Genomic DNA, 115,343 nt, shown 5'->3' with positions numbered 1-115,343 from the left:
TAGTGCAGGGATCCCTGTTTTCCGATAAGATGAGGACCATATTCAGTTGATTGAATAATAATAGTCGGGAAGATTGTATTCCAGCCGCATATCCGCTTCGCGTTGTTCCAGGTCCAGTAGAAATTGCCTGATCCCCTTTTTACCCATTTCGGTGCGCAGGATGAAATCGGGAATACGTCTTCTCGGACAAATGCCGGCCGCCGCTGCCGCTTTAACCAACCCCAGATACCATGCCCTGCGTTGTGCATTGCCCTCATGAGCCAACAACAGGAATTGTTCGTGATCGAGCCCTGCCCCCACTTCTTCCCGGCTAAAGATATGGCCTGACTTGCGATACAGGCTGAGCTGCGTGTCCAGGTTTGCGCCATTCAGAATGATGAAGGCGCTATCCGTAAGTTGACCCGAATAATTAAGGCCTCTTATGTATTGATCCCGGAGCAGCAAATGCCACAATACCCTTGCGCTGCGTTTATCCTTTGGCCTGGCTATCTTTTCATAATGCCTGACCACCAGGGTTTCGACCATTTCCCAATGCCCTGGCAACGCCAGGTACGACCGGAGAGCAGTGTTAGCCCGTGTCGCCGTCATAAAGGAGCCCGGGCACATGGAGCAAAAGCTTGTATCGTTAAAATGCAATGCTTTCCTGAGCATCGAATCACACATCAACTTAAGCCCAAGGGCGTCGTAGCTGGCTACCAGGTAGCCATAGGCTTCATCCGCAAGGTTGCCCTCATTATGACACTCACAGTTGTCGATGACCAGCGCATATTGCCCTGCTGCAAATAAAGAGTCATTGAACCGGCTAAACGCTTTATGGTATTCTTCTTTATTTCTGGAATCGGCTTCGGCTTGCCGCATAGCGCTATCCATTGGCTTGAGACCTACACCATCGACCACAACCGTACTGATTACGGCCTGGGCGCCAGTATCGGCTATCCCTGTAAAAAGCAGCCACAGCAGGATCAGGATACGCATAGATCAATTAATTGTAGTGTAGCGCCTGTAAAAAAAGCTACAGGCGCTACTGAAAGGCTTAATACATATCGGGTGTGGTACCATCAAAAATGGTAAGGCTCATGCGGTTATAAGAAGAACCGTCCGAAAATTTCGTGTAGCAATCGTACCGGCCACCGCAGCAGGAATAGGAATAACTATCGGTCAGCTTTTTACCATCGACAAGATGTTCGCTGGTACCAGAAGCGCCGCCGGCCTTCACCATAACCATTATTTCGGGGCTCACGGTAGCTTTGGCGAATTTTTCAGAATGTAAGCTTTCTAAAGGTGCTTTTTTCATCTTTTATGCTTTTAGATTGAAGAGCCCTGTCTTGCCGCCCTGGGCTCTATATTCAGCGTACACCAGTATTTATACAGGTTTATAGGTGTCTTTCCTGGTACATAAGGCCTCATGTCGCCCAAAGATAAATGATAATTTATGTAAGTTAAATTTCCTTACATAAACTTTAACTTTTTGTTTAAACAATAGTTCAGAACGTGAAATCTGTTACGGGATAAATCGGGTTTTGAAAAGCGTATTATCTTTACCGCATGGAGTACCACTTTATCGCTATAGAAGGGAATATAGGCGTCGGAAAAACCACATTGGCTCACAAACTGGCAGAACATTATAATGCAAGACTTATCCTGGAACAGTTTGCCGACAATCCTTTTCTGCCCAAATTCTATGAGGATAGAGAACGTTACGCCTTTCCTGTGGAGCTGTCGTTCCTGGCCGAACGCTACAGCCAGCTTAAAGACACCCTGCTCAACCGGGAGCTGTTTCAGCAGATGATCGTAGCGGACTATACCATTATCAAAAGCCAGCTTTTTGCACGCAACAACTTAAGTCCTGACGAATATGAACTGTTTCAGCGCATGGCCGAGATCATACGTACCCAGCTGCCACGCCCCGACCTGCTGATCTATCTGCAAAGCCCCATTGCCAAGCTGCAGCAGCAGATACTCCGCAGGGGGCGACCATACGAAACACAAATCGCCGATGCCTACCTGGAAGAGATCCAGGACGCTTATCTCCGGTACCTTGGCCAGGAAGAATGTCCCATTTTGATGGTAGATACCGCACTGGCCGATTTTAATAAGCCGGAGCATTTTGCGCAGCTAACGCGCTTCCTGGAGTCGGGGGAAACCTTTCAGCGGCGGTCGTTGTTCATTAAATAGGTTTCGGCGTAAGCACAACGGCATTCCGGTCCTTGCGCTTTGTCGAAAGGACAAATGTTAGCTGCTTCGATGGGTTCAGCAGCCGCGTTGCTGCAGGTACGGCGACGGCATATTGGGGCAATAGCTTATCTTGCAATAAGCTTACGCGATGACGCAGTGCAGCAGCGGCAACAAAACCGGGGTGGTTTTGTATATTGATCTGCCGGAGGCATGCCTGCGGTATCCACAAACACTTGTCTTATGATCGTTATTGCATTATACAATCTGAAAGGTGGCGTAGGCAAAACGGCCTCCTGTGTTAACCTGGCGCATCTTTCGGCCAGCGATGGCTACTGCACCTTGCTGTGGGACCTCGATCCGCAGGGCGCTGCCGGCTATTATTACCAGACGCAGCCGCGGGCCAAGAGCGGCGTCCGTAAGCTGCTGGAGAAGGAAATGTCCCTGGACGAGTTGGTGCAACAGAGCCTTTATGACTATCTCGATGTGATACCGGCCGATAAGTCGGCCCGCAAACTGGATATTTTATTGGATGAGCAAAAGGGTTCCAAGAAGCAGATGCGTCAATTGCTGAAGCAGGCGGAACATAACTACGATTTTGTGTTCATCGACTGTCCTCCGGGCTTCTCGGTGCTGGCCGACAATATTTTTGAAGCGGCCGACATTGTATTGATGCCTGCCATTCCTACTACGCTCTCTGTACGTACTTACGATATCGTTAAAGAGTATTTCGAAGACAAACACCTGGCTCTCGAAAAGCTCATGTGCTTTTTTACGATGGTCGATGCCCGTAAAAGCCTGCATACAGAGGTGATGCATACCCTCAGCGCCGATCGCCGTTTCTTTGAGCATTATATCCCTTATCTCTCCGACGTAGAGAAAATGGGCGTACACCAGGCGCCCGTTACCGCTTTTGCACCCTCGGGCAGGGCGGCGGTAAGCTACCACGATCTTTGGACAGAAATTAAGGAAGGGATAGTATAGGTGGGATACAGGAAGATGCAGGAACCAGGATGAAGGAATCAGGAGCCAGGATACAAGAGCCGGGCTGCAAGAATGGAATGTAGGAATCGGGGGAGGAAGGATGGTAGGCTACAAGCATTGAGCATGCAAAAGCATTGCGGTTAATCCCGGTAATGGGTTGATACAAAAAAAGCGCGGCTGCATATACAGCCGCGCTTTTTGCTTGCGCTATTTTTCTGAAAACTATTGCTTGTTGATGAGTATGCGGGTAGGGATAGGGCCGGCTACGCCATTGGCATCAAAAGCCTTTTTCACCAGTTCCTGTACGCCAAAGTAAACATCCCAATAGTCGGCCTGTGTCGTATAAGGACGAATGGCCAGGGAAGTCATCCCGTCGCCCACCTTAAGCACGCTCACTTCGGGAGCAGGCGCCTTGAGCACCTTCGGGTGCTGAAGCATGGCTTCGCTGGCAATTCTGCGGGCTGTGTCGATATCGACATCCAATGCTACGGCCATCACCAGATCTACCCTCAGGTTGCCATGGGTAGTGTAATTGGTGATGACGCCGGTAGACAAGGCGCCATTAGGCAGGATCACGGTCTTATTCTCGGGCGAAAGGATGGTTGTATTGAAAATCCCGATCTCCTGCACAATACCGATAGAGCCCTGAGCCTCGATCATATCATGTACCTTGAAGGGTTTGAAGATCATCAGCATCACACCGCCTGCGAGGTTGCCCAGCGAGCCGTTGAGTGCCGCGCCGATCGCGATGCCGGCGCCCGCCAGTATAGCGGCGAAGCCGGTAATATCCACACCTACCATGCCGGCAATGGCCAGGAACAATAAAATGCTTAGTGTAACCTTAATGAGCGATAACAGGAACTTTTGCAGCGAGATGTCGAAATTACGTGTTGATAATACTTTGCGCGACAGGCGGCCGATGCGGCCGATGATCCATTGCCCGATGAGATACACCAGGACGGCGCCGATAAGCTTGGGTGCATAGTCGATCGCCATGGACTTGATCTTGATCAGCCATACCTGGCCCGAGTTCAGCGCATCCGCGCCGGCTTTAATCGTTTCGTCGATTTGCAGGAAAAGCATAGTAGTGTTTTTTTAAGTTAAAAGGGAGTTTTTGATGATATGAAAGATACTGTATTCTATCAAGGATAATGCCAAACTCTACCAGGCCCGGGACGAAAACAAAAATAATTATAATGGTACGCCGTTTCAAACATACCTTAAGCGTTTGCGCCGGCCTCCCTATCGCCACATAACATAACAGGAGCTGCCCGCTACGGCAGCTCCTGTTGGAAATAATCCTCGTGGAGGAATGGGATATGTATGGCGCCGGTAATTAACGGGCCATCTGCTCATCCGGCCTTCTGAAGCCGATCACCTTGGTTCGCGGTTCAGAAGCATGATGCTCCTGCGGGTGGGTGATCTCGGCAATGGTCATAGGGCTTTTGATGCAACGCACATGCCCTAGCTTATCGCTGAGCCGTTGGGGCTTGACTACGGAAAGCTTCCGGAATTCGTATTGTGCGATCAGTCTTCCCTTGCGCATCAGGGCGGGGTCGATCAGGGTCAGCGCACTGTTGAAAGTGCATATCAGCTGCACATTCAGAAAGTCGGACAGCAGGCCGTCGGAGATGTTCAGCAGGTTGGATACCGACGAGTTACTATTGCTGCGACGGTCCATGATGATATTCTCAGCGTCTTCGATCACGATCACCGAATCGGGGTTATTGATCAGCAGCTGGATAAAAGCCGGCTCCATCAGGCAGCCGGCGGTATCAGGCGACAGGAACAGCACCCGCTTTTTAATTTTCGCGATCAGGTAACGCAAATAGGTGGTCTTTCCTGTGCCCGGTACGCCATGAAGCAGGATGATGCCTTTGTCTTCTTTCCGGTTCAGCCGTTTGCGGATCAGCTCATCTACAGGTTTGAAGTCGTCTTCGTAGTAGAGATCCAGGTTTAGCCGTGTTCTTTTGATCTCCATCGATTTCAGCTCAAGACCATTATATCCTCTGATCACGAGGTTAACCTCCGCTTTGTAGTGGCGTACCCGCTCGCGACAATGCCTGGCCAGCTCAGTCAGCTCCCCGACGAAAGTCGCCTGGCTGCCGTCGTGAAAGATGTCGATAAATTCCTCGTCACATTCCAGTATCACCCGGTTGTTGAGAATGATAGCCGTACGGTCGAACGGGAATGTTTTCTTTTTCGCTTCGTAGATACGATAATGATGCGTGCTGAGGACCATGCTGCCAAATTGTGCGCAAATAAGCCCGTGCAGCTTTTCGCCGTTGATGTGCCCGATATAGTGAATATCCGGCAGCATCCCGAACAGGGAAAGGTAAAGGGATTTAACCTCTATATAATAATTGTCGAATAAAGTATGGTGATCGAATGATCTATCTTGAAAAAGTGTGTTCATAAAATGATTGGTATAGGAATTAAAAAGGGCTGCCGGGCATCTGTTGCAAAACATGCCGGTGCTGTAAACGGCAAGCGGCCCTGCATCATGCAGGGCCGCTTGCTACAAAGGAATATAATAGTTAATCCATAGCATGCGACAGCCTGCGAAAGGTACAGCCCTTGGAAGTGGCGCCGATCGGGGAGATATAGAGATGTATACTCAGCATCGCATGAGATTAAAGAAGATGAACAATGAGCCGCAAAACTATAAGCTTGTTCCGGAACGTCCAATTAATTTTTTCTATCCTTTGATAAGGGCTTTCACGATACCCGGTCTTCGCTGGCAGCCTGGGCAGCCCGGCCTTCGGGTGTGTCGTCGGTTTCTTCAGGGTTAACGACCAGGCGTGGTGCTTTGGCGGGCATTTTGTCGCCCAGCAATTTGCCCCATGGCTTCAACTCGTCGATACGATCGAAGATGATCTTGAGTACAGCCACAAAGGGAATAGACAGGAACATGCCGCTCACGCCCCAAAGCGTGCCGCCCAGTAGCACGACGATGATCGAGATCAGCGCATTGACCGATACCTTGGACGATACTACACGCGGCACAATCACATTGTTGTCGAGGAACTGGATTACGGAGTAAGCTGCTATAATAAGCACCGGCGTGGTGTAGCCTTCTTTGGTAATAATGGACATGAGCACGGGCAACAGTATCGCGATCACACCCCCAATGTAAGGGACCAGGTTCAATATCGCACCAATGACGCCCAGCAGGATCGCATACTTGACACCAAGTATCAGCAGCGCTACCGAGTTCAGCACGGCGATGATGGAAGTCTCGATCATAAGGCCCACGATGTAACTCTGTACGGCGCCTTTGGTCTCTTTCAATATCTCTGCTACCTGCTCTTCATTGTCTTCTTCAAATACTTCATAAATGAAATTAAGGATAAGCGGCTTGTAGAACAGGAGCAGGAAAACATACAGTGGGATCAGCACAAAAAAGCTGAGCATGCCAAATACGGTATTGAGCGTGCGGCCTACATAAGCCTTACTGTTGTTCATGGCCTCGTTCACCATATTCATCTGCTTTTCTGTAGAAATGCCAAAACGGTCGCTCAGCCATTGCTGCAGCTGATGAAGCAGCGACAGCGTCTTTTCCTTCAGCTGGGGAATCATATCGCCAAACTGAACGATCTGGGAGGAAAGGAAAAACATTATAGCAGCAAGTACCAGCACAGCCAGGAATATGGTCAGCAATATGGCGAGGATCTTGGGCACTTTCCATTTCTGCAGCCGGTTGTACACCGGGTTGAGCAAAATAGCGATCAGTCCCGAGAAGGCGAAAGGGACAATGATGTCCTGGAGCAGCGACAGGATGTAGAAAAAGAGATAGATGCCGATAATAACCATCGGCGCTTTAATGTAGAAAGGGAAGCTCTGGCGTGCATGAAGCACTTCCTGTTCGCCTGCATTGTCGCCTGGCTTGTTTTTTTTGCGATTAAAAAATAGTCCCATATTTATCGTGTTGTTCCTTCGTTTGGAAAATGTGAAAAAGCGAGCCATGCATTATATATGCCGGCCGCTCTCACTACAAATAAACAGAGAAATAGTTGAGCCTGTCAAGTAGCGTCAGCACAAAAATTTCTGCCTTGACGGGCTGCTGCGCCGTGTACTGGCGTAGGCTCCCGGTACCTTTGCTTTATCAAATAACGAAAACAGCTGTGTTCTGCAAGCCATTTTCCCAACACCAAAACCATCTGAATTATGGAAACGACAATCAATGCTGAAACCACCGGTGACCAGGCTGCGCTTATCGGCCGGTTGGGCTACCGGGAGCTGGAGCGGCCGCGTACCTATCATTGTGTGCGGAACGGGGAGCCCCTGATGCTTACCGTACACCTGTACGAAAACAGGAATGCCTGTAAAGTGCTGTACTATACCGAAGCGGTATACATCCCCGGCAATAAGCCGCGGCATACCACGCTCTTTCATTTCAATGCAGACAGCGATCATGAAGCATTGCATAAATACTGCCTGCATGCCCTTTTCTTTGATGAAAAGATAGGCGCGCATTTTGAGCAGGAGCATAACCATACCGCACCGGCACACCTGGATGCCGAAAAGGCCGAACAATTCCGGAACTGGGTAAGGCTTTTCTGGAACAGCAATTACTTCAAAGAGAAATATAAAGAGCTGGGTGGCCTGGAGCATGCTTCAGACCTTATCCGGAAGGGGGTCTTTTCGAAACCCTTTTAAAAGCCCCTGTATATACCCTGTCACCATAAAGCCGGTACCTGAGGAGGGGGTGCCGGCTTTTAAAATCTCACGGCGCCGGCCTTGCGTAATCCGGGTTGAATACATGTGCCACCGTTGTCCGCTCCGCTACAGATAAACTTTATATTTGCATACAAACACCCTCGCCATGTCGCTTTCAGATACTTACTTTCGCCACCAATGCATGATCCGGAGACTGTTGAAGGCGCCGGCCAGCCTGCAGGAGCTGAAAGATTATTACGAGCTGGAATGTGAAACCCACGACTATAATTTCATCTTTTCCCAGCGCACTTTCCTAAGGGATAAGGAGGAGATACTTTCCCTGCATAAGAAGGATATCCAGTACAATCCTTCCCTGCGTAAATATTATCTTGAAGAAGACCACATGCCCGATGACCTGGGCGAAAGGATAGCCGATGCCTACAATACCTACCAGGCGCTGAACCTGGCCGACGGCCTGTCCGATTTTGTATATCTGGAAAAGCGGCGGCCACAGGGTATGGAGCACTTTCATCCTTTGCTGCACGCCATACGCTCAAGGCTGGTGGTTACCTTCCAATATGAGAAATACCTGGATGAGAACATCAGCGAACGCCGTGTGGAACCGTTGGCGCTTAAGGAATTTCAAAGCCGCTGGTACCTGCTTGCAAAAGACCTGAAGGATCATTCTTTGAAGACCTTTGCGCTGGACCGGATGACCGCTCTGGAGACCAGCCGCCAGAAATATAAGGCAGATAAGGGCTTTAATGTAAATGATTATTTCCGGCATTGCTTTGGCATCATTCGCCCTTCGGCGCCGGAAAGCAAGCCGCAGGACATCGTGCTTCAGTTTGGACCCGGTAAAGGTAAATACATCAAAAGCCTTCCGCTGCACGAATCGCAGCGCGTGATCAAGGATGATGAAGAGGGCCTGCAGGTGGCGCTGGAGCTATATATAACACACGACCTTATCATGGAGCTGCTATCGCATGGCGCCGATGTAACCGTGCTGCAGCCGGCATCCCTGCGCAAAACGCTGAACGAGATCTATAACCGGGCGGAGAAAATATACCAACACTAGGCTTTCGGAAAATGCTAACTTTTCATTGTGGAAAAAAACTTACTTTTGCCCTTCAAATCTCCGAACGATGAAAATCTATGGGGCTATGATCCTCGTACGCTAACTACGGATCTGGCCAATACTCCCGAGCAGACAATACACGATTGATGGACGCCAGGCCATCAGGCTTGTCTATTTTTCATCTTTTTATAAATCCTTTTATGCCCTCTACAATAAATGGCGCCTCTAAGGCGGCCAACTACTTCTCTTTATTGAAGCAAGCCCTGCGTGGCGAAGAAATGGACTACACCCAAGGCAGTATCCGTAAGGCCGTGATCATGCTGGCCGTACCCATGATGCTGGAAATGGCTATGGAGTCGGTATTCGCCCTCGTAGACCTCTATTTTGTAGGTCACCTGGAAAACAGCCGCGAAGCCATACAGACCGTAGGGCTCACCGAATCGGTGCTGACCATTATGTATTCTATCGCCATAGGCATGAGCATGGCGGCCACTGCTGTGGTTGCCCGCCGTGTAGGTGAAAAGAATCCTGAAGAAGCCGGCCACAGCGGTGTTCAGGCTATCGTAGTTTCTTCCGCCGTTACCCTGCTCCTAAGTATTGCCGGTATGTATTTTGCGCCCGATATCCTGCGCCTGATGGGCGCTTCGGCCGAGACCACTGCTCAGGGCAGCACGTTTACCCGCATCATGATGGGTAGTAGCGTGGTGATCATGCTGCTCTTCCTCATCAACGGGATATTTCGCGGGGCCGGTAATGCGGCAATAGCGATGAAGAGCCTTTGGATCGCCAATATCTGCAACATTATTCTTTGTCCCATATTCATCAACGGCTTTGCCTTTGTGCCTGCATTCGGTCTTACCGGCGCGGCTATGGCCACGGCCACAGGCAGGAGCATCGGCGTGCTTTACCAGGTCTATCACCTGTTTAAAGGTAAGCATCAGCTGAAGATCAAGATAGGTCATTTCATCCCCGATTTCAAAGTGATCCGCGCATTGGTGGGCATTGCCACACCCGGCATTTTCCAGTTTGTGATCGCTTCCTGCAGCTGGATTTTCCTGGCCGAACTGGTAGCGACTACCGGTGGTGATGCGGGGTCGGCCGGCTATCAAACCGCATTGCGGCTTATGATGTTCTTTATGCTGCCGGCCTGGGGGCTCAGCAATGCTGCCGCTACCCTGGTGGGGCAGAACCTGGGCGCACAGAACGTTCAGCGTGCTGAACAATCGGTAATGAAGACGGTAAAATACAATGTGCTCTTCATGCTGGCGGTGAGCATTATCTTCTTCCTGCTGGGTGGCTGGCTGGTATCCTTTTTCTCCAACGACGAAAGCATCCGTTCGGTGGCCCGTACAGCGCTGATGATCATGAGCACCGGCTTTATCTTCTACGGTATCGGTATGGTGATGATCAACGCCTTCAATGGTTCGGGCGATACCTGGACGCCCACCTGGGTCAACCTCTTCGGCTTCTGGACCTTCCAGATCCCGCTGGCTTATCTATTGGCCAAATACCTGGAATGGGGACCTAAAGGTGTGTTTGTGTCGATCCCCGTTGCCGAGACGGCAATTACTATCGCTGCTTTCATCCTGTTTAAAAGAGGACGCTGGAAGAAAAAGAAAGTATAAATAGGCAAAGGGAAGTGTGCTAAAGCAATATTTCCTGAAATAGAAAATGGCTGTCTGGAAGGACAGCCATTTTTGTTATAGAAACCATTTAGTGCACGATCTTATTGGCGCAGCTGGTGCTGGCAAAGGCATGCGGCTTGGCCCTGAAGGCAAAGCCCATTCCTGTAATATAGCCCATGGCATCTTTAAGGGCCACATGGCTTTTGAAGCCGGGATCAGTATTGATATCGGCGTGCACTTCCATAGCGACATCAAATTCGTTGAACACTTCGCAGAGGCTATACGCTACTTCGACGCTTCGTGCAACTTCGTGCAGCATCCTTTCCCTGATGCTCATGGTCTGGCTCAGCACTTCCTTATGGATGTACATGAAGCCGCCCCGCCCTTCCCGCAGCAATACGATTACGGTAGCGCATTCGATACGCTTACCCTTCACCTGGCTATCGGTACCGATGCAGGCTTTGAGCCGGTACCCGCCGGCATGTTCCCGGACAATGGCCTGCTGTATCTCTTCTTCAATAGGCCGCCGGACCTGGTGGCCCGCAAGCTTTCTCCAATGTAATGTTTTTGTTTCCATGGCTGTTTTTTGTTTTTAGGTTTTCACTTACGATCATGTGGTATCCCACGGGCTCGAACCGCGTTTGCCGGAGCTTCAATCCGGTGCATAGACCATCTCTGCCAGAATACCTGTTATATACGCTGCGGTAGATATTGGATTCGAACCAATGCGGCTGTTACACCCTGGCCGCTTAGCGGGCGGCTCTCTTAGACCTCTTGAGTAATCTACCATTAAGGGTACTCCGCGGACTCGAACCGCGATACCGGCTACGCCGGCGCATGGGGGATGCTTCCTTGCCCAAGTACCGTTCCCGCCGAAGGGCGGGAGCAATCAGGTTGTCTCCGGGAATCGAACCCTGTTCTCCACAGTCACAATGTGGCGCTTTACCAGGTAAGCTAAAGACAACATACGCTATCGGAACAGGATTCGAACCTGTATCGCCGGTGCCAAAAACCGGAGTGCTACCCTTGCACCACCCGATAAACATTTATTTGAAGGAAGGAGCAGCGGCCGGCCATAAGACCGCTGTATGCTCCTCATTCCCCGTAATGCAACAGGAATTCATTGTTGATGGCCTTGAAGGAAACATGTTCCCCCGCCTGCTTCACCCTGATCACGATGCCTTCGGCCCGAGCGCCGGCCAATACCGAACGCCGCTGCGCCTTTTCCAGCAGGCTATCGATATCGGCCTCCAACAGGTAGGCGCTATCCAATACCGGAACCCTGGGTAAGGCTAGTTGTTCCGTCAGCGCTATCCATTCATCGAAGGAAGCATAGCGGGCCTCATCGATGAAGTAAATGCCGAAGCAGAACCATTGCTGCCCTTTCAGCTGCAGCTTGTTGCCCTGTATCCCTTCGCCAGTCAGCTCGCCTTGTAGCGCCAGGTTTTTACCAAGGCTTTTCAGCTTGCTTTCCAGGTCCAGCTGCCGGGCCATCTTCCAGAAGCCGTTGCCGGCATCTTCCACCAGCTCTAGGTTGCGACTGCATACACCAAACGCTTCGTCGCGCAGGTAGAAAGTAGCCGAGCTGCCGTCCAGCTTTTCGGTAATGTAACACTCCTGTCCTGCGTATTGCTGCAGCAGGTCGCCCAGTACCTGCACTCTGGTCTCATCGGTTTTGGGGATGAAACAGGGGAAGGATCCTTTGACGATCCCTGACAGGGAAAGTGGTATGGGTGGCTCATACTTTACGATGCCCAGCAAAGCCGTTACATCGGCGCCTTCTTCGATCGTGGTACCCTGTGGCAGAACGCTCAGCGGAAAGCAAATGCCTTGCGATACCTGACCCCGCAGCTTTACGGTGCGTATGCGGAAGCTGCGGCTGCGCAGGAATTCGAATGGCTCCCGTTCCGGCAACAGGCTGTCGATCTCGATATAGACGCACAGCTCATCTACCTGGAACTCGGCGCGCTTTACGACCAATTGCCAGCCCAGTACGGTTGCTTTTTCAATGGCATCCGCGCCGGGGATAGGCGCCAGGCTACGGATGCGTTGAATAGAAGCTAGTTTTCTCATGGTGATATTGTTTTTCAAAGGTCAGGGTATATAGGGGCCATAAAAAAGCCCCGCAGTACGGACTGCGGGGCTTTACACGTATGCAGGACTCAATCCTGCCAAACGACGCTCCTCAGTCGGGAATAATTGTTTTTGTTGCCGAACCGGCTATAGCTCATCGCAGAGCCATCACGATCTATATTCATCACTTGCAGCCATACCACCTCCGGTAGCACGGGGTTCGGCGTGCGTTCCTGCAATGTGATGATATGTTGTAATGACCGGTTCATGCCTGTATCTGTTTTTTGTTTTTTTAGCATTAAAAAAGCCCCGCTCTTCAGCGGGGCCTGTATGAATAGTGTCTTTCTGATCGTTCTAAGACAACTGTGCGTATGCCCCGCACGCATGGCTTTTCCACAAGGGACTGAAGCCTGCTTTATTGATGATGTGTACCGCGTAACGTTGCATCTCGTTGGTTGTTGTGATAATAATTTTTTCGCGTCGCAAAGATATGGGGCTCTTTTTTAAATTGCCAAATTTATTTTTAAAAACATCAGATCAGTAAATAATAATAAGCGGATGAAATGATCGTTGGTGGCGGTTTTGGTGAGATTTATATTTTTTTATTCCAGGCTTTTTCATTCTGCTTAAAGCCAGAAGAAAGGCAAGGAGCCACCTGTAGTGGCAACGGGGCGAAAAGATAACCTGGACAAAGGTTGGGGTATCATTTTGTCCTAACTTTGCTTGTTGAAAAGCGGCGATAGACCGCATGATTACGGATCCTGATAGTGTTAACGATGAATCTCTCCCAACTGTATGACCGTGCGCTGAACTTCGAGTTCCTGTCGGCGGAAGAAGGCGTCTTTCTGTTTGAGCATGCGCCGCTTACCGAGCTGGCGTATGTAGCCAACGAGCTCCGCAAGATACAAGTGCCTTACAACAAGGTGACCTGGATCATTGACCGGAACATGAATACGACGAATGTATGTACCGCCAACTGTAAGTTCTGTAATTTTTACCGTATCCCCGGACATGCCGAGGGGTATACAACGGATATCGAAACCTACAAGCGGAAGATTGAAGAGACCTTTCGCTATGGCGGTGAGCAACTGCTGCTGCAAGGCGGCCATCACCCTGAGCTGGGGCTGGACTACTATACCGGCCTGTTCCGCGAGCTGAAGCAGCTGTTCCCGCGATTGAAGCTTCACGCGTTGGGACCTCCCGAGGTGGCGCATATCTGCAAAGTAAGCGGTGTAAGCCATACGGAAGCTTTGCTGGCACTTAAAGAAGCCGGCATGGACAGCATGCCCGGACCCGGCGCCGAGATACTCGACGATCGCGTACGCCGCCTGATCTCCAAAGGCAAATGCGGGGCGCAGGAATGGCTTGAGATCATGGAAGCAGCACACCAGATAGGCCTCACCACCAGCGCCACGATGATGTTTGGCCACGTAGAGACCATACTGGAACGCTTCGAGCACCTGGTAAAGCTGCGCACGGTGCAGGCCAAAAAGCCGGAACAGGCTAAGGGTTTCGTCGCCTTTATCCCCTGGACCTTCCAGGATGTGGATACCTTGCTACGCCGCATCCGCAGGGCAAAGAACGATACCACACCAGAAGAGTACATACGCATGATCGCCATGAGCCGCATTATGCTGCCCAATGTGAAGAACATACAGGCCAGCTGGCTTACAGTAGGCAAGCAGACGGCGCAATTGTGCCTGCACGCGGGCGCCAACGATTTCGGGTCGATCATGATCGAAGAGAATGTGGTAAGCGCTGCCGGCGCGCCGCATCGCTTCACCGCCGCGGGCATACAGGAAGCCATACGGGAAGCGGGCTTCGAGCCACAGCTCCGCAACCAGCAGTATGAATTCAGGGAAATGCCGGTGCTTGAGCAGCAGGTAATCAATTATTAAACCTTGTAGAGGCGTTGCATGCCTTTATAGAGTAGAGACGTTGCATGCAACGTCTCTACAAGGCTAGTGCCATCTAATCGTTCGCTAATGACGCAGGCAAATCAGGCATGCACCCAGAAAGCATATTCGGCAAATTTATTGCTGTTGAGCCACCAGGCCGTTCCGTTACCCAGCTTGATATTGCTGGCGCCAGCCTGGCTTTGTACGGGTAAGGTTACGATACCGGAGACATCGCGTTTTGCCTTTACATCGGTTTCCGGTGCGATGATCACCACATGTCCCGGCCCCTTATCGGCGATGCGCCTGCCAATGATTAGCGCTACTGCGCCCAGGTTAGCCGCATGCTGCAGCTCATTGAGTGTGGCCGTACGTTGCCAGCCAAATCCGGGGCCAAAATCTTTCAGCCATACCAGCAGGGCGTTGGCCTGCATCTCCAATACGGTATCGCCATACACTGGTGTAGCCTGTCCGCCGGCGGACAGTCGCGCTACTGTGCCTGGTGTCCACCATACGCGTGGAAAGTAAACGCCCGCCAGGTAGCAGTAATCATGTGCATAGATATTGCAAAACGTTTTTCCATCTGCAGGTTGGTAGCGTTTATACTTCGGGTTGGTTACATCCAGCCAGTCGATGATCTGTAGTAAAGCAGCAGTCAGCTCCGATGGCGTTCCTTTCGCATTCCGTTGTGGCTGCCCAGTCTCGTTGAGTGAACGGGCATTGGCGGGATCGGTTCTCCTGGTGATGGTACCCGGCCGTACCGGCAGGTAAGCTGGGGGAAGGGCGGGCAAAGGACCACTAACCACCGGCTCGAGCACATCGGGCAGTGCTTCTTTTTCCGGTACCAGGTATTGGGCCGAGGCATAGCCTTTGAAATAAGCGCCGTTCATGGTGGTCTCTACCAGGTACCAACCATCAGTCTTTTTGCCTGACAGCCAATTGACCAGTTGTCCCTGGGGCAGACGGGTCAATACATTCGAGGGTTTGCCCTGGACCGGTATTGCCGGTTCACGACGAAGGTTAAGTGTGCCGTCGGTAAGCTGAACACGGTAAACACGGCTGCCGGCTGCTACCGGTTCGGGATAGGATAGCGGCGCGCCGGGGCTGTCCGCGCCTTTGAGCGAGCGGGCTAGCATCAGGTATTCAAAAATGTATTCGCCGTAGTATTTCTTGCTGTTCTTATCGTAATAACCTTGTTTGAATCCTTTTCGCAGATCGGCCTTGCCTTTATTATACGCTATTGCCACATATACCATTTCTTCATCGCTCAGTGTTGTTTTGCCGCGCCATCCCTGTCTTTGCTGTGCTGCCTCCAGCTCGCCCAGGCATTTGGACAGGCATAGGGCAAAGTTGGCCCAGTCCTGTTGCAGGAAATACTGCGGATCGGCTTTGAAGTGCTGCAAGTCGTACTGAAAAATGCCATAGCCGTGGCAGAATTTATTCTTATTGCTGAGATAAGGCTTGTATTCCGTGATGTAGGCCGCCATCTGCTCAAAGCACTGCCGGGCAATATCAAACATCTGCTGTCCATCGGCTATGCTCAGCAAGTCGGTTTTGTTCCTGGGAAAAGCAGAGCGGCCGGGTGCGTCGATAATGTCGCCTACGCAAAGCCGTACAATATCGGGCAGTGCCAGCTTGCCGATCATACGGCTCCAGATGTGACCGGTTTCCTGGTAGGCGATTGCACACAGCAGGTCGGTGGTATAGGGCGTGTGCTGTGCGGCTGCGTCGAGCTGCGCGCCGAATTGCTGCCTGAACCAGGTCAGCGCTGATTTAGTGTCCATGATAATTTGTTTTGGGTTTGGGTAAAATGGTCATTGGCATTCTATGTTCCTGGCGATGGATCGATAGCGCGGATCATCTGCCGGAAAAAGGATCACGAATGGTCATTTTTGCAAATATATCTATTTTTTGATTGCGCTTCAAAGGCCATGCTTGCCCTTGTCGAAATCATTTGCAGAAGTGGCAATTATCTCCTTACTTTGACATTATGGTACATTACGCATCGGATGTAGAAGCTGTAAAAGCTTTACAACAGAAATACGAAGAGCTACGCAAGGCCGTCGGGCAGGTGATCGTGGGACAAATGGATGTGGTGGAAAAGCTGGTGATCTCCATTTTATGTAATGGACACAGTCTGCTGGTGGGCGTACCGGGGCTGGCCAAAACCCTTCTGGTAAAGACCGTGGCAGACGCCCTGGACCTGTCCTTTAAGCGAATACAGTTTACGCCCGACCTGATGCCGGGCGATATCACCGGCGCAGAGATACTGGATGAGAACCGCAAGTTCAAATTCATGAAAGGCCCGGTATTTGCCAATATCGTGCTGGCCGATGAGATCAACCGTACGCCGCCCAAAACCCAGGCTGCCTTACTGGAGGCTATGCAGGAACGTAATGTTACAGCGGCCGGCGAAGAGTACAAGCTACCTGCCCCCTTCTTTGTGCTGGCGACGCAGAACCCCATAGAACAAGAAGGTACTTATCCTCTGCCGGAAGCGCAGCTAGACCGCTTTATGTTCCAGATCATCGTGAACTATCCTGCTTTTGCTGAAGAGGTACAGATCGTACGGCAGACTACCAGCCCGCAGAATACGGTGCTGCCCAAAGTACTGCATGCCGAGGAGATACTGTACTTCCAGCAACTGGTGCGCAAGGTGCCTGTGCCCGACAATGTGCTGGAATACGCCGTGCGACTGGTACAGCAAACACGTCCCGATAAGAAGAACAAGGATAGCCTGGCCACACAATACCTGGCCTGGGGCGCCGGTCCGCGCGCATCGCAGAACCTGATCCTGGCTGCGAAATGCTATGCGCTGCTGCATGGTAAATTCTCTCCTGATATCGAGGATGTAAAAGCTATGGCCCTTTCCGTGCTGCTGCATCGCGTAGTGGGTAGCTATAAGGCGGAAGCAGAGGGCATCGCCATCAGCGAAGTGATCGGGCGTATGCTGTAAGCTGTTATGGCGTACCTTTGCAGTGAGAGGGCTCGCTATTGATGCCCGTAGCTAAAGCTAGCATAATGGTAATGGAAGAAAAGAAATCGCTGTTCGAGCGTTGGATCATATTAGAAGCAGACCTGGTGGAGCGTTTTGGCAAAAAGCCGAATATGGAAGCGATCCTGTTCCTCATCGGTATGAACGAATACCGCGGACGGGTGCCCAAGATCAAATTCTCAAAAGAGCAGAAACAAGAGCTGATGCACGTAGCCGTATGTACGCTGCTATGCCGTGGCGGCTATTATATGCTGGAAGGTTACGATGATGAAGGCTGGCCGCATTTCAGGGAGCTGAAGAAAGTAGAGACGGACCAGAATACGCTGGCGGCGCAGGATATATTCCTCAAGGAATACATTCTGGATTATTTCGGGGTTGACTGATGCCCTCAAAAAAGGAAAACAGAATAGCCGGCGTCGTAAGCGCCGGCTATTCTGTTTTCATACAGCTCAGGAGGTAAATTCTTTATTGATACCCGGCTGTAATGCTCACCGGTACCATTTCCTTAGTAAATTACAGCCATGATCATTCCCAAATATCCCTCCACCGGTATTACTATATTCAGCATTATGAGCGCGCTGGCGCAGGAACACCAGGCGATCAACCTGTCGCAGGGTTTTCCCGATTTTCCCATAGATGAGACGCTAAGCGAGCTTGTGGCGGCAGCGATAAAGGAGGGCTATAACCAATATGCGCCTATGCCCGGCCTGCCGGCGCTGCGACAGGCTATCAGCCGTAAAGTAGCGCACTTCCAAGGTGTAGACATCGACCCCGATACAGAGATTACTATCACGCCCGGTGCTACTTATGCGATCTATACCGCTTTTGCGACGCTGCTGCAGCCCGGCGACGAAGTGATCGTGCTGGAACCGGCTTACGACAGCTATGTGCCGAATATCTATGCCAACAGCGGTATCCCGGTACGCGTGACCCTTAACGATCATGATTTCAGTGTTGATTGGGAAAGGGTTTTCGCGGCGGCATCAACGCGCACCAAGGCCATCATTATCAACAATCCTCATAATCCCTGCGGCAGTACCTGGACTGCTACAGATTTTCAGCAGCTGATACGGCTGGTGCAAACATACGGGCTATATGTGTTCGCCGATGAAGTGTACGAGCACCTGGTCTACGATGGTAAAGAACATCTTTCGGTATTACGCTTTCCCGAACTGCGGGAACGCAGCTTTGCGCTCTATTCCTTTGGAAAAGCCTTCCACTGTACCGGTTGGAAAATGGGTTACTGCATTGCGCCGCCGGCGCTCACTAAGGCATTCCGGGACCTGCACCAATACCTGGCTTTCAGCGTCAACACGCCAATGCAGCAAGCGCTGGCCATTTACCTGGAAGACCTGGAACGATTGAAAAGCACTACCAGGCTGCTTCAGGGTAAGCGCGATTTCTTTCTGGAGCAAATGAAGGATACCCGGTTCCGCTTCGACCGGCCTGCGCAGGGAAGCTATTTCCAGGTCATGAGTTACGAAGCCTTGTCTGACCTGCCCGACCAAGAATTTGCCCGCTGGCTGACGCAGACGCATGGCGTGGCTACAATACCGTTGAGCTCCTTCTATGGTCAGCCCGGAAATCAGCGCCTGGTACGGTTCTGCTTTGCTAAAAAGGAGAGCACACTGGAGGCCGCTGCGGCAAGATTAAGCGTTCTTTAGGATCTGCCGCCAATTTTGTCAGAAAATTTCTATAATGATTTCTTTTGAAGGCCTTTATTCTATACTTTAGTTATAGCAAAAAACGCTGTTATGACCATTAAGACCCTATTCACTGCTTGCCTGCTCAGTCCGCTATGGGCTGTGGCGCAAGACCAAACCGAAACCCTGCCCAAGGATAATGCGCCTAACCAGCCCAACCAATTCAGCATTGCCGTAAACGGTGGGCTTACCTTTCCTTTTACCGATGTAAAAAAGAAGTCGAAGCAGCCGGTATTCGGTATTGGCGCGCAGTACGCGGCCATGCCCTGGCTCGGCATTAACCTCGATGTCCAGATGGGCAAGCTGAAAGCCGGCGACCGCAACGATGCCAGCGTATACAATATGGAATTCAGCAATAGCTTTTTCTATGGCGCAGTGACCGCCCGTTTTTATCCTTTGCGCCTTGCGCTTACCGGTAAATCTGATGCCGATGTGCAAACCAATATCAAATATCTTGGCGGCCTGTATGCCGGAGTAGGCGCCGGGTTTATTGTCAATAAGGTAGAGGCACGTTCAACCTCCGATCCCAATGTCGGCCTGATACCAGATCCTGATGGCGCCGGTATTGTGGTGCCCGCCGAGGTAGGCTATTATTTACCTATAGCACATCTCAACAAAGCCTATACGGGAAAAGTGTACGGCCGGTCCCAGCTTTCGCTCAATATTAACTACCGGCACAATCTTTCCTTTTCCGAAAAGCTGGATGGCTACAATCCCACGGGCTATTCCAACAAAAGCAAGGATGCCTTCAGTACACTTACTGTTGGTTTGTCCTATAACCTTTGAGGCCGGTTTCCCGGACGAAGCGGCTGCCTGTTGACGGGCAGCCGCTCTTGTTTATGGAAGGAAGTAACTGGTTCCTTACCGGAGCAGCCTAAGGTGTCAGCGTCATGTATGCGTGCTGTTTTTAATGATTACTTTACTTGCATTTAATAATTAAGCAATATCTGTTTCTTCATTTTGCAGGAAGCGTGGGAAAAACACATTGAACCAATCATTATGTCGCTGCTATGGCAAAAAGAGAAATAGACCTGCTGGTACTTTCCGATATACACCTGGGCACTTATGGCTGTCATGCCAAAGAGCTGCTTCAGTACCTGAAAAGCATTAAACCCAAGGCGGTCATTCTTAACGGCGACATTATTGATGTATGGCAGTTCAGCAAGCGGTACTGGCCGCCAACCCATATGATGGTGATCAAGCACCTGATAGGTCTCATTACCAAGGGCGTGCCGCTGTATTATATTCCCGGTAACCACGATGAGATGCTGCGTAAGTTCAAAGGATTTCAGCTGGGTACGCTGAAGATCTGCAACAAGCTGTCCATCAAGCTGGGTGGGGAAAAGGTATGGATCTTCCATGGCGACGTGTTCGATGTGGTGATGCAGCATTCAAAATGGCTGGCCAAACTGGGCGCTATTGGCTACGATACCCTGATCCTCATCAACCGTTTCGTCAATTTTATCAGCGAGAAGATGGGCAGAGGCAAGATCTCCTTTTCCAAAAAGATCAAGAATGGCGTAAAAAGCGCTGTAGCCTTTATCAATAAGTTTGAATCTACTGTATGTGAGATCGCTGCCTCAAACGACTACAAATATGTGATCTGTGGTCATATCCATGAGCCGGCTATGAAGACTATGGTGACCGAAAAAGGCCCGATCCGCTATCTCAACTCCGGCGACTGGATCGAGAACCTTTCCTCGCTTGAATATACTGATGGAGAATGGAAACTTTACCGCTACACCGACGACCCGGTAGCGCAATCGGTAGTGCTTAAGAGCAGCCAGATCCGCAAGGAATCGACCAAGGAGCTGTTTGACAGCCTGCTCGCCGAAATGAAGCTGGTACAGAAATAGCGACCGCTTGTTTCCCCCTATTATTGACCATTCCACATCATACCCCTAAATGAAAATACTTTTCGCGGTACAAGGTACAGGCAACGGCCATCTGAGCCGGGCGAGAGATATATATCCCGAATTGATGAAATATGGAGAGGTCGATCTGTTGGTAAGCGGCTACCAGGCCGATCTCAGCTTGCCTTACCCGGTAAAGTACCGTTTGAAAGGGCTTAGTTTCATCTTTGGCAGGCATGGCGGCGTGTCGTTATGGCAAACCTTTCGCCGGCTCAGCCCCTGGCGGTTCTTCCGGGATATCTATCATTTGCCGGTGGAGGATTATGACCTCGTGGTCAACGATTTTGAGCCGGTATCGGCCTGGGCCTGCAAGCTGCGCAAGGTGCCTTGCATTGCGCTAAGCCATCAATCGGCAGTGGTGCAGGCCGCATCGCCCAAGCCGGAAGTAGCCGGTTGGTTCGGACGATTCATTCTGCGTTATTACGCACCTTTCTCTTCTTATTATGGCTTTCACTTTGAGCGGTACAACGACAAGATCTTTACCCCGGTTATCCGCAGGGAGGTCCAGGCCCTGACGCCTGTCAAGGGGAATCATTATACCGTTTACCTGCCTGCTTACGACGATGCTGCGCTCATCCGCTTTCTTCATCGTTTCAAAGGCGTAACCTGGGAGGTGTTTTCAAAGCATAACAAAGAAGCGTTTACTTTTGAGCAGATACAGATTCGTCCCATCGAGAACGAAGCCTTCCTGGAGAGCCTCGAGTCTTGTTCGGGAGCCTTGTTGGGCGCGGGATTTGAGGGGCCGGCAGAGGCGCTTTATCTCAACAAGAAACTATTGGTCGTTCCTATGAAACGACAGTACGAGCAACAATGCAATGCCGCCGCCATCCACCGCCTGGGTGTGCCGGTGATCGATTCGCTTTCAGCAAAATCATTCCGTACCGTGCACCAATGGTTGCTAAATGACGATAGGGTAGCTGTGAAATTTCCGCGGGAAACCGCTGCTATTGCGGTAAGCAAAATGATCGAAGATTTCATCCACGATACCGCAAATCATTTCAACAAGGCGCATGCCTGATAGAGTTCGTTCCAAGTTAAAGCCAGGCCGTTGCAGGCCTGGCTTTTTTTGATCCTTTACTTGATCTGTTTACGCTTCGGGGCAATCTTTGCTCTGGCAGCCCACATAAGCGGTGCATAGCACAATGCCGCATGAAGCCTGCGGATCGCAGCCGCATCCGGTGCCGGATACAGCACATCCTTTTCCGGTAGCACCGCCAAGAATCGCTTCCTGCAACTTGTCGTTCAGTCCGGTGATGGTTTCTTTGGTAAGGGTCAGCTTTCTGCCCAGGTCCACTTTCTTCTTTTTCATGTTTGGTCCATTTATCGGGGTGGTTCACTCCTGTCTTCTGGTAGTTGCACAGCGCCCTGGAGTGATTGTTCAGCGCAAAACGGGTTGATTTTTTATTTTACAATAATACAAATATAATCCATCAGATCATCAAAAGTGATATGTATCATCCGGTTTGGGCGTAAGGGAACGTTAAAAAAAACGGGGCTGTCCCTTTTTGGAACAGCCCCGTATACCTGATTCAAGAATGGTCTAGAAGCGATACATCACTGTAAGATTGGTATTAACACCGGTAATCGATTGCTTATAGTTGGTCAGCAATCTTCCCGCAGAATTGACACGGTTATCATTTTCGATCTTAAAGTTGGGCCGGGACCCGAAGAAATCGGCATTGACGCCAACGCCCAGGTGCCTGCCAATGTCATAGCGCAAACCCACGCCGGCCTGGTAGCCAAAGGTAGTGGCGGTGCTTTGTTTCTGGCTGAACTGGTTGCCTTCGCCATCTTCCAGGAATACTTCGTATCCGGCCAGCTTTGCGTTGACTACACCGGCCAATACCCTGAAATCAAGATGCCATTTATGGGCAAAAGGGAGAGCGTAATAAGGGCCGATCATGAAATTGAAAGTACTGTTGTTCCCTTTGCGGTATACCGTGGTGCTATCCAGGTCAAAAGCTTCTTTGAAGCCGTCGGCCAGGCTTTGCGACCCGTGAAAGCCAAAGCCCTGATAAGAGATCAACGCGGCTACACCGAAATTGTGCTTGATAAAATACACTCCGGTAATACCAATATTGGCGCCGGTGCTGGCATAGCCGGAAGCATCCGAAGTATAGTCGGATTTGGTATAATTTCCGAAAACGGGGGAAAGCCCGCCGGTAATGCCGATATAGCCCTTTGCGGTTGTTGATTGTTGTTCCTGCGCTGTGGCATTAAATGCCAGGCCCATAACCAGGGCTGCGATCAACATATATGTTCTTTTCATTTCGATTGTTCTTTTGCTGGTGATTATTGAATATTGATGTGGAAGTTAACATCAGCGTCGGTCGATCCGGGATCACAGCTGCCGTTCTTTACATTGGGCTGGTGGCGCAATTGGACATTCAGGTTGCCGGAACTTGCAGCGCCCGTAGTAAACTTATCCTGTAGGCCTATTTCCAGCGGCGGATTGTTGGTATCCTGGTCGGTACGCTGTACGGTAAGATTGAGGTTGCCATCCATATCGAAACAGATCAGGTGATAATTGGCGCGCTCTTGGATCTCTGGTGTAATCGCGGCAGAGGGTGTCTTGCTGTCGTCCCAGAATTGTACCTGCACATTGTAAACAGCGTTGGCGTGCAGGTTTAGCTTGGCCAGCGAAGTATCCGGCGGGGTAAGATCGTCGGGGTTAAGGTCTTTCCAGCTCGCCGTCTGTACATCAGACGGATCGTTGGCATTGGTAGCCACCAGCTTTACCGTAGTCAGGAATTCATTTCCCGGCTCCGGCGGCGCCACACTTTTTTCATCTTTCTTACAGGAGGTCCACAGTGTGGCCGTTGCAGCGAGGAGGGCAATACCCAGAATGACTTTTTTCATTTGCTTATTGAATGCGTTTTAATAATTAAAAGGAAAGTTTTGCCCGGAGGGTAAAATTGATACCCAGGTCGTCGGCATAATAGCGGAACAGGTTAAGGTAATCGCGGTAGGCAAGATTTGTAAGGTTATCTACCGAGAAATTCAGATCAAGCGTTTTTTTGCCCAGCGGCATAGCGCAACCCATGCGTGCATTCCAGATGGAATAGCCCGGTGGCGGCGGTATCGCGTCGGCGTCGGGATTGACATAGCGCTGCCCGAGCACGCTTATATTTTCGAGTGTCACATAAGCATTGTCCAGGCGCAATATTTGTGGCAAATGGTAGGTGATCCCGTTCAGGAACCGGGAAGGCGGCATATACACCAGGCCGTCGTGCTCACTCTTATTGGTCGCACGCAACAGCGATGTTTTAGAGAACAACGTCAGCTGCTTTATGGGGTCCCATTGCAGCGTGATGTCGGCACCCAGCAGACTGGCGTTGGTCTGTGTGTATTGATAGCCTGGATTGGCCCCCTTGCTGTTGACCACAACACCGATGTAACGGGCATAGATAAAATTGTTGATCTCGTTGTCGTACAGGTCTACCTGTGCTTTCAGCTTATCGGTATGGTAATTCAGAGAAAGCGTGGTATTGTACGAGCGTTCCGATTTCAGTAAAGAATCGCCTATTTCGAAGCGTGCTGCGCTCAGGTGAATTCCCTGGATATACATCTCATTGATGCTTGGCGGACGCCAGCCGGTGCCAAAATTCGCATTTAGGGACAAATGATCGTTGAAGTTATAGGTTACGCCTGCCGTGCCGGTAACAGAGTTGTAGTTATAGGTATTGTCGTACAGCTCCAGCGACGTTGGATTACGCTGGTATACCTGCAACCACCGGTAATCGTAGCGCAAGCCAGCTTCAAACATCCATTTGCCGGTTTCATAACGTTCTATAGCAAAAGCCCCCGCGCCATAATTCCTGAAGTTGGGGATCAGGTAACGCAGGCCTGAATAGACATTACCTTGGGTGCTGCCGCTGATGCCAAAAATACCCGAGAAGCCATTGACCGAGGGTTGCTTATAAGCAAGGTCAAGCGTATGCGTTACGATCTTGAATTGCACCTGCGGTTTGAACAGCAGCGATGAGTCGGAAGTATAAGGCAGGTCTATGTCGTATTCGCTGCGTACATCCTGTTGCCGGGCATAGCTGAGCGAGAGGCTGCCATGATTGGCGAATACATGCTCCGCTGCAGCCCGGAATACCTGGTGGCGGATCGATTGGTAACTCCGGTCGATCTTGTAGCTGAATTCATCCGGCGTAATCGGTTTGGCCCGGGCGAAAGCGGCAAGCAGATCCTCCTTGTTGCCCACGTCGGAACCTCTGAAAATACCGAGCTTGGCATTGTACTGGCTGTAAGAAGCGGAGAGATTAAGGAACTTCCATTTATAGCCCAGCTGTGCCGAGAAATCCTCTTCGGCCATGCCCGTGTTGAACAGGTAATAATTAGCAGTGCGGAAATTGCCCGAACGCTGTAATGTTCCCTGTACCCTCCAGGACAAGCCGCTTAGCTTTTTATCGAAGGCGCCCTGGAGCATGCCGGAGATAGTCCCCATTTGCCCATTGGAAGAGGCCACCGCGCTTATGCTGCCGCCGATCGTCTTTTGCTCCGGTAAGGGTGCAGGATCAAGCAGGATGACGCCCGCTATCGCATCGGCGCCATAGCGGATGCTGGCGGCGCCTTTCAGCACAGTGATCTTATCCGCCGTGAAAGGATCGATCTCCGGGGCGTGGTCATTACCCCATTGCTGTCCTTCCTGGCGTACGCCGTTGTTGACCAGCAATACCCTGTTGCCGCTGAGGCCATGGACAACAGGCTTGGACAAGGTTGGTCCGGACTGGATGGCGTTGACACCGGCCAGTTGCTTGATGGATTCGGCAAGGCTTTTGCCTCTTACTTCAAGCAGACTGTTGCCCGCCAGCTCTACATGCGCTATAGTGGCGATCTCCTGGCGTTTCTGCCCGGTAACCAACACTTCGCGCAGCTGCTCCGTTCCTTCAGCAAGGGTAATGTTTGCGATGCTGTCTGCACCAGGCAGGGACAACCGGCGTTGCACACCGGCATAGCCTACCTCGGACAAGAAGAGCGTATAGTTGCCGGGACAAAGGTCCCTGAAGCGGAAGATACCGTCGACATCACTTGTGGCAGAAAGGGTATCTTTAGCCGAGAGCATAACGCTCACGCCCGGGATAGCGGCCCCATCCTTATCGCGAATGATACCGCGGATCTGTTCTGTACATCCCTGTGCCTTTCCCGCCAAAGGGGATAAGACAGCCAGGAGCACTACCATGCAAACGAACACGAACGGCCCTTTTGCATACCTGGAATGTGTATTCATGGAAAACGTTGATCTGCGGGATATGAAACATATCCTTTACTAAGGCCATACCGGTACATGCCATGAGCAGCCATGCAGGGTAACATTGCCATTTGAAATGTGGTAAAAATCAGATCAACGCAGGCGGACCGCGCAGCGCTGTATGCCCGGCTTCGGGACTCAGGCCTTTCTGCGTTTGCAGCACAAAGAAATCGTTGTGCGCAAAAGGTGTATAGAAGGAAAAATGTAATGTGCTGGTAAGAAATACGGGCGTCTGGAGGTCGAGAAAATCGCAGTGATGGTGGACCTTCTCAAAGGAGGCATGCGCATCGCCGTCATGGTGTACGCAATCCACCGTATCCTCGTGGCCCGTAAAGCTATGCAGGAACTCGTGCGAAATGCCATTGAGCAACAGCAGCGCGGCTATCGCAACAGAAAGGCTTATATGCAAAACACGTTTCAACATAGACTTGTAACCGCAAAGGTAGGCTTTTTTTGTAAATGCAACTGAGTAGCAGGTAATTTAACGAGGGCAAAACATATGCCGCTGCATGCTTTTCGCTGTACTGATTATTAGTTACTTTTGTTACCTGAAAAATAAAAACCTATGCCGTTATTTAAGTTCCGGGTCTATTGGGAAGATGACGATAATATTTACCGCGATATCGTGTTGAAGACAGGCCAGACCTTTCACTCTTTTCACGAAGCCATATTAACTGCCTTTGAATTTGACCATAAGCATAAAGCCTCCTTTTTCGCGAGCAACGACAATTGGAACCGTGGCCGGGAAATCGCTTCCGATGTGCTGGTCAATAAAAAAGATGCACCAGCTTTATCCATGATCAAAACGCCGGTGTCGGCCCTGGTAGAAAAGCCGGATGAAAAGTTTGTCTATACTTACGATCCTGCAAAAAAATGGACTTTCCTGGTAGAGCTGATCGGTATCGACAAGGAAGAGGACAGCAAAAAGGAATATCCGCTGTGTGTTAAGAAAGAAGGTGTGGCCCCCGCGCAAACCGGTATTAAGGGCCTGGCCAACGAAAGGTTGATGGAGATCGAAGAGAAATACGATCTCAGCTCGGAAGATATGAGCGAAGGCTATGGCAAAGAAGGAGATGACGACGGCGGCTCTTCTTCGGAAGAGGAGAGCTATGGCAGCGAAGCGGAGAGCGAAGGGTCCGAAGATTTTTAAGAAATAATAGTACGAGATACGGACCTGGCAGCATCTTTACTGCCAGGTTTTTTTTGAAAAGGAAAAGCTATGGGGGAAAAGCAGCTGGTGGTTATCGCCGGGCCTACGGCCGTGGGGAAAACGGATGTCGCGATCCGGGTGGCGGAGCATTTCGGCACGGAGATCGTTTCGGCCGATTCTCGGCAGTGCTACAGGGAAATGAGTATCGGGACGGCGAAGCCTACGGCGCAAGAGCAAGCCAGGGTAAGACATTATTTTATCGATTCGCACAGTGTTACTGAAGAGCTGAATGCGGCCGGCTATGAGGCTTTGGCGCTGGATTACTGCGATGCCATTTTTCAAAACAACGAGGTGGCAGTAGTCTGTGGTGGTACGGGTTTATACATCAAAGCGCTGTGCGAGGGGATCGATGTGATGCCGGCAACAGACCGTGCCGTAGAGCAAGCCCTGCAGCAGGCGTACGATCAGCATGGGATAGGATGGCTACAACAGGTCGCTGCTGCAGAGGACCCGGAATTCTTCGCCATTGCCGAGCAACAGAATCCTGCCCGGCTCATTCGCGCACTGGCATTTAAGCGTACTACCGGCACTTCCATAGTACACTATCGCAGCGGGAAGGTGAAAAGCAGACCCTTCAATATACTGAAGATCGGTCTGGAGCTGCCGCGTGAAGCGCTGTATGAGCGCATTGACCGGAGGGTGGATCAAATGATGGCAGCCGGATTATGGGAAGAAGCATCGGCGCTTTACCCGCTGCGGCATTTGAAAAACCTGCAGACCGTGGGCTATAGCGAAATATTCGACTGCCTGGACGGGCGCATCAGCAGAGAGGAAAGCATTGCGCTGATCAAACAGCACAGCCGCAATTACGCCAAGCGTCAACTCACTTGGTTCCGTAAGGACAAGGAATATCATTGGTTCCGGCCCCAGGACGAAGAGACCATTCTGTCCTTTGTCAGCGGAGAGATCGGTAAGAAAAGTGTTTAGTACGTTTTTCCTTTATAAAATACCTTGAACATATTGGCCCCGAAGCGATATTGTACCACATCGTAATCAAGGCGCCAGTCGGCGATATCGGCATTGGTCACGTCGTAAATATCACCTTCGGTGAAGAGACGCAGCACTTTGGCGCGGTTAACGTAGGCTACAGAGTTATAAGCTACCTGGAAATTGTCGGGATAATAGCTTTCCAACGTATAGACCTGTCCCTTGTAAAATACTTTAAAATAGCCTGTTGCATCCTGGAAGGCCACGATATTGTCTTTCACCACAAAATCGGGCTGGAAGAAGCCAATGTTGTAAACAGAATCCTGGTAGTATACTTTGAAGTAGTTGTCGTAACCTACGAAGGCTACCAGGTTATCTCCCGCAGCATAGCTATAGGGTGGGAAATTGTCCAGTTGACGGGTTTCGCCATCGTGAAAGACCTTGAATTCCCGGTTGGCGTCTACGTAAGCGACATTATTGCGGCCCACATCAAAGCTGGTGACCAGGTAGTTTTCCTGTGCTATGATATTGCCACGGTAAAATATGTGGAACTGGTTGGCATAATTGACGTAGGCAGCTATATTATCAGACACCTTGACGCTGGGCAATGCGCCCGAAGCGATATCCATTTCGCTGGAAACACGGACAGCATTAGGATCGGTGTTGAACAGATTGGTTGTATTGGTTGCGGCCAGGAAGCCTTCGATCTGATGCACCTCGCCGTTATAATACGCCCGGAATTCCTTTTGCACGCCTTCGAAAAAGACGACCAGGCTATCGCCGGTATAGAATTGCTCGCAATATTTGGACAGGTTCGTAATCTTGCCCTGGTCCCATACATTCAGCGCCCGGGCATTCTGGTAGGTGATGAGGTTATCGGTTACCTGGAAGTTCTGGGTAAAGCCGTCATTGATCTTTGTTGCACCGCCATTACTGTATATCTTGAAGCTCCGGGAATTATCCAGGTAGGGAATAGCTATGCGTCCTATTTTAACCTGGAGGGGAACCAGGTATTCGATCTTGCGGATCATGCCATTGTCCCATACCATAAATTGATTCTGGAAACTGGTATAGGCTGAGAGTTGCGCCCGGCCGGGTGTAGCCACAACGAACAAAAGGAAAAAGAATAGTAAATGTTTACACTTCATAAGCATGCTTTTCCAGTGAATATTACCCAGGCGCAACTGTCGTCGGCATAAAGGTTGAAAATAGGTTCTAAAAATAAGCAATGCTTTTTAAAGCGAGGCAGGAATACGGCATAGTTGCAGCAACTTAACAAAAAGAAACGGCATAAAAAAAGGAAAGCCGGCCCAAGAATGAGCCAGCCCCTATAAACCCTATCACCATGAAAACAAAGTGTAAAATTACGGCAAAAAAATTATCCGCAAAAATATTTTTAATAAGTTAATGTTAAGGATAAATTGAATTCATCCCGGACACTTCTTATTTTTTCTTTTTAGGGGTAAACATCGCCAGCATACGGCGGCCTTCCATTTTAGGCATGGCCTCCAGCGTGCCCCACTCCGACAAGCGCTCTGCAAATTTCAGCAGCAGCAATTGTCCGCGATCCTGGAAGAGGATGGAACGTCCCTTGAATTGCACAAAGCATTTTACTTTGTTGCCTTCCTGGAGGAATTTTTCGGCATGTTTGGCTTTGAAGTCGAAATCGTGATCGTCGGTGTTGGGCGTAAAACGGATCTCTTTTACTTCCGTTTGCTTGGCCTTTGCCTTTTGCTCTTTATCCTTTTTCTTCTTCTCGTAAAGAAATTTATTGTAGTCAACCAGCCGGCAAACCGGCGGATCAGCATTGGGCGATATTTCTACAAGGTCTACTTCCAGGTCTGTAGCCATCTTACGGGCTTCCTCCAATGAATAGACACCGGGCTCAATATTCTCGCCAACCACACGTACCTGCTGCGCCTTGATAAATTGATTGATTCGGTGTTCCGGTTCCTTCTTAAGAGGTAATCTAGGTTTTACTCTTTTCTGCATTAAATCTTTTAGTGTTAGATAGTAAGCAAAGATAGGCTTTAAACTAAAATCAAAATATAAAAATTAGCTTTTTCTCTTAAATGAGTGGATAGCGTTGTGGCTGAACTCGCTCAATACCAGCTTGCCGCTGATGCCGGCGCGTTTGGTCAGCAGCTCATCCCAGTTCTCGGTGCCTTCCCAGAATATCTTCTTGAGCTGGGTCATGGCTTCGGGATTGGAATGCGCCAGCTTGTTGGCCAGGGCGCTTACCGCCTCGTCTACCGACGGAATATCGGCATACACTTCCGAATACAAACCATGCTTGCGTGCCCAGTCGGTGCTGCGCCACTCGGTAGCGTCGATCGCCAGGGCCGAGAAACCGGCTACGCCGATCTTCCGCTGTACTGCAGGGCCTACCACAAAGGGGCCGATGCCCACAGCCAGCTCGCTCAGCTTGATAGAGGCGGTCTCTACCGCGATCGCATAGTCGGCTGCCGAAATGATACCGACACCACCACCTACGGCCTTGCCCTGTACGCGGGCAATGATGAACTTATGACATTTACGCATAGCATTGATCACCAGCGCAAAGCCATTAAAGAAGGTTTTACCGTCCGTTTCATTGCTGATCGCCAGCAGCTCGTCGAAGGACGCGCCGGCACAAAAGGAACGGTCGCCGCCGCTTTGTAGCACGATCACCTTGGCCCGGTCGTCTGTTCCCACGTCGTTGATGGCATGGGCCAGGTCGGTCAGAATAGCGCCTGGCAAGGAATTGCTGGCAGGATGATAGAATTCGATTTTGCCTATTCCATTTTCGATGGAGGTATGTACGTATCCCTCAGGATGTTTACTCATCATGTTACTACCAATTATTTAAGGCCGTAAAAGTAAAACAAGATTTAAATATAGCCTGCACCTTTTTTGTACCCCCGGACCGGTTTCTGCGCAAAGCAGCGCTCCTACAGGGGCAATGGCATTATCATCAAACCTGATACGGGACGCCCGAAGGCCTGGCAGTCTACCGGAAAACCCGGAATTTCCGGCGCGATCTAAGAACTCCTGGTGGCGCAGCCGTCTGTTTGTATAGGCGTCCGGTTTTCATCATTCCCGCCGGAAGGCTAATATTATGAGGCAGAAATGGCTGATCGCTGCGTTATACTGTATCCTGTTGGTCCCCGCTTTTTGCCGGGCCCAGGATGGTCGTAACAACATCTGGTACGCGCCTTTTGTGGCGTTGGATTTCAATGCCGGCGCCGGACCGGCTTTCCTGTCGCCGGCGGCGATCCCCTCCAACGGGCAACCGGCATCGGTTTGCGATGCTGCCGGTGCTTTGCTCTTTTATACCAATGGAAACATCGTTTATGGCCGCGATCACCTACCCATGCCCGGTGGCATACTGGTTAACGGAGATCCGGTACGCTTCGATCATCAGCCCTGCAGCGCCGTGATCCTGCCCAAAGGGGGCGACCAGTACTACCTGTTCTCGTTGCTCCCCGATAGCCTGGCCGTCAATCTGCCGGCCGGCGCTGCTGATACCATGATCCAGCCCTCGCTGTACTATTCCGTGATCGATATGAGCCTGAACGGGGGCAATGGCGATATTGTTCCGGGAAGCAAAAAGATATTGGTGAAAAGCGGCTTGATGCGTTGCTTCCTACTGGCAGCGCCGGGGCCCGGCTGCGACGACAGGTGGATCGCCGTACATGAAGCGACTACAGCCGCCTTTCTCAGCTATCCCGTTACCGCCGCCGGTTTGGGTGTTCCGGTACATTCCGTTGCCGGTGTAGACTATCTGGGCGACAACCGGCCGGGTTATGGGTCTTATTATGGCAAGCTATCGCCCGATGCCCGCAAATTGGCCTTGTTTTCCTTGCGGAATTCCATAGCGATGCCTTTCGATCCCGGAAGCTATGCTTCGCTGGAGCTGCTGGATTTTGACCAGGCGACCGGCGTCTTCTCCAACGCTGCCAGCTTATATGAGAATCTGGCTTTCATTCCTTTTATGTACGGCTTCTTCCCTATGGACTTCTCGCCCGACAGCAAAAAGCTGTATACGGTGCAGCGTACCGATTATGATGTCGCTACCTGGAATAAAGTAGTGCAATACGATCTTAACGTGGCGTCGATCGCATCGATAAGGGCATCGGAAACACTGGTAGGAGTGGTGCCTCCCGTAGGTGCCATCAGTTCTCCTTTCCTTACAGATATGCGCCTGGGGCCCGATGACAAGCTTTACCTGGCTGCCGGCGATATTTTTCCCTTGTCAACCGGATCGGTGATCCCGCTGGCACGCATCAATGCACCGAATGCCCCGGCCGCTGCTGCCGGCTGGGAAACGGGTATCGGCTCTCCATTGATAGGGGAGGGCTTTCCGATGCTTTTTCCTGTAGCCAATATAGATCCCCAGAGGCAGGTGACAACAGCAAAAACGACATTACCCTGGTGCGGAACACCATTGCCGGTCACCGCCAGCCGGAGCGGTAGCTATTTGTGGAATAATGGCAGCAACACTGCCGCGATCACAGTCGATGCACCGGGTATCTATTGGGTGCAGATTACCGAAGACTGTGGCAGCCATACCGATACCTTCAACCTGGAAGCGCCCTCTCCGCTGCCGGCAAACCTGCTGCCCGGCGATACGAGCCTGTGTCGCGGACAGCAGTGGACCATAGATCTTCCCATCGTTCCCGGGGTAAGCTATACCTGGAGCGACGGCGCCACCGGCAACCGCTATACGGTAAAACAAAGTGGCTGGATCAGGGTATTTGCCCAAAATGCCTGTGGCAACAGCAGCGATTCGTTGCAGGTGACTTATGGGGCCTGTACCTGTGATTATCTTTTTATACCCAATGCCTTCAGTCCTAATGCCGACGGCCGCAATGATGTTTTTCTGCCTCGTTATCCTTGTAGCCGGCCCGTGCATGCTTACGAGCTCCGGATCTACAACCGCTGGGGCCAGGAAATATTCATTACCCATAATCCCGACCAGGGCTGGGACGGTACCATGAGCGGGCAAAAGACAGAAACCGGCGTATACCACTATACGGTAAACATCCAGGCAGAGGGTAGCGGAGATGCGCTTTTCCGGAAAGGGCAGCTGACCTTACTAAGATAGTGGGCCGGGGCATCCGGGGGGACCTCCGGCCATAAATGGCAAAAGCCGCCCTAGTGGCGGCCTTGCTGGTTTTAAGGTTGTGAGGCTATTACGAATGGCCTTTTAAATTACTTACTCATGTAGCGGCCAAGAGCTTTGCCAAGGTCGGCATACGCTTCCTGGATGCGGAAGCCGGTATCGTAATCGTAGCCGCCGAAGCTGCGTCCCAGGGCTTTTTCGAAGCTCAGTCGCAGCACCACATGCGAAGGATTGCCGGTTTCGGTTATCAATATTTCACCTTCGATCTCCGCATTTTTGCGGGTGATGGCTATGTTGAAGCCTGGCTCTGTTTTTGTCGTCTTTACTACCATGGTATACTTTTCCGAGGCATAGTCACCTACTTTGATATTGTCACTATTCTTATTGAAAAGCTCGGTGAATTGCGGCGCATAACGTCCGGTGCGGTCAGCGATCCAATCTTTTTCCCACTGGTCGCCTTTTCCTGCTTCTTTCTTGTTGTAGTCGCCTTTCTTCTTATCGATATATTCCGCCTCCGTCTTGAACTTGCCCACACTCATATCGCTGTAATCGAAGGTAAGGTTGAGCTTGCTCACGCCTTTAAGTGCATCCAGACTGCCCTCCTTTACTTTGATCTTTTGAGCAAAGGCCGGCTGTAGCACGGCCAGGGAAAGCAGGGCCAACAGGGTCATTAGTTTTGTTTTCATGTTTATCGCGTTTTTAGGGTACTAAGATATAGGTTTCTTTTTAATAAAGACCGGCGCCTAGTTCCAGTTGCAAAGCAGGTTGAGGATAAACCCGTTATTGGCCTGGAATACCGGCTTGCCGTTGACGGGCTGCGGCTGCTGCAGCGTCTGGTTCAGGTAGCCGGCCTCAACGCTCAGTCTTTTGTTGAGCTTATAGCCCAGCAGGATGCCAAGGCGGTTCTGGTCGAAAATGTTGGCATTGACGTTCTTGCCGAACCCGATAAAGATCTCGTCGAAAGCTGCAGCATAAACCGTTTTGTCTTCCATGGCGGGGTGATTGATCGGCAGCGTGGCCCGCAGCTGGTAGCGGAAGCGGTTCAGGTAATTCCAGCGGGTAATCACGCGGTCGCCGTCGCTTTGAGGGTCGAGCACGCCCAGGAAGCGTTGTTCGAGGCGCCCTCTGTGGTTGAGCTGAAGGCGGCCGATATTGTCGTTCCAGATCGCCTGCTCGTAAATACGGTGCTCGGGAAAAGGTTGTGGCGCAACCGGCGGGTAGTCGCCGTAAGGAAAGGTCTCGATCCATCCGTAGCCGGCGAGTACACTTAGTCCGTTGTTGAATTTATACTGGATGCCACCGCGGAGCAGGCTTTGCTGCCAGGATTTCAACCCTTCGGTACGGCGCCATTGGTATTCGGCCAGCACAGCCCAGTGCTTGCTGATATTGATGGTGTGAAAAGTATTGAGCCATACGATCGTGTTGGCCGTATGTAGCCGGTTTTGCCCATGGGCAAAAAAACAGGTGAGCAGGACAGCGGAAAGAACTATGGAAAACGTACGCCAGTGCAAATGCTTCATGAAATCAAAAAGATTGGATTGCTGCAAAAATAACGATACCTGCGCTGTTGAGCAGGGCAGGTATCCAATATATTTTCCGGAAGCTGTGTATCAGCTGCCGGACGGGCCGTTCAGCTTTTCGTTCTCCTGGTGCCGGGTGGCATCCCGGCCTGTCTTTTTTGCAAAATTCTTTTGCAGGGCTTCAGTAAGGTCGATATCGCATTGATTGGCCAGGCACAGCAGCACCCACAATACATCGGCCATTTCATCGCCCAGGTCTCGCCCTTCGTCCGATTCTTTAAAAGACTGTTCACCATACAGGCGTACCATCAGCCGGGCGAGCTCGCCTGTTTCTTCCATCAGTATACCCAGGTTGGTCAATGGTGCAAAATAGCGCACCCCAAGGGTCCTGATCCATTCGTCTACTTGCTGCTGGGCGGCCTTGAGCGTTAACTCCTGCATAGCTAAGGATTGTTCTCCTCTTCGAGTATCTTGATATCGTTGATCAGCTGTGCCACCGATCTTTCGTTGGTGCCGTCATAAGCATCCGGCTTACCCTCCTTGTCGAGGCGCATCCGCAGCCGGCCTTGCCTGTCGACGAGCACAAATTTCTGGGTGTGGATAAAATCCTCATCGATATTGGGATTGCGCTCATCCACAGCAGTCATCAGGTAGCTGTAATAGGCCTGGTCGTACAGGGCCTGTTTTTCGCCGGTAAGGAACATCCAATGCTTGGGGTCGGCATCGAAACGCAGACTGTAGGCTTTCATCGCCGGCACCGAATCCCGCTGCGGGTCTACGGTATGCGAGAGAATGATCACATCATTGTCGTTGCGGTAGGCCTGGTATACCTTCGACATGTTCTCATTCATTTTGGGGCAGATACCTTTACAGGTCGTGAAAAAATATTCCACAACAACGACCTTGTCTTTGATATGCTTGTTGGTAATGGTATCGCCTTCCTGGTTGAGGAAAGCAAAAGGGCGGATGCTTTGTCCTGCTTCACCTACGATCGCCAGCTCCGGCTGTCTCATTTTTTTACTGAGTGAGTAATAATAGAAAGCAAAGCCGGCTGACAACAGGATGAAAAAGGTGACCAGAATAACGGTGATCCTTTGACGCTTCATATAGAAATGATGAAAGCGCAAAGGTACAAGCGGGTTCAGGATAAATTTGGTAAGTGAATGTTAAGTGAAGCCAGCGTCGAGGCTGGAAAGGATCGCGATATAGCTCTCGTAACGCTCTATGCTTACGGTTCCCGCTTCCACAGAGGCTTTCACGGCGCAGCCCGGTTCGTTGATATGGATACAATTGTTGAAGCGGCATTCGTTGATAAGTACCCGCATTTCCGGGAAGTAATGCGATAGCTCTTCCCGCGCCATGTCTACAATGCCGAATTCCTTGACGCCCGGCGTGTCGATAATGCGCCCGCCTCCCGGAAGATCGTACATTTCGGCGAAGGTAGTGGTGTGCTGGCCCTTTCCGCTCCATCCCGATACTTCCTGTACCCTAAGGTTTTTGTCGGGAATAAAGTAATTGATCAGCGTGCTTTTACCAACGCCTGAATGCCCGCTGAACAAAGTTGTTTTGTCCTTTAGCACGCTGCTGAGCGCTTCGAGGCCTTCGCCATTGATGGCGGTGGCTGCAAAGGTCTGGTAGCCGATGGCTTCGTATATCGCTTTCCGTTCCTGCCATTCCTCCTGGTATTTGCCGCGGAGCAGGTCGGCTTTGTTGAATACGATCACCGCCGGTATATGGTACGCTTCGGAGGTGATGAGAAAGCGATCGATAAAGCCGTTGGAAGTCCTGGGTTCCTTTATGGTGGCTACGAGCAGCGCCAGGTCGATATTGGCAGCTACAATGTGTTTCTGATGCTTATTGTGCGGAGAGGTGCGCACCATGTAGTTACTACGGTCGGCGATGCCGGTGATCACGGCCGTTCTCTGCTCTTCCGACTCCAGCATTAAGGTTACGGTATCGCCTACGGCAATAGGGTTGGTCGAGGAGATATCTTCGTCGATCTTGAGCCGTCCCCTGATACGGCAATGCCATTTGTTGCCGGCATCGTCATATGCCAGGTAAAAGCTGCCGGTGGATTTGTATATCGTTGCTGTCAAATGAAAGGATTGGACTTATCAGGCTTTTTTCCTGACGAGGGTAAAACGGGTGAGCGCAATGAACAGGGCAACCAGGCTACTGAAATAGATTACGTCGCGGGTGTCGATCACACCACGGCTCATGCTATGGTAGTGCTCGTCGGCGCCGAAGAGTCCCAGGTAATAGTCGGGACCTCCGCTAAAGGCCGGCACCCGGCTGAGGGCCTCAAAGCCGAAGTAGAGTAAAAAGCAAAGGAATAAGGCCACGAGAAAGCTCACGACCTGGTTGTCGGTAAGGGTTGAGCCAAAAATACCGATCGCCGTAAAGGTTGCCACCAGGAATAGTAAGCCAATATAAGAACCGGTAATGCCGCCGGCATCCAGCGCCGCGTCGTCCATGGCCAGGTAATGAATGCTGAAGACGTAGATAAGGGTGGGCAGCAGGGCAATGCAGACCAGGGTAAAGGAGGCCAGGAACTTCCCGAAAATGATCTGGCTGGGTGAAATGGGCTTGGTCGACAACCATTCGATAGTACCACCACGGTACTCATCGGCAAAAGACCGCATGGTAATGGCAGGTATCAGGAACAGCAGCAGCCATGGTGCAATACTAAAGAATTGGTCCATTGAAGCATAGCCATAATCGGGAATGCTGGTATCGGTCAATACCCACAGGAATACGCCGCAGGCGGTGAGAAACACCAGCAGCACCACATAGCCTGCTATGGAGCTGAAAAAGGATCGGAGTTCTTTGAAATAAATGCTCAACATTACGAAACGGGTTGCCAGGTCACAAATGTACTATCTTCTGCGGCGAATCCGGCGCAAAATGCCGGACAAAATATGGAACAAAAAGATAAGCTGTGCGCCACATAGGGAAAGCGTGGCTATCGCAATGAGCACATTGATCCTGCTAAATGAACGGAATGCGCTCCAGGTACTGTTACCGCCATAGGCACGTCTTGGCGCGCCGGCAATTCCTGTATAGGGTAAGGGAACAAGGAACGGAACAATGCATAGAACCGTAATGATGATATGAAGCCAGGTCAGTATCCCGGAGTATAATATAGCAGAACAGAAGTGATAAAAAGCGGCGAATAGCAACAGGAGCGCGGCAATAATGGAAAATAGCAGCGGCGTAGCAACCAACCAGTTCTTGTTACGGAAATGAATATCCATGACGCCGGGTATAAAAAGAGAGCAGACGAACAGGATGGTGGCTACCAGTACGAGGAAAGTGGAAGGCTTAATGATGGAAAGGCCGAACGGGTGAGACATGCCGGTAAAATACAAAAAAGCGGGACCTGCACGAAGCAGGTACCCGCTGTTTTTATGCTGATGAGGGAAGGGTTAAAAACGATAGCCCAATGTAAGGGAAAACTGGCCGGTAGCGTCGAGGTCCTTATTTTCCGTCCGGGTATAGTCGCGGAATTCTACACGCTCCTGGTCCAGGTAGCGCACGCCGATACCAAGCTCCAGCCCAAGGTTGAATGTGGGGCCCAGCTGGAAATTGACGTAATTATTGACCAGCATGCCCAGGCGGAATTTGCGGATATCAGCATCGGTAGTAAGGCCGGTGAGGTAATCGTATTGGTAGTCTTTACCGCCGCCATAGCCCAGCATCAGGCTTGGGCCTACGGCATAAGTGACCCTGCGCTGGCCGAATGGATAGACCTTTAGTCCTGGTGTGAAATAAAAATAGGTTTGGGTATTGGACAGGCTATTATTGTTTCCTGAAAAGAAATCATCATTGTCGCTGATCAGGAAATGGACGGGAAGGATAAGGCCTATCATCTGGTTTTTGTCCAGGATCTTTTCATAGCTTATGCCGAAACCCACGCCCACATCCATTACAGTAAGGGGGGCCACCCTCAGGATATTGGTACCATAAGCCGCTCCGGGTTGTTGTCCCCGCTCTTCCCGCATCCTGCGTTTTTCCGCCCGTTCTTCGCGGGCCAACTGTTCCCGCTCTCTCCGGAAATCCCGGCGATGCTGTGCATTTAACGAAGTGGTAGCCAGCAGGGCAAACAAGGCCAGGGAGCCAAATTTTTTAAACATAAATTATGTGCTTTATAAAAATGAAAAGACCATTTTATTATCCGGGCTGGCCGGCAATACATGATCCTGAATAGGTCAGGGGAAAGTTTTAAAACCGGTATCCTAAGGTAAGGGAGAACTGCCCGGTGATGTCCACGCCGTAATTAGACTGGCCGTTACCTGCGAAAGCGCTATAGGCGTCGGAGCCACTATAGGTCACGCGGTCCAGGTAGCGGAGACCAAGACCGCCTTCCAGGCCCAGGTTGAACGAGGGACTTACCTGTATATTGACATAGTTATTGACCAGCAGACCCAGTCGCCAACGTGTGGTCTTGACGCTGTACAGGTGCTGGCTGCCATCGGGCTCTATCTGGTACTGCCAGTCGTTGCCGCCGCCATAGCCCAGCATCAGGTTAGGTCCTACGGCATAGGTAACTTTTCGTTGTCCCATGGGATAGATCTTGATCCCGGGGGTAAAATAAACGTAAGTATAGTATTTGGAACCCTTGTAGGGCACATCGAAAGTGTAATTATCTTTCTTTTCGAGCAACATAAATACCGGTAATACAATGCCGATCATTTGCGATTGGCCCAGGATCTTTTCGTATCCCAGTCCGAAGCCTACGCCTACATCCATTGCAGTGGTAGGCGAAACGCGGATAATATTGGTCTTGTACTGCTGGTCGGGGGGAGGCGGCGCCAGGGCGGCCTGATCCCCGTCCTGTGCCAGAACGGAACCTGCTAAAAGGCATAAGGTCAGGACTGCTGCTCCAAACTTCTTGAACATAGAATATAAACTGAAAAATAACTTACTTATTGTCCCGGGGACGAATCAAGTGTCTCAAACCAAACCGGTTTGGCATCGTTCCAATCCCCATTATAATTGATGGTCAGTTCTTCGCCCTGTAGTACTTTTCTCACCGTTTTGATCTGGATCACCTGCTTGTCGAAATCCATAAAATACTCACAATTAGACTCATAACTGTGGTTGTATAGTGAGATGTATCCCCAGGCTACACAACATTGATCCTCAGCGGCGCCCCATTCGAAAATGTAATCGTGGAGGGTCGTCTGGTCCAGGTGTTTCCGCGCTTCACCATCCATCACTAGTACAGACGAGATTTCAATCGTTTTCATTGGGGGAATATCTTCGCGGGTAAAAACACCGCGTCCTTTTCCGGGGGTTTCGTCAACAAAAAGGGAATGGGCGATCTTTAGCATACTGGTTTTTTCTTCTTAAAATTCAAATTCATTAGTGATGCCGTGGTGAACCTGGCTGTTGCGGTGTGCCTGCTCAAAGTTCTCCTGCCTGTCAAATAATGCGAGCAAAGCTTCCCTTGCGACCTGCGTGGGGGCTGAACTGCATAATGACTGGTAGGATGAAAATTCCCAATCCGATATGTCTTCACAAAACACATGACGCACGGGGTTGTGGTGAATATAAGACACGAGAGTGACGAGGTAAGCCGGATCGGTTACCTGCTTGCGCCTGGTATTGTCCAGGAACAGGGCGCCTTTACGGTCGAACATCTTGTTGTAGGCTTGTGTATAGCCATTCAGCATGCGGCTGAGCTGGTTCATAACGATCGTGTGGTGTGCCGGGACATTGGCTTGGTCCGGTTTGTAGGTCATCCGGAAATGTTCAAGCGCTGTTCCGGCTCTAACCTGCACCAGGAAATGAAAATGATTGGGCATAAGGTAATAGGCGAAGCAATGGCAAACATCAAGCAGGTAATACCGGAGCCGGTTGAGGAAATAAAGGTAGTTGTCGCGGCGCCGGAAAAGATTGTCCTCCCCAACCGCATGATTGTAGATATGGTAAAACTGGTCGGGCAGAAAAAGATCCGTATTGGGCGGTCGTGCCATAACCGGGGTTTTTACCCAAGATACCGATTATTTCAATTCCTTCCTACCAACTCTTATAGGATTTTAAACCCCTCTGCCTTTTCTTCTCCTCTTCAACTCTTATAGGGTTCGAAGCCCTATAAGAGTTGAAGAAAGTTGAGAGCGCCTAGGGCTCTACCCAGGCATCGCTCTCTTTCAGCAGGTTGATGAGCTCGTCGACAGCCACTTCGCTATCCACGCCTTTCTTCACTACCTCTTTGCCCTTATACAAGGTGATCTTGCCCACACCGCTGCCAACGTAACCAAAGTCGGCATCGGCCATTTCGCCTGGTCCATTCACGATACAGCCCATGATCGCGATCTTTACGCCCTTCAGATGGTTCGTACGGCTGCGGATCATCGCCGTCGTTTCCTGGAGATCAAAAAGCGTGCGGCCGCAGGAGGGGCAGCTAATGTATTCCGTTTTGGAAATACGGGTACGGGTAGCTTGTAGTATAGAGAAGGCAGTTGTATTCACAAACTGCTCTATGCTTGTATTGGTATTGTAGTTCCGGCCCGATAATGTCTCTTTATCCGAAAACACTGCCTGAAACTGCGTATAGGCAGTGTTATCCATGCCCAGGCATACGCCATTACCCCATCCGTCGAGCAGCAGGCCACCGGCCTCCGTTGCGTAGTGGATCAAATGCTCGTCGCCGCTAGACCAGTGACTGTCAACAGTGATTATGGTGGGATTATGGACGCTTTGCCCGGCCAGGGTTGCGTACATCCGCCGGATGCTTTGCAGTGCATTGGTATTGCCCGAGCTCAGGCATAGCACAGCAGTCGTATCGGCGCCCAATTGCTGCAGTAAGGCCGGATCGGGAAGAGACCCCTCACTGTAGCAGTCCAGCATTACAAAATTCTGTGTAGCGCTCTTTTCGGATGCCGCTTCATACTCCTCGGCATGCCAGAGTGGGAAATATTTGGTCTTGTCGCCGGCTTGCGCCCATAAGGCTGGCCAGGTAATCACTTTCAGCATACCCGGTAGCGCAAAAGGGAGCGCCGCTTTCCCGGTAAATATATAATCGGCGGCCATGTCGCTGATGGTCCATTTATCGGTAGCCTCATCATAGGCATAGCCGATGCTTTCCAGCGTTTCCGGTGTTATTTCCGCCAGCTTGCTAAGGTCTGCTACAACCACAGGCACCTGCCCGCCGCCGATATTGCCTACTGCAAAAGGTTTCGATGCCGGCGGTAAGTGTAGCGCCGGCTCCTTTATGGTCTCCGGAACGGTAGTTGCCAGGGAATAGCGTTTTACCAGATCGCGGCAAACGGGGATCTCGGCCTCAGGCTCCTCGGTAAGGCTTACGCGTACCGTATCGCCGATGCCGTCTTCCAGCAAAGTACCCATGCCTACGGCACTTTTGACACGACCATCTTCGCCGTCGCCGGCTTCCGTCACCCCGAGGTGCAGGGGATAGCATTCGCCAAATTCCTGGTTCATGGTTTTGGTCAGCAGGCGGTAGGCCTGTACCATTACCTGGGGATTGCTGGCCTTCATGCTCAACACGATATTGTGGTAATTTTCGTCGCGGGCGATACGGAGAAACTCCATGGCGCTCTCTACCATCCCGATCGGCGTATCGCCGTAGCGGCTCATGATACGGTCGCTGAGCGAGCCATGATTGGTGCCTATCCGCATCGCAGTGCCATATTCTTTACAGATCCTGATCAAGGGCGTAAAGCGTTCCCTGATGCGGTCGATCTCCTCCAGGTATTCGGCATCTGTATAGTCGATCTGCTCAAATTTTTTCTTGTCGACATAGTTGCCGGGATTTACCCGCACCTTTTCGATAATGCGCGCGGCAATCTCGGCAGCATTGGGTGTAAAGTGGATATCGGCAACCAGCGGCACATGATAGCCGCGGCGGTTCAGCTCGTTTTTGATATGGAGCAGGTTTTCCGCCTCTTTTTTTGAGGGGGCCGTAATGCGGACCAATTCGGCGCCGGCCTCGATACAGCGTATGGTTTGGGCTACTGTAGCCTCGGTATCCATGGTATCGGTGGTGGTCATCGTTTGCAGCCTGATGGGCTGGTAATTGCCGATCAGCAGTCCGCCTACATTTACCTCTCTTGTCTTCAGTCGTTTATATTGCGTCAGTGATGCCGCGTAGTCTTGCATTTCTTCTCCGTTTAAGCTTTCTTACAGAAAGACGGGACAAAGTTAGGCAAATGGATAAAAACCGTTATTAAACTTGTTGTAACAGGCATAGCATCAAAAAGAACGGAAGGGCCGGCCTGGTCCTTTCGTTCTTTTATGACGGCCTTCGTTAGCAGCTGCGATCAAAACTGGCGCAGGTATGAAGCGTTTGGGGCCCTGTGGGGCAGCCCTTATTAAAGGTAGTTACGCCGCCTTTGATCTGTCCTGAGGCTTCGGTGCTTAGCCTGCTGATCGCTGTTTTGCGCAACGACAGCTTTTGTTTCCCGTTTTTCTGTTTCATAAAAACAATGCTTTTAAAAATGAGAAATGGTTTTGGTTAATTAAAATTAAGCCATCCCCGGGGCTGCTATCTGCCCTTGCAAAGAGTTTAACAATCGCCGGCTAAATAAAAGAGGCTACCCGTTGTGGATAACCTCAAAATAGCAGTATTGGGACCGCGCTTTATTCTGTTGTGCAGCGCAGGGTTTGCGTCGTCAGGCAAACCATACGTATCGAAGGACAGATATAAGTATGCTGTACGGTGGAGGTGGGTTGCGCACAGCCGATAAGCGTATTGACGCCGCCTTTGACCAGGGCGCTGTCCAATGGCGTAATAGCCGTTTTTTTCAATAATAGCTTGCGGGTGCCTTGTAGCTTTTTCATTAGTTTGGTTTGTTTTAGGCGTTACGAATACCTAAAATTAAATCCCTGTATTCTTAAAGAAATGGAAAACAGCAAACGCTTAACAAACGGTACCTACCGCATTGTTCTCCGGAACAGGTACATCAGCCGTAGGGAAACGACGTTGTTGAACTGCTGGTCACGCCCGCCGAAACGGCTGTTATTGTCCCTGATCGACAACATAGAGTACTGGAAGCGGGGACTGAGGAAAAAGCCGTTCCAGAGATGCAGGTTGCCGGTAAGTACAAAATTAAGGTCGAATTTTTTGAACGGATACCCATTTTTCAGCACCGGCGTGCCATTGCCGTAGTCGATCGTTTCCTCGCTGGAAGCCAGGTAGCCGATCGAAAACCCGGCGCCAAAGCCACTTTTGCGGGTGCCACGGTAAAGGTTGATCTGGATGGGCACTTCGCCATACTGCAGCTTCATGTCCTGGCTTACCAGGCCGCCGAGATCGCCGCGGCCCTTTGAGCCTTTTTGGGTAAACAACACTTCCATGCTCAGGGCAATGGTCGCATCTTTGATCGGCATTTCCATGTCGCCGAAAGGCAGAAACAGCACGCCACCGCCGCCATAGCCCATCTTATCGTAGCCTTTGTAGCCATCGCCGTCGACCTGCGAAAAGTTGATTCCGCCCACCAGCCCGCCGGTAAGCACATGGAATTCGTCGTTGTACTCCTGTGCGTCCGCTTTTAACGACCATACAGACAACAGTCCTATAAGGATTGGGACGATTTGCTTAACTTTAGCCGGCATTGACCGGCCAAGCACGATCCGACCGCGCTTTGAGGAGCACAACATCATAGTTTTACAGCTGAGAGAATTTTCTAAATCGGAATGTCTGTGTAACCCGGTACCTTTGCCCGCAGAATATCCAATTGATAACGTTAAAATGAGCTTCAAATATACACCAAACACGCTAAAAAAACTGGAACAGCTCTTTGAAGAGGCACGTTACAGGGTTCGCTATGAAAAAGGGAACTTCAATTCCGGTTTCTGTGTTCTGGAAGATAAACGCATTGCTGTGATCAACCGTTTCCTCAACGTAGAAGGCCGCATCAATGCTTTGCTGGAAATATTGCCCACCTTATCTGTGAAAGAGGAGGAGCTGAGTGGCGATATGCTGAAGTGGTATAAGCAGCTTCTGGAAAACCCGGGAGGCGAAGGCAATCAATCCGTTCAAACCCAAATGGACCTATAGCACGTGGCGACAATTACTTTCCTGGGCACCGGTACTTCGCAGGGCGTTCCTTTTATCGGTTGCAGCTGCCGGGTATGTACTTCGACCGACAGCAGGGATAAACGGTTACGCACTGCCATCTGGGTACAAAGCGAAACCACCAGCGTTGTGATAGATACAGGTCCCGATTTCCGTTACCAGATGCTTCGTGCCCAGGTGCCCACACTGAATAGTGTAGTGTATACCCACGGGCACAAAGATCATGTGGCCGGGCTGGACGATGTGCGGGCTTATAATTACTGGCAAAACAGTGCGATTGATCTGTACGCCGATGCTTTTACCGAAGAAGTACTAAGACGGGAATTCCGCTATGCATTTAGCGATACACCTTATCCGGGTATCCCGGTGCTCAATATTATTCCGCTGGACGGACAACCGTTCAAGATCGGTGATATCCCCTTTGTACCCATTAAAGTGATGCATTATAAGCTACCGATCTACGGTTACCGTATCGGCGACTTTACTTATATTACCGATGCCAATTATATCGCGCCGGAAGAACTGGAGAAGATCAAAGGCAGCCGTACGCTGGTGCTGAATGCCCTGCGACACGAACCGCACATTTCCCATTTCAGCTTTTCGGAGGCGGTGGCGTTGGCAAAAGAGATTGGCGCCGAACAAACTTTCCTGACGCATGCGAGCCACCAGCTGGGATTACATGAAGAGCTGGAACAAGAGCTGCCCGAAGGCATACATATGGCCTACGATGGCCTGGTGGTAGAGACCCGTTACTGAAATAAAAATACAAGAACATCATCAACCTGCTGCTTTACAATACCGGCTTATTGCTTTACGGCCTTGCGCTGCGCATCGCCGCACCTTTTCATGCCAAAGCGCGGTTGTTTATCTCCGGAAGGAAGCAGCTTTTCAATAAGATGCGGGATCAGCTGGCTACTGATCCCCGGCCCAGGATATGGATCCATTGTGCATCCCTGGGCGAATTTGAACAGGGGCGGCCCGTAATGGAAGCACTCCGCCGGCAATATCCGTCTTTTAGCCTGGTGCTTACTTTCTTTTCTCCCTCAGGTTATGAGGTGAGGAAAAATGATGAAAGCGCCGATCATATCTTTTACCTGCCCCTTGATAGCAGGCGCCATGCCAAACGCTTCCTCAACCTGGTGCAGCCGCATTGCGCCCTGTTTGTGAAATATGAGTTCTGGTACCACTATCTTGCTACGCTGCACAGGATGGGCATTCCCACCATCCTGTTCTCCGCCATTTTCCAGCCACGGCAACCTTTCTTCAAATGGTATGGCGGTTTGTACCGGAAAATGCTGCTGTTTTACCAACAGCTTTTTGTGCAGGATGAGGCGTCCGTAGCTTTGCTGGAACGGCTGCAGGTACGAAACGTGCAGATCGCAGGCGATACCCGCTTTGACAGGGCTGCCAGGGTACTGGAACAAAACAAGCATTTCCCGGCGGTAGAAGCTTTCGGCAGGGATAGCCGGCTTATCGTTGCCGGAAGCGCCTGGCACGAGGATGCCGCATTGCTGGCGCAGGCATTGGATGGCCTGCCGCCTGTATACAAATTATTAATCGCGCCGCACAATACAAGTGAAGGCGATATTCAAAAGATAAAAGAACTTTTCCCGGGTAAACATTGCCTGTGGACCGATGCCCCGGAGCTGCTGGCGCAAAGTCGCGTTGCTATCGTACACACGGTTGGACAGCTAGCTTATCTCTACCGGTATGCCTATGCGGTGTGGGTCGGCGGTGGGTTTACCCGCAGCGGTATTCACAATGCCATAGAGCCGGCAGTGTTTGGCAAGCCGCTATTTTGGGGCCCAACCTATGAACGCTATCGTGAAGCGACGGAACTGATCGCTGCAGGCGCCGCGCGAAGCCTGGATAGCGCTAAAGCGCTGCAACAGGTGCTGGGCGACGAAAAAGCCCTGCTACAAATGGGTAGCAGGGCGGTAGAATACGTGCACGGTCAGTTGGGAGCAACCCGAAAAGTAATGAATTACCTTTCTGAAAAGTGTCTCCGTACTAAGGTGTAAAAACTATCTACAGTGGCATCTTCCTTATCCCATTTGTGGGCCGGTGCTACCTTGGTCCTGATCCAGTCTTCGGCTTGCTGCCCGGTAGCGAATTGGTTTAGCTGGTCGAGCGTCTCTTCATAATTGCTTTTATGGTTGCCGAACAGCTCATTCAGGAATAAATACTTGTCATTAATGCCGATCACACTACGGATATCCCTGGGCGCTTTTTCCGCATGGAACAGACTGGCCTGAGGCACGGTTGACCGGGTATCTTTCTGAGGCGGCGCGTCGGGCAGGGGAATTGCTGCGGGTGGTGGCGCCGGTATTTCTTCTACTTGTACGTTTACGGTAGGTTCTGCTACCAGTAACTCTTCTTTGATCTCGTTCCGCACATCCGGCGCCGATGGTGGTTCGAAACTGATGCCGGAAGCATCTTTTTGCAGGGCATTCAGATATTCCTTTTCGGGTTCCTTTCTGACCACAGGCTCCGCCTCTGGTTCCGGTGCCGGTTTGGGCGCGGGCTCATCGTGAACAACAGGCTGATAGGCTTTGTCTTTCGGTTGCTCTTCGCCTTTCGGCGGCTCTTCGTCTTTTGGCAGCTCCTCGTCTTCGGGTGTTATCGTGGCTTGAGCGGAGGCAACCGGTTGGTCTTCAATTGTAGCAGCTATGGCGGGTGCCTCTTCTGCTTTTGCCTCGGGTTCAACTGTTGGCGCCTTGGCCTCCTGTTGTTGTGCCGCAGGCTTGTCTTCCGGTGCTTTTGACTGCGCTGTAACAGTCTCGTTGGGCGTTGCTTTTTCATCTGTAGGCGGCGCTTCGCCAAAGGTTTTGCGCCATTCCAGCAGGTCGGCATACATTACTCTTGTATAGTCGAGCATCAGGTCCACATCAATAGCCGACTTTTGATGCCTGCCCTGATATACTTCCTGCAACCGCTGCAGGACATTTTTTACCCTTTCCATTCTTTATCGATTTATCGTGCTAAGGTATTAATTAAGAAGGGGAAACGATGCACAATGAAAGCCTAAATTCCACACTCCGCGTTTCCGGTTTTAGTGCATGCGCCCGCTTCGTTCTTAGTAATACGTTATTCGCAGCAGATAAGTTCATCCCGCATCTGCATTCATATTTTTCATATGTCATAGACCGATGCCCAGGCTAAGCGCCAGGGAAGTATAACGGTCCCAGTACGATTCGGAAGCGGTAACCCTGCGCTGCTCATCAATGAGCGCAACACGGGCCTCGTTGCCTGCGCAATTGTATTGCTTACTGCCAAGACGGGTGGCAAACTCCAGACCGATGCGCAACGGCTTATGACTGGGAAGCAGGCTGCGGTCGATATAGGCGGTTTGGAAAACCAGCTGTACGATAGAGGGAACGAAGAAAACGCTGTTGTCCCGGTGATCGCCCCAGCTGGCATAATAGCCAGCGGCAGGCCGCCGCAGGACCTCGCCGGTCGAAGGATCTGTGTACTCCAGGTATTGGAGGTTGTAAGGAGTAGCAACGCTTTTCATGGAATAGTTGAGACTGAAGCCCAGACCTACATCGATGCCATTGCTGTTGCCCGCAGGAATGGAGATGCCGAAGACCGGCTTAAGATAGATATATACATTGTTCGCTTTTTGAATGTCGGTACGGCCGTCGCCATAGCTGATGTCGAGCCGTTGGGGGTCGAGCCGGTAACCCAGCGAGGGCATCATATAAAAGAAGCTTCTGCGTTGGTCGAGCCGGAAAGCGATACCGATGCCGCCGCCGATACCGAAGGCCGATCGCATGACCTGAGTGGCTTTTTCCCGGCTTATGTCCGACTGGTTCAGGTTGGCATAGCCCGAAAGTTCCGGCATCAGGTTGAATTCCCAGCGTCGTTGAGCTTGTGTCCGGTCAGCAATAAATAAAGCAAATAGGATGAGTAAAACATTCTTCATGGAGGTCAGGGTTGCAGGATGAAGGCAATAGTGGTATCTCTCAGCACCGCATTTTGTTCGGTGCGCAGTTCGATGGCGAATTGTTGCAGCGATGTAGTCGCGGGGGCACTGGCGGGGCGAAAAGAGAAGCGGCTTACGGGTTCGGCTTCAGATACCTCGTAATTTTTATTGATCCGCTCCAGCATTTTTGCTTTGCCGGTAAGAATACCCCCTTCTTCAAGAAAAGCTGCCGACGCAGAGATGTCGCTGCCGGCCGGGAATTGCGCGTTGTAATCGCGGCAGGTAATGATGCGGATATCTGTTATTTTTTCCAGGTTACGGAAAGTTTGGCCCCGCGCAGCAGCCGTATTGGTAAAGGAGGGGAAATGTGTGCCCAGTAGTTTTGTAGTGCTGAAGTATAGCCATACCGAGCAACGGTCGTAACGGGAGGTAGCGCCGGGCATCACTTCATTGCCCTCTTCATTGTCCCTGCCTTCCCTGACCACGCTGGTCACAGACTGGTAAATCATATTTGTCTGTTGCTGGCGACAGCCCGCCAGGCTTAGCACGAAGAAGAACAGACTTCCCCCGGTGAAGCAGCATATAAATGCGACGATTTTTTTCATGGCGCGCAGATCGTTTATTATAAAGACGGAGTTCCCTTATTTTTGCTTTGGAAAAAAACTTTATTTAACCGCAGCTGCGGCATTTGTACATGATCCGATACGCAATACACTTTGTCCCCCTGGTTTTACTATTCGCTGCCTGTGGCCCGGGCAATAAGCCGGCAGACCATCCGGCTTACCACATGCCTGCTACACAGGCATTGAGCGATTCCATAGCAGCCTATCCCGGCCAATCCATCTATTATTTTCAGCGTGCTGAAGCCTTGTCGAATATGGATAAGGACAGCCTCGCGCTGGAGGATGTGAAAACGGCGCAGCAATTGGATAGCAAAAACCCGAAGTACAATTTTACGATAGGTTACCTGCTGCTTAAAATGAACAAGCCGCAGGAAGCTGCAAAAGCGCTGCTGCGCAACCTGGAAGAGTCGCCGGGAAATGTCAACACCCGTATACTACTGTGCAGGGCTTACCTGGCGGCGCACAATACCGGTGCGGCCCAGGAACAGGTCAACAAAGTGCTGGCCGCAGCGCCCGGCCATACCGGGGCTATGATGATGCAGGCCCGCATCAGGGCCGAGCTTAAGGATACTACGGCAGCTATTGCTACGCTAAAGGAAGTGCTCGTGGCTGAGCCGCGTAACTACGATGCTGCTTACCAGCTGGCCGATTGGTACAAAGCTTCCGGTTTGCCGGAAGCGATTGCCCAATATCAATATACTTATATGCTCGATACCAGTTACGCCGACCCGCTGTTTGAGATCGGCGATCTTTACGAGCAGCGGCACGAGGTACAAAAAGCAAAAGAGGCCTATCGCCTGTGCCTTTCCAAAGACCGCGATTTCAGCGAGGCTTACCTGCGTATCGGGCAGATATTGCTACGGCAGGATTCGGCCGAAAAGGCGCTGCGGCATTTTGACCTTGCTGTAATCACCAGCCCTGGCGATGCTGCTGCATATAGCCAGAAAGGGATTGCCTGGGAAAAACTGCATCAGCCCGATAGCGCACAAGCTGCCTACCGCCAGGCATTGATTTTCGATCCGGGGCAAGAGGCCGCTGTCGAAGGGCTGAAGCGCCTGAAGAAATAACAATATTGTTGAAAAAAAGCGATTCCACGGGGATGTAGCGATTCCGTATAGCTGTAGCATTGTTGTGCTTATGTAATCGTGATGTTGCTCCTTCTTGTAGGTATACAGCAACGCCTTCTGGTAGATACGTAGCATTGATACGTATCTACCAGAAGGCTAGGCAAGGACATTGCTACATACCTGCAAGAAGGCTACAAAAAGACATTGCTGCGTACCTGCAAAAAGACGCGTGGCCTGGGCTGTTTCCCTTTATTGTCGTAGCTTTGCAGCGCATTTTTTTAAAACCTCAAAAAGAAAAGGAAGGTACACCATGCCAGTGTTACACAACCGTATTTCCAACGAGGAGCTGAAAGCGCGTATGCTGGCCGAAACCGAGCCGCGTATTACAGTTTCCTTCTACAAGTATTTCGCTATTGCCGATCCGCAGGCATTTCGCGATGAGCTTTACCGCCGCTTTGAACCATTAAAGGTATTTGGCCGCATTTACATTGCCCATGAGGGCATCAATGCACAGGCCAGCGTGCCCCAAAGCCTGTTTGAAGCTTTCAAAGCAGCTTTGTTCTCCGCCGCTCCCGAGCTGAATAATATTCGCCTCAATATCGCTGTAGACGACGATGGCAAATCCTTCTGGGTGCTGCGTATGAAAGTGCGGAAGCAGATCGTGGCCGACGGTATCGACGATCCTTCTTTTGACCCTGCCAGGGTAGGGCAATACCTGAAAGCAGAGGAGGTAAATCATATGATCGATAAGCCCGGCACGGTATTCGTCGATATGCGCAACCATTACGAGTATGAGGTAGGGCATTTCGAAGGCGCTATAGAAGTGCCGTCCGACACCTTTCGCGACCAGCTGCCGATGGCCCTGGATATGCTGAAGGATCAAAAGGATAAGAACATCGTCATGTATTGTACCGGCGGCATCCGCTGCGAGAAGGCCAGCGCCTATATGCTGCACCACGGGTTTAAGAATGTATTCCATGTCGAAGGCGGTATTATCGAATATGCGCAGAAAGCTAAAGAACAGGGATTACCGCTGAAATTCATCGGTAAGAACTTTGTATTCGATGAGCGGCTTGGCGAACGGATTACCAATGATGTGATCGCACATTGCCACCAATGTGGTAAACCCTGCGATGCGCATACCAATTGCAAGAATGATGGCTGCCACCTGCTGTTTATTCAATGCACAGAATGTGCCGCCCGGTATGAAGGTTGTTGCAGCGAGGACTGCGTAACCGAGTATCGCTTGCCTGAAGAGGAGCAGCGGTCGCTTCGTGCCGGCCGTGAGAATGGCATAAAGATCTTCAATAAATCCAAGGATCATCCCCTGCGCAAGCACCGGCAGGAATGGGCGCAGGAGCGACAAACAAATGATAATGACGGACAAGAATAAGCTGGATAAGCTAAATCTGCTGACGGCCGGCGACTTCCGAGCCTTTTTATACGATTGTGACGGCACCTTGGCCGATAACATGCAGGCCCACAAAGATAGCTATGTGAAGACCGCTGCGGAATACGGCTTCAACCTGGATCCCGCACTTATCGACGAGCTTGCCGGATGGCCTACTGTGGCGGTAGTCAACGAGATTGGCAGGCGCTACGAGGTTGCTCTCGATCCTGAAGCTTTCGGTTCCCGGAAGGGGCGTATCTTCTTTGACGAATATATCACCCATACCCGCCCTATACCTTATGTGGTCGATCATCTGAAACAACATGCCGGACGGGTAAAGATCGGTGTCGTGTCGGGTGGAAGACGCGTAACAGTGGAAAGAACATTAAGCATACTAGGCATTGCCGGGCTGGTCGACACAATTGTATGTGCCGGCGAAACGCCCAGGGGAAAGCCATTTCCCGATCCCTTTCTTAAAGCGGCGGCCGAGCTCCATGTTGCGCCGGAGCACTGTATGGTATTCGAAGACGGCGATCCGGGTATACAGGCCGCTATGGCCGCGGGTATGGCGCATATCCGTATCGATAAGCTGTAACCTGTTGACCTTAGCTATCTCCGGTAGCGGTGTACCTGGTGTATGTTGCTGTTGGCCATTTTCTTTTAAGTGACTATCTGGATATAGGAAATAGGATGCCAATGTTATGTTTATGGTTTGGGCTAACGTAACCGTTAACTCGCTATTGTCATCCTGAATCGCTTGCGCAGCTTGCGAATGAAGGATCTCTTTCTGTTGAAAAGGATATGTGTATAGGTTAAAAAAGGTTATTCCCTTTGCTCAAGAGATTGCATTCACGGGACGAAATTTTAAAATGCTATAGATACCTTGTTTCTTAACTAAATGACATTGTATCCAGATACTCAAATTCTTTTAGTTCTCGCAGCGATGCAAATGGAGATGATTATGTTTTCTCCCGGTGCGGCGGCATCATTCAGTGTCTTTGTGCCGTTGTGGCAAGACAAAATAATTTCAGACGTAATTCCAATGCCGTTATTCAGCGGCAAGCATGTGTTTCCCCTGATGACCTGCTGAAAAATTAAAATGGCATTTTTATTCCTCCTGGGATGAACGAGCTGCAATGATTTGTTTTTCTGAAAAAATATTTAGACATTTGTCTAAATATCTAAATCTATAGGTGAATAGCCTTTTTAAAGCGCTGAACGATCCCATACGCAGGGACATCCTGAAATATCTCCGGGAAAGAGACCTTACAGCAGGGGAGATTGCCGATTTGTTCGACATTTCCAAGCCCAGTATCTCTCATCACCTGGATATATTGCGCCATGCCGGGCTGGTCAGTTCGGAGAAGCAGGGGCAATTCATTACCTATAGTATCAATACCACCGTTCTGGATGAAGTGCTGGAATGGATCATTGCCTTAAAACGATAAAACAATGGCAGCTGCGCCTGTATTCAGGGAACGCCAACGCTTCCGCCAATGGTGGATATGGATGGTGCTTATCATTACCAATGCCGCGATGCTATTGGTATTGTGGCGTCTTTGGGACAGCGATTTGTCGCGCGATTGGCCCTGGCTGCTGCTATTCCTCGTTCCTGTATTGCTCCTCCTTCTCTTTGCCGGTTTACGGCTGGACACCGAGGTGAGATCAGACGGTATCTATGTCCGTTTTTTTCCTGTACAAAGGCAGTACCGGCCCTATCTATGGGAAGAGATCACCCACGTTTTTGTACGCCAATATGAACCTTTGGCCGAGTACGGCGGCTGGGGTATCAGGGGATTGGGCAAGAACAAAGCGCTCAATGTTTCAGGTAACCAGGGATTACAGCTTATCCTGAAGAATGGCAATAAGCTATTGATCGGTACGCGGCGGCCCGCGGAGTTGTCCGCAGTGCTCAATACGATTCCCATCGAAAAGCTTCATCAACCCGATATACCATCAATATGAAAAAGAATACGATCAAAGAACTGCTTTACGTGCTCCTGTCGCTGGTTCCTTACGGATACCTTGCTCTGACCTATAGTACACTTTCTGCTACAGTCCCCACGCATTTCAACATTCACGGGAAGGCAAACGGCTGGAGCAGCCGGGAAAGCCTGTGGCTGATACCTGCTGCTTTGCCCCTGATCTCTTATTTGCTGTTCCTTGTGCTGCCGTTGATCGATCCCAAGCAGAAATTACGCCGCAAGCAAGGGCGTTTTGAACACATTCGCTTTATCCTTGTTTTATTTATGATAGGCCTGGCTTGCTTTATGCTGTATACTGCCCAAAATCAAAGTATGGAACACCTGGATAAAATGTTGTTTGCTTTCCTTGGCCTGTTCTTTGCGGCGCTGGGTAACTTCTTTCCTGCGCTCAAGCCCAATTATTTTATCGGGATACGTTCGCCCTGGGCATTGGAGAACGAGGTGGTATGGAAAAAGACACATCAGTTCGGTGGAAAGCTTTGGGTAGGCGGCGGTTTGTTGATCCTGCTGCTGGCCTTTGTACTGCCACCGTCTGTGCCCTTCGATCTTGTTTTCCTGCCGCTGGTGCTATGCATGGCTTTTATTCCCTTCGTTTATTCTTATTTCCTGTGGCGCAGGATCAAAACTACCGCCACTTCTTAATAAATATGCCTCAAAACCGATACGCTATGAAATCACTTTCCTTTCTGCTGGCTGCGGCGTTGCTGCTTTTTTCCGGCAGCTGCCGGGCACAATCCACCAATGCGGAGATCGCAGGAAAATTCATTACCGCCTTGAGCCAGGAGCACTACGACGAAGCGGTAAAGCTGTTTGATCCTGCTGTTCCTTCGGTTACGCCCGAAGTGCTGGCTGGTGGCTGGAAACAGATCACCGGTATGTTCGGAGTCTATCAATCTTATTATATCCCGGAAGGCGTTGATCAAAATGCTTTCTCTATTCCGGCGGGCGTCCGTTTTGCCAACAGCACACAGGGGTTCTCCTGCAGCTTTAACGACAAGCATCAGCTGACCAGTTTTGTACTGGCGCCTGCGCCGGCTGCCAAACAGGAAAAAAAGGAGACGCCCGCATCCCGCTTCAGAGACGAAGCGCAAAGCATAGCAGTAACCGGGGGGACGCTCAAGGGGAACCTCATGCTGCCGGAGCAAACCGCTACGCAACCGGCCGTAGCCCTCATCCTCGCCGGCAGCGGTGCTACCGACCGCAATGGTAACGACGGCGCGATGCTGCATACCAACGCTTATACGATGATCGCCGAAACCCTTGCCGCAAGCGGTATTGCCAGCCTGCGTTTTGATAAGCGCCTTATTGGGGAAAGCAACGGATTTGATCCCGATGAATCGAAATTGCGCTTCGATGCCTATGTGGACGATGCCGTGCAGCTGATCCGTTACCTGCGTGAAAGAGGCTATAAAAAAGTATTTATCATCGGTCACAGCGAAGGATCGCTTATCGGCATACTGGCCGCCGAGCGGGTCAAGGTGGACGCTTTGGTTTCGCTTTGTGGCGCCGGAGAGAATATTGCTAATGTATTGCGGCGGCAGATCGCCAATCCCGAAGCCAACGCCATATTGGATGAGCTGAAAAGCGGCAATATGACCAATAATGTACCCTCGAGCCTGCAGATCGTTTTTAGGCCTTCGGTACAGCCTTACCTGCTATCCTGGATGAAATATGAGCCTGAAGCCGAAATTGCCAGGCTGAAGATCCCGATGCTGGTTGTTGGCGGCACTACCGACCTGCAGGTACCGGTGGCTGATGCGGAACGCTTAAAAAAAGCCGCACCGCAATCGGAGCTGCTGTTGATAGAAGGAATGAACCATGTACTGAAACAGGCGCCTGCCGACATTACTGCCAATAAGGTAACCTATACGCATGACAACCTGCCGCTGCACCCCGACCTCGCAGCCGCCCTGGTCCGCTTCCTCGCAGCAAAGTAAAAATTAGCATTTACCCTTACGTTTCAATATTTTTGCAGTCATTGTTCCTGAAAAAATGGCTGATACCGTACCGACAGTAAAGAATACCCGTAAACAACCTGCCAGGAGGCTCTTAGTGGTGATCGCAATATTGGTGGCCGCTAACATTGCCGCCTGGTTTTTTCATGCGCAGGCCGACCTTACCCAGGACAAGCGGTATACCATTACTGCTGCTACGCGCCATATGCTGACGCATCTCGATAAAAAGATAGAGGTGCTCGTGTTCCTGGACGGAGATGATATGCCCGCGGCCTTTCAGCAGCTATCCAACAGCACGCGGGAAATGCTGCGGCAATTCCGCGATATCAGCGACAATAAGGTGGCCTATCGCGTGATCGACCCCCTGGGGAACGACAGTACTGCTATCGGGATCCTGAAGGAATACCGGATGCAGGGTATCCCGGTCAATATCAGCGCAGGGAAGAAGGGGATGTCTCAAAAAATGATCTTTCCCTGGGCGTTGGTGACCATGCCCGGTGACAATGGCAAGATTATCGGGTACCCGGTATTCCTGCAGGAGGTCAATTCAATGATCTTTAATAAGAAGATCCTGCTCAAGTCGGAAATGCTGCTGGAATACAACCTGGCCAATGGCGTCCACCAGCTTACCCGGAAGGAACGGCCTGCTATTGCCTATGTTATGGGTAACGGCGAGCAGTTCGACCCGCACATTGGGGCCGCGTTGGTAACCTTGCAACAGTTTTACCAGGTAGATACCATTAACCTCGGCCAACTGGCTGCCATTCCTGCTTCTTTTAAAACGATACTCATCAACAGGCCAATCGTTCCCTTCAGCGAACAGGATAAGTTCAAGATCGACCAGTATGCCATGAACGGGGGCAATGTGTTCTGGAGCATCAATATGGTCTCGGGCACGCTGGACAGCCTGCAGAACGGTCATTTCAATGCTATGCCCCTCGACCTGAACCTCGCCGATCTCTTGTTCCACTATGGTGTACGGGTCAATAGTAATCTGATCGAGGATGCGGTAAGCTATGCTTATATACCGGTACAATCCGGGCCCAATGCCGAAGCCAGCATGTTACCCTGGATATATTTCCCCGTGCTGAATGCTGGGAGCGAGCATCCGGTGGTCAAGCACCTGAACGGTGTTCTGGGGCGCTTTGTGAGCAGCATCGATACCAATACCAACGATCCTGGTATCCGGAAAACCGTGCTGCTGGCTTCGGGTAAATACAGCAAGACTGAAGCGGCGCCTTTGCCCGTTATCCTGCAATCTGCGATAGAACAGCCGAATCCCGCCGGGTTTCCCAAAGCCAACCTGATCGCAGCGGTATTGCTGGAAGGGACCTTCAGCTCGGCATATGCTGCACGCTTACCGGTCCCAGTGGCCAATATGATCGATTCCCTGAAGCTTACGGTGAAAGCGCAGGCCGTTCGCCCTGGTAAGATGATCGTTACAGGAGATGCGGATATCCTGATGAACGAATTTTCGGAGAAGAACGGGCCTTCCGAGATGGGGTTTTACCGGTTTGACGGCTCCATCCGCTACGACAATAAAAGCTTCCTGCTGAACAGCATGGAATACATGAATGACGACGATAACCTGCTGGCGGCAAGAACGAAGAGCTTTGATAACCGTATCCTTGATCCCAAGCTTGTGGAAAAGGAGAAAGGGACCTGGCAGTTCATCAATATTGCTTTGCCAATTGCAGCAATCCTTATTTTCGGCGCTGTGTTTTCCTTTGTACGGAAGAAAAAATATGCTCAGTAAGCCAAGCGTGCCCTAGCACCGCCTACAATGAATTGATATGGAAAAGAAACAAAGACCACCTGTTTATTACAGCGAGTACCTGCAACTCGACACGATATTGAATGCACAGTTGCCGGAAAGCGCCAAAGAGGGCATTCGTGCCGACGACGAGATGCTGTTTGTGATTATTCACCAGACCTATGAGCTTTGGTTCAAACAGGTGCTGCACGAGCTGGATATTGTGCGCAATGTTTTCCGTCAGCCCAATGTGCCGGACAATTCCCCGGATATCTACAATTCGGTGCACCGGTTAAAACGCATCTGCAGCATCCTGCAGGTACTGGTCGATCAGATCAGCGTGATCGAGACCATGACGCCGTTGGATTTTCTTGATTTCAGGGACCTGCTGCGGCCTGCGTCCGGTTTTCAGAGTATTCAGTTCAAAATGATCGAAGCGGCATTGGGCCTTACTTACGAGCAGCGCTTCGGACAGGAATACTACTTGTCGCAGCTTAATGAGACCGATATCAACCGGGTGAAGCAGGCCGAAGCGGAGGAATCGCTGCTGGTACTGCTCAACCGCTGGCTGGAACGGATGCCCTTTAGCAAGGAAGGCGCTTACTGGGGACAACCCGAAGGCGCTCATCCCTTCTGGGATGCTTACCGTAAGGTTTATGCCGGCGGGCTTTCGCCTGTGGAGCAGCAAAACCTGGAGACCTTCGATCGCATCTTTATAAAGGAGGCAGAATACCCGGCCGACAGGCGGCTGAGCAGCCAGGCCAGCCGCAGCGCTTTCTTCATTATGCTGTACCGGGACTATCCTTTGCTGCAGCTGCCTTATGAGCTGTTGAGCACTTTGCTGGAGATAGATGAGCTGCTGTCGCTGTGGCGGCATCGTCATATTCATATGGTGCAGCGGACTATCGGTAAGCGTGTAGGCACGGGAGGCAGCACCGGTGCCGGTTACCTGAAGGCAGCTGCAGACAGCCATGCTATCTTTAAAGAAATTGCCGAACTGACATCTTTCCTGCTGCCGCGGCATGAACTGCCGGAATTACCACAGCAGCTGAAAGCCGAGCTGGGGTATAATCGGTAAGAAAACGATTTAAGATATACAAGGATGGCCGCGACGATTCGCGGCCATCCTTGTATAAAAACAGTTATCCATCGCAGACAGGCTTTGGAAAAAAAAGAACCGCATCGCAGAAGCGATGCGGCATTTCTATAACAAACAAACAAAAACAAATTCATTAAGGCGCAATAACCGTTTGCCGTTGCACGACTTGTGCGCTGAAGTAGCCCAACACACCGCCCGACAGGTTGCTTACGGGGTTGGACGGCGCCGCGGAAGAAGAAGAGCCGCTGGCGCTTTGGTCCAGGCTGAACCAATATTTGTATACGGCGGCATCGATACCCTGCATTTCGATGGTCACCGCATCGCCGGGCTTGATCTTCTTCTTGTCGTCATCGGGAAGGAAGTAGAGTGTGGAATTGAAATCCTTGCCATCGCTCAGGTCATCGTCCATGAGGAAATTAAAGTTGGATTTAACGCCATTGATAAACTGTACTACACGATAGAAGTTCTTAATGCCACCCGGATCGACAAACATAATATTGGCGAAGATCTCATCTTCATCAAAGAATTTCTGCTTTTTGATATAGACGCTATCCAGGTGTACCGGTTGTGGCATAGTAGAGCTGCCCGTGATCGTTTGTCCCTCGACAACTACGGTAAGCTCATAACGTTTGCCCGGCGCCCCTTTAAGGGTGTTGTGCTTGTAGATGCCCGGTTGGGTTTCGGTAAGCTGGCTTACGGCGCCGGTTTCATCTTTGATGCTTACAGAAGCGCCCGCAAGGCCGGCAAAATTGTTGTCTTCTTCAAACTTCTTGGTCTTCGAGAGCTTGACCATACAGCCGCCTTCCTGGTCGGTAAGTACAGCGTCCACTACGATCTTTTTGTCGGCTTCGTTAAGCTTTACATCAATTACTTTTTCGCAGGAGCTTAGCCCGGTCAGCAGGAGCCCGGCTGCAAGAAGGCTTAATGCGCTGTTGTTTTTCTTTTTATAGGAGAACATGATCGGGATCAGAATTTGAAGTTATAGGAAATAGAAGGGATGAATTTGAACAGGGCTACCTTAACGGCTTCGGTCTTGCTGGCGTCGTCTTTGTTGTCACGGAAATAGATCGTGTAAGCATTCTCACGGCCATAGGCATTGTACAGGCTGAAAGCAAGCTCATGACTCCATTTTTTCGTTTCTTTCAGTTTGCAGGTAGCGCCCAGGTCGAGGCGGTGATAATCGGGCATGCGGTAAGCGTTACGCTGGGTGTAGTAGTATACAGTTTGTCCATCTACCTGGTACTTGCCGGCCGGGAAAGTAATGGCGTCGCCGGTGTAGTATACCCAGTTGGCGCTCAGAGTCCATTTCTTATTCAATTGGTAAGTGGCTACGATAGCGATGTCGTGCGTCCTGTCCTGGCGGGCGTTGTACCAATCGCCGTTGTTGATACCGTCGATCTGACGTTCTGTTTTGGACAAGGTATAGCTGACCCAGCCGGAGAGGCGGCCCACTTTCTTCTTCAGCAGGACTTCCAGGCCATACGACCTGCCCTTGCCGAACAACAGTTCCGATTCGATGGCATTGTTGGAGGAGTAAACATTGGCACCGTCGCGGTAATCCACCTGGTTTTGCATGGTCTTGTAATAAGCTTCCACAGTAAGCTCATATTTATTGCCGCTCATGTTGCGGTAATAGCCCAGTGATACCTGATCAGATAATTCGGGCTTGATGATATTGGTGCTGGCCAGCCATTTGTCGGTAGGACTTGCAGATGTGGAATTGGAGATAAGGTGCAGGTTCTGTGCATTCCTTACATAAGAAGCCTTAACAGAGGAGTTCCGGTTAAACTGCCAGCTGGCTGCGACGCGGGGCTCCAGGTTCATATATGTTTTTACCACCTGGCCGCTGTTGTAGTGCGTGGTGTCTGCTACGCTGCCGTCGGGCGCCAAATCGTAGAAGTCGCCCTTGCCCAGTATAGTGAAAGCCGACAGGCGCACACCATAGGTAATGTTCAGGTTGTCGAGCGCTTTCCAGTTATTGGTTATATAAGCAGCATTCTCCCAGGAATAACGCTTCTGGAGCGCTGTTGAGCCAATGGTGCTTTCATCGCCGGAAGTTACTTCTCCAGGACGTATTGTGTGGTAAATGCTGTTGATACCTATGCGCAAGGTGTTGCGGTCGCCGGCATACCATTGCAGCTCTTCCTTGAAGTTGAAATCCTGGATCTGGGAAAATATCCTGAAGTCGTAAGCGCCGGTCTTGATCGATATCTTATAGTTATAGTTGCTGAAGATAAAGGAAGTATTGGAGAACAGCTTATTGTTGAAGATATGGTTCCACCTTAGGGTAGCGGTCGCATTGCCCCAATCCATACCGAAGCCCTGGCCGTCGCCCAGGCTGGCCCCCAGCTTGTCTTTGCCGAAATAGCCCGAAAGGTAGAGCCGGTCTTTATCACCCAATATATAATTTACTTTGGCATTAAGGTCGTAGAAGTAAAGCGAATTGTCCTTATACTTATCGGACGCTTTAAGGAATACATCGGCATAGGTGCGGCGGCCGGTAATGAGAAAAGAGGATTTGTCTTTCTGGATGGGACCTTCCACGTTCAGCTTGGCGGAGATAAGGCCCACGCCGCCGCTTACATTAAAGTCCTGGTTATTGCCGTCATTCATTTTAATGTCGAGCACCGAGGACAAACGGCCTCCGTACTGTGCCGGCATACCACCCTTGTATACCGTAATGTCTTTAACGGCATCGGAATTGAAGGTGGAGAAGAAGCCGAGCAGATGGGAGGCATTGTATACGGGCGCCTCGTCCAACAGGATCAGGTTCTGATCGGCAGCGCCGCCGCGTACAAACATGCCGCTGTTGCCATCGCCGGCCGATTTAATGCCGGGAAGCAGCTGTATGGCTTTCAGCACGTCCCTTTCGCCAAACAGCACCGGGATATTGGAAATCTCTTTCATAGAGAGCTTTTCGACGCTGGTTTGCGCGCTGCTGAGGCTGCGTCCGCCGGTGCTCTCCGTAATGGTCACTTCCTTCAGGTCGTGGCTTTCGTCATCGAGCGTGAGGTTCATTGTCGTGTCCCGGTGAAGGTCGACGTCGAAGTATTGGGGCTGCATACCTACCGATGTGATCTCGATCGTGTGCTCGCCCTCGGGCAGCGTAAGCGAGTAAAATCCATACTCGTTGCTCAGGGTGCCGGCTACGGAATCCACCTTTACGGATGCGCCAATCACGGTCTCGCCGTTGGATTTAGACTTAACCATGCCGCCTACGGTAACTTTCTTTTGTGCCGCTGCGACGAAAGCGCTGCAGGTAAGGAGCAGAATGAAGCAATAGTTTTTCATGAGAAAATTTAAAAATCAGGAATACGATTTGTGTTCTGAATGATAAGACAACGGTAAATAGAGATACCCCTACGGATATTTTTTTGGTTAAACCGGATTACCGGAACACTGTTGGCTGCGCATCATACGGCGGCTCGTTACAATATCCCCTTGATCTCTGATAGCAAGATTATTAAATGCTTGATACGCGCAACGATCGGTCCGGCAGTATTCCGCGGGAATGAACGTTGCGCGGTCATTATTATTATGTGGATCAGATTATTTGTACTTCTCTTTCCAGTTGAATGCCGAAGCGATGTTTTACAGAGTCCATTATTTTCACGGAAAGTGTGGCAATATCGGCGCCTTTGGCGTTGCCGTAATTTACCAGCACGAGCGCCTGGTCTTTATGTACGCCATAATCGTCCTCGCGATAGCCTTTCCAGCCGCATTGCTCGATCATCCAGCCGGCTGGTATCTTGGTATGATCCCCTTCCAGGGGAAAGCCGGGGATGGTAGGATATTGCGCTTTCAGCTGCTCGTACCGGGCATTGGGCACTTCCGGATTCTTAAAGAAGCTGCCGGCGTTGCCGATCTTTTCCGGGTCGGGTAGCTTGGCGGAACGAATCCGGATCACAGCGTCGGATATATGTTTTATCGATAGTTCTGTAACGCCCATAACATCCAGCTCCTGGCGTATGTTGCCATAGCTGGTATGGAACCGGGGTATTTTATTTAGCCTGAATACGACGGAAGTGATCACGGCCCGGCCTTTAAGGGTTCCTTTGAAAATACTGTCCCTGTAGCCGAACCGGCAGTCCGCCTGCGTAAAGTTTCGGAAGGTTTGTTGCTCCAGGTCAAAAAAACGGACTTCTTCTATAACATCCTTTGCTTCCACACCATAAGCGCCGATATTCTGGATAGGCGCCGCACCGACTGTCCCGGGTATCAACGAAAGGTTTTCGACGCCCGCATAACCCCGTTCCACACAATACAACACAAACGAATGCCAGACAGCTCCCGCGCCGGCCCAGAGCCACACATATTCGTCGTCTTCTTGGAGCAGATCGATGCCTCCTATCTTGTTGTGCAGCACCCAGTGCGGCACATCGCCGGTAAGCAGGATATTGCTGCCGCCACCCAGGACGAAAAGGCCGGCGCCATAGGCCGGGTTATCCTTCAGCGAGCGCAATTCTTCTTCCCGGTTCAGTTCGGAATAATATTCTGCGAAAGCCTCCATGCCGAAGGTATTGCGGGGACGCAGGGAAACGTGAGTGAGCGTTTGCAGCATAAGCAATGGAAATGAGCCGGCGCCGAAAGAGATCATTGCCGTAATACCAGGCGCGAACTTAGGAAATAAAATGAAAATGATCGTTAAGCCCGACCTCGCAGGTGGGGGCTCCGGCTTTCAGACAACGAAAAAAGCTGTCCATCTTATGGACAGCTCCGGAAAGAAATGTCTCCCGCGAGGGGCTCAGGCTGCACGGAAAACAAGCTTTTTTCAGGCGGTAAGCGCGATCTGCATCTGCAGGCTGGCGTGGCGTGTGCGCAGGGAGCGCATGTATTCCTTCGCGGCGCCGGCAGTATCGATCGTATAATGCAATTCCATATTATCAACACTCTCTTCCGGTTTGTCGATCGTTTGCAGGATACCGATACCGGCAAATTCCCAGGTAAGCTCCTGTTCAATAGAGGTATTTCGCTTATCCAGCTCGTGTGATGCCATTACCAGGGCAGCCTGGTAAGCCTCACGTGCAGAATCGGCTTTGATCAGCCGCATTTGTTTGTCAAATTGATGTACAGTGGGACAATTTTTATCGTGGATACGATAGATCAATTCAGTAAGGAACCAACATTGTTGCATAAAGAAATAATTAAGGAAAAATATGCCCCGCGCTACCTGTCTGTCGTACCCATTAACGGCCTGTCTGATGAATTATTTTCAGCGCTGGGCATATCCTTCGGTTTTTTTAACATTTAGTCTCAGCTACATCGGCCGGAGTTTTCCCGATCCGGTGATACCGACATCGATCGACGGTTGTCCTCTATAGTATACGTTGCCGCTGCCGGTTATCCGCACTTTCAGCTGGTCCAGGGCGTAAACCCTGGCGTCGCCCGATCCGGATATCTTTACATCGGACCTGTAGGCTGCCAGCCCTGAGCAATCGGCCGAACCGCTGCCCGCAATATCAATATACTCTTCATCTGCGGTGCCGTTGAAAACGTTGATCTCTCCGCTGCCGCTGATATTCGCATCCAGGCTACCTGTCGTCAATTTGGTAATATTGACGTCTCCCGAACCATTTACCCTAACATACAGGTTCGAAGTATTTAATGTCTCCTGTACCATCATGCTGCCCGAACCGCTTACGCGTAAGCCCGTAATATTCGGCGCCGTAACATATACCCTTATCCTGGAATCGGGGCGTACAACTGTGTTGCTTTTCACCCTTATGGTCAGGATTCCGTCATTAAGTACTGTTTCCAGTACGTCAATAATATTTTGTTGTGCCTCGATGCGTATGTTGGATATGCTTCCCTGTGTGACATACACATCGCCCGTAAAATCTGATTTGATCTCGCTGAAGCCGGAAATATTCCGGGTCTCCGAAACCACAGGCCCCCGGCCATCCACCTTGCGGCATGAAGGCATGAGAGCGAGTATTAATAAACTGAAAATGAATAGAATACTTAGCTTTTTCATATGCTGAAATGGTTAAATGACTGTGCTGATGAACCTTATTTTTTCTAGTATTCTGCCACTTCATTGTATATAGACGACGAACGGCAGGGAATCATTAGGTTAATAAATTGATAAGGGAACGCCGGTAATTACAGGTTGATCTGTACACCAACGACACCGCCGAAGTAAAGACCATTGACATGGTTTCTACCCCTATTCTTCCACAAATAATGATCGTCGCGGATATCGGTTTGTCCTCTTTCGTAGCTCAGGTGATTGAAGCTGGGACCGGCGAAGAACTCGAGGCGGTTAGCTATCTTATAGGCAGGCAGCACCCTTATGGCAGATTTCATATAGACGTCGTGCTGCAGGTCGCTCATCGCCATGGTCACCGTCTCTAGGTTGATCCGGAAAGGTTTGCTGATCGCTATATGCGCGCCCAGGCCTACTTCCAGTACATAACGTGCTACGTCGTCTTTGAAGTTGTAGCCGGCGCCTACAATACCATACAGAACCTTACCACCCGAGCGGAAGTTGATCAAGGTGCTGCTGGTCTCGTCGACAGATACACCAATCTGCTTTTCCCCGTTTTTAATAATGTTGATGATCCCTATGGGATAATTGCTTTCCTCGGCAATATTGATGAAGCCGGCGACCTGCACGCCACTTACTTTTTTGGCCACATTAATGAAGCCGGCCACTTGCGTATGCGCGTCTTTGGCTACGTTGATAAAGCCTGCCACCTGAGCGGCATTGCTATTCCTGGCGATGTTGGCGAAGCCGGCCACCTGCGCATCGCTGTTGGCCGCTTTATTGGCAAAGCCCGCCAGTTGCAAGCCATTCGCTTCTTTGGTAATATTGGTGAGACCCGCTATCTGCGCACCGTCGGAGCTGCCGCTTATATTGGCGATACCGGCCAGCTGTGCGCCTTTCGCATCTCCTTTGATCTGGTTAAGCACGCCGGCTATTTGTACGCCGTCGGCTTTGTGCTGTACCCGGTTAAGGATGCCGGAGATCAAAACGCCATGGGCTTCATGCCGCACGATGCTGCTGATCCCTGAGAGGCAAAAAGCGTTTTCCTGCCAGGAAACGCCCGCCAGTACATGCATAGAGAAGTTATTGGTTAGCTGCGGCGCTTCCGAGCCATTGGTGCTTAAGGGATACGTAAAGCCGATGTGGGCAGGACGGGCTTTGGTCCCCTGGGCAGATGCAGCGATGATAAAGCAAAAGAATACCAGGAAACTGCAGAGGATCCATAGAATTAAGCTGCTGAAGAAATTGCGTGTCATATAAGGTGCTTTCGAATAGGACACCGATAGGGAAAAATACCCCTACGGCAATTTTCTAAAAGCCGCTGCCAAAGGTAAGAGGCCGCTATGGACAAGGTAGCCTCCCGTAGTCGTCTGACTTATTGGTTGCGATTGCCCGCGCTTGATAAGCTTTTCTGCTTTAATAAAATTGTGGTCTTTTCATTTGCCCGGTCATTCATGGGAAACCCTGGCCAGGCTTATTTCCAGGGATTTCCCCTGTATTGGCATCATAGCGCTTACCAACCTGGATAATGCGTACTATAACACTCTATATTCACGGCAGGCGTCAAAGCTATGTGCTCAAAATAGCAACTGGTGCTGCAATCATCGTTAATGGATAATGTGCAGCGTCATCCGCAGCTATTGCTTACCAAGAGAGAGTGGGAGGGGCCATCAAGCTGGGGCTGGCGCATACCTGAGCCAGCATGCCGGCCGTGCTAAAAAAGATCCACGCCTATGTTCCAGCCCAGCCATCCTTTCACTTCTTTGCCAAAGGATACAGAGGGGTAGCCATTGATAAAGTCTGACCTGTAACCCTCGGGCACAGTGACTTGCTTGGCATACAATATTGAAAAGGCCGGGCCGGCATAAATGTAGCAAAGCTTACCGATGCGGTATTTAACATTCAGCTGTAGCCTGACCAGCAGGTTTTGCTGCTCTTCGTTGCCGGCGTAAATATATTGATTCGTGAGCTCGGGATTGAAGAAAAATCCTTTTTTACCCAAAGGCATATCGCTGCCCAGGCCATAGCCGAAAGAGTAAGCCTGCTGCTTATCATCCAGCTGGAAGCCGCCGATAAGAATGCTGTATAGCTTCCGGTTGCCCGACTTATAAGCTAGCGTAACATGCTGCAGCTCACTGGTAGAGATCGATAGCTTATGGTAGCCATGGAGAATGAAGTTGAAGAAGCCGATGCTGTAGCCCTCCGAAGTATCGGCAATATTGACAAGGCCGATCTGCGTGCCCTTAAGCCGTTGCGCCAGGTTGACCATAGCCGATATCTGGATGCCCTTCATTTCACGGGCCGTAACATTGGCTATGGGCGCAATTTGCACCCCGGAACTCCGCTTGACATTCACATTGGCAATGCCGGCTATCTGTACGCCATCCATATTCCGTGTGCTATTGAAAATACCGCCCACCATCACACCCTTGGCGTGCTTTACGGTAATGTTGCCGATGCCGGAGATCTGGATACCTTTGGTATTCAGCGCGTGATTATAGATACCGGCCACCTGGATGCCTTTGGCATCATGGGCAACGATATTGGTAAGGCCTGCTACCTGGATGCCGCTAAGGCTGTCCAGCACCGAATTGTAGAGGCCTGCTACCTGGACGCCGGAGGCCCTGCCGCCGACAATATTAAACAGGCCGGCGATCTCGACATATTTCATGTCGTGCTTGACGATATTGAACAAGGTGCCGATCTCGAAACCATTGACGCCGGCGGTATAGCCCCCGAGCACATTGAACGAAAACTTATTGACCATTTGTGCACCCATGCGTCCATGCGAGCCCAGGCCTGGGGTGAGCGAAAACTGGAAAGGTTGCTTGGAAAAAAAATTGTTGAGATTAAGGCTATTCATCGTCTGCTTGGACGAAAGCATCAGTCCGGCCAGCCAGTTCTTTTCCACGCCGGAAATGACAACCGAATCCAGGGTATACTGGATCTGCTGGATCCCGATCTGGATATCCTGTGGCTGATCGCCGGAAAGCAATACCACTGTATCGGCATAAGAAACCTTGCTGACATTGATGCTCGCGACAGGCTTGTGCTCTTTCAGCTGCAGCCGGAAGCGGCCGTGCTCATCTGTCATGGTGGAGATCAGCTGCTGTCTTTCATAGACGGTGGCATAGCTTACGGGCTCACCTGTATTTTTATCTACGACCATGCCGCTCACATACCAGTACTGGTAAGAAAGGGCCGGTTGTATGATCACATGGTCGTTGCTTTCGATGTATTGATACCGGTTGCCGAAAAGGCTCTCAAGCAGGTTTGCTACAGGTCTGTTCTTCATCGATACGCTGACGATACTGTCGCTTTTCACCATATCGTTGCTATAGGAAAAGTAGAAACCTGCTTGCTTCTCAGCCTGCTTCAGCACCTCGGCCACAGGCCTGTCCCGCATCTGCAGGCTGATCCTGCGCTGCAACATATTCTGGCTGTAAGCCGTTGCAGAAAGGACAGTAAGAAACAAAAAGAGTAATAACGCATTGTAGGGTTGGTTCATGGACGCAAAGCTATTATTATTTTCCCGTCGGGCGGGACATCGCTGCAAAGGACCGGTACAATCGCCGTATAACAACAAAAAGACCGGCACAGCTTACGCCGTGCCAATCCTTCTCTCTCGTCACAAAAATCTTGTTCTATTTCAGAATGATCTCACCGTCCTTTTGTTCGATGCTTAGGTTAAACTGTTTAGTCACCAGGTTCAATATACCGTTCAGCGGCATGTTTTTATAAGTAGTGCTCAAGGTAAGGTTGCGCACCCGTTCTTCAGGGATCACGATCTTTACATCATAAGCGATATTGAGCGCTTCGGCAAGCTTATATAAGGGCGTTTTGTAACAAACGAATTCCTTGGTCCGGTAGTAGTTGTACAGGTCGTCCTGGCTCTTTTGCACGTCCAGCGCTTTTTGCTTCTTATGTACGACTACTCTTTGTTGCGGCAGCACTCTTACCGCTTTATCCGAAACACCTACATTGACGATGCCGGTTTCCACGATCACTTCCGTTTGTTCGGCGCCATTTTTCACATTGAACGAGGTGCCTACCACCTGTACTTTCACTTCGTCTACACTGATCTCGAAAGGCTTTTGCTTATTGGGCGCCACATTAAAGAATGCCTCGCCGGTCAGCTTTACAGCCCTTGTGTGCTTGTTGAAATCCTTTGCATAGGCTAATGTCGAGTTTTTATTAAGCGTTACCACCGAGCCATCGGGCAGGGTGTCTGTGAGCACTTCACCGGCCGAGGCCAGCACGATATCCTGCCGGTTGAGCGCCATGAAATAATAGGCGACCAGGCTACCGGTGATCAGCAGGGCTATTGCGGCAGCCATACTGGTCCAGCGGCGTTTCTTAGCTGGTATAAAGACAACGGTATTGTCGTCGCTATTATTGTCGTCGCTATCCACTAAATGATCGTCGCTGTGCTGCAGACCGTCCCTTTTAGCTTTGAAGCGATCCCAGGCCTGTTCCTCGTCGACGGTGCTTGTAGCGGCAAGCGCCCTGCTCTGTTCCCATATCACTTTAAAATGATCGTAGTATCGTCTATGTTCCTCTTTTGCATGAGTCCACTCCAGCACCATCCGCTCTTCATCGGCTGAAGCTTCACCCAAAAGGTATTTTACTAATAGCTCATCCATGTTATTATTGTTATCAGCCTTCACAGTTATTTTTGATCCTTATCACGCTTATAAGGCAATTATATTATGTTTTTGATCATTATCGTAATGCCGGTAATAAGCGGCAGCAGCACCGGCAGGTATTCTACCAGCTGCATGCGCATGATCTTAAGCGCTTTTCCCATCTGGTTTTCCACGGTCTTTACCGAAAGGTTCAGCTTGTCGGCGATCTCCCGGTATTTCAGCTCCTCGAAACGGCTCATCTGGAATATCGTGCGGCATTGTTCGGGCAGTTGGTTCAACGCATCGGCGATCTTTTCTTCCAGCTCGCGGGCGATCACCTTACGCGATACCTGGTCCGAAGCTGTGCCGGCAGTATACAGGGTATGCGATTGATGTGCTTTTCTCACTTTCTTATGTTTCAGGTAATTCAGGCATTCGTTATACACCGAGCGATAGAGGTAGGCATTGAGCGATTGCTGTATATTGACCTGGTCTCTTTTTTCCCATAGCTTAAAAAAGACCTGCTGCACGATCTCCTCTGCCATAGCTTCTTCCTGGAGTATGGTGCAGGCATAGGCATGTAGGGCCTTAAAATGAGATTTAAAAACCTGTTCAAACTCCGTCTCTGAAATTCCGGTACTATTGCTGTCCATGTACATTTGAGCGCTTTGCCCCTCAAAGATAGCCGCTTGCGTTAATGTTTGCATTTATTCTAAGACAACTTTCGATTCTCTTACCCCTATAAACGCTAAAAAAGATATATTTTTTTACCTTTAGGTCCGGGGAAAGGAAAGAGCAGGTCATTTATTTTTTAAGAATAATTTATTCATTGAGAATATATTATCTTCATATTACCTTTTATTTTTGATCTTTAAAAGCAAAAACTATGGGATTCTTCAAAGAGTTTAGAGAATTTGCCGTAAAGGGCAACGTTATGGACCTGGCCGTAGGTGTGATCATCGGCGGCGCCTTCGGAAAGATCATCGACAGCGTGGTCAATGATCTGGTCATGCCGCTGGTCGCGACGGTTATCGGCAAGCCCGATTTCAGCAATATGTATCTCGCCTTTGGTAAAGGTGCTGTCGATGTGAAGCCAGGTATGGCGCTTGCCGACGCCCGCAAGGTTGCCGATGCGTCTATTTTTGCCTATGGCAACTTCATTACCGTAGCGATCAATTTCCTGCTCCTGGCCTTCGTTATCTTTCTTATGGTAAAAGGGATCAATAGCCTTAAGCGCAAAGAAGAAGCCAAGCCTGCCGCGCCCGCTGCGCCATCGCCTACCGATGTGCTGCTGGCAGAAATACGGGATGAGTTGAAAAAGAAAAACTAAGTTTGCAATAAATCTTTACATATGACCCCGAGGATTTATCTTCGGGGTCTGTTCAATATATTATGATCATGCGTCCAGGTACGGTTTACCCCCAACTGAAACAACTAAAAGCCGAAGGCCGTCATGCCTTTGCCGTACTGATCGACCCTGATAGCATTAGCCCTGAAGGCGTTAAACGCCTTGCGGAAAAATGTAATGATGCCGCTGTCGACTTTATTTTTGTAGGCGGCAGCATTATGGTTACGGCGCATGTGGACCAATGCATCAGCCAATTCAAGCAGGAAAGCGACATCCCTGTAGTCCTGTTTCCGGGCAGTCCTTCCCAGGTGTCGCCCTGTGCCGATGCCCTTCTGTACCTCTCCCTTATCTCGGGCCGGAATCCTGATCTTCTGATCGGTCAGCATGTGGTTTCGGCGCCCAGCATTAAGGCCAGCGGCCTTGAGGTGATCTCGACCGGTTATATGGTGATCGATGGCGGCGTACCCACCACCGTTTCCTATATGAGCCATTCGGCGCCCATACCAGCCAATAAGCCCGATGTGGCTTTGTGCACGGCCTGGGCTGGTGAGCTGCAGGGCAAGCATGTGATCTATATGGATGCGGGCAGCGGCGCCCAGTATCCCATCAGCAGTGAGATGATACGTCGCGTGAGCGGCAATATCGATATTCCGCTCATTGTCGGCGGCGGTATCCGCACACCCGAAAAAGTATATGAGAACTGCCAGGCCGGCGCCCAGGTAGTCGTCGTAGGCAACGCTATCGAAAAAGATCTCTCCCTGATAAGAGAAATGAGCCTGGCTGCTAAAGAAGCGCCTATAACTCTATAAGGGCGTCAAACCTTTAGTAGAGTCGGGACGGCTAGCCGTAAATAATTCGCTAAAGCCATTTTGGCCGGAGCGCCTACCGATTTGCTTCCGTAACTTCGCGGCAAATTTCTGCATTTGAAACCTGTACATTATATCGTTATAGCAGTTGCCCTGGCACTTACGGGATTGCTTTACTTCGGAGGTAACACCGTCGCCCCCAAAAAAGAAATGCCGGCAGCACCGATGGCTGGCGGCGGTACGCCTGGTGAGCGTCAGGCGGCAGGGCTGAATATCCCCACCCCAGCGCGCTTTGACAGCTTGCTTACCGTTGCGAAACGTAAGCTCTCGCCGGTAGCACAAGCCGAGATCAGCCGCCAGGAAAATACCATAACCCGGGGCGATGTGAAGGAACAGCAGATACTGGCCTACGAGACCCTGGGCAAGCTCTGGCAGCAATATAAAAACCGCTCGATTGCGGCCTATTACTTCGGAAAATCGGGAAAATTGGAAAATTCGCAGAAAAAGCTGAACTTTGCCGCCCATTTGTTTTCAGAGGAACTGCACGAAGAGCGTGATCCACATGTAAGGCAATGGATGGCCGAGGAAGCAATCGCCTGCTACCAGCAATCGATAACGCTGAATCCCGACAATGATACCACGCGTATTGACCTTGCTGAGATTTACATCGCCGGGACCGGAGAAACGATGAAAGGCATTGAGCAACTGCTGACCGTTGTAAGGAAAGATTCGACCAATATCCAGGTTAACCTGATCCTGGGCCGTATGGCGGTAGAGTCGGGACAGCTGGATAAGGCCATACAAAGAGGCAACACTATTCTTAGTGTAGATAAGGAAAATGTGGAAGCCTACTGGTTCATGGCCGAAGCTTATCGTCGTAAAGGCGATGTAGCCAAAGCGAAAGCACTGTTGAACGAGGCCAAGCGTATTGTCAACAATCCGGCCTTCACGAAGGAAGTGGATGATTATATGAAAACCTTTTAGGCTTGTCCTGAAAGCATGAAAGTGGAAAGACTGTAAAAAGTACTTTGAATAAAATCATTTTTTTTAACAACAAAATTATTTGAACTATGCCAAGTGGTAAAAAGAGGAAACGTCATAAGATTGCAACGCACAAACGTAAGAAGCGCCTGAGAAAAAATCGCCATAAGAGCAAGAAGAAATAAGTACGCTTGATAAGCCATCGTTGGGAATAGAACTTGTTGCCAGCTTTGGTTTTATGCTGAATATAAAAATGCTAACCCGGATTTCCGGCTCTCTTGGGCCTGATGTCGGGTTTACATTTTTTTAGTCATAACCTGCATGTCCCGATACTTCGGATCATGCCTCTTCTGGAGCCGTCTCAGGACCGGCAGTCCGAATGGTTATGCAGTAGCGTACCGATAGGTAAACTGTGCCCCGCCTTTTTCAAAGACCAAGGGCGACAGTATTTTGACAGAACGACAAAAAAGATGTCATGAACAAAGAAATGATAATCAATGCGTCGGCTGATGGTGTGGAAATTGCGCTTCTTGAAGATAAAAAACTCGTAGAGCTTCATTACGAACATAATAATTCGGCATTTGCTGTCGGCGACCTGTACCTGGGCAAGGTGAAAAAACTGATGCCAGGTCTCAACGCTGCTTTCGTAGACGTTGGATACGAAAAAGATGCTTTTCTACATTATACCGACCTGAGTCCCTATATCAAGTCGTTGTTGAAGTTTACCCAAACCGCCATTAAGAACAATAATCCTGATGGCTTTGATTTTGGTAAATTTCAAAACGAGCCTGAGATACTCAAAACAGGAAAGATCACCGATGTGCTGAACCAAAAGCCCGAGATCGTGGTCCAGATCCTGAAAGAGCCCATCTCTTCCAAAGGCCCCCGCCTCAGCTGCGAGCTTTCCTTCCCGGGAAGATTCGTGGTGCTTACCCCCTTTAACAATTTTGTATCGGTGTCGCGTAAAATACATTCCGGTGAGGAACGCAAACGCCTGCAAAAGATCGTGGAAAGCATCAAGCCCAAAAATTTCGGCGTGATCGTAAGGACCGCCGCCGAAGGGAAAAATACAGCCGAGCTGCACGCCGACCTGACCGACCTGGCCAACCAATGGAAATCTATCCAGCACAATCTTAAAGAAGCCAAGCCGCCGAAACGCATCATGAGCGAGCAGGCAAAAACCACCTCCATCCTCCGCGACCTGCTGAACGAAAGTTTTCAGCGTATTGTAGTCAACGAAAAAGGTATCCTGCAGGAAACCAAAGAATATGTTTCCCGCATTGCCCCGGAAAAAGAAGAAATCGTCAATCTTTATCATAACGGTCAACCTATTTTTGACCATTATGGCATTACCCGCCAGGTAAAAGCGGCCTTTGGCAAGACCGTGAACCTGAACAGCGGCGCCTACCTCATTATCGAGCATACCGAAGCCATGCACGTGATCGACGTGAACAGCGGTACCCGTGCTGCTGATGGCAACCAGGAAGAGAGCGCCCTGAAAACCAACCTGGAAGCGGCCGAAGAGATCGCCCGCCAGCTACGGCTGCGCGATATCGGCGGCATCATCATCATCGATTTCATCGATATGAAGCTGCCCGATAACAAACGCAAGTTGTTTGACGCGATGAGCGAGCTTATGGTCAACGACCGGGCCAGGCATACCATACTACCGGTATCGAAATTTGGCCTGATGCAGATCACCCGCCAAAGGCTGCGTCCCGAGATCCACATCAGCACGGCTGAAGTATGCCCCAGCTGTAAAGGCACCGGTAAGATAGGGCCTTCTATCCTCATCACCGATGAGCTGGAAAAAGATTTCCAGTACCTCATTAACCAGGGCCATCGCAAGCTGCGCCTGAGCGCACACCCGATGCTGATCGCCTACCTGAAAGACAAAGGCTTCTGGCGTTCGCTGCAATGGAAATGGTACCGTAAGCACGGCGTATGGCTGGAATTGCATATCGACAACAATTACCAGCTTACCGAATATTACTTCTTTGATAAGAAGACCGATGAGGTGATCAAGCTCTGATCCGCATCTGGAAAGAAATTGGAAATGCCCGGGAAATAGGCCCGGGCATTTTGTTGTAATGTAGTTTGCCTAAGGCTCTATTTCACATAGCCGGCAATACGGTGAATTGGGCCGGAAAGTGGCGCAGGTTTCGCCGTTACGTGTAGCACCGCAAGCCGCGGGGAGCCGTGTGAGCGCTCCGCCGGCGATTTGTCTTTGGCTTTCCAGGACAAGAAGCGTTTCTTTGGTCAGCTGCAGCTTTTTGCCCAGCCGGATCTGTTGCTTTTTCATACAATTTGAGGGGATTAAGAATGAAGAAATTATTGTTTTATCTGTTCTCCTACCGTCAAATGATGTTATATAACCAGGGAGTGTCAGCAGTAGATGCAATATTCCCTGCCTGGTTGGAAGGTATTGCAGCTTTCGCCGCAAGTGGGCGTTTGGGTAAGGCAACGCACACCTTGTGTGACCGCCCCGCCCGAAATGCGCTGAGGGCTTTCCAATATGGTGATTGTTTTCTTTTGCAGCGATAGCTGTTTTACTAACGCGGTTTTTGTCTTTTTCATAAATTCGGTTTTGATATCATCAGAAACGCCGGTTTGTTTATGCTGGCGCGACTGAAGATAAGTGCTTCTGAATGAGGTTAGGTGTTAACAGAAAATATTGCACATATGCCCCTCGTACGGGATCGTAGCGCAAGTGTCGAGGTAGGTCTGGCAACGGGCATCATAAGGGTGGGCAGTAGGAGGGATGCCTCCCGCAACCGCAAATTATTTTCCCTTTTCCAGCGGGCCCAGCTGCTCTTTTCGGATCACAAGCTTCTGCGGCAAGTGGATCTGTTTCTTTTTCATCTTTATTTTGGGTTTGGTTTATCCGGAGCATCTCCGTGTATGACGAAGGTAATTCAGGGGCTGGCTGCAAAACAATACCCGTAACCCGGTATTTAAATCTATAGGAAATGTTGCATCACATTTTATTAGCAAATGCTTTGTCTATCTTTAATCAAACATATGGTCTATGAGGACGCTTTTCTTCCGTCTGCTTGTTCCCCTTTTCCTGGCTGCAACAGTGTTGGCCTGGTTTTATCCTGTTTGGCTGTGGTTGCCGGTGGTACTGGCCATCCTGCTTATCATAGGGCTTGCCAATGCTTCGCAGGGTAGCCACACTATCCTGCGCAACTTCCCGGTGCTGGGTTATTTTCGTTATTTCTTCGAATTCATTTCTCCCGAGCTCCAACAGTACTTTATTGAGCGCAATACCGATGGGCGGCCTTTTTCCCGTCAGCAAAGGGCCCTGGCTTATCAGCGCGCCAAAAATATAGATGCCACCACACCGTTTGGTACCCAGCTGGAGGTAAATGCGGCCGACTATGAAGGCCTGCGTCATTCGATCTATCCCGCACCTGTATTGAAAGAGCTGCCTCGCATCGTTGTGGGCGGTCCGCAGTGTAGCCAGCCCTATTCCGCTTCCCTGTTCAATGTTTCCGCGATGAGCTTTGGCTCCCTGAGCGCTCATGCGGTAATGGCGGTTAATAAAGGTGCGCAGGAAGGCGGCTTTTATCAGAATACCGGCGAAGGAGGGCTTACCGACTATCACCTCGGCGGAGGAGATGTGGTGTGGCAGATCGGTACCGGGTATTTCGGCTGCCGTACACCTGAAGGCAATTTCGACGCCGAAAAATTCCGGCAGAAGGCGGCATTGCCACAGGTAAAAATGATCGAGCTCAAGATCTCGCAAGGCGCCAAACCAGGGCATGGCGGCGTATTGCCCGCTGCCAAAAATACAGAAGCGATCGCGCGCATACGGGGCATCGATCCGCATGTGGACGTATTGTCGCCTCCCGGGCATTCGGCATTCTCCGATGCAGCCGGTTTTATAGCCTTTATCGGTAAGTTGCGCGAACTGAGTGGCGGTAAGCCGGTAGGCTTCAAGCTTTGCATCGGTAAGGCCAGCGAATTTACCGAGCTGTGTGAAGAGATGAACCGTACCGGTATTTATCCCGATTTTATTACTATTGATGGGGCTGAAGGCGGTACCGGTGCAGCGCCGCTTGAGTTTTCGGATGCCGTAGGCATGCCGCTGGAGCCTGCGCTCATTTTTGTGCAGCAAACCCTGGTCCGGCTGGGGATACGGGAAAAGCTGCGGTTGATCTGCAGCGGTAAAATACTCAGTGCCGTTTCTTTGCTCCGGGCGCTGGCCCTGGGCGCCGATATGTGCAATAGCGCACGGGGCTTCATGTTCTCCCTCGGATGTATCCAGGCGCTGCGTTGCAATACCAATGTATGCCCCACCGGTGTGGCTACCCAGGATAAAATGCTGATGAAAGGCCTGGTGGTCGGCGAAAAGAAAGACCGCGTCCGGCATTTTCATCACAATACCCTGCATGCGGCGATGGAACTGCTGGCCGCCTGCGGCAAGAAAAGCTTTGAAGAGGTGGATATGAGCATTTTTATGCGTGGCGACGAGTTCGTCCGGCTCTCCGATCAGTATTTTCCCGACAATCTGCCGGCCCCGTTCAATGCCGCTGGTTGAGCATAAGGCCGGCCGGGGAGATAGCTGGTGGCTAAAGACATTCTTTTGTCACAAAAATGTCTGTAAAAGGCCTTTCGATGCTGCATGAGCGGCTTTTTGATCTCCCGGTGCTTTTAATCCCTACATAGAAACCTTTTATCATTAGTCCTTCGCATTGCGGCTTTTTGATCGTACCTTTGCAGACTAAATCGGGGGACTCCCTGATTCGGGGTTAGTAATTATGGAAAACAGTACTGATTTTTTAGAGGAAATTGCCGGTAAAGAGTATGAGCATGGCTTCGTTACCGACATTGAGATGGATATCCTGCCTCCAGGATTAAACGAAGAAACCATTCATTTTATCTCCAAAAAGAAGAATGAGCCCGAGTGGCTGCTCGAATGGCGTTTGAAAGCTTTCCGTGCATTCCAGAAAATGGAGCTGCCCTCCTGGCAAAACTTTAAAATGCCGGAAATGGATTTTCAAGCCATTTCCTATTATGCTGCGCCCAAACAGAAGGTCAAATACGAAAGCCTGGACCAGGTCGATCCCGAACTGCTGGAAACGTTCAAAAAGCTGGGCATCCCGCTTTCCGAACAAAAAACACTCGCCGGCGTAGCTGTAGATGCGGTTTTTGACAGTGTATCGGTAGCAACCACCTATAAGGAAGAACTGAAAAAGCTGGGGATCATCTTTTGCTCTTTTGGTGAAGCCGTACAGGAACATCCCGAGCTGGTAAAGAAATACCTGGGTACTGTAGTGCCCCATTCCGATAACGTTTTTGCTGCGCTGAATGCCGCGGTATTTTCCGATGGCTCATTTGTTTATATCCCGCCGGGAGTGCGCTCTCCTATGGAGCTGAGCACCTATTTCCGGATCAATGCCGCCAATACCGGACAGTTTGAACGGACGCTGATCATTGCCGACAAGGATGCCTATGTAAGCTACCTGGAAGGTTGTACCGCACCCATGCGGGACGAGCACCAGCTTCATGCCGCAGTGGTGGAGATCGTTGCGCTGGATAATGCCGAAGTAAAATACTCGACCGTTCAGAATTGGTACCCCGGCGATAAGGATGGTAAAGGTGGCGTATACAACTTCGTAACTAAGCGCGGCATATGCAAAGGCGCCAATGCACATATTTCCTGGACACAGGTAGAGACCGGTTCGGCCATTACCTGGAAATATCCCAGCGTGATCCTGCAGGGCGACAACAGCTATGGTGAATTCTATAGTGTGGCTGTAACCAAAGGCAAGCAGATCGCCGATACCGGTACTAAAATGTATCACCTGGGCGCCAATACCCGCAGCCGCATTATATCCAAGGGCATCTCGGCCGGCAATGGCCAGAATAGCTACCGCGGACTGGTGCAGATAGGGGCAAAGGCGGCCAATGCCCGGAACTTTACCCAATGCGATTCCATGCTGATCGGTGATCGTTGCGGTGCGCATACCTTCCCTTATATCGAATCAAAAAACAATACGGCGACCCTGGAGCATGAGGCCACCACCTCCAAGATAGGTGAAGACCAGATATTCTATCTTAATGCCAGGGGCATCGATACTGAAAAAGCAGTAGAGCTGATTGTAAATGGCTTTGCCAAAGAAGTGCTGAACAAGCTGCCCATGGAATTTGCCGTAGAAGCGCAGAAGCTGCTGGCAATATCGCTGGAAGGCAGTGTAGGATAAAGAAAAGTTCAATACCCAGTACCCAATACCCAATACTCAATACCCAGTACTCAATACCTGATACCTTAAAATAAAATTCAGTAGTGCTATCGATTAAAAACCTTCACGCCGGAGTAGAAGAAAAAGAAATCTTAAAAGGTCTGAACCTGGAAGTGAAACCAGGCGAAGTGCATGCGATCATGGGGCCCAACGGCGCAGGCAAAAGCTCGCTGGCATCAGTGCTTTCCGGCCGGCCCAACTACGAGGTGACCCAGGGCAGCGTTACCCTTGATGGGAAAGACCTGCTCGACATGTCGCCCGAAGATCGCGCCCGCGAAGGCGTATTCCTGGCGTTCCAATACCCGATCGAGATACCCGGTGTATCCAATATCAACTTCCTGAAGACAGCAATGAACGAGATCCGCACCTATAAGGGTCTTGAGCCATTGAGCGCCAAAGAGTTTCTGGCCCTGTCCCGGGAAAGGCAGAAGCTGGTGGAGTTTGACGCCAAGCTGGTGAACCGTTCACTGAATGAAGGATTCTCCGGCGGCGAGAAAAAACGCAACGAGATCTTCCAGCTGGCTATGCTGGAACCCAAGCTGGCTATTCTCGACGAAACCGACTCGGGTCTGGACATCGACGCCCTGCGTATTGTATCCCGTGGTGTGAACAAGCTGCGCAGCGATAAGAATGCCTTTATCATCATTACCCACTACCAGCGCCTGCTCGACTACATCGTCCCCGATTTTGTACACGTGCTGAGCGATGGTAAGATCGTCAAGACCGGCGATAAGAACCTGGCCCTGGAGCTGGAAGAAAAAGGATACGACTGGATCCGCGAAGAGGCCATCCACTAAATGCGGCGTTTGCAGAATGTGCCGCTTCCGTGCGGAACATTAGTGTAGCACTGAAAAATTTCAATAATGATAATGATCAATCAATTGGAAACGCCTTTATACGAAAGCATCGCAGCGAAGTTTGAGATCGCTTCGTTGCAGAGCGGGAGCGAAGCTTTACAGGCTTTGCGCCGGGAGGCTTTCGATATATTCAAATCTACAGGCTTCCCTTCTATCCGTGAAGAAGAATGGAAGTATACCAATATATTGCCCTTCCTGAAGGAAGATTATGAGCTGGATGTGATCCTCCAGGAGCTCAGCCCCGAGGAGTTCAGCACAACAGCAGCGCTGGTCGCCCATCATCTGGAGGCATTGCAGCAATCGCTCAAGGGCGAGCAAAAGGGCGCTTATCGCCTGGTTACTGTGAATGGCAAGATTAACGCGGGCCTTTCGGTATTGCCGGCGCAGGAGCAGCTGCAGATACGGTCATTTGCCGGTGCGGAACAAGATCCTTCTTTCCAAAAACATTTCGGTAAGATCGCTACGCTGAAGGATAATGCCTTTGTGGCGCTGAATACAGCCTTGTACAATGAAGGATTATACATCGAAGCGCCGAAAGGCTGTGTACTGGATAAGCCCCTGCATCTGGTAAATGTGTTGCTGGCCGGCGGACCCGCCTTTGTACAGCCCCGTCACCTGATTGTGGTGCATCCCAATGCTTCGCTCGAAGTAATCGAAACGACTATCTCCGACAACGAGGCGCAGCCGCTTTTTGTAAACGGTGTTACGGAGATCGCCGTAGGCGAAAATGCTCATTTCCACCATTACGATATACAGACCGGCCGTAAAGGCATGCGTTTTGTACAGCGCGTAGAGGCTACCCAGGAGAAGCATAGCAATTACAGCAACTATACCTTTACGCTTCCCGGTACCGACCTGGTGCGCAACAACCTGGTCCTGCATCTCAACGCACCGGAGCTGGAGAGCCACCTGTATGGCTTGTATCTTACCGCCGGCCAGCAGCTGGTAGACAATCATACCGAAGTACATCACAAGCAGCCGCATGGCGAAAGCAACCAGCTGTATAAAGGCGTATTGCTCGATAACTCCAAGGCTGTGTTCAACGGTAAGATCTTCGTTTATCAGGACGCCCAAAAGACCAACGCTTTCCAGCAGAGCAACAATATTCTCTTCAGCGAAAAGGCTTCGGTAAATGCCAAGCCGCAGCTGGAGATTTTTGCCGATGATGTAAAATGCAGCCACGGTACCACCATTGGGCAGATCAACAAAGATGCCCTGTTTTACCTGCAAACCCGGGGCATCGGCGAGCAAATGGCAAAAAATATGATGGTCAATGCCTTCGCTTTCGACGTTACCGAAAAAGTAAAGATACCCGCCTTGCGTACCTATCTTGAAAAGCTCATTGCTGCCGAGATGGAAAAAGCATAGTGTGATCATTATAGCATAGCAACAAGCCCGCCCCTTCGAAGGGCGAGCTTGTTGCTATGAAGCCTTCCGGCATATAAATTCCCCCTGATTTTCCCCCTAATGGTACCCGCCTTTCTCATGTTGTTTATCTAATTTTCAGTTTTAACCTCATTGTCTGTATCATCATGCCGTTATCACTTTCAAACCACAACTATGAGAGCTCTAATCCTGGCCGGCGCTGCGGCGTTGTTTTTTTCATCCTGTCAAAATACCACAGCTGTGCATAAAGAACCTTATCAATGGCCTTCGGTCCAGCCACCTGTAGCCGAAAAGAAACCCAAAGACGTTGGTATGTTTGGCGACAAGCGTATCGATGATTATTACTGGATGGGCGACTATTTTTTTAAAGGCCCCGATAGTACCAAAGTCGTAGATTATCTGAAAGGAGAAAATGCCTATACCGATACCATGATGGCCGGTACCAGGGATTTCCAGGAAAAGCTCTTTAATGAAATGAAAGGGCGGATCAAGGAAAAAGACGAGAGCGTTCCTGTATTCAAGAATGGCTACTTCTACTATACCCGCTTTGAAGAAGGCCAGCAGTATTATATCGCCTGCCGGAAAAAAGGCGCCATGGATGCCCCCGAGGAAATATTGCTCAATGTGAACGAGCTGGCCAAAGGCCATGCCTACTACGCGATAGGCGGCACTGCGGTAAGCCCCGATAATAAGCTGCTGCTGTATGGTGTAGATACGGTAAGCCGGCGGCAATATACCTTGCATGTAAAAAACCTTGAGACGGGAGCGCTGTACACCGACGTGATACCCAACACCGAGGGTTACGGGGTATGGGCCAATGACAACCGCACCATTTACTACGTGGCCAAGCACCCGGTAACGCTGCTGTCTGAAAAGATCATGCGGCATACACTGGGCAACACGGCGCCCGACGAGCTGGTATATGAAGAAAAGGACAAGAGCAATTATATCAATGTGGACAAAAGCAAATCGGAGCGGTATATCTTCATTACTTCGGAGGCGACGATCTCGTCTGAAGTACGCTATGCCGAAGCGGATGCACCCCGGCCGGTATTTAAAGTATTTGCACCCAGGATGAAAGATGTATTGTATGATGTGAGCCACCAGGGCGACCGATTCCTGGTAAGGACCAATAAAGACGCGCAGAACTTCAGGTTGATGGAAACTTCTCTCGATCAGACCGATGTAAGTCATTGGAAGGAGCTGATCCCTCACCGGAAAGATGTGTTGCTGGAAGACGTGGAGCCTTTCCGGAATTTCCTGGTCATCAGCGAGCGAAAAGGCGGCCTGGCACAGCTTAATATCCGCAACCTGAAGAACAACGACAGCCACTACCTGGATTTTGGCGAGCCTGCCTATACCGCCTATGCCAGCGCAAACCCTGAATACAACAGCGAAGTGTTGCGCTATGGCTATACTTCTTTAACTACGCCCAGCAGCACTTTTGACTATGACATGAATACCCGGCAAAAGAAATTGTTGAAACAACAGGAAGTTGTAGGAGGCTACGATAAAACACAATATGTGACCGAGCGCCTGATGGCTACCGCTAAAGACGGAACCAAAGTCCCTATCTCTATCGTGTATAAAAAAGGATTTAAAAAAGACGGCAGCCAACCTTTGCTCCTGTACGGCTACGGCAGCTATGGCAACAGCGAGGACGCCACCTTCAACAGCGGCCGTCTCAGCCTGCTCGACCGGGGCTTTGCCTATGCTATAGCCCACGTCAGGGGCGGCCAGGAAATGGGACGGCAATGGTACGAAGATGGGAAGTTGATGAAGAAGATAAATACCTTCACCGACTTTATTGATTGCGCCGAATACCTGATCGCGCAAGGCTATACTGCTAAAGAACATTTGTATGCCAATGGTGGCAGTGCCGGCGGCCTGCTGATGGGTTCGGTGGTCAATATGCGCCCCGACCTGTTCAATGGCGTTGTCGCCGATGTGCCCTTTGTCGATGTGGTGACTACCATGCTGGATGAGAGCATTCCCCTGACCACTAATGAATTTGACGAATGGGGCAACCCGAAAGACAAGGCAGCCTACGATTATATGAAAAGCTATTCACCGGTGGATAATGTAACGCGCCGGGATTACCCCAACCTGCTGGTCACTACGGGACTGCACGACAGCCAGGTCCAGTATTTCGAGCCGGCCAAATGGGTAGCCAAGCTCCGCGTCAACAATACCGGTAAGCACGTGATTATGCTCAAGACCAATATGGACTTTGGCCATGGCGGCGCCAGCGGCCGCTTCGATTACCTGAAGGATGTTGCCCTGCGGTATGCTTTTTATTGCGCACTGGAAGGGATTATAGAAAAACAATAAGATGATTTCGCATGACCTGTGTAGGGGTGCGGTGTCATGAGATCGCTGGTAGCACAGTAACAGTAGCCATTCCGAAAGAATGGCTACTGTTGTGTAACCTGGAGTCAACGCGGTTACGCTAACATGTCGCCGATCGTGCCCGCTTAGGACAAGACGCCCAATGCCTGCCATTTTTTTAAAGCGGCAGCAGACATGCCGCAATCCTTCATCAATATAGAGAGTTCTTCATCGTCCGGAGTCATGCTCCAGTCAACAGCATAGGCGATGAAGTCAGGAACAACCGCTACTTTGCCCCATAACTTCTCGGTAGTAAGCCAATGCGCAACTTTGCGGATCATAGCAGTAGCCAGCTCGTAATGCTCCTCTTCTTCTACCTTATTCATAAATGCCGTATACAGCCGTTCATAAGTCTCTTCTGCAACCGGGACATGTACGTTCTCCGGGCTGATGAAGAGATTTATCAACAGATCTTCCTTTGACGAGTTCCTTAGAGTCTCCTCCTGCTCCTCAAGGGTTACAACAGTGACATAAGGACGATAGTCCCCGATCTCCTGGTAACCCAACTGTATGAATGCGAGGGGGGACGCGAAGCAATGGGACTGAAGCGCATCGGCGACAGTGGAAGCGATTTCCGCAGCAAGCCGATCGGCAAGTGATTCCAGGGACAGATGATCGGGCGCTTTAACATAAGCATACCGTTCTGCGGCATCAGGAAAAATTTCCCGGATTTCCTCCAGCACACCGGAATCATCGTAAATATATTTTTTCTTGTAGGTTTGAGGCCCCAGGCCGGGAAAGGAAGACCAGCAGTCTGCTTCGGCAATGCGACCTTCCTCATATCGGTATTGTTCGATACGACAAAGAAATTCATTAGGATTGGCTTGTAACCTATCTGCTGTCTCCTGGTTGCTCAGGCCAGCATAAAACTTACTCAACCCTTTTCCGTTCAAAGCCAGCGACTGGAAACCCGTTTTTTGCCCATTCTTCAGAAACAAACGTTCCAACATTACAGGCTTTCCTGAGGCCAGATCGTATTCCACGTACTCAATCAAGTCATCGGTGAAGTCGTAGTATCCTTCCCAATAACGTTTATTCCAGGAATGTTCCGAATAGCTATAGCAAGGCCTCCCGGAGGTATCCAGGCCATAGATATAGGAATCGCTCACAGGTGGGCTTTCCCAAATGCGCCCTCCCGGTGGGATAAGGCCGGATTCATATTTTTCGACATCATATTTTGCTGTTTCGGCGTATACCTTCCTTACCGCCAGACGATTTTTTTCATTAACGCGGCTTAATTCTTCACAGGCGGAGACATATCTACTGAAGAGATCCGCCTTGAACTGTTCTGAGACCATAATAAATCAGGGTTGACATTGTCCATCTAAATTATTCATTTTGGCACAAATCGTCAAGACTTTAGTCCTTACAAATCGTCAAGACTTTAGTCCTTACAAATCAAAAGCGGCACTGATCTGATCAATGCCGCTTTTAGGTATACATTTAGATACTTTTAGCTGTTATAGGCCCATTTGATATAGGTTGCGCCCCAGGTGAAACCGCCACCAAAGGCCGCCAGAATCAGGTTGTCGCCCTTTTTGAGCTGGCTTTCCCATTCCCACAGGCACAGGGGAATGGTGCCGCTGGTGGTATTGCCGTAGCGCTGTATGTTCAGCATTACCTTTTCCGAAGGCAGGTTCATCCTGTCGGCGGTTGCGCTGATGATACGCAGGTTGGCCTGGTGGGGTACCAGCCAGGCAATGTCGTCGCCGGTAAGGCCGTTGCGTTCCATGATCTGCGCCGATACATCTGCCATGTTTTTTACCGCAAATTTGAATACGGTTTGTCCTTCCTGGTATATGAAATGCTCACGCGCGGTAACGGTCTCAATGCTGGCCGGCTTTGCCGAGCCGCCAGCCTTTTGATGCAGGTGCACCCAGCCGTTACCGTCGCTTTTCAGTATCGCGTCCAGCACACCGTAATCTTCTTCATTGGGTTCCAGCAATATGGCGCCCGCGCCGTCGCCAAAAATGATACAGGTAGAACGGTCCTGGTAATCGACGATAGAGCTCATCTTGTCGGCGCCCACCACAATTACCCTTTTGTGTTTTCCGCTTTCGATAAATTGAGCGCCGGTATTAACGGCATAGAGAAAGCCGCTGCAGGCAGCGCTGATATCGTAGCTGAAAGAATTGGTCAGTCCGCAATTGGCTGCTACGAGGTTGGCCGTAGCCGGAAATTGCATGTCGGGAGTTGTTGTCGCGCAAATCAGCAGGTCGATAGAAGCAGGATCAATATTTTTCTTTTGCAACAGGTCTTTTACGGCTTCGCTGGCCATGTAGGAAGTACCCAGTCCTTCGCCTTTAAGAATACGGCGCTCTTTGATTCCGGTACGGGCGGTGATCCACTCGTCGGAGGTGTCCACAATAGATTCTAATTCCTGGTTGGTTAAAATGTACTCCGGCACATAGCCTCCCACAGCTGTAATGGCTGCATGAATCTTTCCCATTAATTTTATTTTGGTTGCGGCGTCAAAGGTACTACGTCGATTTGATATATGCACGGGGTATTGCCGACACACGCAAAAAATGTAAACCCTTGCAAGCTTCTTTTAGGTTGACAAAACCATGATTGCAAACAATATGGGGTATTTTTTGCCGGGTCATAAGCAGCGTCCGCCTCTATGTGCCTGCCGGTCACCGAAAAATACAATATGCCTGATGAATATTACCTACCTTTGCGCACAAATTTTCAGTAAAATATTTCATGGATCGTAATTCAATTATAGGGTTTGTGTTATTGGTCGTCCTGGGAGCCGGTTACATCTTCTGGAACAACCACGAGCAGAAATTATACCTCGAACAAAAACATGCCGACTCGGTAGCGATGGCGGCCAATCGTAAGCCGGTAACCCCGGTGCCGGCCCAGGCTGCAGTAGCCGACAGTGCATCCCGCATCGGCGACAGCACCCTGCCGGCTGCTTTCAGGGGTAGCGAATCGCTGGTTACTTTGTCCAACGGCGACCTGAGCCTGCAGTTCAGCACTAAGGGCGGTTACCCGGTGGAAGCTAGCCTGGATAGCTTCAAAACATACAACGGCGCCTTGCTGTCCATTTTCAAAGGCAATAAAGGAAATAAGCTCTCCTTCAGTATTCCGGTCAACGGAAAGACCCTCATCTCCGATCAGCTTTATTTTACACCGCAGGTCACTACCTTGCCGGATGGTGGTAAGCAATTGCGGATGACAGCTACCGTAGCTGCTGGTCAAAGCATTGTGCTGGATTATGCGCTGCCCGCCAAAGGTTATATGATGACCGCCAACCTGCGCCTGATCGGGCTGCAGCAAGACCTGGCGGGCATACAGAACATCTCGGTAAGCTGGCATACCGAAATGCTGCATACCGAAAAGGACATGAAGAACGAGCGGCTGAACCTGCAGGTGCATTATCGCATGAAGGACGGTGAGCACGACTATTTCACCGTATCCCGTACTCCCAGCAAGAGCCTCGATCAGCCGGTGCAATGGATGGCGGTACGCAGCCACTTCTTCAGTTCGGTGCTTATCGCCGACGAGGGCTTTAAGACCGGGAGCTTCGACGGCAAGGAGCCGGCCGATTCCAACATCGTAGCCACCAATGCCAGTGCATTTACCATCCCGGTAAAAGCCTCCAACGACTTCTCTTTCGGATTTCGCTGGTATATGGGGCCTAATGATTACAAAGTGCTGAAGTCGTATAAGATCGATATGGAAGAGATGATCCCCCTAGGCTTTGGTATCTTCTTCTTCGTGAAATACATCAGCAAATGGATGATCATTCCCATCTTTGACATTCTGAGCCGCTTTATCAGCAGCTTTGGCCTCATCATTATCTGCCTTACCCTCATCATACGGCTGCTTACTTCTTTCTTTACCTATAAGAGCTACCTGTCGTCGGCCAAGATGCGGGTGCTGAAGCCGGAGCTGGACCAATTGCGGGCCAAGTATGGCGATAACCAGCAGCAAATGGGTATGGAGCAGATGAAGCTTTATCGCACTGCCGGTGTGAACCCGCTGGGCGGCTGTCTGCCCATGGTGCTGCAAATGCCCTTCCTGCTGGCCGTTTACTATTTTATTCCCACGGCGATCCAGCTGCGGCAATCGCATTTCCTGTGGTCCAACGACCTTTCCACCTACGATTCCATCCTGAACCTGGGCTTTAACATTCCCTGGTATGGCGATCACGTGAGCTTGTTTACCCTGCTGATGACAGCCTCCAGCCTGTTCCTGGCCATTTACAATAAGAACATGACGGCCGGTGCGCCAGGTGCCAGCGATGCCAATGCGCAAATGCTGAAGTATATGCCCTATATCATGCCCATCCTGTTCCTGGGCTGGTTCAACAGCATGGCATCGGGACTTACATTCTACTATACTTTCTCCAACCTGGTCAGCATCCTGCAGCAGTTCATCATCCAGAAGTTTGTGATCAACGAGGAGAAGATCCATAAGAAAATACAGGAAAACCGTAATAAGCCTGCCGGTACTTCGAAATGGCAGCAGCGCCTGGAAGAAATGCAGAAGGCACAGACCCAGCGGCTGAAGCAAAAGAAATAAGAATCTATTCCTAACGAAAGGCCGGCCCGCTGCCGGCCTTTCTTTTTCCGGAAGCAACGATGACCGACGAACACTATATGAAGCTGGCGCTGCGGGAAGCGCAAAAGGCCTATGATATAGGCGAAGTGCCAGTAGGCGCCGTAGTGGTATGGAACGACCGGGTGATCGCCCGGGGACATAACCAGGTCGAGCTGTTGAACGACTGTACGGCCCATGCCGAGATGATCGCGCTTACTGCCGCCTTCAGTGAGCTGGGTAGCAAGTACCTGCCCGATGGCACGCTCTATGTTACGGTAGAGCCCTGCCTCATGTGCTGTGGTGCGCTCCACTGGAGCAAAATAGGGCGCATTGTCTACGGTGCGCGCGACGATAAGAACGGCTATCGCCGCTATGTAAAGGAAAATGCGGAACAGGAGCCGCAGCATGTCTTTCATCCCAAAACACAGTTGAGCTGGGGCGTGCTGGCCGATGAATGCGCGCAATTGATGAAAGATTTTTTCAGGGAAAGACGGTAGTAATAATTACCGTTAAGGTGGGATTGGTATGAACAGATAGCACAGTTACTTTTGAAGAGATAATTTATCTCTTTACGCATGTAACAATCAAACACTGATGAAAAAGAAGATCTCGCTCGGAAAAAAACTCCTTTTGAACAAGGACATGATCGCTACACTGGATCAAAACCGCCAACAAGCCATACAGGGTGGCGCTACTGCCGATCCCGGTTGTGTCGGCAGCAGCCATTGCACCATTATACCCTGTGGTCCGCAAACGAAGGACTGCGTTTCCGAAAAATGTTAACGGACTATCCCCATATAGGAAACAAAATAATCTCCGGTCCTTGAGCACGTCGAAAGGACAGCTATAGATGGTGCTTCGACGGGCTCAGCCACCGTTATCAAGACGAATTTGACTCATGTTTCCTATATCGGGATAGCCAGCAAATGTTAATCAGGACCATCACAGCACCGCAGCAAACCTGCGGCGCTTTTTTTTCGTATCTTCAGGGTAGGAAAAACAGCTATGATGCCGCGCCGGTCCATTCTTGCCCTTATTTTATTCTTTCTCCTGTGCACGGGCTCTTCCCATAAAGGGAACGCGCAATTTGTTCCGCCGGTGAAGCCTGCCGATTCGTCTGCTGTAAAGCCTGTTCTTCCGCCACGACCTTCCGCTTTAAAATATAGCTATTACCAGGAACTGGGAGCCGCCTGCAAGGTAGAATGGAAGCTGGAACGAGCCACTAAGCTGCCTTTGCGCCTGCGTCTGGGCTCCCTGCAGCAAACCGACTACCTGGAACAAAAGCCCAATGCGCAAAAGCCTTGAGTGGCCTATTTGGCCAAAACCTTCCGTGGGCGGTACCGCCGGTACAGCACATAACCCAGTATAGCCAATAACAAAACAAGCCATAACCGGGTAAGCAGGACAATGACGTCCTGCACCAGGCGCCAGCCCGATTGCAGCGATTCTGCGATCCGGAGACCAAAGCCCGGACGGTAATCGTCGGCATTGTCATTGTTGGGGATGATCCAGCGCTTTGTCTGGCTGCGTTGGTAAAGCGAAAGGCTTACCGTGCTGAAGCTGACCTGGTCATGGAGCGAAAGATTGGCCAGCGCCGCTTCGTCTGCTTCCTTACGCCGGTCGGTCGCGGCTTCCTCTGCGGCAACGGTCTCCTGCAGCTTGTGTCCCCGGTTGTCGATGGCACGCCTGGTCCTGCTGCCATAATCGGCAGTCCTGGCCTGTGTCAGCTGATTGGCTTTGAACTGCAGTGCTACGTCATCGGCCTTAATGGTGCGGTAATCGAGATAGTCGACCAATGCTGCGATGGCGTTGAGTGTGCTGTCGAGCCGGTTGTTGGGTACCCGCAGCGTCATCGTGTTGATCACGGTATAATGGAGGGTCTCGAGAGCGGAATCGCTACTCAGAGCCTTTACATTCCGCTCGTCCGTGGTGCTCTCCAGGTGGGTATAGGTAACGAAGCCGCCGGCATTGCGTGTCAGCGCTTCGATCTGGTAAGTGGTTGTGGCCACATCCTTTACCCGGAATTTCATGTCGGAGGTGCGGATGAACTGCCGCCCCGGAATTGCCATGGCGCTGTCTGTGGTTTGAGTGGCTTGGGGATCGGCGCTGCCGGTTGCAGGAACCGATTCGCTATTGGATTCGTACCGGGCACAGCCGGACATAAGAAGGGTGATGGCTACTGCAGCCATGATGGGAAGGGTCTTCATGTTTATTAATTTTAGATATTTTCTAATGGATCAATAGACGCACAAAGCAACGGCCGGGTGAATAGCCGGAATAGGAAAAGAGACCTTGAAATAGAAGAAAAATGGTTTCCTGTAGACGAAAGGCGGAAACGGAAAAGGGGGGAAGTAACAAGCCGCTTATAAAAAGCGGCTTGTAGTAAAATTAAAACAATTGGCCGTTTTAATTATTTTTTTACTGTAGTATCAGTAGTAGTTGTTGTTGTGGTGGTAGTCTTAGCAGAAGTATCTGTAGTAGGAGCAGTTGTTTCAGGCTGAGGAGTAGTAGTTTCAGGCTGAGTAGCTTCTGTAGCAGTAGAATCAGTAGCGTTAGCGTTATTTTCAGTAGAATTACCGCAAGAAGCAGCGAAGAAACCCAGAGCCAGAGCAAAAACGCCCAATTTAATAGCTTTCATTTGTTGAATTTTTAGTTTTTTGAAAAGTTATTTGCCCATTTATACCTGTTTTGAAAAAAGGTAACCCGATTTTTTAAAAAAATATTTTTATCGCAATTTTGGGTTACTTTTCCATATTAACCGGATTAATAAGTGACGAAGGTGTTTTATACGGATACGGAATTATTGACGGGCCTGGCGGCAGGTAACCGGGAGTCGGTAGCGGCGATATATAAGCTATATCATTCCGTGCTGACCAAGTGGATACTGAGCCGTGGCGGCCTGGAAGCCGACGCGGAAGACGTATTCCAGGAGGCACTGGTTGTACTATATGAAAAGGCCCGCTCACCCGAATTCTGCCTCACCTGCAAATTGAGCACCTACCTTTTTGCTATATGCAAACGATTGTGGTTCAAAAAGATGGAACGCTCCGCTAATTATTATCAATTGGTGGAGGATGATGAGAGCCAGGAACCAGGTACTTATGATGAGGACCTGCAATTGTTCCTGGAAAAGGAAGAGCAGTACGAGCAGCTGGCTCAGGCCATGACCCAATTGGGCGAACCCTGCGCCGCCCTGCTGAAAGCCTTCTACGAAGAAAAAAAGAATATGCAGGAAATCGCGACGGCATTCCACTATACGAATGCTGAAAATGCGAAGACCCAGAAGTACAAATGCCTTACCCGCCTGCGAAAGATCTTTTTCGCTGCCGGTGTAAAGGTGAAAAATTAACCTGAACCTACCGCCGTTATTTTTATTACTGCGGGATACAAGGAAGATAAGAACATGATCACCGAGCATAACATAAGCGAGTGGGCCGAACGCTACCTGAAGCAGGAGCTGAGTGAGGCCGAACTGGCGCAAATGAACCGGGCGCTGGACGCCGATCCATTGCTGTACCGGCACTGGGCCCAGACCCTTGATATTTTAAGGACCTTTGAAACGCATACCCAACGGCAGGAGATCCGTAACCTCATTGGCTCCGTGGCCGCGCATCCTGCAGAATGGCAGAATATTGTTCCCGAAGCCAGACCTGGTCGTGTGATCCCCTTTGGCAAATATCTGCGTACGGTATCGGCAGCGGCGGCGCTGGTGCTTTTCTCCTCCCTGGGTACCATGTTCTTCCTGAACAAGAAGGATAATAAGACGGAACAGAATACCTACCGCGAGCTGCGCCGCGAGATCAATAACATCAAGCATTCTCAATCCAAGATCATCGACAGCCTCAACAAGAACAAACCTGCTGAAGCTACCGAAGAGGACGTGGCCATTTATGGTGGTACCGGATTTGCGCTCTCCAACGATGGCTATATCGCTACCAACTATCATGTAGTGAAGGATGCCAACGCCATCTATGTGCAAACGAGAAAGGGCGACATGAAGGCGTATAAAGTGGCCTGGGAGCCCAATGCCGATATCGCCATCCTGAAGCTGGAAGATAAAAATTATCGTTTTGGCAAAACGCCGTTGCCTTACAATATCGTTAAGCCAGTCGCCGGCCTGGGACAGCGGGTATTTACCATAGGATATCCCAAAGACGAGGTGGTGTACAATGAAGGCTACGTGAGCTGTGAGAATGGCTACGACGGCGATATGCAGTCTTATCAACTGGAAATGACAGCCAACCCGGGCCAAAGCGGCTCTCCGGTATTGGATAAATACGGATCGGTGATTGGTCTTGTTACCGGCAAGCAGAGTAATACCACCGGAACAACATTTGCCGTACATGCCGAAGCCCTGATCGAAATGATACAGTCTTTGCCCAAATCGGCGGGCCTGCATCTTCCCGAGCATAGCCGGATGAACAAGATGGAGCGCACCGAGCAGGTAAAGAAAATGAGAGATTACGTATTTTCGATCAAAGTCAACTAACCCAACAATACAATATTGTGATCCAGGGCCGGCCGTAAGGTTGGCCCTTTTTGCTGCGCCGGGTTTCCTGAGGGTGCCATCTTTTTCAAAATAACGGCGTGCTACCCCGGATATCAAAATTATCCCGGCGGTTATTTATCCCTCCATGTGCCGCGCGGGTAGCTGGCCTACTTTTAAGGAAATTAACCCGGAATTGGGCAATATCATTTTCAAAGCAAAGAGAATAACGGAGCAGGCGCCGGCAGTTACCTGGATCGCCGAAGAAGGCGATGCTCAGCTGCAGGCGGCCGGCAAGGTCAATAGTAAAGGCGAGAATGGTGTGGATCTGCTGATCGGGGATACGCCGCTGCGGCCGCCGGAAGAGCTGGCGGCCCGTTGCCTGATCTCCTTCAGGCCCCATAGCCGCTGGAACGGAGCATTCGGCTTTGACTGGCTGAGGACGGGCGATACCGGGATGAAGGGCGATACCTGGTATCACGATATCATTGGCTATTATACCTATCCGGAAAAGAATGGCATGCCTGATTTCTGCAATGAGCAGTTTCATCAGTCGACAAAGGAATATGATGCATTGGTGCAACGGGAATTCAAGACCTTCAATGTCCCCTGGAAGCAGTATGGCGGCGGGAAGCCTTATCTTTACTGTGTGCCTTATCTTTCGTTGCTCCCCGAAAACGATGCATTACTCACACTGAAGCTCGAGATCGAGGAAGCGCCCGATCGTTTTGAATGGGTGTATAGCGAAGATAAATTTACGTTGTCGGGATATGAGGGGCTACCGCTCACTCCGGGGAAAACGGAACTGGCTAATACGCTTTCTATCCGCTGCCTGGATTATTTCGATACCGATGAGTTTATAGAAGTATATGCTGTTAAAGGAGAAGAACGAAGCCTGGCGGGCAGGTTGACCGTAGTAAGGAATGCGCCTAAGTATCATCGTAAAATGAAAGTGCTTTTTGTACGGGTGAGCTCAGATGGACGCCAGGGCCGTTCGACTGGTGAAGAGCAACGGTTGAAAAAATACCTTAGCCAGGCTTATGTGACCGTCGAAGTGCAATATGCGAATATGGTATTTGAGAACCATGCCAGGCTACGGCAGTTGCTGGAAAAGGAAACCTGGAACTTATTCCGCGAGCTGGATCAGACCTTAGCCGGTAAGAAAACGGCAGGAGGAAAGGCGGTGGGCAGTACTTTCGACGGCTATCTAAGGGTCTATTTTCTGCCGGAAACGCTGACACTGCATCAATGTGGCAGCGAAGGCTACCTGCTGGGGCAAGCAGCGGATATTCCGCAACGGAAAAGCGCTAAGAAGCCTGCTGTCATCATACTGGATATACAGGCTACCTGCAAGGCAACAGGTACCAGCGCCGATTCGGGGGGGAATACTGTGACGCATGAATTGCTGCATGCATCAGGGTTTCAGCATTCCTTTGTCAATGGCAGCAAATATGTATTCAAACAATACAGCACCGATAATATCATGGATTATTATAACCGGCATACGACAAGAATAAAGGGTATACAACTTTTCAAATGGCAATGGGACCAGCTCAAAAAAATGCTTTGAACGCTATCGCTGCGATCGGGCTATGCTGTTGGCTGCTGGCCTGCAGCGGTAACCCGGCAGGCGTGCCTGCTTCTGATGCAAACAGGCCGGGAAAGCCACAGGATACCGTTCCTATACAACCAATATCTATGAAACATTTTGATATTGCCCGGTATGAGCAACAGATCAAGGCAGATCCTCATTACGAGGGTTTTGCGCCGGATAAGGACCATTATGTATGGGAGCACTACCGCCTCGATCCCGATTACCTGGATGAAGGCTATGACAAAGCGCTGGTGGCAGGCTATGTACAAGCAAACGAAGATCGGAAAGAGGCTATAAAGGAGGTTTTTCAATTTGACCGGGAAGGACGCTTACAGAGTACCGCCACATACTTTTCTACCAGCCTGGAAATCGGTATATGGCGCCGATGGAATGAGCGGGGACAACTGGTAACGGAGACAGATAAGGATAAGTCCTATCCTTTTGCATTGCCGCAGGTATTGGATTTTGCCCGGCAAAAGGGCGCCGATCTCAGGACAACCGGGACGGTGAAACGCCGTTACGATTCGGCGTTGAAACAATATGTATGGCTGCTAAGCTGGGTGGTAGATTATAAGAAAGAAACTTACCAGCAATCCTACCTGCTCGATGGTATATCAGGAAAAGTGCTACAGCAGGAGCGGGGGCCGGCGCCTGTGTTGTATCAATAATGGGCATTGCCTGGCTGCTGTTTCCATTTATAGCTCAGATATAGGGAAATAATGCATTTTTGATAATAGGAAACCCTGATTATATTTGCTTTCTCGCATTAAAGAGATATCAAGAATTCATGTCACTGGAGCAGCATGTCAATCCAAAGGTACGTTATCAGCAGCAGGTCGATAATTCGAAAGCGTATGTGCTTCCGTTTATAGCAGTTCATACAGAAATAGGCAAGCAGACAAACGTGCTCGAGGTGGGAACCGGCGAGGGCGGCGTGTTAAAGCCTTTCCTGGATAAGGGGGCCTTTTGTGTAGGCGTGGACCTCAACGATATACGTATTGTGCTGGCAAGGGAATACCTGGCTGACGAGCTGGAACAGGGACAGGTGGTGCTGCAGACCAAAAATATCTACGACGATGATTTTAAGGCGCAATACCTTGGCTTCTTTGATGTAATCATCCTGAAAGATGTGATCGAGCATGTGCCTGAACAGGAATCCTTTATCCCTTACCTGGCCACTTTGCTGGCCCCCGGTGGGCAGATATTCTTCGGCTTCCCACCCTGGTATATGCCATTTGGCGGTCACCAGCAGCTGTGCCACAACAAATGGGCCAGCAAGCTGCCCTGGTATCATATCTTACCCAGACCTATGTATCACAGCATCCTGAAATGGGCGGGAGAGTCTGAAGGCACTATCCAGGAGCTGTTGGAGATCTATGATACACGCATCAGCATCGAGCGCTTTGAGCGCATTATCAGGCGCAGCGGGTTGCAAATATTGAAACGGCAGGCCTATCTTATTAATCCTATATACCGGTACAAATTCGGCCTGAAACCGCGCAAGCAATGGAAACCTCTTACCTGGTTACCTTTTTTTCGCAATTTCGTGACTACTTGTATGTATTATTCCGTTGGCGCAAAGTAACCGGTGCCGGTCACAGGTATAAGAAAAGCGCTGCCCTTTTGTAGAGAGGCAGCGCTTTTTACGTGTTCGCATGTCTTATTTCTTGCGTTTGCTACGGGCCAGCAGGTCGGCCACGGCCTTGCGCTGCAGTATCTCGGGATTAATCTCGGTAAGCAGCTTGAGGCGGGACGGCGCTTCGTCAAGGGCCTGCTCAAGGTAAAGCAGCGCTTCTTTGGATTTTCCAAGTGCAAATAAAATGCCGGCATGATAATAATTCAGGTCGGGTTTATTGCCCAGCGTCTCCTTGGCCAACTGTACCTGTATTTGCGCTTCTTTGAAATCGCCACTCCTGTACAGACCTTTTACCAGGGCGATCCAGTACGATTTATTGTTGGGTTTAAGCCGGACCGCGTTAATAAAGCATACCAGCGCTTCGTTATAAGCTTCCAGTTCCATAAGGCAATTGCCGATGGCCAGCGAATATGCAGCGTTGTCCTTGTTGAGATTGAGTGCAACGGAGTAGGCTTTCATAGCCTTCTCCCATTGCTTTTCACGGGAGTAGGTTTCGCCTATCCGGTAAAAGATGCCATCGTCGGCAGGATTCAGTTGCACGGCCTGGCGATAGTAATACCGCGCACGGTCAAAATTCTTCTGTTTTTCGAAGCAATGGCCCATGGCCTCGAAGATCACATCTTCGGGCTTGCCCAGCTCAAGGTTCTTTTCCAGCGATTCTATAGCCTTGTCGTACCAGTGCAGGCGCATATAGGCATCTGCCATATTACGGTAGGCAAACTCAAACTTCTCGTCGATAGCGACGCAGTATTCGTAAGCATCGATGGCCTCCTCGTGCTTTTTCAAGCCCTGCAACGCCGCACCCAGGTTGAACCAGGCCAGTGCATTGTAAGGGTCTTCGTCGATAATACGGGTATGCAACGCCACGCTTTGTTCCTGCATGTCCGCAAAATCGGCCCAGAAGCTGATCTTGTGCAGGGCTTCCTCATTACGGTAATCGAGCTCCAGTATTTTTTTCAGGATATTGAATACCGCTTCGAAATCTTCGCATTCATCATAGACATCCGACAGCTCCAGCATCAGCTCTATCTTATCCCGGCCTTCGAAATGCGTACATTTTGCTTCGAGCAGGAGTGCCGCCTGGTCATATTTATATTGTGCCAGGTATATATCGGAGCGCAACAACACTGCTTCCACATTCTCCTGGTCCAGGCCATCCAATATATCCAACGCATGCAGGGCCTGCCCATACTTTTGCGCCTGGAAAAGGATCTCGGCTTTGGACAGCAGTATGGAAGTGGAGTAGGGATAGTAAGACTGGGCCAGTTCACAGGCGGCTACCGCCTCGGCCTCATTATTGTTCTGAAAGAAATACTCAATAATATATTCGTAATCTTCTTCGTCTAAAAAGCGGCTTTTGTTCCCATTCTTTATCAGCTCATAATCCCGAAGCAGATCTTCAATTGAGCCGTTTTCCTCTTCGTCGTCCCAGGAATCATCGTTAAACATAAGCGTACGGTTTATACAAATATAAGGGAATAAACCTATTCCTGATCCGGCAAGTTATCAACATCTGTCTATAGGTAACAAAGAAATAATTATAAGGTAAACAGGTGGTTAAGCATGGTGGCTTCAACCTTTATCTACAAGGGTTTCGCGGGAGAAGGGTGGTGCTAAAAAGATTCCCCGGAATGCAATACATCCCGGGGAACCAATGAAAATGTGTATAACAGGATCAGGCTTTATTGCCCGGGGCCGCTGCCGGCTGTGCTGTTTTTCGCACGAGGCCAAAATAGATGCCGGCGCCGAACAGCAGGGTTAATAGTATGGTGCCGGCAAGCGCAAGACGGTTGCCGGATTTTGTTGCCGGAGTAGCTTCAAGGCTAAACTCGATCGCATGTTTACCCGCGGGCACTTTAATGGCTCTAAGCACATAGTCGGCCTGTACGATCGGTGTTTCTTTACCATCGACCGTTGCTTTCCAGCCCAGGGGATAATAAATATCTGAGAAGATGGCCAGGCCGTCTTTGTTGTTGTTCGATTCAAATTTCAGATGATCGGGAGCATAACCATCGGGCTGGAGCCTGATATAGGCTGCCGAATCCCTGCCGAAGGCGTAGCTGCCCAGCACATCCTTGTGCGTTTCCCGCAGCACGGCGGTTTGACCGGGGTTAAATGATCCGGCTGCTGTATCGCCGGGATTATTGATTGGCGGCGCATCGAGCGCATTCATCTCCTCATCTGCCGTTTTTACCCACTGTACGTCGGATACAAACCAGGCATTGCCCAGGGCGCCGGGATTGGGAATAACACCCGGAGGCTGGTTTTGGGCCTGTGCCGGTACGATCAGGTATTTGGTATTGAGCATATTGAGTACCGCATGGTTCAGTTTGCCGAGTTGGTGCTCGATCAGGTCCTGATAGATACGCATCTTCAAAGCGGAGTAACCGCCTACGGATTTGTGAAAGTAAGAAGGTTTGGCATCCGAGAAAGGGTCGCCACCGGAGATGTCGAATACGCGGTAGTAGGGATCTTTGTCTTGCAGTATCTGTGCGTCTGCCGGGCTTGGGGCAAAATTCTGAGCCTGGTATTCCTCGGGGTCGGTGTAGTTGTCGGTGTCCATCCAGCGGTAGCCCACGGGCAGCAGATCAATAACAATAAGCACACCCAGAATGGCGATAGTGGTATTGCGCCCGGCTTTGTCTTTGCTATAGGCCCAAAGCACGCCGCCTGCCAGCAATACGAAGATAAGGCTACGGAAGGCATCGCCGGTAGTCTCAGCCGAACGGTCTTCCCGCAATGCTTTAACCAGCTCTTTGCCGGCTTCTCCACCATATTGTTGCGCCATCTGGTCGTCGCGCTCTCCCTTGTAATCCATCATGGTTTGCGAGGCGATCAGTATCACAAGACACAATCCCCCTGTTATCAGCAGGGATAGCTTCAGCTTTTTTAATACCTCTTCTTTACTGATCTGGCCTGCAAAAATGTCGCGGAGCGCCCACACAGCCATCAACGGAAAGATCAGCGAGCTGAGGCTGATGGCCATATTAGGCGAACGGAATTTATTGAACAACGGGAAATGATCAAAAAGGAAATAATTCAGCGTTGCGAAGTTTTTTCCCATGGAAAGCAGCATGAAGAAGAGGGCTGCACCTACCAGCCACCATTTGTACTGGCTGCGGATGACAAACAGTGACAGTACAAACAGGAAGCAAACAACAGCACCAAAGTAGGCAGAGCCGGCAAGCATCGGCTGTGGCCCCCAATAAAGATTGGCATGCCGGGTCATCGTCTCGATAGCGTCGGGGGCTGCACCCAGGTCGGATAGTTTTTTGCCGAAGTGAGAATCTTCGCCGATATTTTCATTGCTGGAGCCACCGTAAATGCCGGGAACCAATATACTCAATACCTCTGCGCGTCCGTTGCTCCAGGAAAAAGCATAATCTTTGTCCAGGCCGGTGGATTTCTGCTGGCCAGCTGCGTCTTTTCCGCCGCTCAGCTCACTTGTGCCGCCACGAATGGAATAATGACTGTATTCTTCCGTTTGCAGCAAGGTTGAGGCGTTGGCCAGGCAGGCTGCTCCCGCAGCCAGCGCCAACACCAGGGATGCTTTGATCCAGCTGCCGGTTTCTTTTCTGCGCAAAGCACCGGCGAGCGCTGCGGCCGATAGCGCCAATACGAGAAAAATAGAATAATAAATGATCTGCAAGTGATTGGCCATGATGTACAGGAAGAGGAAGATGCCGGTAATAGCCGCACCCTGCCAGTATTTTCCCCTGTAAGCCAGGATCACACCTGCTACGATGCCTGGCAAAAGAGCCAGGTCGATTATTTTGGTATTATGTCCTGCGGCGATGGCGGTGGGATTGTAGCTGCTGAACGCAAAGGCGACTGCACCTATAATGGCAAGCCATCGGTTGATGCCCAAGACACTTGCCAGCAGGTAGAAGCAGAGCATTGCCAGCATAAAGAAGGAAACCGGGGTTTTTTCCACGCAGGCAAAAATAACTTCAAGCACTTTACCATACAGGTTTAACGGCGAATGGCCCGCCTGGAACATACCGCTGAAAGTACTATTGGTCCACTGGGGCCAGTGGCCTGTCTTTTCATAGATATCGCGGGATTCCTTAGAGCTCCACATCCAGGATTTGGTATCGTGCTGGTCCAGGATCTTTCCCTGTAAGGCAGGGTAGCAAAAGATACAGCTGATCACCAGAAAAATACCAATAGCCCATAAGTGCGGCAAATACTTCTTAAAACCTTCCTGTTGTAGCATAAAGCGCTGTTGATAGTTTAATGCGGACAAAAATAGCTTTTTTAACTATTGCTTGGTAAGCCTTGCGGTATATTCCGCGGCCTTGATAAAATGATAATTGTTTACTTTTGGCGGCATGAGCAGGATAGAACAGCTGCAGGCATTTTTAAAGGACAGCCCGGAGGATAGCTTCCTCCTGCATGCATTGGCCCTGGAACATATCAAGGCGGGAGATGAAGCTGCAGCAAAAGCCTGCTTTGAGCAAAACCTGCAGCGCGCACCCCAATACGTCGCTACCTACTACCATCTCGGTAAGCTGCTGGAGCGTGCCAGCGATACTGAAGGCGCCATTCATATCTATCAGCTGGGTATAGAACAGGCCTCGGCAGCAGGCGACAATCACGCCCTTAGCGAATTACGCAGTGTATATGAAGATTTAATCTATTGAGTATTGTAAAGTACTCGTTAATAGATAGGCTGTTTCCCTATTCGTTTCCCCACACTTTTTAATGTAATTTCAAATATATCTCCCTCTCTTAGGGGGATGTGCGACATTTTTTTCTGCTCACCAGGCCGGCGCTTTCGTGGTCCCCGGCCGCCTAAAACCAACAAGCTTATGAAAAAATGGCTACTCCTTTCTCTTCTGGTCACGTGCACGCTTTTTTCTTTTGCACAAACACCACCTTACTACAAGGGAACCGGGACCACCACCAGCACCATCCCTATGAACAGCACGGCAATGCGATCGCAGCAGCTCTACCTGCCCGGCGATTTTAATACCCTCCCGCCACCGGGGCTGATTTCCAAAATATACCTGAGAAATGCCACTGCAGCGCCCACCGGTACCTTTTCCAATTTCAACGTCGCTTTTCTTCAGAATAACCTCACTGTTTTTCCCAATTCTACTTTCCTTACCGGCGCCGTTTCTGCCTTGTCGGCGCCTTCATTTACCGTAACCGGGAGCGCCACTTCCGGCGGCTGGTACGAGATCGTGCTGCCCACCCCTTTTCCGTACGACAATACACAAAGCCTGGTGGTAGAGATCTCTTACTCGTCCAAAACGGGTGGACTGACCGGCAATTATACTACAAGCACCAACAAAAGACTGTACACCACTGTATCCAACATAGCTGCTACAGGAACCCTATCCAGCTCCTGGAGCGACCTGGGGCTGGAAATAACGCCCGCACCGCCTTGCGTCAACCCGCCCACGCCAGGTACTGCCTTGGTAGCGCCTTCCGGCAGCCTTTGCACCGGAGCCGGCATCCAGCTATCGCTTAGCGGCAACTCTACCGGCTCGGGACAAACGTACGAATGGGAACGTTCACCTACCAATACGCCTTTTGTGCCGACCAGCGTAGCGCCTGCCGGCACTTCTTCCAACCTGACCACCACGGTTACGGCTACGGCCTGGTACCGGGCCAAAGTCGTTTGCGGGACCAATGTTCCTGTGTACAGCGCACCGGTGCAGGTGGTGGTGAATCCGGCATTTGCAGGTGGTACTTATACGATTAATAATGCTTTGCCCACCGCAGGCGCCAACTTTAACTCTTTTGCCGATGCCATTGCCGCACTAAGTTGCGGCATTGCGGGCCCGGTGGTCTTTAATGTCAATCCGGCAACACCTTATGGGGAAACCATATCAATAGGTACCATCGGTGGCGCCAGCACCGTAAACACTGTCCGTTTCAATGGCAATGGCGCCACGGTGCAGTTTGCCAATACTTCGGCCAACCGCCAGATGCTTACTTTGTCGGGCAGCCGTTACGTTACCATCGACAGCATTAACTTTAAGACCCTGGCCGCCGATTATGGCTGGGCGGCACTCATTACGCAGGGTGCAGCCTGGGACAGCATCACCCGCTGTGTTTTCGATCTGAGCGGCTTAACAACCACTGCGTCGGCCAATTCGAGCGGTATCTGCTTTTCCACCTCCAATACATCGGCCACCAGCACCGGCAACAACGGCTCCCATTGCTACATAGGATACAACTACCTGAAAGGGCCCACCGGCGCCGGTGGACCTTATTATGCGCTGCCTGTGGCAGGTGCTTCAGACAGCAATACGTTTGAGGGGAACCGGATCGAGAACTTCTACTATTACGGTGTTTACCTGAACGGCGCTACCGGAACGCGTATCATCGGTAATGACTTCAACCGGGCCACGAAAACGAGCACGACTACCTTTTACGGCATTTATACTACCGGTACGGCGCCCGGCACCATTATCGCCGGAAATCGTGTGCACGACCCCGCAGCTGCAGGCAGTGCCGGCACCGGCAGCACTTATGCGCTATACCTGCTGGGTGATGCTACGGCCGGCAACAACAATCTGGTTTATAACAATGCGGTGTACAACCTCAATGCCAGCGGCATTATCTATGGTATCTACCTAAGCTCGGCCACTTATACCAAGGTATACCACAATACGGTCAGCATAGATAAGGTATTAACCGGGACTTCGGCCAATTATGGGATGTATGCAACCGGTACCAATACCGATGTGCTGATCAAGAATAACCTGGTGAATATTACGGCCGGTTCCGGTGGGATCAAGTACGGCTTTTATTACAGCACGGCGCCCAGTATCACCGATGCACAGCGTAACAATATTTATGTGAACTCGAGCCAGGCCGGGGTGCAGAATTACGGCTATTACACCACGGCTTATCTTACCCGGGCTGCATTCCAGGCCGCTTATCCTGCTCTGGAAACGGGATCGCCGTCGGCCGATCCGCAGTTTGCCAATCCTGCGGCCGGCGATCTTACGCCGGGTAATTATGCGTTATTTGCATCGGGTGAAAACCTGACGGCAGTAGTACCCGAGGACATCTTGCATCAGCCGCGCCCGCCGGCGCCCATGGTAGGCGCCTTTGAGATACCCGTGACCGGTATCAACAATGCCGGTACCATAGCCCTCGTGACGCCTTCCGGTAGCTTTTGTGCCGGCCAGCAGGAGGTAAAAGTGGCCATCACCAATGGCGGTTCCAATAATATTAATACCGTACAGGTATATTGGGAAGTAAACGGAGTAGCCCAGCCCCCGGTCACCCACAACACCTTGCTGGTACCGCTGACCAATCCGGCAGGCCCCAGCATCGATACAGTTACCCTGGGTATTGCCGGCTTCCCGGCGGGTGTTCCTGCTACAGTAAAGGCATGGACCTATTTGCCCAATGGCGCAGGAGATACTGAGAACGGCAACGATACCCTGGCGGCAAGCTTGCAACCTGCCGCTTTTAGTCTTGCTTCCAACCTGGATACGATCTGTATGGGTGGCAATGCCTATATGTCGCTTGCGCCCGGTTCGGGTTACCAGCCGGGCCAGTTGATATGGCAAAGCGCTTCGAATGGTACCAGCTGGAGCGATATCGCCAATACCGATACCGCCCGTTATGTAGGTGCGGGCCTTAGCTCGGATGTCTGGTACCGGGTAAGAATCGGCGGTGGCGTCGACTATTGCTACACCGATTCCCTGAAAATATCGGTCGCAAATCCGCAGGTGATCGCTGCGCCGGATACCGGCAATTGCGGTCCGGGTTCTGTAGCCCTGTATGCTACAGCATCGGCCAATGCCAATGTCAAGTGGTATAACAGTCCTGTGGCTACGGTGCCGGTAGCGACGGGTAGTCCCTTTCATACACCCTTTCTCAGCACCAATACCAGCTATTATGTTGCCGCCGACATCGGCTCGGCGCAACCCCAGCCAAGCTTCGTAGGGTCGGGCACCACAACTACCTCGACCACTTATTCTCCCTTTTATGCTTCTTACCAATCGCAGAAGGTGCAATATCTCGTCAAGGCATCGGAGCTGCAGGCGCTGGGCTTCAACGCCGGCCTTATCACGTCGATCGGCTTCGACGTGCTCGCCGCAGCGACCACTACACCCCTCACCGACTTCACGATCAGGCTGAAGACCGGTACTTTCAGCGGGCTGACCACCACCTGGGAAACGGCCATGACGCCGGTATATACTAATACCGGCTATGTGATCACGCCGCTTGCCGTCAACCAGTTTGTGCTGCCTACGCCTTTCCCCTGGAATGGCATCGACGATATTATTGTCGAAACCTGTTATCAGAATACGGCGCCGCCTACCGGGACCAATACCATACGCTATACTTCCGGTCTTCCCTTTACGGCGGTCCATTATCTTTATTCCAATACTGCGAATAATTGTTCCAGCCCGGGCACAGGCTATACGTCCACCGCGCGGCCCAATATCCAGTTTGGAATGCGCTCTCCCTGCGAGAGCGGCCGGGAAGAAGTGGTGGCTATGATCTACCCTGTGCCGGATGTGAACCTGGGCAGCGACGCCTCGATCTGTGGCGATGCTGAGCAAACAGCCACCCTGGATGCCGGCAATCCCGGCAGCAGCTACCTGTGGGACGATGCCTCTACAGCGCAAACGCGTGAGATCGACGAATCGGGAACCTACCATGTAACCGCTACCAATAGCTTCGGCTGCAGCCAGTCGGATACCGTCAATATTACTTTGCTGCACTCGCCTGTAGTCGAGTTGGGCAATGATACTACCATTTGCGAAGAGGCGACCTTAATGCTGGATGCGGGCAACACGGGCGCCGATTACTTTTGGAACACGGGCGCCGATGACCAGCAATTGCTGGTAGAAGAAGCGGGAACCTACGCGGTGATCGTAACCAATGGCGATGGCTGTTCTGTAAGGGATACAATTACGGTGAGCATGAGCGGGCTGCTCCCCTCCTATGAGGGTATCAGCGCGCATAACGACGGCCTGCTCACCTATACCTTTTCTGCTATAGAACCGGTAAACGTGGTGGCTTATCGCTGGAACTTTGGGGATGGTATGCCGGAATCGACCGATCCGGAGCCTACGCATACCTACGCCGGCCAGGGCGTTTACCTGGTTACCCTTGAGCTATTCAGCAGCTGCGGTTCGATCGTAGATACCCAGTCGGCCAATACCGTCGGCATCGGGAAAATAGCGATCGGCCAGGATATGGTGTCGTTGTATCCCAACCCGGCGCAACATACCATCCATATCCGCAACCAGAGCAACCTGGTAATGGAGCAGGTTAATGTAAGCTCTATGCTGGGACAAACCCTTTATGAAACCAGGGCGCAAAGCAGGACGGCGCACGATATTGACCTGTCGGCCTTTGCACCGGGAATATACCAGGTACAGATCAGGACCGATAAGGGTGTGATCGTCAGAAAAATAGAAATTCTACGCTAGCATAAATTATTTTTTTATGTTCTTAAAAGTGTGTTCCTGAACAGGAGCACACTTTTTATTTTTAAAGTTTAGTTAAAATTAACAAGCGCTTAACCAACGATATGAGATAAAAGCCTGTCTTTTTTTACAGGTGGAGGTTGACCGGCCGGGGATAGCTATGCTTACCCGGTTCTCCGCTTTTGATTGCTTCTTATTGACCTAAAGTGTACCCTTTACTATGAAAAAAATGTTTACAGTAAGGTGGCGCCAGTCGATGGTTCCGCTTATCCTCTCTCTTCTTTTGGGCATACATTTACCCTTACATGCCCAGATCCCGGCAAGCTCCTATATTTTTTCGGCACAGGCAGGGACCTTTACCGAGATCACCGGCGGTACCGCCGTAACTGCCATCCAGGATGATGATGTGCAAAGTGCGGTGATCAATATCGGGTTTAACTTTACTTATTGCGGTAATGTCTATACCAGCTTCCGGACCAATTCCAATGGCTGGATCACTTTTGGCGGCGGGACCACCGATCCCGTAGCCATGCGGGAAAATTCCACCGCCAATATGGCCACCCTGAAGCCCTTACTGATGCCCCTTTGGGACGATCTGAACGGTAATGCGGGTAATGCCAGCTATCTGGTGTCCGGCGCTTCGCCCAACAGGGTCTTTACCTTTCAGTGGAAAAACTGGAAATGGTACTGGAACGGGGCCGTTAATATTTCGTATCAGGTAAAGCTATATGAGACCACTAATGTGATCGAATACGTGTACCGCCAGGAAGCCAGCGCCGGCACACCCGGAGGCACCGGCGGCTGTACCATCGGTATTGGCGACGGTGCAGCTACGCCTACTTACCTGTCCCTGAACAACGCGGGCGCCACGCCTACTGCTTCCGCCACTATATTTACCACGGATATCCAAACCAGGCCGGCTACGGGACAGATCTACCGGTTTACCCCGCCGCCACCCTGTACCACCATAACCACCTGGCCAGTAGCCGTAACGCCCACTGCCAGCCCTAACCCCGTATGCATATCCAGCGGCGTTGTGAGCCTGGATCTGCCTGCTGGCACGTTGCCTATCGTCAGCGGTCTTACTTACCAATGGGATACCTCGGCCAATGGCACCAGCAACTGGGGCGCCAGCAGTGCCTCGCTCACTGCTCCGCCTTATACGGCCACGGGCGTAACCAGCACCCGTTATTTCCGTTGCCGCGTGTTCTGTAACGGCGGCGCCACACCTGTGTGGACTTCTAACAGCATCCAGGTCAACGTAACCAATCCGGGTTCTTCAACTGCCATTAACGGCAGCCGCTGTGGTCCCGGCGTGGTGGCGCTTGCCGTAACACCTCCGGCAGGAAGCCCCACTATACGCTGGTACCAGAATGCCACGGGCGGCGCCATCCTGGGTACCGGAAATACTTATACCACCAATTACCTGACCCAGAACACCACCTACTATGCTGTGGCAGCTTCTGCACCCACCACTATCACTGCCGGCCGGGCAGCGCCCCAGGGCTCTTCTACCGGTTTTACATTCAGCGCCGATTATGGTATGGTATTCACTGCCACGCAGCCCTTTACTATCCAATCGGTAGATGTGTATCATACCAGCACTACGGCCGGGTCGACCTTTGTGCTACTGAAAAACAGTGCGGGTGTTACCTTGCAGACAGCTGGTCCATTTGTATTGCCCATTGGTACGGGTACTACGCTTACCGGCGGCGCTACACCCACCACGCTGGCGCTTAACTTCAATGTAAGTCCCGGCGCCGGCTACCGCCTGGTCGACAGCGCCCGTACGGGCAGCATCATTCGCGACAACCCCATTTCGGGCTGGAGCTACCCTCTGCCTATAGGCCTGGTTGGCAATATCACTTCCGCATTGGCCGCCGGGGGTACTAGCACAGGTACTCATTATTATTTCTACAACTGGCGGGTGGCGGCCTCCTGCGAAGGCTCCCGTGTACCCGTGACCGCTACGGTCAATGCCAGCACCCCTGTTGTTAAATCCCTGCCGGCTGTGGTGTGTAACAACAGTGTAGCCGCTATTGCGCTCACGCCGCCTACGCCGCCTTATCCGAGCTATAACTGGAGTCCGGTAACCAATCTGTATACCAATGCGGCAGGGACTACGCCTTATACCGGCGGTTCGGCAGCGACGATCTACATGAAGACGACCAATGTGGGTACCCAGACTTATTATATGATGGCAGGCAACCCCAATGTGCCTACCGGCTGTACCTTTGCCGATACCATCAAGATATGGGTACAACCCGGTAGTTTGACCATTAAAGGGCAGCCCGATACCATCTGTACCAGCGGCGCCTCAACACTAACACTTGATCCCGCTACGGGTTATGCGACAAGCACCATCCAATGGCAGGATTCGATACCAGGGACCAGCACTGCATTTAACAATATCGGCAGCGCGACCAACCCCACTTACACGACACCCAGCCTGTCCTTTGGACAGAACCGTTATTACCGTGCCTTGGTTCGTGCAGACTCTAATGTTTGTGAAATGCCTGTAAAATATGTGGTGATCGCCAATCCAACCCTGATCGGTGCGCCGGACAGCTTTAATTGTGGTCCGGGCCACGTAACCCTTACTGCACTTACCGGAGGCAACAGCACGCCTGTATGGTACGACTCGCCTACAGGAAATACCCGGGTGGGTAGCGGAACGCCTTTTATAACACCTTACCTGGGCACAACCACCAGCTTCTGGGTGGCTGCCAATGCAGGCGGCAGTGCCGGCAGCGGGACCGTGGGTAATGGCGTTTCAACATCGACCAGCTATGTATCGCCTTTCTATCACTTGTTTGGCGGGCAGAAGAATCAATACCTGATCCGTGCTTCCGAGCTGCTGGCAGCGGGTATTCCCGCGGGCGCCAGGATCACTTCTATAGGGCTGGATGTGGTTACTGCGGGCTTCACTTATCAGAAATTTGCGGTAAGCGCAGGGATGACTTCCGCCACTGTCCTGGGCACAACCTGGCAGCCGGTTACACAGGTGCGAGCGCCTGCTAACGTGACCACAACCGCAGGTATCAATACGCTTACTTTCGATAATCCCTATCCCTGGAACGGTACCAGCAACCTGGTGATCCAGACCTGCTACAGCGACAGCACCGGCGGCGGTACCAGCAATTCCATTAAATATGATGCGACCAGCTATGTGGCTACAGCTTATCAACGTACCGATAATGTATCTGCCAATGCGATGTGCAGCAATACCACTGTAAGCTCCACCTTGTCGCAAAGACCTAAATTCATCATCAGCTACGATAACCGTTGCGAGACTTCCCGTGAAGAGGTGATTGCTTACATTCGTCCTGTACCGAGTGTAAACCTGGGAACAGATATCAATGACTGTGTGGATGAAGGTACTATCAGGGTGCTGGATGCCGGCGTACAGCCCAATATACCCGCGTTCCTGTGGGATAACGGCTCGACCAGCCAGGTACGTGCGGTAAGCGAAAGTGGCAGTTATCATGTAACGGTTACCAACCAGTATACCTGCGCCAAGAGCGATACCATTAACGTAAACCTGCGTCGTAATCCTGTTGTGGACCTGGGCAGCGATACGTCGGTATGTAATGGCGTTACCCTGTCGCTGAATGCGGGCAGCGACGGCGTAAGCTATTTCTGGAGCAACGGCGCTACCAGCCAGGTGGTGAATGTGAGCGAAGAGGGCTCCTACCATGTATTTGTTACCAATAACCTGGGCTGTATCAAGTCGGATACCATTGTCGTAAGCATGTCGGGTGAGTTGCCGGCTATCGACGGCATCAATATCAACAACAATGGTCTGAATACTTTCAAGTTCACGGCGATGAACCCGCAGAACGTGATCGGCTACGACTGGGATTTCGGCGACAGTTCGGAACATAGCTTTCAGCAATCGCCGACGCACGTTTATGCCAACGGAGCAGCGAGCTATGTGGTGGTACTGCGCCTGAGCAGCAGTTGTGGCTTCCTTTCCGATACGACCTCGGCACATATTACCGGCATTCACCAGCTGAATGTGGGCAACGATGAAATGACTGTCTACCCCAATCCTGCGAAGGCAACGGCAACGATCCTCAACAAGGGCAACCTGAAGATGGAAAAAGTCGAGGTCTACAATGTACTGGGCCAGGTGGTGTATCGCGCGGCGGCTGATAGCAAGGACAAGCATACGCTTGCACTGGGCGGTATGTCGGCGGGTGTTTATACTATACAGGTGTATACCGACAAGGGCACTGTGGCCCGTAAATTAGAAATAATGAAGTAGAGAAATAAAAATGTGTTTTAAAAACTCCGGGTAAAAACCCGGAGTTTTTTTTATTCTTTACCAATTTGATTAGTAGTCAGGAATATGTATAGATAAGGGACATTTTTAATGTAAAAAAGACCGCCTATTTTACTTGTTTTAGCGCATAAAAATCTCGGTAAATCATTTGTTAATGATAAAGTAATATTTTAAATTCGTGAGACTATTGTTGAAACAATAAAACAGAAACTATGCAGAAAAAAAGTACACTAAAAAATTTATGGGAATGGTATAAAAAAGGGGCGGCGATGGCCTTGCTCCTGCTTTGTACGTTACCGCCCGCGATGGCGCAGCCCGGATACATTGTATCCTTTTGCTCCAGCGGGCCGCCCTCGTCTTCGACGTCCAGTTCTTATGGCCCGATGTATTCCACCTCTACCGCCAATGCCACCAGCAGGTTTGCCTATATTTACCCGGCATCACAATTAACGGCTATTGCAGGCTCTACCATCAACAATGTCTACTTTCACAGGGCATCGACCACATTGGGTATGCTGGGCACGCCGAATTGTAAGATATACCTGAAGCAAGTGACCAATGCAGACTGGGGCAGCACCACGCTGACCTGGGCTACGGAGATTGCTACAGCTTCCCTGGTATACGACGGCAATCCGACCAGTATTGTAGGCACCGCGGCGGGTTGGAAAAATTTTCCCCTGACCACGCCATTCCCTTATACCGGTGGTACGCAGAATCTTGCCGTATTCGTCGAGTATCAGAATACGACGGCCAGTAATACGATCAACTGGTCTTATGAATTCACGTCGCCTTGTGTCAATACCAGCAATAACAACACGACCAAGTATGTGACCAACACTTCGGCTACGTTGCCGGCCACCTTGGGCAGCAGCACCTATCGTCGTCCTTATATCGGTTTCGATTATGTGTTCCCGCCCTGTGCCACGCTTACCCTGCCTACCAGCGGTACCGTATCGGCATTCCCTGGTAATATCTGTGTCTCTGGCCCTACCACGCTGACCTTTACACCGGCTACCACTATGCCGGCGGCCAGCGGTATCACCTATAAGTGGCAATCCAGCGCTACAGCTGGCGGTACCTACACCGATATTCCCGGTGCAGTAACCACCACGCCGACCTATACTACAGGCGCGTTAACGGCAGCAACTACTTATTTTAAATGCGTTGTATTGTGCAATACCACTACGGTGCTTACTTCTTCGGCATCCAATTCCGTTACGGTATCCAATCCTGGGTCACCTACCGGAACGGCGGGATCCCGTTGTGGTCCCGGTACCGTAAATCTATCGGCCACCGGTGCTTCCGGAACCACCCTGAGATGGTATGATGCGACCAGCGGTGGTGCACCGCTGGGTACCGGTAATAGCTTTACCACACCCTATATCACAGCTACCCGCAATTTCTACGTTACTGCAGGTACCGCGCCTGCTCCTGCCAATGCTACTGTAGGCGCCGGAGCGTCGGTAACGTCATTCAGCTATGTAACGATCTTTGCCGGCGGTTGGGGCGGCTACAAGCACCAGTTCCTGATCCGTGAAGCGGAAATGATCGCTGCGGGTATCATGCCGGGTGATGCAATTAACACCATCAGTGTTGACAACGCTAACGGCACGGCAACTTACAACGGGTTCACGATGAGCCTGAACAGCACGCCCGTCACTGCGCTCACGCCTACTTTCGAGACCGGTGCTATAGCAGCGTTCGGTCCGGTCAACTATACGACCACCGTTGGTATCAATACCTTTACCCTTACAGCACCTTATACTTACACCGGTGGAAGCCTCCTGATCGAGACTTGCTGGAGCAATGCCACCACCTCCAACCCTTATTCCAATCTCCGGTACGACAATACAACTTACCCGGCCACCCACTATGCTTACCAGGATAGCCAGCCCCCATCCGTGATCTGCGCCGGTCCTGCCAACAACGGTACGCCTGAAAACGCGCGCCCGCAGTTCAAGTTCAACTTTATGACTGCCTGCCAGGGGCCGAGGGTTGCCGTACAGGCTTCGGTGAGCGCACCACCGGCGCTGACCAAAACCGCTCCGCTCATCGTGTGCGATAATGCCGTGGGTACTTTCCAGGTTACATCGCCTGTAGGACAGTATTCCAATTACGCCTGGACGCCTGCCGCAGAGTTGTATACCAATGCCGCCGGCACCGTTCCTTATGTCGCCGGCACCAATGCGCCTACCGTTTACTTTAAATCGACTGTTACCGGCGCCCGCCAGTTTGCCCTCTACGCTACCAATTCGGCCGCTCCCAACTGCGCCTTTGCTGATACCGTGCGGACCTGGGTTCAACCTGATTCGGTAACCATCAGCGCTGTTCCCGATACCGTATGCGCACCTTCGGGTAGCACCACGCTGCGCCTGGTTCCGTCTACCGGCTATGCGCCCAACGGCATCCAATGGCAGCAATCTACCGACAATATCACCTATACCGATATTGCCGGCGCCACCGGTGTAAGCTACACGACACCCGGCCTCACCGCCAACCGGTATTATAAAGCGTTGATCAAATCCAATACAGCCGGCGTCAATTGCCAGGCACCTGTCAAGCTGATCGTAGTAGCCAATCCAAGCCTGATCAGCTGGGCCGACAGCTTTCATTGTGGACCTGGTACGGTGAACCTGCAGGCAACCGCCGGCGGCAGTGGCAATATACGTTGGTATGCCAACGCCACAGACAATAGCCCCGTGGGTTCAGGCAGTCCCTGGGTTACACCTTACCTGGGCGCCACAACGACCTATTATGTAGAATCGGGCACCGGCGCGATCCAGCCGCCGCCGGCATTCATCGGAACAGGTACCAGTGCCACTTATTGGGGCTACCTGCCTTATTTCGGCGCCAACTATGCTTCCAACAAAGTACAATGGATGCTTAAAGGTTCTGAATTGCAGGCAGCCGGTTTTGCTGCAGGTTATATTATGGAGATTGCTTTTGATGTTACGACCAAATCGGGTAATACCAATATCTCCAGCCTCACCTATAGCATGAAGCAGGTTGCCAGCACTGCAACCCTCGGCGCTACCTTCAATACCGGCTTGCAGCAGGTATATACAGCAACCAATTTCAATCCAACGGCTAATGCGATCAATGCGCATACCCTGCAGAATCCTTTCTACTGGGATGGCAGTTCCAATATCATATTGGAAGAATGCAGCAATAATCCGACAGGCCAGGGTGGCTATGCCAATGTGAAATACCACACGGCGCCGGCGCTTTATTTCTATACCAATACCAATCCCCAGGCGAATTGCGGCAGCCCGACCGGTGTGTACAGCTCTTCGACCAGGCCCAATATCCGTATTTCCATGCTGAACGGTTGCCGCTCGGCCAGGCAGCCGGTAACGGCCTTTATCCGTCCGGTACCGGATGTGGATCTGGGTACTGATATTAATGAGTGCGTGGATTCCGGCGCGATCAAGGTGCTGGACGCCGGTGTACAGCCTAATACACCGCAATTCCTGTGGGACAACGGGTCCATCAGCCAGGTAAGGGCAATAAGCACCAGTGGGACTTATTATGTGAAGGTGACCAACCAGTATACCTGTGTGAAGAGTGATACCATCAACATAAACCTGCGCAATAATCCTGTTGTAAGGCTGGGTAACGACACTACCGTATGTAATGGCGCAACACTGGCCCTGGATGCCGGCGGCGACGGCATCAGCTACTTCTGGAGCACAGGCGCTACAACCCGCGTACTGAATATAAATGAGGCCGGTAGCTACAATGTGTTTGTGACCAACAACCTGGGCTGTATCAAATCGGATACGATTGTCGTGACCATGGCCGGCGAGCTGCCGACCATAGATGGCATCAATATCAGCAACAATGGTGTGAACACGTTCCATTTTACCGCAGTAAACCCGCAGAACGTAATTGGCTATGACTGGGATTTTGGCGACGGTTCTCCACATAGCTTCCAGGCTTCGCCCTTCCATAGCTATGATGCCAACCCGGCCAACTATATCGTTGTCCTTCGGCTGAGCAGCAGTTGCGGATTTCTTTCCGATTCCACATCGGCCCATATCGTAGGCATTCATCAGCTGAATGTAAGTAACGATGAGATGACTGTATATCCGAATCCCGCCAAAGCGACAGCCACTATCCTCAACAGGGGCGCCCTGAAGATGGAGAAGATAGCCGTCTACAATGTCCTGGGCCAGGTAGTGTACGAAGCAACAGCCGATAGTAAGGACAAGCATACGCTTTCGCTGGGCAGCATGGCTGCCGGAGTATACACCATCCAGGTATATACCGATAAGGGTACTGTAGCCCGCAAGTTGGAGATACTCAAATAACCATCGAGCATGCCCACCTTCATCGCCGCCGGCGGTGAAGGTGGTTATTTTCATTCCCCCAGTTTAATCCATCCTAAAATCATTTTGTGCATGAAAGAAATTTATACCAATGTGCCGGTCGCCAAGCGCATCTTCAGAAATCTTCTGCTGGGCCTTTCGCTCACTGCTTTATCCCGGGCCGCCGATGCGCAGACCTACTGTACACCTACTTACACCTATAACTGCTCTTCCGGCGACGATATCAAGGATGTGATCCTCAATGGCGCTGCGGGTACTATGATCAGCAACCTGAACAATCCCTGCCCGCCTGCAGGTTATATGGACTATACCACATCTACTGCGCCTAATATGACGGCAACGCTGATCATGGGAAATACCTATAATGGCAATGTAACCACCAGCTACACATTCGCCAGCGAATCGGTGAAGGTGTGGATCGACTTTAACCACAACGGCACTTTTGAAACCTCGGAAGTGGTGTCAACGCTCAATGCGATCAGCAATACCAGCACGGGCGCCATTACCGTAGCTGTGCCCTTGACGGCCATGGCAGGTGTTGCCCATATGCGGGTAAGGCTGGTGTATATATCCAGTGCCAGCACCATCGATCCCTGTAACAATGTCTCCTATGGCGAGTGCCATGACTATAAGGTAACCCTGCAGCCGCCGGCTCCGCCTAATAATGCCGGAGTAGGTAGTCTCATCAGTCCCGACGGTACGCCCTTTTGTTCCAATTCGATGAAAGAAGTATCGGTGAGCGTGATTAATCTCGGCTCCAATGCCCTTACCTCTGCCAATATCAACTGGTCGGTAAATGGTGTAATGCAGCCCGCTGTTACCCTGCCTTCGACCCTGACTTATTATATGGATAGCATGACCGTAGTATTAGGCAATGTCCTTTTCCCTACCACCGCACCGCTGCAGATTAAGGCCTGGACCGATATGCCCAATGGCACCACCGATTCCGACCATAGCGACGATACCCTGAGTACTTCGGCCACAGCGGTATTGCAAGGAGTGGATGTGGCGCTGTCGCCAAGAGATACGATCATCTGCCAGGGCAATGTGGTTACTTTCAATGCAGGCCATTTCCCCAATAACCCTATCTATATCTGGAGCACCGGCAGCCTGGACTCTGCGATACAGGTGTCGGATGCGGGCACATACTCCGTAAAGGTGCAGAATACGATGGGTTGTTTCGACCGCGACACTGTGGTGGTGACCATGCATCCCAACCCGCTTGTTAACTCTGTAGCTGTGGTCGATAATGGCGACAACTCATTTACCTTTAATGTTATAGGCGCACAAAATATCACTGCCTATAAATGGGACTTTGGCGATGGCAGCGCAGCGGTGACCGGCTCAGGTCTGCCTCCCCAGGTTATCCATCCCTATACCACTCCCGGCGAATATACGGTTACCCTGACCTTGTCTAACGATTGCGGTGAGATCGTAAGCACCAAGCAGGTGCTGGTAGGGCCCGCCACGGGTATCG

The 115,343-nt window shown here is 50.9% G+C and carries 103 protein-coding genes and 3 tRNA genes (2 of these 106 running past the window's edge); 50 read left to right on the top strand and 56 right to left on the bottom strand.

What is annotated here, in order from left to right; translation table 11 throughout:
- The 3 genes in view from gwsG to DZK30_RS07980 are tightly spaced (at most 58 nt apart) and all read right to left on the bottom strand, a layout consistent with a single transcriptional unit that may run on beyond the window.
- Nucleotides 1–40, bottom strand: partial view of a grasp-with-spasm system ATP-grasp peptide maturase gene (gene gwsG / locus DZK30_RS07990; protein WP_118973603.1) — the 5' portion only. It extends 950 nt beyond the left edge of the window; 40 of the gene's 990 nt are visible here — the first part of the coding sequence; it begins with the start codon at nucleotides 38–40; the stop codon falls past the left edge of the window.
- A gap of 2 nt (nucleotides 41–42) precedes the next feature.
- Entirely contained in the window at nucleotides 43–975 is a 933-nt protein-coding gene (locus tag DZK30_RS07985; RefSeq protein ID WP_118973602.1) for a hypothetical protein, read from the bottom strand.
- A gap of 58 nt (nucleotides 976–1,033) precedes the next feature.
- Nucleotides 1,034–1,294 (bottom strand): hypothetical protein, encoded by a 261-nt coding sequence (locus DZK30_RS07980; protein WP_118973601.1) that lies wholly within the window; start codon nucleotides 1,292–1,294, stop codon nucleotides 1,034–1,036.
- Nucleotides 1,295–1,545: 251 nt separating this feature from the next.
- On the opposite strand from DZK30_RS07980, the gene DZK30_RS07975 reads away from it, so the two are divergent.
- Together DZK30_RS07975 and DZK30_RS07965 are read left to right on the top strand one after the other, a co-directional pair.
- The gene (locus tag DZK30_RS07975) at nucleotides 1,546–2,175 is read left to right on the top strand and encodes a deoxynucleoside kinase (RefSeq protein WP_118973600.1); all 630 of its coding nucleotides are present in this window, start codon (nucleotides 1,546–1,548) and stop codon (nucleotides 2,173–2,175) included.
- 240 nt (nucleotides 2,176–2,415) lie between these two features.
- A complete protein-coding gene (locus tag DZK30_RS07965) occupies nucleotides 2,416–3,156 on the top strand; it encodes a ParA family protein (RefSeq protein ID WP_162902940.1) in 741 nt (246 codons plus the stop codon).
- 222 nt (nucleotides 3,157–3,378) lie between these two features.
- Here DZK30_RS07965 and DZK30_RS07960 read toward each other — a convergent pair whose 3' ends face one another.
- From DZK30_RS07960 to DZK30_RS07950, 3 genes are all read right to left on the bottom strand, one after another.
- The gene (locus tag DZK30_RS07960) at nucleotides 3,379–4,239 is read right to left on the bottom strand and encodes a mechanosensitive ion channel family protein (protein WP_205529392.1); all 861 of its coding nucleotides are present in this window, start codon (nucleotides 4,237–4,239) and stop codon (nucleotides 3,379–3,381) included.
- 253 nt (nucleotides 4,240–4,492) lie between these two features.
- Nucleotides 4,493–5,572, bottom strand: a complete 1,080-nt coding sequence (locus tag DZK30_RS07955; RefSeq protein WP_118973597.1) for an AAA family ATPase — start codon at nucleotides 5,570–5,572, stop codon at nucleotides 4,493–4,495.
- 302 nt (nucleotides 5,573–5,874) lie between these two features.
- The gene (locus DZK30_RS07950) at nucleotides 5,875–7,074 is read right to left on the bottom strand and encodes an AI-2E family transporter (protein ID WP_118973596.1); all 1,200 of its coding nucleotides are present in this window, start codon (nucleotides 7,072–7,074) and stop codon (nucleotides 5,875–5,877) included.
- A 249-nt stretch (nucleotides 7,075–7,323) separates the two neighbouring features.
- Here DZK30_RS07950 and DZK30_RS07945 point away from each other — a divergent pair, with 249 nt between their 5' ends.
- The 3 genes from DZK30_RS07945 (at nucleotide 7,324) to DZK30_RS07935 (ending at nucleotide 10,518) form a co-directional block, all read left to right on the top strand.
- Nucleotides 7,324–7,815 (top strand): hypothetical protein, encoded by a 492-nt coding sequence (locus DZK30_RS07945; protein ID WP_118973595.1) that lies wholly within the window; start codon nucleotides 7,324–7,326, stop codon nucleotides 7,813–7,815.
- A gap of 166 nt (nucleotides 7,816–7,981) precedes the next feature.
- Nucleotides 7,982–8,893, top strand: coding sequence for a helix-turn-helix transcriptional regulator (locus DZK30_RS07940; RefSeq protein ID WP_118973594.1), 912 nt, complete (start codon nucleotides 7,982–7,984; stop codon nucleotides 8,891–8,893).
- Nucleotides 8,894–9,093: 200 nt separating this feature from the next.
- Nucleotides 9,094–10,518 (top strand): MATE family efflux transporter, encoded by a 1,425-nt coding sequence (locus DZK30_RS07935; protein WP_118973593.1) that lies wholly within the window; start codon nucleotides 9,094–9,096, stop codon nucleotides 10,516–10,518.
- A gap of 88 nt (nucleotides 10,519–10,606) precedes the next feature.
- Here the strand turns inward: DZK30_RS07935 and DZK30_RS07930 are convergent, their stop codons facing one another.
- The 6 genes from DZK30_RS07930 to DZK30_RS07910 form a co-directional block, all read right to left on the bottom strand.
- A complete protein-coding gene (locus tag DZK30_RS07930; RefSeq protein ID WP_118973592.1) occupies nucleotides 10,607–11,095 on the bottom strand; it encodes a ribonuclease H-like YkuK family protein in 489 nt (162 codons plus the stop codon).
- Nucleotides 11,096–11,220: 125 nt separating this feature from the next.
- Nucleotides 11,221–11,306 (bottom strand) — tRNA-Ser (locus DZK30_RS25755).
- A gap of 104 nt (nucleotides 11,307–11,410) precedes the next feature.
- Nucleotides 11,411–11,483: transfer RNA gene (locus DZK30_RS07925), tRNA-His, on the bottom strand.
- A gap of 5 nt (nucleotides 11,484–11,488) precedes the next feature.
- Nucleotides 11,489–11,559: transfer RNA gene (locus DZK30_RS07920), tRNA-Gln, on the bottom strand.
- A 54-nt stretch (nucleotides 11,560–11,613) separates the two neighbouring features.
- The gene (locus DZK30_RS07915; protein ID WP_118974014.1) at nucleotides 11,614–12,591 is read right to left on the bottom strand and encodes an RNA ligase (ATP); all 978 of its coding nucleotides are present in this window, start codon (nucleotides 12,589–12,591) and stop codon (nucleotides 11,614–11,616) included.
- A gap of 89 nt (nucleotides 12,592–12,680) precedes the next feature.
- On the bottom strand, nucleotides 12,681–12,860 hold the full coding sequence (locus tag DZK30_RS07910) for a hypothetical protein (protein ID WP_162902939.1): 180 nt from the start codon (nucleotides 12,858–12,860) through the stop codon (nucleotides 12,681–12,683).
- Nucleotides 12,861–13,367: 507 nt separating this feature from the next.
- Between DZK30_RS07910 and mqnC the strand changes: the two genes are divergently transcribed.
- The gene (gene mqnC / locus DZK30_RS07905) at nucleotides 13,368–14,489 is read left to right on the top strand and encodes a cyclic dehypoxanthinyl futalosine synthase (RefSeq protein ID WP_118973590.1); all 1,122 of its coding nucleotides are present in this window, start codon (nucleotides 13,368–13,370) and stop codon (nucleotides 14,487–14,489) included.
- Between the two features lie 101 nt (nucleotides 14,490–14,590).
- Here the strand turns inward: mqnC and DZK30_RS07900 are convergent, their stop codons facing one another.
- Entirely contained in the window at nucleotides 14,591–16,270 is a 1,680-nt protein-coding gene (locus DZK30_RS07900) for an SH3 domain-containing protein (protein WP_118973589.1), read from the bottom strand.
- A gap of 206 nt (nucleotides 16,271–16,476) precedes the next feature.
- On the opposite strand from DZK30_RS07900, the gene DZK30_RS07895 reads away from it, so the two are divergent.
- The 6 genes from DZK30_RS07895 to DZK30_RS07870 all read left to right on the top strand — a co-directional run bounded on the left by DZK30_RS07895 (nucleotide 16,477) and on the right by DZK30_RS07870 (nucleotide 22,115).
- Nucleotides 16,477–17,442 (top strand): AAA family ATPase, encoded by a 966-nt coding sequence (locus DZK30_RS07895; protein WP_118973588.1) that lies wholly within the window; start codon nucleotides 16,477–16,479, stop codon nucleotides 17,440–17,442.
- A 71-nt stretch (nucleotides 17,443–17,513) separates the two neighbouring features.
- Nucleotides 17,514–17,864 (top strand): hypothetical protein, encoded by a 351-nt coding sequence (locus tag DZK30_RS07890; protein ID WP_118974013.1) that lies wholly within the window; start codon nucleotides 17,514–17,516, stop codon nucleotides 17,862–17,864.
- A gap of 138 nt (nucleotides 17,865–18,002) precedes the next feature.
- Complete coding sequence (locus DZK30_RS07885) at nucleotides 18,003–19,145, top strand: methionine aminotransferase (protein ID WP_118973587.1); 1,143 nt, start codon at nucleotides 18,003–18,005, stop codon at nucleotides 19,143–19,145.
- A 90-nt stretch (nucleotides 19,146–19,235) separates the two neighbouring features.
- Entirely contained in the window at nucleotides 19,236–19,970 is a 735-nt protein-coding gene (locus DZK30_RS07880) for a hypothetical protein (protein WP_118973586.1), read from the top strand.
- A gap of 224 nt (nucleotides 19,971–20,194) precedes the next feature.
- Nucleotides 20,195–21,040 (top strand): UDP-2,3-diacylglucosamine diphosphatase, encoded by an 846-nt coding sequence (locus tag DZK30_RS07875; protein ID WP_118973585.1) that lies wholly within the window; start codon nucleotides 20,195–20,197, stop codon nucleotides 21,038–21,040.
- Nucleotides 21,041–21,089: 49 nt separating this feature from the next.
- On the top strand, nucleotides 21,090–22,115 hold the full coding sequence (locus DZK30_RS07870) for a glycosyltransferase family protein (RefSeq protein ID WP_118973584.1): 1,026 nt from the start codon (nucleotides 21,090–21,092) through the stop codon (nucleotides 22,113–22,115).
- Between the two features lie 69 nt (nucleotides 22,116–22,184).
- Here DZK30_RS07870 and DZK30_RS07865 read toward each other — a convergent pair whose 3' ends face one another.
- The 5 genes from DZK30_RS07865 to DZK30_RS07845 all read right to left on the bottom strand — a co-directional run bounded on the left by DZK30_RS07865 (nucleotide 22,185) and on the right by DZK30_RS07845 (nucleotide 26,778).
- Nucleotides 22,185–22,406 carry a class I lanthipeptide gene (locus tag DZK30_RS07865; RefSeq protein WP_118973583.1) on the bottom strand — a complete coding sequence of 74 codons (222 nt, stop codon included), beginning with the start codon at nucleotides 22,404–22,406 and terminating at the stop codon, nucleotides 22,185–22,187.
- A gap of 231 nt (nucleotides 22,407–22,637) precedes the next feature.
- Entirely contained in the window at nucleotides 22,638–23,366 is a 729-nt protein-coding gene (locus DZK30_RS07860; protein WP_118973582.1) for an outer membrane beta-barrel protein, read from the bottom strand.
- Nucleotides 23,367–23,389: 23 nt separating this feature from the next.
- Nucleotides 23,390–23,956 carry a hypothetical protein gene (locus DZK30_RS07855; RefSeq protein ID WP_118973581.1) on the bottom strand — a complete coding sequence of 189 codons (567 nt, stop codon included), beginning with the start codon at nucleotides 23,954–23,956 and terminating at the stop codon, nucleotides 23,390–23,392.
- A gap of 25 nt (nucleotides 23,957–23,981) precedes the next feature.
- A complete protein-coding gene (locus DZK30_RS07850; protein WP_118973580.1) occupies nucleotides 23,982–26,333 on the bottom strand; it encodes a TonB-dependent receptor in 2,352 nt (783 codons plus the stop codon).
- Nucleotides 26,334–26,442: 109 nt separating this feature from the next.
- Nucleotides 26,443–26,778, bottom strand: coding sequence for a hypothetical protein (locus DZK30_RS07845; RefSeq protein WP_118973579.1), 336 nt, complete (start codon nucleotides 26,776–26,778; stop codon nucleotides 26,443–26,445).
- 141 nt (nucleotides 26,779–26,919) lie between these two features.
- On the opposite strand from DZK30_RS07845, the gene DZK30_RS07840 reads away from it, so the two are divergent.
- Nucleotides 26,920–27,504, top strand: a complete 585-nt coding sequence (locus tag DZK30_RS07840; protein ID WP_118973578.1) for an IS1096 element passenger TnpR family protein — start codon at nucleotides 26,920–26,922, stop codon at nucleotides 27,502–27,504.
- 69 nt (nucleotides 27,505–27,573) lie between these two features.
- Nucleotides 27,574–28,491: a tRNA (adenosine(37)-N6)-dimethylallyltransferase MiaA gene (miaA, locus tag DZK30_RS07835; RefSeq protein WP_118973577.1), complete on the top strand. Its 918-nt coding sequence runs from the start codon at nucleotides 27,574–27,576 to the stop codon at nucleotides 28,489–28,491.
- On the opposite strand, the gene DZK30_RS07830 is transcribed toward miaA, so the two are convergent.
- From DZK30_RS07830 to DZK30_RS07820, 3 genes are all read right to left on the bottom strand, one after another.
- The gene (locus DZK30_RS07830) at nucleotides 28,488–29,639 is read right to left on the bottom strand and encodes a hypothetical protein (protein ID WP_162902938.1); all 1,152 of its coding nucleotides are present in this window, start codon (nucleotides 29,637–29,639) and stop codon (nucleotides 28,488–28,490) included. The genes miaA and DZK30_RS07830 overlap by 4 nt on opposite strands.
- Nucleotides 29,640–29,934: 295 nt before the next feature.
- The gene (gene infC, locus DZK30_RS07825; RefSeq protein ID WP_118973575.1) at nucleotides 29,935–30,483 is read right to left on the bottom strand and encodes a translation initiation factor IF-3; all 549 of its coding nucleotides are present in this window, start codon (nucleotides 30,481–30,483) and stop codon (nucleotides 29,935–29,937) included.
- Nucleotides 30,484–30,546: 63 nt separating this feature from the next.
- Nucleotides 30,547–31,320 (bottom strand): enoyl-CoA hydratase/isomerase family protein, encoded by a 774-nt coding sequence (locus tag DZK30_RS07820; RefSeq protein WP_205529391.1) that lies wholly within the window; start codon nucleotides 31,318–31,320, stop codon nucleotides 30,547–30,549.
- Nucleotides 31,321–31,588: 268 nt separating this feature from the next.
- Between DZK30_RS07820 and DZK30_RS07815 the strand changes: the two genes are divergently transcribed.
- Entirely contained in the window at nucleotides 31,589–33,577 is a 1,989-nt protein-coding gene (locus tag DZK30_RS07815; protein ID WP_118973574.1) for a T9SS type B sorting domain-containing protein, read from the top strand.
- Nucleotides 33,578–33,684: 107 nt separating this feature from the next.
- Here the strand turns inward: DZK30_RS07815 and DZK30_RS07810 are convergent, their stop codons facing one another.
- The 15 genes from DZK30_RS07810 to DZK30_RS07745 all read right to left on the bottom strand — a co-directional run bounded on the left by DZK30_RS07810 (nucleotide 33,685) and on the right by DZK30_RS07745 (nucleotide 44,646).
- Nucleotides 33,685–34,281, bottom strand: coding sequence for a hypothetical protein (locus DZK30_RS07810; RefSeq protein WP_118973573.1), 597 nt, complete (start codon nucleotides 34,279–34,281; stop codon nucleotides 33,685–33,687).
- A 57-nt stretch (nucleotides 34,282–34,338) separates the two neighbouring features.
- On the bottom strand, nucleotides 34,339–35,115 hold the full coding sequence (locus DZK30_RS07805) for a DUF2490 domain-containing protein (protein WP_118973572.1): 777 nt from the start codon (nucleotides 35,113–35,115) through the stop codon (nucleotides 34,339–34,341).
- A 90-nt stretch (nucleotides 35,116–35,205) separates the two neighbouring features.
- The gene (locus tag DZK30_RS07800) at nucleotides 35,206–35,556 is read right to left on the bottom strand and encodes a nucleotide pyrophosphohydrolase (protein ID WP_118973571.1); all 351 of its coding nucleotides are present in this window, start codon (nucleotides 35,554–35,556) and stop codon (nucleotides 35,206–35,208) included.
- Nucleotides 35,557–35,558: 2 nt separating this feature from the next.
- Nucleotides 35,559–36,221 (bottom strand): SCO family protein, encoded by a 663-nt coding sequence (locus DZK30_RS07795; RefSeq protein ID WP_118973570.1) that lies wholly within the window; start codon nucleotides 36,219–36,221, stop codon nucleotides 35,559–35,561.
- A gap of 60 nt (nucleotides 36,222–36,281) precedes the next feature.
- Complete coding sequence (rsgA, locus tag DZK30_RS07790) at nucleotides 36,282–37,211, bottom strand: ribosome small subunit-dependent GTPase A (RefSeq protein ID WP_118973569.1); 930 nt, start codon at nucleotides 37,209–37,211, stop codon at nucleotides 36,282–36,284.
- A gap of 18 nt (nucleotides 37,212–37,229) precedes the next feature.
- Nucleotides 37,230–37,961: a gliding motility-associated ABC transporter permease subunit GldF gene (gene gldF, locus DZK30_RS07785; RefSeq protein ID WP_118973568.1), complete on the bottom strand. Its 732-nt coding sequence runs from the start codon at nucleotides 37,959–37,961 to the stop codon at nucleotides 37,230–37,232.
- A 30-nt stretch (nucleotides 37,962–37,991) separates the two neighbouring features.
- Nucleotides 37,992–38,468 carry a hypothetical protein gene (locus tag DZK30_RS07780; RefSeq protein ID WP_118973567.1) on the bottom strand — a complete coding sequence of 159 codons (477 nt, stop codon included), beginning with the start codon at nucleotides 38,466–38,468 and terminating at the stop codon, nucleotides 37,992–37,994.
- Nucleotides 38,469–38,540: 72 nt separating this feature from the next.
- The gene (locus DZK30_RS07775; protein WP_118973566.1) at nucleotides 38,541–39,248 is read right to left on the bottom strand and encodes a hypothetical protein; all 708 of its coding nucleotides are present in this window, start codon (nucleotides 39,246–39,248) and stop codon (nucleotides 38,541–38,543) included.
- 88 nt (nucleotides 39,249–39,336) lie between these two features.
- Nucleotides 39,337–40,014 (bottom strand): hypothetical protein, encoded by a 678-nt coding sequence (locus tag DZK30_RS07770; RefSeq protein ID WP_118973565.1) that lies wholly within the window; start codon nucleotides 40,012–40,014, stop codon nucleotides 39,337–39,339.
- A gap of 26 nt (nucleotides 40,015–40,040) precedes the next feature.
- Nucleotides 40,041–40,448, bottom strand: a complete 408-nt coding sequence (locus DZK30_RS07765) for an SET domain-containing protein-lysine N-methyltransferase (protein ID WP_118973564.1) — start codon at nucleotides 40,446–40,448, stop codon at nucleotides 40,041–40,043.
- 15 nt (nucleotides 40,449–40,463) lie between these two features.
- Entirely contained in the window at nucleotides 40,464–41,093 is a 630-nt protein-coding gene (locus DZK30_RS07760) for a hypothetical protein (RefSeq protein ID WP_118973563.1), read from the bottom strand.
- Between the two features lie 145 nt (nucleotides 41,094–41,238).
- Nucleotides 41,239–43,236 carry a (E)-4-hydroxy-3-methylbut-2-enyl-diphosphate synthase gene (gene ispG, locus DZK30_RS07755; protein WP_118973562.1) on the bottom strand — a complete coding sequence of 666 codons (1,998 nt, stop codon included), beginning with the start codon at nucleotides 43,234–43,236 and terminating at the stop codon, nucleotides 41,239–41,241.
- A 148-nt stretch (nucleotides 43,237–43,384) separates the two neighbouring features.
- Nucleotides 43,385–43,555: a class I lanthipeptide gene (locus DZK30_RS25750; protein WP_162902937.1), complete on the bottom strand. Its 171-nt coding sequence runs from the start codon at nucleotides 43,553–43,555 to the stop codon at nucleotides 43,385–43,387.
- Between the two features lie 161 nt (nucleotides 43,556–43,716).
- Nucleotides 43,717–43,917, bottom strand: a complete 201-nt coding sequence (locus DZK30_RS07750) for a hypothetical protein (RefSeq protein ID WP_118973561.1) — start codon at nucleotides 43,915–43,917, stop codon at nucleotides 43,717–43,719.
- A 93-nt stretch (nucleotides 43,918–44,010) separates the two neighbouring features.
- Nucleotides 44,011–44,646: a hypothetical protein gene (locus DZK30_RS07745; RefSeq protein ID WP_118973560.1), complete on the bottom strand. Its 636-nt coding sequence runs from the start codon at nucleotides 44,644–44,646 to the stop codon at nucleotides 44,011–44,013.
- Nucleotides 44,647–44,827: 181 nt separating this feature from the next.
- On the opposite strand from DZK30_RS07745, the gene DZK30_RS07740 reads away from it, so the two are divergent.
- The 3 genes from DZK30_RS07740 to DZK30_RS07730 are packed head-to-tail and all read left to right on the top strand — an operon-like array spanning nucleotide 44,828 to nucleotide 47,175.
- Entirely contained in the window at nucleotides 44,828–45,136 is a 309-nt protein-coding gene (locus DZK30_RS07740) for a hypothetical protein (protein WP_118973559.1), read from the top strand.
- Nucleotides 45,137–45,139: 3 nt separating this feature from the next.
- Complete coding sequence (locus DZK30_RS07735) at nucleotides 45,140–45,910, top strand: MBL fold metallo-hydrolase (RefSeq protein ID WP_118973558.1); 771 nt, start codon at nucleotides 45,140–45,142, stop codon at nucleotides 45,908–45,910.
- Between the two features lie 50 nt (nucleotides 45,911–45,960).
- Nucleotides 45,961–47,175 (top strand): 3-deoxy-D-manno-octulosonic acid transferase, encoded by a 1,215-nt coding sequence (locus tag DZK30_RS07730; RefSeq protein WP_118973557.1) that lies wholly within the window; start codon nucleotides 45,961–45,963, stop codon nucleotides 47,173–47,175.
- On the opposite strand, the gene DZK30_RS07725 is transcribed toward DZK30_RS07730, so the two are convergent.
- The 3 genes from DZK30_RS07725 to DZK30_RS07715 form a co-directional block, all read right to left on the bottom strand.
- Nucleotides 47,139–48,116 carry a hypothetical protein gene (locus DZK30_RS07725; RefSeq protein WP_118973556.1) on the bottom strand — a complete coding sequence of 326 codons (978 nt, stop codon included), beginning with the start codon at nucleotides 48,114–48,116 and terminating at the stop codon, nucleotides 47,139–47,141. The genes DZK30_RS07730 and DZK30_RS07725 overlap by 37 nt on opposite strands.
- Nucleotides 48,117–48,293: 177 nt before the next feature.
- On the bottom strand, nucleotides 48,294–49,079 hold the full coding sequence (locus DZK30_RS07720) for a hypothetical protein (RefSeq protein WP_118973555.1): 786 nt from the start codon (nucleotides 49,077–49,079) through the stop codon (nucleotides 48,294–48,296).
- A gap of 5 nt (nucleotides 49,080–49,084) precedes the next feature.
- On the bottom strand, nucleotides 49,085–49,684 hold the full coding sequence (locus tag DZK30_RS07715; protein ID WP_118973554.1) for a hypothetical protein: 600 nt from the start codon (nucleotides 49,682–49,684) through the stop codon (nucleotides 49,085–49,087).
- Nucleotides 49,685–49,773: 89 nt separating this feature from the next.
- Here DZK30_RS07715 and DZK30_RS07710 point away from each other — a divergent pair, with 89 nt between their 5' ends.
- The 9 genes from DZK30_RS07710 (at nucleotide 49,774) to DZK30_RS07665 (ending at nucleotide 58,930) form a co-directional block, all read left to right on the top strand.
- Entirely contained in the window at nucleotides 49,774–50,769 is a 996-nt protein-coding gene (locus tag DZK30_RS07710) for a tetratricopeptide repeat protein (RefSeq protein WP_118973553.1), read from the top strand.
- 310 nt (nucleotides 50,770–51,079) lie between these two features.
- Nucleotides 51,080–52,162, top strand: a complete 1,083-nt coding sequence (gene trhO, locus DZK30_RS07705) for an oxygen-dependent tRNA uridine(34) hydroxylase TrhO (protein ID WP_118973552.1) — start codon at nucleotides 51,080–51,082, stop codon at nucleotides 52,160–52,162.
- Nucleotides 52,146–52,754 carry an HAD family hydrolase gene (locus DZK30_RS07700; protein ID WP_240432883.1) on the top strand — a complete coding sequence of 203 codons (609 nt, stop codon included), beginning with the start codon at nucleotides 52,146–52,148 and terminating at the stop codon, nucleotides 52,752–52,754. Before trhO ends, DZK30_RS07700 begins: the two co-directional genes overlap by 17 nt.
- A gap of 598 nt (nucleotides 52,755–53,352) precedes the next feature.
- Complete coding sequence (locus tag DZK30_RS07690; protein ID WP_118973549.1) at nucleotides 53,353–53,607, top strand: autorepressor SdpR family transcription factor; 255 nt, start codon at nucleotides 53,353–53,355, stop codon at nucleotides 53,605–53,607.
- A gap of 4 nt (nucleotides 53,608–53,611) precedes the next feature.
- Nucleotides 53,612–54,124 (top strand): hypothetical protein, encoded by a 513-nt coding sequence (locus DZK30_RS07685; protein WP_118973548.1) that lies wholly within the window; start codon nucleotides 53,612–53,614, stop codon nucleotides 54,122–54,124.
- A complete protein-coding gene (locus DZK30_RS07680; protein ID WP_118973547.1) occupies nucleotides 54,121–54,786 on the top strand; it encodes an SdpI family protein in 666 nt (221 codons plus the stop codon). The genes DZK30_RS07685 and DZK30_RS07680 overlap by 4 nt, the downstream gene beginning before the upstream one ends.
- A gap of 26 nt (nucleotides 54,787–54,812) precedes the next feature.
- Nucleotides 54,813–56,081 (top strand): alpha/beta fold hydrolase, encoded by a 1,269-nt coding sequence (locus DZK30_RS07675; protein WP_162902936.1) that lies wholly within the window; start codon nucleotides 54,813–54,815, stop codon nucleotides 56,079–56,081.
- A gap of 55 nt (nucleotides 56,082–56,136) precedes the next feature.
- A complete protein-coding gene (gene gldG, locus DZK30_RS07670; protein ID WP_118973545.1) occupies nucleotides 56,137–57,855 on the top strand; it encodes a gliding motility-associated ABC transporter substrate-binding protein GldG in 1,719 nt (572 codons plus the stop codon).
- A 37-nt stretch (nucleotides 57,856–57,892) separates the two neighbouring features.
- The gene (locus tag DZK30_RS07665) at nucleotides 57,893–58,930 is read left to right on the top strand and encodes a tryptophan 2,3-dioxygenase family protein (protein ID WP_118973544.1); all 1,038 of its coding nucleotides are present in this window, start codon (nucleotides 57,893–57,895) and stop codon (nucleotides 58,928–58,930) included.
- A 154-nt stretch (nucleotides 58,931–59,084) separates the two neighbouring features.
- On the opposite strand, the gene DZK30_RS07660 is transcribed toward DZK30_RS07665, so the two are convergent.
- The 9 genes from DZK30_RS07660 to DZK30_RS07620 all read right to left on the bottom strand — a co-directional run bounded on the left by DZK30_RS07660 (nucleotide 59,085) and on the right by DZK30_RS07620 (nucleotide 70,269).
- Nucleotides 59,085–59,909, bottom strand: a complete 825-nt coding sequence (locus tag DZK30_RS07660; protein WP_118973543.1) for a DUF4249 domain-containing protein — start codon at nucleotides 59,907–59,909, stop codon at nucleotides 59,085–59,087.
- Between the two features lie 8 nt (nucleotides 59,910–59,917).
- Nucleotides 59,918–62,242 (bottom strand): TonB-dependent receptor, encoded by a 2,325-nt coding sequence (locus DZK30_RS07655; RefSeq protein ID WP_118973542.1) that lies wholly within the window; start codon nucleotides 62,240–62,242, stop codon nucleotides 59,918–59,920.
- 253 nt (nucleotides 62,243–62,495) lie between these two features.
- On the bottom strand, nucleotides 62,496–63,512 hold the full coding sequence (murB, locus tag DZK30_RS07650; RefSeq protein ID WP_118974011.1) for a UDP-N-acetylmuramate dehydrogenase: 1,017 nt from the start codon (nucleotides 63,510–63,512) through the stop codon (nucleotides 62,496–62,498).
- A gap of 210 nt (nucleotides 63,513–63,722) precedes the next feature.
- Entirely contained in the window at nucleotides 63,723–64,085 is a 363-nt protein-coding gene (locus DZK30_RS07645; protein ID WP_118973541.1) for a DUF4288 domain-containing protein, read from the bottom strand.
- A gap of 123 nt (nucleotides 64,086–64,208) precedes the next feature.
- Nucleotides 64,209–64,874, bottom strand: coding sequence for a head GIN domain-containing protein (locus DZK30_RS07640; RefSeq protein WP_162902935.1), 666 nt, complete (start codon nucleotides 64,872–64,874; stop codon nucleotides 64,209–64,211).
- A 179-nt stretch (nucleotides 64,875–65,053) separates the two neighbouring features.
- A complete protein-coding gene (locus tag DZK30_RS07635; protein WP_118973539.1) occupies nucleotides 65,054–66,193 on the bottom strand; it encodes a hypothetical protein in 1,140 nt (379 codons plus the stop codon).
- A 458-nt stretch (nucleotides 66,194–66,651) separates the two neighbouring features.
- Nucleotides 66,652–68,445 carry a carboxypeptidase-like regulatory domain-containing protein gene (locus DZK30_RS07630; RefSeq protein WP_118973538.1) on the bottom strand — a complete coding sequence of 598 codons (1,794 nt, stop codon included), beginning with the start codon at nucleotides 68,443–68,445 and terminating at the stop codon, nucleotides 66,652–66,654.
- A gap of 136 nt (nucleotides 68,446–68,581) precedes the next feature.
- Entirely contained in the window at nucleotides 68,582–69,580 is a 999-nt protein-coding gene (locus DZK30_RS07625) for a FecR family protein (RefSeq protein ID WP_162902934.1), read from the bottom strand.
- Between the two features lie 59 nt (nucleotides 69,581–69,639).
- Nucleotides 69,640–70,269, bottom strand: coding sequence for an RNA polymerase sigma-70 factor (locus DZK30_RS07620; protein WP_205529390.1), 630 nt, complete (start codon nucleotides 70,267–70,269; stop codon nucleotides 69,640–69,642).
- 179 nt (nucleotides 70,270–70,448) lie between these two features.
- Here DZK30_RS07620 and mscL point away from each other — a divergent pair, with 179 nt between their 5' ends.
- The 4 genes from mscL (at nucleotide 70,449) to DZK30_RS07600 (ending at nucleotide 74,729) form a co-directional block, all read left to right on the top strand.
- Nucleotides 70,449–70,892 (top strand): large conductance mechanosensitive channel protein MscL, encoded by a 444-nt coding sequence (mscL, locus tag DZK30_RS07615; protein WP_118973535.1) that lies wholly within the window; start codon nucleotides 70,449–70,451, stop codon nucleotides 70,890–70,892.
- A gap of 68 nt (nucleotides 70,893–70,960) precedes the next feature.
- On the top strand, nucleotides 70,961–71,719 hold the full coding sequence (locus DZK30_RS07610; RefSeq protein WP_118974010.1) for a geranylgeranylglyceryl/heptaprenylglyceryl phosphate synthase: 759 nt from the start codon (nucleotides 70,961–70,963) through the stop codon (nucleotides 71,717–71,719).
- 114 nt (nucleotides 71,720–71,833) lie between these two features.
- Nucleotides 71,834–72,700: a tetratricopeptide repeat protein gene (locus tag DZK30_RS07605; protein WP_118973534.1), complete on the top strand. Its 867-nt coding sequence runs from the start codon at nucleotides 71,834–71,836 to the stop codon at nucleotides 72,698–72,700.
- Between the two features lie 472 nt (nucleotides 72,701–73,172).
- Nucleotides 73,173–74,729 carry an Rne/Rng family ribonuclease gene (locus DZK30_RS07600; RefSeq protein ID WP_118973533.1) on the top strand — a complete coding sequence of 519 codons (1,557 nt, stop codon included), beginning with the start codon at nucleotides 73,173–73,175 and terminating at the stop codon, nucleotides 74,727–74,729.
- A 69-nt stretch (nucleotides 74,730–74,798) separates the two neighbouring features.
- On the opposite strand, the gene DZK30_RS07595 is transcribed toward DZK30_RS07600, so the two are convergent.
- Nucleotides 74,799–74,999 carry a hypothetical protein gene (locus tag DZK30_RS07595; RefSeq protein WP_118973532.1) on the bottom strand — a complete coding sequence of 67 codons (201 nt, stop codon included), beginning with the start codon at nucleotides 74,997–74,999 and terminating at the stop codon, nucleotides 74,799–74,801.
- A gap of 83 nt (nucleotides 75,000–75,082) precedes the next feature.
- Entirely contained in the window at nucleotides 75,083–75,274 is a 192-nt protein-coding gene (locus DZK30_RS25745) for a hypothetical protein (protein WP_162902933.1), read from the bottom strand.
- 451 nt (nucleotides 75,275–75,725) lie between these two features.
- On the opposite strand from DZK30_RS25745, the gene DZK30_RS07580 reads away from it, so the two are divergent.
- The 5 genes from DZK30_RS07580 to DZK30_RS07560 all read left to right on the top strand — a co-directional run bounded on the left by DZK30_RS07580 (nucleotide 75,726) and on the right by DZK30_RS07560 (nucleotide 83,519).
- Entirely contained in the window at nucleotides 75,726–77,240 is a 1,515-nt protein-coding gene (locus tag DZK30_RS07580; RefSeq protein ID WP_118973529.1) for an FMN-binding glutamate synthase family protein, read from the top strand.
- Nucleotides 77,241–77,460: 220 nt separating this feature from the next.
- Nucleotides 77,461–78,906 carry a Fe-S cluster assembly protein SufB gene (gene sufB, locus DZK30_RS07575; RefSeq protein ID WP_118973528.1) on the top strand — a complete coding sequence of 482 codons (1,446 nt, stop codon included), beginning with the start codon at nucleotides 77,461–77,463 and terminating at the stop codon, nucleotides 78,904–78,906.
- A gap of 83 nt (nucleotides 78,907–78,989) precedes the next feature.
- Nucleotides 78,990–79,742 carry a Fe-S cluster assembly ATPase SufC gene (sufC, locus tag DZK30_RS07570; protein WP_118973527.1) on the top strand — a complete coding sequence of 251 codons (753 nt, stop codon included), beginning with the start codon at nucleotides 78,990–78,992 and terminating at the stop codon, nucleotides 79,740–79,742.
- Nucleotides 79,743–79,808: 66 nt separating this feature from the next.
- Nucleotides 79,809–81,170, top strand: coding sequence for a Fe-S cluster assembly protein SufD (gene sufD, locus DZK30_RS07565; protein WP_240432882.1), 1,362 nt, complete (start codon nucleotides 79,809–79,811; stop codon nucleotides 81,168–81,170).
- A 192-nt stretch (nucleotides 81,171–81,362) separates the two neighbouring features.
- A complete protein-coding gene (locus tag DZK30_RS07560) occupies nucleotides 81,363–83,519 on the top strand; it encodes a S9 family peptidase (RefSeq protein WP_118973526.1) in 2,157 nt (718 codons plus the stop codon).
- A 143-nt stretch (nucleotides 83,520–83,662) separates the two neighbouring features.
- Here the strand turns inward: DZK30_RS07560 and DZK30_RS07555 are convergent, their stop codons facing one another.
- Nucleotides 83,663–84,874 (bottom strand): hypothetical protein, encoded by a 1,212-nt coding sequence (locus tag DZK30_RS07555; protein WP_118973525.1) that lies wholly within the window; start codon nucleotides 84,872–84,874, stop codon nucleotides 83,663–83,665.
- 155 nt (nucleotides 84,875–85,029) lie between these two features.
- A complete protein-coding gene (locus DZK30_RS07550) occupies nucleotides 85,030–86,025 on the bottom strand; it encodes a beta-ketoacyl-ACP synthase III (protein WP_118973524.1) in 996 nt (331 codons plus the stop codon).
- A gap of 257 nt (nucleotides 86,026–86,282) precedes the next feature.
- On the opposite strand from DZK30_RS07550, the gene yidC reads away from it, so the two are divergent.
- The 4 genes from yidC (at nucleotide 86,283) to DZK30_RS07530 (ending at nucleotide 89,432) form a co-directional block, all read left to right on the top strand.
- Nucleotides 86,283–88,109: a membrane protein insertase YidC gene (gene yidC, locus DZK30_RS07545; protein ID WP_118973523.1), complete on the top strand. Its 1,827-nt coding sequence runs from the start codon at nucleotides 86,283–86,285 to the stop codon at nucleotides 88,107–88,109.
- 59 nt (nucleotides 88,110–88,168) lie between these two features.
- The gene (locus DZK30_RS07540; RefSeq protein WP_118973522.1) at nucleotides 88,169–88,624 is read left to right on the top strand and encodes a nucleoside deaminase; all 456 of its coding nucleotides are present in this window, start codon (nucleotides 88,169–88,171) and stop codon (nucleotides 88,622–88,624) included.
- 97 nt (nucleotides 88,625–88,721) lie between these two features.
- Nucleotides 88,722–88,910, top strand: coding sequence for a class I lanthipeptide (locus DZK30_RS07535; RefSeq protein ID WP_118973521.1), 189 nt, complete (start codon nucleotides 88,722–88,724; stop codon nucleotides 88,908–88,910).
- A 222-nt stretch (nucleotides 88,911–89,132) separates the two neighbouring features.
- Nucleotides 89,133–89,432 carry a hypothetical protein gene (locus DZK30_RS07530; protein WP_118973520.1) on the top strand — a complete coding sequence of 100 codons (300 nt, stop codon included), beginning with the start codon at nucleotides 89,133–89,135 and terminating at the stop codon, nucleotides 89,430–89,432.
- A gap of 5 nt (nucleotides 89,433–89,437) precedes the next feature.
- On the opposite strand, the gene DZK30_RS07525 is transcribed toward DZK30_RS07530, so the two are convergent.
- Nucleotides 89,438–90,334, bottom strand: a complete 897-nt coding sequence (locus tag DZK30_RS07525) for a DUF4349 domain-containing protein (RefSeq protein ID WP_118973519.1) — start codon at nucleotides 90,332–90,334, stop codon at nucleotides 89,438–89,440.
- 203 nt (nucleotides 90,335–90,537) lie between these two features.
- On the bottom strand, nucleotides 90,538–90,765 hold the full coding sequence (locus DZK30_RS07520) for a hypothetical protein (protein ID WP_118973518.1): 228 nt from the start codon (nucleotides 90,763–90,765) through the stop codon (nucleotides 90,538–90,540).
- A 132-nt stretch (nucleotides 90,766–90,897) separates the two neighbouring features.
- Here DZK30_RS07520 and DZK30_RS07515 point away from each other — a divergent pair, with 132 nt between their 5' ends.
- The 5 genes from DZK30_RS07515 to DZK30_RS07495 all read left to right on the top strand — a co-directional run bounded on the left by DZK30_RS07515 (nucleotide 90,898) and on the right by DZK30_RS07495 (nucleotide 95,792).
- Nucleotides 90,898–91,476 carry an RNA polymerase sigma factor gene (locus tag DZK30_RS07515; protein WP_118973517.1) on the top strand — a complete coding sequence of 193 codons (579 nt, stop codon included), beginning with the start codon at nucleotides 90,898–90,900 and terminating at the stop codon, nucleotides 91,474–91,476.
- Nucleotides 91,477–91,530: 54 nt separating this feature from the next.
- Entirely contained in the window at nucleotides 91,531–92,616 is a 1,086-nt protein-coding gene (locus DZK30_RS07510; RefSeq protein WP_118973516.1) for a S1 family peptidase, read from the top strand.
- A 193-nt stretch (nucleotides 92,617–92,809) separates the two neighbouring features.
- Nucleotides 92,810–94,183, top strand: a complete 1,374-nt coding sequence (locus DZK30_RS07505; RefSeq protein ID WP_162902932.1) for a zinc metalloprotease — start codon at nucleotides 92,810–92,812, stop codon at nucleotides 94,181–94,183.
- A 128-nt stretch (nucleotides 94,184–94,311) separates the two neighbouring features.
- On the top strand, nucleotides 94,312–94,875 hold the full coding sequence (locus DZK30_RS07500) for a hypothetical protein (RefSeq protein ID WP_162902931.1): 564 nt from the start codon (nucleotides 94,312–94,314) through the stop codon (nucleotides 94,873–94,875).
- A gap of 119 nt (nucleotides 94,876–94,994) precedes the next feature.
- Nucleotides 94,995–95,792: a class I SAM-dependent methyltransferase gene (locus tag DZK30_RS07495; protein WP_118973513.1), complete on the top strand. Its 798-nt coding sequence runs from the start codon at nucleotides 94,995–94,997 to the stop codon at nucleotides 95,790–95,792.
- Nucleotides 95,793–95,867: 75 nt separating this feature from the next.
- Here the strand turns inward: DZK30_RS07495 and DZK30_RS07490 are convergent, their stop codons facing one another.
- Together DZK30_RS07490 and DZK30_RS07485 are read right to left on the bottom strand one after the other, a co-directional pair.
- Nucleotides 95,868–97,292 (bottom strand): tetratricopeptide repeat protein, encoded by a 1,425-nt coding sequence (locus DZK30_RS07490; protein ID WP_118973512.1) that lies wholly within the window; start codon nucleotides 97,290–97,292, stop codon nucleotides 95,868–95,870.
- Nucleotides 97,293–97,518: 226 nt separating this feature from the next.
- A complete protein-coding gene (locus DZK30_RS07485) occupies nucleotides 97,519–100,059 on the bottom strand; it encodes a YfhO family protein (RefSeq protein ID WP_118973511.1) in 2,541 nt (846 codons plus the stop codon).
- 115 nt (nucleotides 100,060–100,174) lie between these two features.
- On the opposite strand from DZK30_RS07485, the gene DZK30_RS07480 reads away from it, so the two are divergent.
- From DZK30_RS07480 to DZK30_RS07460, 5 genes are all read left to right on the top strand, one after another.
- The gene (locus DZK30_RS07480; protein WP_118974008.1) at nucleotides 100,175–100,486 is read left to right on the top strand and encodes a hypothetical protein; all 312 of its coding nucleotides are present in this window, start codon (nucleotides 100,175–100,177) and stop codon (nucleotides 100,484–100,486) included.
- A 168-nt stretch (nucleotides 100,487–100,654) separates the two neighbouring features.
- Nucleotides 100,655–105,256, top strand: coding sequence for a PKD domain-containing protein (locus DZK30_RS07475; protein ID WP_162902930.1), 4,602 nt, complete (start codon nucleotides 100,655–100,657; stop codon nucleotides 105,254–105,256).
- A 217-nt stretch (nucleotides 105,257–105,473) separates the two neighbouring features.
- Nucleotides 105,474–109,520, top strand: coding sequence for an Ig-like domain-containing protein (locus DZK30_RS07470; RefSeq protein WP_118973509.1), 4,047 nt, complete (start codon nucleotides 105,474–105,476; stop codon nucleotides 109,518–109,520).
- Between the two features lie 230 nt (nucleotides 109,521–109,750).
- Nucleotides 109,751–113,848: an Ig-like domain-containing protein gene (locus tag DZK30_RS07465; protein WP_118973508.1), complete on the top strand. Its 4,098-nt coding sequence runs from the start codon at nucleotides 109,751–109,753 to the stop codon at nucleotides 113,846–113,848.
- Nucleotides 113,849–113,938: 90 nt separating this feature from the next.
- Nucleotides 113,939–115,343 carry the 5' portion of a GEVED domain-containing protein gene (locus tag DZK30_RS07460; RefSeq protein WP_162902929.1) on the top strand. The gene runs 254 nt beyond the window's last position, so only the first 1,405 of its 1,659 coding nucleotides appear in the window; the start codon lies at nucleotides 113,939–113,941; its stop codon lies beyond the right edge, outside the window.

The sequence above is a fragment of the Taibaiella koreensis genome (assembly GCF_003545715.1).
Taxonomy (GTDB): Bacteria; Bacteroidota; Bacteroidia; order Chitinophagales; family Chitinophagaceae; genus Taibaiella; species Taibaiella koreensis.
This window is presented reverse-complemented; position numbering and strand designations above follow the sequence as displayed.

Excerpts from the sequence above, each read along its gene's own strand:
- DZK30_RS07760 (WP_118973563.1), bottom strand. The coding sequence starts at position 41,093 with ATGGCACGACCGCCCAATACGGATCTTTTTCTGCCCGACCAGTTTTAC.
- DZK30_RS07795 (WP_118973570.1), bottom strand. The coding sequence starts at position 36,221 with ATGAAGCGTCAAAGGATCACCGTTATTCTGGTCACCTTTTTCATCCTG.
- DZK30_RS07535 (WP_118973521.1), top strand. The coding sequence starts at position 88,722 with ATGAAAAAGAAGATCTCGCTCGGAAAAAAACTCCTTTTGAACAAGGAC.
- DZK30_RS07630 (WP_118973538.1), bottom strand. The coding sequence starts at position 68,445 with ATGAACCAACCCTACAATGCGTTATTACTCTTTTTGTTTCTTACTGTC.
- DZK30_RS07810 (WP_118973573.1), bottom strand. The coding sequence starts at position 34,281 with ATGAAAACAAAACTAATGACCCTGTTGGCCCTGCTTTCCCTGGCCGTG.
- DZK30_RS07985 (WP_118973602.1), bottom strand. The coding sequence starts at position 975 with ATGCGTATCCTGATCCTGCTGTGGCTGCTTTTTACAGGGATAGCCGAT.
- DZK30_RS07525 (WP_118973519.1), bottom strand. The coding sequence starts at position 90,334 with ATGAAGACCCTTCCCATCATGGCTGCAGTAGCCATCACCCTTCTTATG.
- DZK30_RS07640 (WP_162902935.1), bottom strand. The coding sequence starts at position 64,874 with ATGCCTTCATGCCGCAAGGTGGATGGCCGGGGGCCTGTGGTTTCGGAG.
- DZK30_RS07945 (WP_118973595.1), top strand. The coding sequence starts at position 7,324 with ATGGAAACGACAATCAATGCTGAAACCACCGGTGACCAGGCTGCGCTT.
- DZK30_RS07720 (WP_118973555.1), bottom strand. The coding sequence starts at position 49,079 with ATGAAGAATGTTTTACTCATCCTATTTGCTTTATTTATTGCTGACCGG.
- DZK30_RS25750 (WP_162902937.1), bottom strand. The coding sequence starts at position 43,555 with ATGAAACAGAAAAACGGGAAACAAAAGCTGTCGTTGCGCAAAACAGCG.
- DZK30_RS07870 (WP_118973584.1), top strand. The coding sequence starts at position 21,090 with ATGAAAATACTTTTCGCGGTACAAGGTACAGGCAACGGCCATCTGAGC.
- DZK30_RS07465 (WP_118973508.1), top strand. The coding sequence starts at position 109,751 with ATGCAGAAAAAAAGTACACTAAAAAATTTATGGGAATGGTATAAAAAA.
- DZK30_RS07940 (WP_118973594.1), top strand. The coding sequence starts at position 7,982 with ATGTCGCTTTCAGATACTTACTTTCGCCACCAATGCATGATCCGGAGA.
- DZK30_RS07960 (WP_205529392.1), bottom strand. The coding sequence starts at position 4,239 with ATGCTTTTCCTGCAAATCGACGAAACGATTAAAGCCGGCGCGGATGCG.
- DZK30_RS07820 (WP_205529391.1), bottom strand. The coding sequence starts at position 31,320 with ATGATGAGTAAACATCCTGAGGGATACGTACATACCTCCATCGAAAAT.
- DZK30_RS07500 (WP_162902931.1), top strand. The coding sequence starts at position 94,312 with ATGAAACATTTTGATATTGCCCGGTATGAGCAACAGATCAAGGCAGAT.
- DZK30_RS07910 (WP_162902939.1), bottom strand. The coding sequence starts at position 12,860 with ATGAACCGGTCATTACAACATATCATCACATTGCAGGAACGCACGCCG.
- DZK30_RS07550 (WP_118973524.1), bottom strand. The coding sequence starts at position 86,025 with ATGGGAAAGATTCATGCAGCCATTACAGCTGTGGGAGGCTATGTGCCG.
- DZK30_RS07830 (WP_162902938.1), bottom strand. The coding sequence starts at position 29,639 with ATGAAGTGTAAACATTTACTATTCTTTTTCCTTTTGTTCGTTGTGGCT.
- yidC (WP_118973523.1), top strand. The coding sequence starts at position 86,283 with ATGGATCGTAATTCAATTATAGGGTTTGTGTTATTGGTCGTCCTGGGA.
- DZK30_RS07890 (WP_118974013.1), top strand. The coding sequence starts at position 17,514 with ATGGAAGAAAAGAAATCGCTGTTCGAGCGTTGGATCATATTAGAAGCA.
- DZK30_RS07850 (WP_118973580.1), bottom strand. The coding sequence starts at position 26,333 with ATGAATACACATTCCAGGTATGCAAAAGGGCCGTTCGTGTTCGTTTGC.
- DZK30_RS07865 (WP_118973583.1), bottom strand. The coding sequence starts at position 22,406 with ATGAAAAAGAAGAAAGTGGACCTGGGCAGAAAGCTGACCCTTACCAAA.
- DZK30_RS07950 (WP_118973596.1), bottom strand. The coding sequence starts at position 7,074 with ATGGGACTATTTTTTAATCGCAAAAAAAACAAGCCAGGCGACAATGCA.
- DZK30_RS07955 (WP_118973597.1), bottom strand. The coding sequence starts at position 5,572 with ATGAACACACTTTTTCAAGATAGATCATTCGATCACCATACTTTATTC.
- DZK30_RS07860 (WP_118973582.1), bottom strand. The coding sequence starts at position 23,366 with ATGAAAAGAACATATATGTTGATCGCAGCCCTGGTTATGGGCCTGGCA.
- DZK30_RS07600 (WP_118973533.1), top strand. The coding sequence starts at position 73,173 with ATGAACAAAGAAATGATAATCAATGCGTCGGCTGATGGTGTGGAAATT.
- DZK30_RS07470 (WP_118973509.1), top strand. The coding sequence starts at position 105,474 with ATGAAAAAAATGTTTACAGTAAGGTGGCGCCAGTCGATGGTTCCGCTT.
- DZK30_RS07655 (WP_118973542.1), bottom strand. The coding sequence starts at position 62,242 with ATGAAAAACTATTGCTTCATTCTGCTCCTTACCTGCAGCGCTTTCGTC.
- DZK30_RS07620 (WP_205529390.1), bottom strand. The coding sequence starts at position 70,269 with ATGCAAACATTAACGCAAGCGGCTATCTTTGAGGGGCAAAGCGCTCAA.
- DZK30_RS07845 (WP_118973579.1), bottom strand. The coding sequence starts at position 26,778 with ATGTTGAAACGTGTTTTGCATATAAGCCTTTCTGTTGCGATAGCCGCG.
- DZK30_RS07980 (WP_118973601.1), bottom strand. The coding sequence starts at position 1,294 with ATGAAAAAAGCACCTTTAGAAAGCTTACATTCTGAAAAATTCGCCAAA.
- DZK30_RS07685 (WP_118973548.1), top strand. The coding sequence starts at position 53,612 with ATGGCAGCTGCGCCTGTATTCAGGGAACGCCAACGCTTCCGCCAATGG.
- DZK30_RS07490 (WP_118973512.1), bottom strand. The coding sequence starts at position 97,292 with ATGTTTAACGATGATTCCTGGGACGACGAAGAGGAAAACGGCTCAATT.
- DZK30_RS07660 (WP_118973543.1), bottom strand. The coding sequence starts at position 59,909 with ATGTTCTCCTATAAAAAGAAAAACAACAGCGCATTAAGCCTTCTTGCA.
- sufB (WP_118973528.1), top strand. The coding sequence starts at position 77,461 with ATGGAAAACAGTACTGATTTTTTAGAGGAAATTGCCGGTAAAGAGTAT.
- DZK30_RS07750 (WP_118973561.1), bottom strand. The coding sequence starts at position 43,917 with ATGAAAAAGCTACAAGGCACCCGCAAGCTATTATTGAAAAAAACGGCT.
- DZK30_RS07625 (WP_162902934.1), bottom strand. The coding sequence starts at position 69,580 with ATGGATGAGCTATTAGTAAAATACCTTTTGGGTGAAGCTTCAGCCGAT.
- DZK30_RS07975 (WP_118973600.1), top strand. The coding sequence starts at position 1,546 with ATGGAGTACCACTTTATCGCTATAGAAGGGAATATAGGCGTCGGAAAA.
- DZK30_RS07635 (WP_118973539.1), bottom strand. The coding sequence starts at position 66,193 with ATGACACGCAATTTCTTCAGCAGCTTAATTCTATGGATCCTCTGCAGT.
- gldF (WP_118973568.1), bottom strand. The coding sequence starts at position 37,961 with ATGTTGAGCATTTATTTCAAAGAACTCCGATCCTTTTTCAGCTCCATA.
- DZK30_RS07595 (WP_118973532.1), bottom strand. The coding sequence starts at position 74,999 with ATGAAAAAGCAACAGATCCGGCTGGGCAAAAAGCTGCAGCTGACCAAA.
- DZK30_RS07885 (WP_118973587.1), top strand. The coding sequence starts at position 18,003 with ATGATCATTCCCAAATATCCCTCCACCGGTATTACTATATTCAGCATT.
- infC (WP_118973575.1), bottom strand. The coding sequence starts at position 30,483 with ATGCAGAAAAGAGTAAAACCTAGATTACCTCTTAAGAAGGAACCGGAA.
- DZK30_RS07665 (WP_118973544.1), top strand. The coding sequence starts at position 57,893 with ATGGAAAAGAAACAAAGACCACCTGTTTATTACAGCGAGTACCTGCAA.
- gldG (WP_118973545.1), top strand. The coding sequence starts at position 56,137 with ATGGCTGATACCGTACCGACAGTAAAGAATACCCGTAAACAACCTGCC.
- DZK30_RS07740 (WP_118973559.1), top strand. The coding sequence starts at position 44,828 with ATGAGCTTCAAATATACACCAAACACGCTAAAAAAACTGGAACAGCTC.
- DZK30_RS07725 (WP_118973556.1), bottom strand. The coding sequence starts at position 48,116 with ATGGAAAGGGTAAAAAATGTCCTGCAGCGGTTGCAGGAAGTATATCAG.
- DZK30_RS25745 (WP_162902933.1), bottom strand. The coding sequence starts at position 75,274 with ATGAAAAAGACAAAAACCGCGTTAGTAAAACAGCTATCGCTGCAAAAG.
- DZK30_RS07520 (WP_118973518.1), bottom strand. The coding sequence starts at position 90,765 with ATGAAAGCTATTAAATTGGGCGTTTTTGCTCTGGCTCTGGGTTTCTTC.
- DZK30_RS07555 (WP_118973525.1), bottom strand. The coding sequence starts at position 84,874 with ATGGTCTCAGAACAGTTCAAGGCGGATCTCTTCAGTAGATATGTCTCC.
- DZK30_RS07475 (WP_162902930.1), top strand. The coding sequence starts at position 100,655 with ATGAAAAAATGGCTACTCCTTTCTCTTCTGGTCACGTGCACGCTTTTT.
- DZK30_RS07965 (WP_162902940.1), top strand. The coding sequence starts at position 2,416 with ATGATCGTTATTGCATTATACAATCTGAAAGGTGGCGTAGGCAAAACG.
- DZK30_RS07765 (WP_118973564.1), bottom strand. The coding sequence starts at position 40,448 with ATGCTAAAGATCGCCCATTCCCTTTTTGTTGACGAAACCCCCGGAAAA.
- DZK30_RS07510 (WP_118973516.1), top strand. The coding sequence starts at position 91,531 with ATGATCACCGAGCATAACATAAGCGAGTGGGCCGAACGCTACCTGAAG.
- DZK30_RS07930 (WP_118973592.1), bottom strand. The coding sequence starts at position 11,095 with ATGGAAACAAAAACATTACATTGGAGAAAGCTTGCGGGCCACCAGGTC.
- DZK30_RS07900 (WP_118973589.1), bottom strand. The coding sequence starts at position 16,270 with ATGGACACTAAATCAGCGCTGACCTGGTTCAGGCAGCAATTCGGCGCG.
- DZK30_RS07775 (WP_118973566.1), bottom strand. The coding sequence starts at position 39,248 with ATGTTTAAAAAATTTGGCTCCCTGGCCTTGTTTGCCCTGCTGGCTACC.
- DZK30_RS07805 (WP_118973572.1), bottom strand. The coding sequence starts at position 35,115 with ATGAAGCATTTGCACTGGCGTACGTTTTCCATAGTTCTTTCCGCTGTC.
- DZK30_RS07815 (WP_118973574.1), top strand. The coding sequence starts at position 31,589 with ATGAGGCAGAAATGGCTGATCGCTGCGTTATACTGTATCCTGTTGGTC.
- DZK30_RS07610 (WP_118974010.1), top strand. The coding sequence starts at position 70,961 with ATGCGTCCAGGTACGGTTTACCCCCAACTGAAACAACTAAAAGCCGAA.
- DZK30_RS07480 (WP_118974008.1), top strand. The coding sequence starts at position 100,175 with ATGAGCAGGATAGAACAGCTGCAGGCATTTTTAAAGGACAGCCCGGAG.
- murB (WP_118974011.1), bottom strand. The coding sequence starts at position 63,512 with ATGCTGCAAACGCTCACTCACGTTTCCCTGCGTCCCCGCAATACCTTC.
- DZK30_RS07675 (WP_162902936.1), top strand. The coding sequence starts at position 54,813 with ATGAAATCACTTTCCTTTCTGCTGGCTGCGGCGTTGCTGCTTTTTTCC.
- DZK30_RS07580 (WP_118973529.1), top strand. The coding sequence starts at position 75,726 with ATGAGGACGCTTTTCTTCCGTCTGCTTGTTCCCCTTTTCCTGGCTGCA.
- DZK30_RS07880 (WP_118973586.1), top strand. The coding sequence starts at position 19,236 with ATGACCATTAAGACCCTATTCACTGCTTGCCTGCTCAGTCCGCTATGG.
- trhO (WP_118973552.1), top strand. The coding sequence starts at position 51,080 with ATGCCAGTGTTACACAACCGTATTTCCAACGAGGAGCTGAAAGCGCGT.
- DZK30_RS07530 (WP_118973520.1), top strand. The coding sequence starts at position 89,133 with ATGATGCCGCGCCGGTCCATTCTTGCCCTTATTTTATTCTTTCTCCTG.
- ispG (WP_118973562.1), bottom strand. The coding sequence starts at position 43,236 with ATGCAAGACTACGCGGCATCACTGACGCAATATAAACGACTGAAGACA.
- sufD (WP_240432882.1), top strand. The coding sequence starts at position 79,809 with ATGATAATGATCAATCAATTGGAAACGCCTTTATACGAAAGCATCGCA.
- DZK30_RS07770 (WP_118973565.1), bottom strand. The coding sequence starts at position 40,014 with ATGTTCAAGAAGTTTGGAGCAGCAGTCCTGACCTTATGCCTTTTAGCA.
- mscL (WP_118973535.1), top strand. The coding sequence starts at position 70,449 with ATGGGATTCTTCAAAGAGTTTAGAGAATTTGCCGTAAAGGGCAACGTT.
- mqnC (WP_118973590.1), top strand. The coding sequence starts at position 13,368 with ATGAATCTCTCCCAACTGTATGACCGTGCGCTGAACTTCGAGTTCCTG.
- DZK30_RS07485 (WP_118973511.1), bottom strand. The coding sequence starts at position 100,059 with ATGCTACAACAGGAAGGTTTTAAGAAGTATTTGCCGCACTTATGGGCT.
- DZK30_RS07560 (WP_118973526.1), top strand. The coding sequence starts at position 81,363 with ATGAGAGCTCTAATCCTGGCCGGCGCTGCGGCGTTGTTTTTTTCATCC.
- DZK30_RS07855 (WP_118973581.1), bottom strand. The coding sequence starts at position 23,956 with ATGAAAAAAGTCATTCTGGGTATTGCCCTCCTCGCTGCAACGGCCACA.
- DZK30_RS07495 (WP_118973513.1), top strand. The coding sequence starts at position 94,995 with ATGTCACTGGAGCAGCATGTCAATCCAAAGGTACGTTATCAGCAGCAG.
- DZK30_RS07895 (WP_118973588.1), top strand. The coding sequence starts at position 16,477 with ATGGTACATTACGCATCGGATGTAGAAGCTGTAAAAGCTTTACAACAG.
- DZK30_RS07800 (WP_118973571.1), bottom strand. The coding sequence starts at position 35,556 with ATGCAGGAGTTAACGCTCAAGGCCGCCCAGCAGCAAGTAGACGAATGG.
- DZK30_RS07540 (WP_118973522.1), top strand. The coding sequence starts at position 88,169 with ATGACCGACGAACACTATATGAAGCTGGCGCTGCGGGAAGCGCAAAAG.
- DZK30_RS07700 (WP_240432883.1), top strand. The coding sequence starts at position 52,146 with ATGACGGACAAGAATAAGCTGGATAAGCTAAATCTGCTGACGGCCGGC.
- DZK30_RS07840 (WP_118973578.1), top strand. The coding sequence starts at position 26,920 with ATGCCGTTATTTAAGTTCCGGGTCTATTGGGAAGATGACGATAATATT.
- DZK30_RS07645 (WP_118973541.1), bottom strand. The coding sequence starts at position 64,085 with ATGCAACAATGTTGGTTCCTTACTGAATTGATCTATCGTATCCACGAT.
- DZK30_RS07680 (WP_118973547.1), top strand. The coding sequence starts at position 54,121 with ATGAAAAAGAATACGATCAAAGAACTGCTTTACGTGCTCCTGTCGCTG.
- DZK30_RS07710 (WP_118973553.1), top strand. The coding sequence starts at position 49,774 with ATGATCCGATACGCAATACACTTTGTCCCCCTGGTTTTACTATTCGCT.
- DZK30_RS07780 (WP_118973567.1), bottom strand. The coding sequence starts at position 38,468 with ATGTCTCACCCGTTCGGCCTTTCCATCATTAAGCCTTCCACTTTCCTC.
- miaA (WP_118973577.1), top strand. The coding sequence starts at position 27,574 with ATGGGGGAAAAGCAGCTGGTGGTTATCGCCGGGCCTACGGCCGTGGGG.
- DZK30_RS07915 (WP_118974014.1), bottom strand. The coding sequence starts at position 12,591 with ATGAGAAAACTAGCTTCTATTCAACGCATCCGTAGCCTGGCGCCTATC.
- DZK30_RS07715 (WP_118973554.1), bottom strand. The coding sequence starts at position 49,684 with ATGAAAAAAATCGTCGCATTTATATGCTGCTTCACCGGGGGAAGTCTG.
- DZK30_RS07875 (WP_118973585.1), top strand. The coding sequence starts at position 20,195 with ATGGCAAAAAGAGAAATAGACCTGCTGGTACTTTCCGATATACACCTG.
- DZK30_RS07935 (WP_118973593.1), top strand. The coding sequence starts at position 9,094 with ATGCCCTCTACAATAAATGGCGCCTCTAAGGCGGCCAACTACTTCTCT.